This is a genomic window from Monoglobus pectinilyticus, from assembly GCF_002874775.1.
GTDB classification, from domain to species: Bacteria; Bacillota; Clostridia; order Monoglobales; family Monoglobaceae; genus Monoglobus; species Monoglobus pectinilyticus.
The window spans coordinates 1,227,909-1,343,251 of sequence record NZ_CP020991.1 but is presented as its reverse complement, the minus strand read 5'-3'; the positions used below and the strand labels follow the sequence as shown (position 1 = coordinate 1,343,251).

Genomic DNA, 115,343 nt, shown 5'->3' with positions numbered 1-115,343 from the left:
GTCCTATAAAAGCTCTGAGATAGATTCAGCGGCAGACAAGAATCAAGTTCTGTCCGGAATGTTTTATCAGGCGGAAAGTATACTCGGACACATGCTCTCAGGAAATGAGATAGAGTTGCTATACTCATTCTATGACTGGCTCGGGCTTCCATGCGAAGTTATTGTAATGCTGCTCAGCTATGCCGCTAAGCAGGGCAAAGTCGGAAAGCGTTACTTAGAGACTGTAGCTATTGACTGGGCGGACAAAGGAATAGATACTTTTGACAAAGCGGAGGAATACATAACGCAGCTCGAGGAAATAGGAAGCAATGAGCACAAAATCCGCACAATACTGGGGATTTATGACCGTGCGCTCACACAAACCGAAAAGAAATATATAAGCGCATGGACAGAGGAACTCAATATTTCTCCCGAACTTGTTTCGCTGGCATATGATAAAACGGTTGAAAATACAGGAAAGCTTTCATTTGCATATATGAATAAAATTCTTGTATCATGGCACGGAGAAGGTATTAAAGATGCTGACGGTGTGAAACGGAGCGAGGAAATATACGGAAAAACAAAAGGGCAAAAAAGCAAAAAAGCAGAACAAAATTCCAATGTCCAAAAGAGCAAATTTAATAATTATAACGATACAAACAAAACAGACTATGACGCCTTAGAGGAAAAACTTCTTGATATGATGCTTGACAACTAGCTACATATTCTTATATAATCGTTTAAAAAACTACGAATTAAAAATAATGCCATAGCGGCAGAACACAGGGTGGTAATATGCAGTCGGCACACGCGCTTGCCATGAATGAACTGAATAAGATAAGAGAAAATAATATAACCGAGCTTGAAAGAAAAAAAGCTGAAATACGCACTGCTGCTCCTGAATATTCAAAAATTGAATCCGACCTTATGAAGGGCGGCAACGCCTTACTGCGTTCGGTTCTTCACGGCGGAAAAGATTTTGAAAAAATTAAAAATTTTATTCAAGAGAAACAAAAGAAAAAAATTTCTATTTTAAAAAGCTTAAATCTGCCTGACGATTATCTTGATGAACATTTTAATTGTGATATATGCCATGATACCGGATTTGACGAGAACGGTAAAAAGTGTGTATGTCTGAAAGCGCTGACTATGAAATATATTGATATAAACTCAAATATGACAGCGCTCATGAAAAAACAAACTTTTGAAAATTTTGACTTTTCATTGTTTTCACCTGTGCCTGACAACAGTGGTAAATCATCGCTGGATATTGCAAAGACAGTATATAATTCAGCTAAAGACTTTTCCGATAATTTTGAAAACGGGCTTAATCTTATGTTAAAAGGGAACGCCGGCACCGGGAAAACTTATATTTCAAGCTGTATTGCAAACCGGGCCCTCGCCCGCGGAAAGACTGTATATTATCAGACGTCGTACAAGTTATGCGAGACGCTTGAAAATGTAAAGTTCGGCAAATATGAAAATCCTGACGAGCTGAGCAGCGCAGTCAGCGTTATAAAGTACATAAACTCAGTTGACTTGCTTATAATAGACGACTTAGGAACAGAGTTCATAACTCAGTTTACCGCGGCCGCTTTATTCGACCTTATAAACACAAGACTGATAAATAATAAGTCCACAGTTATATCAACTAATCTTGATTTTGACAGCATGGAAAAACTATACAGCTCCCGTTTTACTTCAAGAATTTTAGGAGATTTTAAAATAATGATAATTACAGGCGGAGATTTAAGGAAACAAATGTTTGAGAAAAGATAAATTGCTAGTATAATGGTCTCTGCATATATACAACCTGAATTAGCTTTTTCTGTTTTTGTTTTTATTATGTATAAGTTGTTAAAAATCCCTCTATGATAAAAACATAGAGGGATTTTTCTTACCTGCAAATCAATAAAACTTTATAGGACAGCAAAAACTCATATCTATTCCGTTCTCTATATCATATAGACTATGGACAGCTATGAAAATTATAAAACTACTATTCTCCAAAATATAGCGGTGAATGCAAAAGCATTAACAACAATGATAATTAAGTTAGTTCAAATCTCCATTTAATTTCTGCAATAACAAAAAACTTTAATTTTAGAAAGAGTTTTAATCTCTTTGTCATACTTAAAGTCATTAAAAAGAACATTCATACAAAAATTTTTCCGTCTGATTATTTTCGGCGATTACTTTTTCATAAGATGAATACACACTTAATTTAGTAAAACCTATATCATACAAGCATGAATTAATTTCGTCCAGCTCATAAAGACGCGTTTGAAAATCCATCAATTCCTTATATCTGTCTAAATTATTTTATATCTCCTCGGAAACACAAATTTCAGTGTGTTTAAATCTTTATTAAAACTTACTCAAACCTAATACAGCTTCCTACATCCAAAAAGCTATTAAATGCTGAACTGTAAAGTATAATGTTGGATTCGCTTTCATTATTGAATCCTCGGTATGCGCAAAGATGGACAAAAAGCAGAGTACTAAAGTGATTACTGAAAACGTTAAGATTATTCCTGCAAACTTTCTCCTGCTGTGTTCGTTATCCCTCAGCATTTCATAATAAGCAAATGCCGTTATGATAGTTCCGATAAAGGCTATCCACACAAAATCTGTGAAGTACCTGGTAAGAAGACCGGCCATCTGCGCGTCTAGTATTGCCAAAATTACCGCAAAAATCACCGAGAAGTATACAAATCTATAAGAACGCCTGTCGGAAAAACTATTTTTCTTAAAAGCGCCGTATAGTCCAATAACCAAAATTGGATACAGCCATAACACTCCGCCCATTAACATCTCAGTTAATGTAAGTCCCTGATAGACAGTTGCCGCATTAAAGTCATGAATAAATGGAAATACTGCGTCCATGTTAAACGGCTGGAGTAAATAAGTAAATATTCCAAGCCCGGTTCTGCCCCAAACAAACCCACGCTTAGTCATATCATTTGTGGTTAAATTATAATTTGCTCCAAAATCAAACGGGGAACCAAATCTTGCGTAATTATACCACATTACCGCCGCGCCGACTATCACAAACGGCAGGCAGACAGCAACAGTCTGTTTCAAACTCTTTTTTGAGAAAAGCGTGCGTTCCTTAAATACTGAGTTCCAGAATAAAATTATTCCAAACACAGTCACTATAAGAAGCTGAGGCCGGCACCCTGCAATTATTGCTACGCAAGCGGAACCTACCGCCAATCTCCAGGATATAAGTGAGGTTGTTCCGTCCTCGTTTTTTCTTTCCGCTGACAGCCAAAACGCTAATCCAAACAGGCCAAACATTATAGCCCCCAAACTTGGAACCAAATAGAAGTCAGGTTTCTGCACAGCATACGCAAGACATGCCGCCGCTCCAAACACAACCGACAATAACAAATATAAGGCAAACGGCGTGTTCCTAAACCACTTTTTAATAATCTCCCAAAGCAGCAGCAGTATGCCTATCATAATCATAATTCCAAAAATAAATACTGCAATGTAATTTGGCAAATCATTTCCGGTAATTAAGTTATACGGCAAATAAAGCAGAATCGCAGGCGCCGCTCCAAAGTATACATAATACTTTCCATCATAGTACGCATGGTCCCATTTGAAAGCTACATTCTGAGCATACCTCTCCCTGAAATCATATGGATTGTCCATATTCTTCAATGCTGAAGACGGTTCAAAATCAAGATACAAGTGAGCTTCCTTAATCGCATCGATTAAAGAATAGTACTGCCTATGGTGCTCATAACTTTTATGCCATTCCAATACACCTGTATTCCAGTGTATCATGTTCCAAAAAGTAATAATTTGGATAGCAACCAATGCAAGAGTAACAATTCTCTGCCAGTTTTTACTTAAATCAGTTTTATAATTATACACAAAAGATTTTGGTCTTAAAACATATAGCAACATAAGCGTTAAGGATAATAGTAAAAATCTAATCCAGGAAAACATAAGCGGAACGCGGACATTAAGACCTATATTATCTTTGCTTATAGTTTTTCCGTTCATACCGTTTACAGTGATTTTGAAATCCTTTACCTCTCCGCTAAAACGAAGTCTTATATACTCACTGGACTTTACATCTGTTAAAACGGTGCGCGACGGAGCAGAAAAATAACTGGAATTCGCCTCATCAACTGCTGATAAGGTTATATCAGCCACTCCCCCCTTATTGCTTCCGGGTTTAAAATACAAATACTTCAGTTCCTCATTTAAATTTTTATATTCAATTGTCGCGCTGTCACTTGTGAACTTCAAGTCAGTTCCGGATTCATTTATCCCTGATAAAGTCATTTCTGCGTCTACTTTTTTATCAAAAGCCGAATTTACCCATTTAAAGTTAAATATAAATAACTCGCAAATAAGCATGACCGCTAGGATTATTATAAAAACTACACTATATTTCTTTAGAGTTTCCTCCGCAAAAAAATGTTTTAAATTATCTTCCTTTAGTCTTTTCATATCAGATTTCTCCTTTTATGATAAAACCAAAGCGCCGACATTCCCAATAATGTTAAAATGGTGACCGCGTCAGCTAGTTTAAAACTCCATAACCCAGAATACTTTATTTTAACAGTATCAGTTCCGTTTTGCAGATTTATTCTCAGAACGTGGTTTGTCCCGTCCTCGGTTTCCAGCTTGTTTCCATTGTTATCTTTAGCAGAATATCCTGGATAGTATAGAAGCGGAACTTCAATATAAGAACCGTTTTTAGCACCCGAAATCTCAGCTTCGATATTAGTCCCTGACTTATAATAACTGTCCACCTTAACTCCGTCGCTGGTCTCATACTTTTCAGCCGTCAGCCTGTCAGCATTTGTTCCAACCACATAATATTCATTATCAAGCCCAACAGCTCCGCTTGTGGATACCGCATAACCCTTTTTAAGCGCCGGGTCCAGCTGTGTTGTGTATGCAGTTCCCCATGAAACAAATGTTATTGCGCATACAAAACATGTCACCATTATAACGATTCGTTTTGACATATCACTTTTTGAAACTGCACCGATTATTATTGCCGCCGCAATACAGAATATTGGAGACGCTAAACTCAAAAATCTCCACGGCATTCTCACTGTTCCGGCAAACATATTAATCAGCTTATTTTGCTGCAGGAGCTCCCACGGAAACAAAGTTGTTGCCATAAACAGAAGCAGCACACCAAAAGCAAGAATACCAAATACAAAAGACTCATTCTTTATTTCCTTTTTCTTTCTGAATATAAAGTAAGCAATCCCTATAACCAGGCAGATTGTAACCCCTACGCCCAGCGACAGTGACATATCGCTTCTCATGCCTTTGTCGAGAAGCTGTGAATAACCAAAATTCGTGTTAAATATATTAAATAACTGAGTCGGAAAAATAGCATTTGAGAAAAATTCCGTATTCTCCTTTGTATGCCGTATTGCCATATCCAAACCAAAATAATATGTTATAAATGACACCAAATACCATAAGTTGAGCAAAACCGTAAGAACTCCAGCCTTAAAAAATCCTAACCAGCGTCTGTCACTTATAAAATTCTTGATAAACATCAGCACAGCGGCAATAATAGTTATCACCACAAACACCGTGCTTATAACATGCGACTGATATACTCCGGTGCATCCCAAAGCCAGAACCCACCACTTTTTCTTATCGCCTTTAAGCAAACAATACAACCCATAAATTACGAGCGGGAAAAACACCATGGCTAAAGCTTCACCTATAGCAGCCCTGTAATATAAATTCATAACGCGCCAAGTTGACAGCGTATATATGATCGACGCTATAAGCCCGACATACTTAGACTTTGACATTCCCTTTGCGGAATAATACATTATAAGCGCCGTGGCAACATTAACACCAAACAAAAATGTGTTATATGCCATGACGGGTGAAAGTCCAAAGATTCTCAAAACAGCAGGAAAATACAAAAACAGTTCCGGATAAACGCTCGCGGTTATATATCCATATCCATTATTATGCGTAGGATGAATTCTGACCGGGAACTGACCTGACAAAATTCCGTCCTTAATTCCTTCTATTCTGTATAAATGAAAGTTTAAATCATGTCCGAATCCAATAGTTCCGCTAAACAGCGGATAACTAGCAAACACCGCTCCCAAAAGCACCAGCATAATCACCGCATTATCATCACGGCTGCCCTTCTTCAAAAACCTTACATACAAAATATACAGCATTGCCAAAATCAAAAGAAGCGTCAAGAATCCCAGGTCATTATATAACATGCCGTTTTTTGAGACGGTTACTCCTGAAAGATTGCCCGACTGCGAACTATAAATGATTATATCACTCTCATCCTTGTCAAGCTCTATATTAAAAGAAGCTCCTGCTTTTCCGCTTCCAAGCGTATTTCCTTCAGCAGATTTAACCGTAACCTCTCCGCTTCCTTTAACCTCAAGCTCATATTCGCCTTTGGGATAAGTGAGGTGCGGCTCATAAGATACCTGTTCAGAATCGCTTGCTGCACCGGCTTTTTTTAGTTCAAAATTCATGCTGCGGTAACCATAGAAATTAAGCATCAACAAAATGCCTATAACCAAAACGGCTGCCGCCGACACTAACCATTTTGTATTAATTTTATGTTCCATTATAATTCACCGCCCTTTACCTTTTTATCGCTGTTCTCTGACTTAAATTCCTTAAGTTTATCCTCCGTCTGCACCAGCTTATACTCAAAATCCTGTTTGCTTTTCTGAGCTATAGTAGACAAAATAAGTCCTGAAAAATAAGACTGTATAGCAGCTAACACAACAAATCCGCACATGACCAGGGTTGGCATTTGCGGAACCAGCCCAGTCTTTATATAAGTTATAAACACCGGTACAAAAAATATCAGCGCTATTATACCAAGCAAGAAGGAAAACAGTGTAAAAAACTGCCTGGGTTTATAGTTTTTATATAATCTGATAATTGTTTTCAGAACCTTAAAACCATCCGAATACGTATTTAGCTTTGACTCACTTCCGTCAGGCCTGTCTCTGTAATCAATAATAACATTTTCTACTGCCATATTTTTATCTACAGCATGAATAGTCATCTCAGTTTCAATCTCAAACCCTTGCGAAAGAACCGGAAACGTCTTTACAAAGTTATAGCTAAAAGCCCTATAACCAGTCATAACATCTTTTATATTATTCTTAAATAGCCTGTTAATACTTCCTCTCACCAGAGTGTTTCCAAGATTATGAAACGGTCTTTTGTTTTCAGTGAAGTAGGTTGAAGATAATCTGTCCCCCACAACCATATCCGCCTTTTTAAATATAACTTTGTCAGCCATTTCCCTGGCGTATTCTGCCGGATATGTATCATCGCCGTCAGCCATTATATAAACTTCCGCGTCTATCTCACGAAACATACGGCGTATGACATTTCCCTTTCCCTGCATATATTCATGCCTGACAACTGCCCCAGCTTTCTCAGCTTTTTCAGCCGTATTATCACTTGAGTTATTGTCATAAACATATATAACTGCCTCAGGAAGAACAGATTTAAAATCTTTTACAACTTTTTCAATTGTTTTGCTCTCATTATAACATGGAATAAGAACTGCGATTTTATCCATTTATTTGCTCCTTACAATTATTGTTTTTTTGTTACTGCATAATAATCGGTCTGATAACCGCGGAACGGCTTAAAATCATATTTAGTTTCATCAAAATACTTCTTCTCTGCGGTAGTAATTATGTACGCCGCATTTTCATTTTCTTTAACGTCGGACGGCTGAATATTGCTATATTTATATCTTTCTTTATACGGCAAATATGTTTTTCCATGATTTTCATTCGTCAAGCCCTGGTAGTAACGAGCGTCTATATCATGGAAAAATATAGTATACGCCTCGCTCTCCTTCTTAGTATCCTGCAGTCTGGTTGTTGATGTAATATAATACTTGTCAACATCAAAGGTCTCGACATACTCAAGAGCGGCACAAAAATCACCGAAGAAATTCCGGTACATATCAGTTGCCCATGTTGTAAAGTAAACTGAAACAAACATTATAAATATCATTGCATAGCTAGCCAATACTGCCCACTCAGAAAATCTTATCTTATCAATAATAAATTTTATTCCGAGCGCTGTTAAAATCATTAGCGGATACAACAAAATGGCAATTCTCCATGTGCCCGGAAGCGTTACTAGACATCCTGCGGCACAGCTGATTAATGATACCAATATAACTCCGCGGGCCAGCTTGTTCTTTTGTATAAACAAATAAATCAGACCAACCACAGCCAGCGGTATTGAAAAATAGTACATAGTACTAAATCCTTGAATAGAATGAGTTGAAAAATCACTCTTCTGCAAAACAACGAGGTTAAATAATTCCTTTGCGTTTGCCCACAACTGTTTGAGAGGTTCAGCTGTAAAGAACAGCAAATCTGTTTGTCTTTGTGTTTCGTAGAATCTCGGTATCGTAAACAACGGAGTAGATATAGTATCCCATTTAAAAAAGTTAACCATTATACACAAAATATTCGGCCATGCAATAAACAGATAGACAGCTATAGATATAAGCAATTCTTTAATATTGATATATTTTTTAATGAGTGCATATATTGCAAATGCCACAAGAAACGTCGGAACGATATATATTGAAATACCATAACAATACATAGTAAGTCCGAAAAACACCATTGAGACATACAGCCACTTTTTATTCTTCATACCCTTGTTTAAGAAATACAGAGAAATAATAAAAAAGTGAGGGAACATATAACAATCCAATGCCCAGCGGCTCTGCATAAAGTGCCAGGGGTTCATAGCGACTATAAGCGCTGTGATTGCCGCCGCTTTCATGCCAAACATGTCCTTTGCTAAAAGAACCAAAAAAACTGCCCCCGCTATGCTTGTCAATAACAGTGGCAAGCGTATAGTCAGCTTTGAAAAACCAAAAAGCTTAATAATCGGAGCCATTATATAACCCATCATTATAGACTGATGTCCATTTTTCCATGCTTCAAAATAAACCGGAAACCTCATTCCATAATGATCGGTTCCATAATCCGCAATTGCTTTTCCGTCTATAGCAGCCATCGCCTCATCAAAAAATAAACCTCCGGGAGCCTGCCCAAATGTATATATCCTGGTTCCGACTCCAACAACAAAAGCAGCAGCAAAAACTATAAAGTAAATCTTGCTGTTAATATTTCGTTCTCTTTTTATTGTATTCTGAGAAAATTTACAATCATACAGCCATTTACACATACTGACAATACATAGCAGGAGTATAATAATCATAGCTATATTATTAATCATTTTAATATTCTCAGCCTTCGTTAAAAATTCCAATTATAATCCCCTTTCCTACTATGGTCCATAATACTTACGCACATAATTGCGCAAATAAAAGATATTCAATACTATCGGTCTTGACCGCATAAAATACCATAAATCTATACGATAATAGACTGTTATCTATCTTTCAATTTTCCTTGAGATAATTTTTTATTATTTACCGAATTCCCGTCCGAACATTTCTTCACTTTTTCACAGAACAAATTCATATATTTTGAAAGCCAATCACTTATCAAATCCAAAAATTTATTAATATGTAAAAGTCTAAACAGCTGAATTCTCACAAGGTCTGCCGCTAAGCATAGGACAAATACAATCAGAGAATTCAGCAGAACTCCCAGTACCATAAGGTAGAGCGGCTTCTGTGACAACTGCATAAGCTTACCCCAAAACGGAAGCTGAAACATAAGAGGATTTACATGTATAATATATACTCCAAATGCTGCCGGAGCCAAAAATCTTATCACCTTTTTAAATTTATCATTATTTATATTTAAATTAGCAAAAAACAAAACCAAAAACATACCGGAAAGAAGAATGAATATAGAATTATACTGTAAAAATACCTCATCATTCTTAAAACCACCGTTTAATTTTGTATGATATTCAGAAATAAATTTTCCGCCCCATGCCATCACAGCGGTTAAAACATATAAAATCAAATACCAATACTTATTTCTGATTAGTTTTTCTATTTTTATCTTTTTTAACGCTGCTCCTATAACATACAGAAATATTATCCATGTGGCGCTGTATCCCTTTTCTAATTTAAATAGATCCACTTTTGCAAAATACGGCAATGCTATATAAACAAATATGACAGATATAATTACCGCATAGGCCTGTTTTATCGTTATATCCCTCATTCCTTTATTAATAAAAGGAATAAAGAAAAACAGTGCAAAGTAAGCAGTGAAGTACCAATAAGTGTTATGTATAACAGGCGTTAAAGCTGTATAATATGGATTGCTTCCCAACAAGGCTTTGTTTGTCAGCAAATCCGGCTTAAGATACATAAAAAACATGGTAAATATCAAACAATAAAACACAACTTGAAGCCAAATAGGTACAATTCTTCTGTATTTAAATTTTGAATCCACACCGACGTATCCCGATATTAACGCAAAGCAATTTACCGCGCAGTAAGTCAGAGCCTCAATTAAAAAACCCGCCTCATAATGTATATTAAAAGGTGCAACCCCCACTAGAGCCCCTCTGCTAAGCGAATGAAGAACTACTATAAGAAACATAGAAACCAATCTAAGTAAATCAATACCATAGTTCCTTTTATCTAATCTAATATTATCCGACGCATTGTCAAACATAAGACGCCTCCAACTTTTATTTTACCCCTGTTATTTTTTCTATTCCATAATATTTCTCCATCCAGGCATTTACCCAAAGCGTTGGGCTGTCGCCTGCATATAAAGCCCCGTTATATGGGTCATACTTACTATCCGATGGAGTCACAAGCGGTATCTCCACCTCATTCTCGCCATTCTCAACCGCCTGTTCAATTGCTTCCAGTCCGGGTTTTATTTGGTCATATGTAGATTTAACTGCAGAAAGTTCCTTATTAAAAGAAATTAAGAATACTATAGTAAATACTGCGGTTAACCCCAATTTTGAAGCAGTGATAATATATGGCTTTACATCTGAAAATTTAATTTCTGAATACAGCCAGCCTGCAATAACAATAAGAAGAACAATAGCTGTAAACCATGTTCTTTCTGGTCTCATTGCCGCAAACGCCAAAACAGATATCATAGCGACCGATCCCACAAAGTATATCAGCGGGACAAGCCAGTTTATCCCCAGTTTTGTATGTCTCGACTTATCAAGCAAGGCTAAAATTAAAACCACTGCAATAATAACAAACAGCCAAAAAGCGAGTGTTTCCGTTTTTGCAATAACGTCTTTAAACCTTATCAGTATTTCTGCAAAGGACGCTTTTGAGTCAATGCGGTAATTCCCCGGAGCCGCCAAAAGAAGCACAACACCGCATACAGCTGTTATTACTCCAATCCAAGACCATTTTGGTATTTTAAACCCTTTTATCTTATAGAACAAGATAAACAAGGTGCAGATAAGCACTACACCTCCGCCGGTATTTTCATTTGTACAACCGGCAAATAAACCGAACAATCCCATTAATACAGCGCTCTTCCAACTGTCTTTAACAGAATCAGCACCATTTGCCGCATACATTCTATACGGCAGCATAAATGAAAGCATTATAGCTGCGCACCAAAGATAATTTGCCGCGCCTGAAGCCCACATCACAGATAAGCCGAATTGCGGCAAGAAAAACCACATCCCAATATATACAAGTACCAGTAAAGATAAGTTTGACTTTTTCCCATAAACCGAATGTTTATAAATGAGAAAACCTAAACTCACATAGACCAATGAATTAAAAATCCTAAAAAACAGTTTCCCAAACGGCATTACCATCTGCAAAAGACCATGCGCTACAACACGTCCGTTACAAAGCTTCCAATGATTAATCATTGAAATAATTACATCCCAAAAACTTGAAATCTTTTTTGTCGTTGGCAGAGGATTCCCGGGGGTATCGTATATAAATCTATATCTAAAGTCATCGGATGTATAATCCACATGCAAATTGATTATAAGCAGAATAACAAATGCGGCTATCATAATAAGTGCACCTGCAACCTTAACTTTGTTCTTCTTTATAAACTCAACAACTTTATCCATAATATTTCTCCCCGTTCAAAATATTTGCTATCTGGGCACCACAGCACAGAAATTCCCAAACTGAATAATGTTATATTTTGTGCTGTCAAAATAATTTACATCACTTTTTAATATGACATATGCCGCATCCTCATTTTGTGAACGGGCAACCACATCCGAACTCATGCTAACATAAGTGAATCTCTGTCTATATGGCAGAAGTTCTTTTCCGTGATCATCGTTTTTCTTACCCTGAAAATATTCGGCGTCCGTCTCATCATAGAATAGGGTTAATATTTCACTCACCTGTGAATATCCTTTGCCTTGAGCGTCGGCGGTTACATAAATCTTTTCAGTATCCGCTTGTTCCGCCGCTGACAAAGCATCCCCAAACCCATAATAAAACTGATATTTTATAGAATCAGCATAGGTTGTAAAATATGTGCTTACCAGCATTATTCCAAGGATAGCATATACACACAGAGTGCTCCACTTTGTATACTTTATTTCTTTTATCGTGAAATATACGCCCAAAACAACAAACATCATTAACCCATAATATACTATATTAATTCTGTTAACATTTACGCCATTGGTAAGCAGTCCTGCCCAAACACCTGTTAAGAGTGCAAAAAGTACCAAACCTTTGGCACCGTCAGTCTTATTCCGGAAAAGTTCAACAAATCCAGCAAATACAAATGGCATACTGCACAGAAACATTGTTCCAAAACCTACAATATCATTCCACGGCAAATCCTTTTTCTGATATAATGTAGTATTCAGCAGGGATTTAACATTTAGAATCAGCTGTTTAAAAGGTTCATCCGAAAACAGCAGAATGTCATTTGAACGCACGCTCCCGGAAAAATACTGCATGGTAACAAACGGAAGCTTTATAGTGTCCCACTTCATAAAGTTTATAAACATGGTAAGCAAAAACGGCCAGGCAATAATAAGATACACGCCGGCAGAAATTAAAGCGTCTTTCCAGTTTATACGTTTCTTTATAAGATAATAAATACATACGGCAAGCAAAAATACGGGAATAGTGTAAATAGTTATTCCATAACAGTACATACAAAGACCGAAAAATATCATTGATATAAAAGTATATCTGCGCCTTTTTGTCAGACCCTTGTTTAAAAAATACAATCCTCCCATAAAAAAATGGGGTAAAAGGTTACAATCAAGCGCCCAACGGCTCTGAATAAAATGCCAAGGATTTATAGCAACAAAAACAGCCGCAATCAGTCCGGCCCCCTTGCCGAAAATATCACGAATAAAAAGATAAAAGAACACGCCGCCGGCAATACTCATAATGAGCTGAGGCAAACGGGCTGTTATAGGAGTCAGTCCAAAAAACTTAACGAAAATTGCTATCAAATATGAAAGCAATGAACTCATTTGACCATATCCCCAAGCATACAAGTGAGCTGGAAGCCATGTGCCAAACCTATCAGTTCCATAATCAGCAATAGCCTTGCCGTCAACTGCGGCCATAGCGCCGTCCTGATTAAAACCGCCGGGCACGCTGCCAAACTGCCAAACTCTTATACCAATTCCTATTATTACAACAGCCGCTATAATTAAATAGTATATCTTGTCGTTCATAGAGAATTCAGAAAGACTAAAACACTTCAATCCTCCACCTTTATTGGGTAGTATCCTCGCATTATATTTGCGAACTGCATAGTTTATAAGTGCCAGCGCAACAGTGGCAAATATGACCCAAAAAAATATATTATTTAATATAGACAACGTATTTTCCATCGTTTTACTCCCCGTAAATTATTTGTTTATATCCTTTTTGCCAATGACCCGGCTTATAATATACCTGGGTCTGCCTTTAACCTCTTCATAAATCTTTTTAATATATATTCCGATTACACCTAGACCCAGCAGTATTACCGCGCCAATAAACAAAAGAAGCAGTATTACAGTTGTAAATCCACTCTGAGCTTTCCCGAGCACATACATATATAATGTTTGTATTCCCATTACAACCGCAAAAACAAAGAAAATGATTCCGAAAATAGAAGCTGCATACAGCGGAGCCGCCGTATAAGAAGTCACCGCGTCTACAGCAAGTCCTATCAGACGTTTAAACGACCATTTTGACTCACCCTCTATCCTGTCAGCCACTTCAAATTCGTATTGATAACGCTTAAAGCCTACCCAAGAAGACATTCCTCGGAAAAACGTTTGTTTCTCCGGCATCTCTTTCCATGCGTCTATAGCCGCGCGGTCCAGCAGACGAAAATCCGAGCTGTTTCTGAGGTCAATATTAGATGATTTTTTCAGAAAAGAATAAAAGGTTCCGGCACATAATTTGTACATAAGGCTTTCTTTCTGACGCTTCTTTTTAACACCTTCTACGACCTCATACCCTTCCTCCCACAATTTATACATATCCGGTATAACCTCAGGAGGAAACTGCATATCGGAGTCAAGGCAAATGGCACAATCGCCTGTTGCCGCGTCCAGTCCGGCGCATAATGCACTTTCTTTTCCAAAATTTCTTGAAAACGCTATACCGATAATACCTTCATATTTATCTACTATATCCGAAATTTCTCCCCAAGCGTTATTCCGGGAACCATCATCAACAAGTATTATTTCATATTTGATTTTAGCATTTGACAAAACCTCCATAACTCTGGTGATGTTTGGCTCTATATTTACCTCATTATAAATCGGTATTACTACAGACAAAACCTTACCGCCTGAATTCATCCGATGCACCCCTCAATATGTAAAAATTTGTAATACATTTTAGTGAAGCTGGCGCTTATCTATAACCCTTACAGATTTGCCTTCACTTCTTGCAATAGTCTTTGGCTCTACCAGCTTTATATTAGCCTTTATTCCGAGAACAGAAAGTATTTCTGCACTAACTTTTTTGGAAAGCGCCTCTAAACTTTTAATCTCATCAGTTAAATCTTTATTTGAAACCTCAACCAAAACGTCCAGCATATCTTTATTATTTATTCTATCAACAATAATCTGATAATGAGGAGCTACACCCTCGGTTTTCATCAACACTTCCTCAATTTGGGATGGAAACACATTTACACCTCTAATGATTAACATGTCGTCGCTTCTGCCCATGGGCTTCGACATACGAGCAAAAGTTCTGCCGCATCTGCACATTCCTTTATTAATAGTGGCAATATCCCTAGTACGGTATCTAATTAAAGGCAAAGCCTCTTTTGTAATACACGTAAACACTATCTCACCCATACTGCCGTCAGGCACAACCTCGCCCGTCTCAGGGTCTATAACCTCTACAATAAAGTGATCCTCATTTATGTGCATTCCGGACTGATCTGCACATTCATAGCCGACGCCGGGCCCCATTATCTCACTTAAACCATAAATATCATAAGCATTTATTCCCAGCTTTTCTTGTATTTCCTGACGAATTTCTTCAGTCCATGGTTCGGCTCCGAACGCGCCGCCTTGAAGCTTAATGTCATCTTTAGTAAATCCCATATCCACTAAAGTCTCACTCAGCGAGAGAGCATATGAAGGTGTACAGCATAAAAATGTCGAACCAAAATCTTTCATTATATTTATTTGACGCTTAGAATTTCCGCTTGAAGTTGGAATAGCAACTGCTCCTATCTTTCTAGCTCCATAGTGCGCCCCAAATCCACCGGTAAACAGTCCAAAACCGTACGATGTCTGAACAACCGAGTTCTTATCGACACCCATAGCAGAAAGAGCTCTGGCGGCTATTTCCGCCCATATATCTACATCCTTCTCAGTTAGTCCAACGACAGTCTGCTTTCCAGTGGTTCCCGAAGAAGCATGGATTTCTGTAACCTGCTCCATCGGCACAGCGAACATACCATATGGATAATTATCACGAAGGTCCTGCTTAACTGTAAAAGGCAATTTTGATAAATCATCCAAAGTCTTAATATCATCAGGCTTAATTCCGGCCTTATCCATTTTTTCTCTATAAGGCTTAACATTTTCATATACACGATTGACTGTTTCCTGAAGTCTCTTAAGCTGCAATTCCTCTAGCTTCTCTCTCGGCATTGTTTCAATATCTTTATTCCATATTGCCATTTCTATATCTCCTTAAAATTGTAATCAAACTTGACATACGTCTCCTATCTTATCTATTTTACATATTTTAAAGCAATTTGTCAATAATTATATACTATAAGCACTCCTTTGTTTGCAAAAAGTAATATAATTTTATATAAAAATAAATATATATGTTATTTATTTTCACAATTCCATATTAATATAAGAAAACTAAAGTTAATTACTGAAAGCAATTATTTAAATATTTTCGGCTCCGTGATTCCGTAATCATTTAATATATACAACTATCTATAAACTGTTATTTTGATATAAATTCTATTATAAATAAAATCTTCATTTTATTTTAATGTTAGTTATCTATTTTTTAATTATTGGGGTCATGCACACTACTAATTGAATATTAATAAATTAGTATATGTACTTTTAGACACTATTTTAGACAATATAATTGTAAAAAACTTAATATATAAAAAATTTAATTATTTTATTATGTGACGTAATATCAAAGTTTTACATGTGTTGTTAAAACAATAAAAATAGTTTAAATATAAAAAAGTAAAAAAATCAAATTACAACTTGTTAAAATAATTCTTAATTCATATTTTCTATTATTTTCTCTATATTTCAATTGCTTTATTTTAAAATACTTAATATTTCTATATTATATTACATCTGTATTTGCAAAGGTTATGCTTTAGCTTTCATTATCATCTTTCATTATTTTTTGCCGAACCTCTCTGTATTATAATAATCACAGCTGCCAAACCTTTATATTTTACCACATAGTTTTTTACCTTTATTTTATAAATTACTAGTCCTGATATGAGATTATTTTTATACTATAAAACGCCATAAAAAAAGAGGTTTCCAATATGGAAACCTCTTTGAAATTCTTCTTGAATAATCAGTTATAATGAATTATTTTGAAAAGTTGTAATCATACTCCCATGTTGTGTAATCAACAACATCAGCTGTTCTTTCGTAAGTTCTAACATATACGAAGTCAAGCATACCAAATGCAGGAGCATCTTCAACTACACCGCCGAAATCGATTGTATAAGAACCGTTACCGCCATCGTTAGCAAGTACTTTATCTACTGTGATATCACCAAGTGAAGCAGTCTGGAACTTAGCCTTACCGTTTCTTGTTGGGTCATAGAGATAATAGTTAGCTGTGTAGTTTGAAAGTGATACTGACTCCCAATCATTAGGATCAAGTGAGATAATACCATCTGCATCTGCCTGAGCAATTGTAAGTCTGTTACCGCTCTTCTGAACTACTGCACCATAGTAAACTTCTTCATCACTGTTTGAACCAGTTGTCTTTACATAGTTAGCATTAGGAATACCAGCTGTTGTAAAGTCATCGCCTTCATATACTTTATCTCTTACTGTACCATCAAATGTCAAGTAAGGAACTGCTGAAGTAATTGTTCCGTTTGAAATACCAAACTTAAATAATGAACCAGCTACTGTGTTCTGATCGAGGTAATCGCCTACTGACATATCATCTGTGTTAGCTTCCTTAAGTTCTCCATCCTGATAGTAAGTAATTGATAATACTTTGCTTCCATCAACTGTTGTTTGACCAATACTTGTGATGTAAGCAACTCCTGTAGAAGCTCCAACACCAGGATCTGTGTTATACATAACAATTACACTTGCTGTACCTGATTCATCACCATTACGGTATACTGCTGAACTAAAGTTATCATTTGTTCTAAGTTCTGAACCCTGACCAACTATGCAGTTCTCAGAAGGTTCACCAGCTGCTGGCTTGTTATAAACAAAGCTATCACCAGGTTTACCAATGTAGAATATTAATGTATCATCAGCTACATCATATTTCTTAGTTCCGCCAACTCTAATCTGTTTTGTATCCTCATCGAAAGAAGAAACGTTTGCAGTATCAGCTTTTTCAAGTACTAATGTAGAATCGTCAGTTGTTGAATTAAGAGCTGCCATTGTGATTGACTTAATATAACCATTTGTAGCATTATAAGTGATTACTGTACCAGCCATTGTATTAATAGCTTCAGTCATAGCATCTACACTATAATCTTTATACTTAAATGATACGCTGTCAGAATTGTCACCTACGAGTTTTTGAATCTCTTCTGTAGGATTGTCAATTGTTACAGTACCCTGGAAATCATATGTTCCGATTGTACCATCCTTATAGATGATCTGAAGTGAAGGAACGTTGTCACTGAAACCGCTAGATGTGATCTGAGCGTCAATTACATAGCCATAGTTATCAGATGTCTTAGAGTTTGAATCCTTGTTGTAAGCAACAATCTTACCATACTCATCAATATAGAAAGTTCCTTCTGAACCAGCCTTTAATGTTCCATTGTTGTAATATCCTTCAGCCAAATCATAATCAACACCGCTTATTGTATAAGCTGTACCGTCAGCAGATGTGTCAGAAGAAGATGTACGTGAAACAGAACCTGTAATTGCTGTATTTGTGTTATCTAAAACTTTAATGTCATAGTAATCGCTCTGTGCATCGCCGTTATTAGCAACGATTGAAAGAACGTCCCAAGCCTTCAAAGCTGTGTAATCATAAGGCTTACCATCTTTTGTAAGGTTGATGTACATATCTGTGTTAGATGAATCAAATTCAACCTTAGATACAGAATTCATGTGATTTCTGTCACCAACACTGTTCTTGAATGTAAGAACGCCTCTTGATGAAAGTTCATCAACAACTGCACCAACTGCTACGTCAACAAAGATTACATCATAACCTGATGTGTCATCATTGTCAAGAACTGTAACTTTACCGCTGTAAGCGCTGTCTTTGTAGATTAATCCTGATTCGTCGCCTTCGTAGCTTCCGAATAAGCTTTCAAGTGTGCCGCTGTAAGCTATACCATTATAAATGATAGCCGGTGAATCAGAATAGTTAACTCTGTTAGAAGTTGTTTGAAGCTTTAACTTTGTAGCACTCTTGTCTGTGTCATTCTTCATGTAGCTCAGGTTATTTGTGTCAGCATCATAGCTGTTGAACTTGTCAAGTGTAAACTCAACTTTTGAATTCTTACCTGTAGCTTCTGTGATAGAAAGAATTGTATCTGTCTCATTCTTGTTGTCCTGAGCATAAAGCACTACGTCATAACCGAGGTAATCAGCAGCGTTTGTGTCACCGGTGTAGAATGGGTATACAGAATCAACTTCGTAATCACTGTTTGTGTCATTTGAACCGAGGTAGTTATCCTCAACATAAAGCTTAATCTGCTGTGTAGCATCTGTGTCGATCTGAACAGCAGCGTCAAGAGCTGTAACTTCGTTCTCTGTTACTACACCCTTAAGCTTGTTGATACCGAGAGCCTGATTCATGAGAGTCTTTCTTGGGCTCCATGACTCGCCATCCCAGATAACGTATTGAGCTTCTCCGCCGTATACGTATCTCTCCATCAAAGGAGTATCAATAGCGTTGTAAGTCATCTGAGCAACCTGACCTCTTGTAGCTTCTGTACCTTCAGCTCCGCCAACAACGTTCTTAAGAACGCTCTGTCTCTGAGCAGCGAGGATATAACCTGTAGGATATCCGCCGTTGTTCTGAGCATATGGCTTATAACCAAGTGTTTCCATTAACATTTTGATAACGTCTTCGTAAAGAACCTTATCGTCAGGACCAAAAGTTCCATCACCGTAACCATTGATGATACCCTGGTTTGTAGCGCTAGCGATATAACCTGATGCCCAATATGTAGAAGGAACATCAGTAAATACTGTGTCTGCCTGAGCTACAGCGCCTGTCTGTCCCTGAATTCTAGCAACAATAACTGTGATTTCAGCTCTTGTGATAGAATCGTTAGGACGGTATTCCATAACGCCATCATTGTTTTCGTCGTCGCCTGTCAAAATGCCAAGCTTGTTTAATGTTTCGATCGCTTCATAGTAATTATCGCCTTCTTTAACGTCACCAAATGTGGCAGCGAAAGCAACTGTGCTTACCATCATAGCAAAAACTGCTATCAAAGCAATCACTTTTTTGAGATTTCTCATGTCTCAAATCCTCCTTAAAATATTAAAATTTTAATTTTTTTTACAAAATTAATATATAAACTTCGGGAAGAGACGACAGAACGTGTTTATCCTATCATACTTTTCCTTTAGCTTATTACAGATTATAACACCAAATAGGGCAAATTGTCAATAAGTATTTTCCCTTTTCATAGTTTTGTAACAAATTCACCAAAATTAAAGTTCTATTTTTGTGAACAAAGTAGCGAATTATATATAAACTGCTTAAACAGCGGATGCGGTCTGTTCGGTCTTGACTTAAACTCCGGATGGAATTGAACCCCCACAAACCAGGGATGGTCATTAACCTCCACAATCTCAACCAGTCTTCCGTCAGGAGATGTTCCTGCGATAGTGAGACCCGCGTTTTTCAGTTTATCCCTATAGTCATTATTCATTTCATATCTATGTCTGTGTCTCTCACTGATAAGCTCAGCTCCGCCATATGCTTCCTTAGCATACACACTTTCATCCTGAATCTTGCATGGATAAGCGCCAAGCCTCATTGTACCGCCCATATTTGATATTTCCTTCTGTTCCGGCATTAAATCTATAACCGGATACTCAGTGTTCTCATCAAGTTCTGAGCTGTGGGCGCCTTTCAGACCCGCCATGTTTCTAGCATACTCTACTACTGCCAATTGCATTCCCAGGCAAATGCCCAAAAATGGGACTTTGTTTTCACGGGCATATCTGATAGCGGAAATTTTCCCTTCAATACCTCTGTCTCCAAAACCGCCGGGAACCAAAATCCCATCGGCTTTGCCCAAAAGTTCTTCAGCATTGCTGTCCGTTACATCTTCAGCGTCAACCCAGTCAATATCTATTTCAGCCCCCAAATCAAATCCGCCGTGCCTTAACGCTTCGGCTACGCTTAGATAAGCGTCATGGAGACCAACGTATTTACCTACTAAAGCTATTTTGACTTTTTTGTCAAGTCCTTTAACCTTTTCGATTATACTGTTCCACTCTGTCAAATCAGGCTCACTTGCCTCAATACCGAGACGTTCGCAAACCTTCCCAGACAGGTTTTGATTTTCAAGCATAATCGGGACATCATATATTGTGTCACAGTTAAGATTCTCAAAAACACAATCCTTTGAAACATTACAGAACAGCGCAATTTTATCTTTCTGTGATTCCTCAAGCGGAACTTCGCTCCTGCAAATAAGCATATCCGGCTGGATCCCTATACTGAGAAGCTCCTTAACACTGTGCTGTGTAGGCTTTGACTTAAGTTCGCCCGACGTTTTAAGATACGGCACCAACGTAACATGTATATACATAACGTTGTTTCTGCCGACATCACCGGCAACCTGCCTAATAGCCTCCAAAAACGGCTGACTTTCAATATCGCCTACCGTGCCGCCTATCTCAGTGATAACCACATCAGAATTTCCCTCATTGCCAACATCATAAATCTTTTGCTTTATTTCATCGGTAATATGCGGAATAACCTGAACTGTTCCTCCAAGATACGCGCCCTGTCTTTCCTTTGTTATCACGGAATGATAGACCTTGCCGGTAGTTATATTGCTGTTTTTAGTAAGGCTCTCATCGATAAATCTCTCATAGTGCCCCAAATCAAGGTCTGTTTCAGCGCCGTCGTCTGTGACAAACACTTCTCCGTGCTGATATGGGCTCATGGTTCCAGGGTCTATGTTGATGTAAGGATCAAATTTCTGTATGGTAACCCTAAGCCCTCTTGTCTTTAGTAGACGACCAAGTGAGGCCGCTGTGATACCCTTACCTATTCCCGATACCACTCCGCCTGTAACAAAAATATACTTAACAGCCACCACATTTCCCCCTTATCAATTCTATAATAAATAAAAAATGCGCCGTGACACTTAATGCAAAAAGCTTTGGATGTACAAAAATCACATCTCTATCACAGCACACACCAATGAATAATATTTTAATACCAGATGACAAATATGTCAAGTATAAAATCGAATTTGTTTTTAAAATGTAACCTTTGTAACTTTGTGTAACAAAAAAGTGTTTGCTTTTTTACATAATGTGTGCTATACTCATTGCATCGGGATATAAATGCGGCGATTCTGCCGCTTACATTATATATGACGACGCTAGCTTTGATTGGGTTCCCAACAGAGACTGGAAATTTTATCTAAAAAGTAAATTTATTTAATAATTTTAATGGATTTATTTTTATGTATGAAGTTTATGGATAAATTTTTACATTTTTTCTCTGTTATGGATACCGCATATTGGGTATCCTATTTTTTTACATACAATGGTATGTGCAATATAAAATAATAAGTGCATATATATAATGAAGAAACTCATGCCAAATTATAAAGGAGAATTAAAATGTCTAAGCAAACAACTAACAAACCTATAACAACTAAAATAATAAAAAATATGAAGGGCGCTGAAAAAATATCTATGCTTACCGCCTATGATTATTCTATGGCAAAACTTGTAGACAGAGCCGGGATAGATATGATACTCGTCGGCGATTCCCTCGGCAACGTAATGCTCGGATTTGATAACACCACCCATGTTACAATGTCGGATATGCTTCACCACACAAAATCTGTAGCGCGCGGCGCTGAACACTGTATGGTAGTAGCTGATATGCCGTTTCTTTCATGCCACTTAGGAGTTTATGAGGCGGTGAAAAACGCCGGCGCATTAATTTCAGAAGGTAACGCCGGCGCCGTTAAGCTTGAGGGCGGAACCGAAGTATGCGAAATAATAAAGGCGATAACAGATGCCGGAATCCCCGTAGTAGGACACCTTGGACTGACTCCGCAGAGCGTAAATCAACTGGGCGGATTCGGTGTTCAGGCAAAAACACAGGACGCAGCTGACAAACTGCTTGAGGACGCCAAAGCAGTGGAAGCCGCAGGAGCTTTCTGCCTGGTGCTTGAATGTATACCAGCCGAACTGGCGAAAAAAGTTACTGACTCTTTGTCTATACCCACTATAGGTATTGGAGCCGGATCTGACTGCGACGGACAAGTTCTTGTTCTCCACGATATGCTTGGAATGTTTGACGACTATATTCCATCATTTGTTAAACAATTTGCTCAAGTAGGAAAAGAGATTACGGCGGGAGTTACGTCCTATATATCAGAAGTTAAAAACGGAAGTTTTCCTGTTTTAAAAAAATAACAAATTTAATTAATGCTTGATTTACAGAAAGGATGTTTAGACTTGCAGATTATTAAAACCCCAAAAGAACTGAACGATTGGGCTAAAAAAAATAAAGTGAATGGTAAAACGATAGGTCTTGTTCCGACAATGGGCTATCTTCATGAAGGTCATAAATCACTTATTCAAAAAAGCTCGTCTCAAAATGACTTAACCGTTGTAAGCGTTTTTGTAAACCCTGCTCAATTTGGTGAAAATGAAGATTTAGACTCCTATCCGCGTGACTTAGAACGCGACAAAACAGCGGCAGAGGAAGCTGGAGCTGATATTATATTTCATCCAAGTGCGGCGGATATGTATCCTGAAAGTTATGGAACATATGTGAGTGTTGACAGTGATATTACAAAAATACTCTGCGGCAAAAGCCGCCCTATACACTTTAGAGGAGTAACAACTGTAGTTGCCAAACTCTTTAATATAACTATGGCTGACCGTGCATATTTTGGTCAAAAAGACGCACAGCAGCTTGCGGTTATACTCAGAATGGTCAGTGACCTTAATATGAACATAGAAATTGTTCCGTGCCCCATAGTCCGTGAAAGCGACGGTTTGGCTATGAGCTCAAGAAACACATATCTTTCGTCCGAAGAACGTAAACAAGCTCTGGTACTCAGCAAATCACTTAAGAAAGCCGAGGAAGCAATAAATAATGGCGAAAAAGATTTGAAAACCATAAAGGACGGTATTCGCAAAATTATTTCCGAGGCGCCGCTGGCTGATATCGAATATATAGAGGCCTACACTTTTCCGGGCTTGTCCGAATGCGGTTCTATTATTTCAGAAAAGACATTAATCGCACTGGCAGTCAGATTCGGCAGCACAAGACTGATTGACAATATTATCGCAGACCCAAAATAAAAATAACTTTTAGGAGGTGACAATATGTTTATAGAAGTTATGAATTCAAAAATTCACAGGGCAAAAGTTACGGATGCAAACCTTAACTACATAGGTTCTGTTACTATAGACGAAGACTGGATGGATGAGGTGGGCATTCTTACCAACCAACAAGTTCATATCGTTAATGTTACAAACGGCGAACGGCTTGTGACATATGCTATTCCGGGAGAAAGAGGAAGCGGAACCGTCTGTCTGAACGGGGCTGCCGCACACAAAGCTTCTGTTGGCGACACAGTAATCATTATAGCTTATGCTTCTATGGATTATGAAGAAGCAAAACACCATAAACCGAACGTAAAATTTATTCCGGGAAGCATACCTGAATAAACTTTTACCAGCTATAAAAATAATTTTAAATGTGCCGATAATTTGCTTAAAAATTGACTATATCTATATTACAAATAACTAGCCCGTTATAACACAAATGCCGCCGGCTCCAATCAGAGCTCGGCGGCATTTATTATGTTATTCTATACACTACCGGCAGTTAAAATAATACTAAATTTTTATTCTGCACTATTATTTGTGGGCAGCTTCTGCCAACACTTTCGTTAATGCTCCCACTTTTTCTACTTTTTCATCATTTGTACTGCCTTCGGCAATCTGATTTACAATTGCGCTTCCTACTATAAGACCGTCACAATAATGTTTTAAGCCTTCAATATGCTTAGGCTTAGATATTCCGAATCCTAAACATTTAGGCATATCCGTAAACTTATTAAGCATAGAGAAAACTCCGTCAAAATCAGTACCAAATCCATCTCTCATACCCGTAACACCCATTGATGATACGCAGTATAAAAAGCCTTTGGCTCTTTGACAGATTTTTTTCGCTCTCTCCTCAGATGAAGTCGGCGTAATCATTGAAATCTGGTAAACATTATATTTTACAGTATAGTCATATATCTCTCCGCTCTCTTCAAACGGGAGGTCAGGGATTATAACCGCGTCTACGCCGCTTTCAGCGCAATTTTTGAAAAAATCTTCTATTCCATAACTCAGCAGAGAATTAAAATACATCAAAAATACCAGCGGTATTTCAGTTTCTTGTCTTAGTTCTGAGACCGCTTTAAATATTTTGTCTAAATTTATCTCGTTTTTAAGGGCTCTGACATTCGCCGCCTGAATAACCGGACCCTCCGCCATTGGGTCTGAAAACGGAACCCCTATCTCAATAAGGTCGGCTCCTTCTTTTTCCATTTCGAGCACCAGCTTTTTTGACGTCTCAATATCAGGGTCTCCAAAAGTAATAAAAGTGATTAACGCCTTTTTATTTTCATCTCTCAGCAGACTGAATTTTTTATCTATTCTATTTTCATTAGTCATTTATATCAACCCCCATAAATCTGGCAACGGATTTTACATCCTTATCGCCGCGTCCTGATATAGTAATTACAACAATATCATCCTTACTCATGCCCGGAATCAGCTTCATCGCCTGTGCCACCGCATGAGAGCTTTCAATAGCCGGAATTATCCCCTCTGTCCTTGTCAGATAACAGAACGCATCGACAGCTTCTTTATCGGTTATCGGATAATATTCAGCTCTGCCAAGTTCTTTTAGATATGCGTGTTCAGGTCCTATCCCAGGATAATCCAATCCGGCTGATATAGAATATACTTCCATAATTCCTCCGCTGTTATCCTGTAAAAACAACGACTTCATTCCATGCAGAACCCCAACGTCACCTTTGGCAATTGTCGCCGCGTGGCGTTCTGTATCCACTCCGTCACCGGCCGCTTCTGCGCCTATCAGACGAACCTCGTTGTCTTCGATAAAATCAAAAAATGTTCCGATTGCGTTGCTTCCGCCTCCGACACATGCCACTACCGCACTGGGAAGCCGGCCTTCTTTTTCCAAAATCTGCTCTTTTATCTCTCTGCCTATAACGCTCTGAAAATCTCTGACTATCATAGGATACGGATGAGGTCCTACCGCAGAACCAAGCACATAAAAAGTATCAGCCGCCTCTGCCGCCCACGCTCTCATAGCCTCGTTGCAGGCGTCTTTCAGCGTCATGGTTCCTGAGGTAACCGAACGCACTGTCGCCCCAAGCAGTCTCATTCTGAAAACGTTAAGTTCCTGGCGCTTCATGTCTTCCTCGCCCATATAGACCGTGCATTCCATACCGAACAATGCCGCGGCAGTGGCAGCGGCCACTCCGTGCTGTCCGGCGCCTGTCTCAGCGATAATCTTTTTCTTTCCCATACGCTTGGCAAGCAGAGTCTGCCCTAAAACATTATTGATTTTATGCGCCCCAGTATGGTTCAAATCCTCGCGCTTTAAGTAAACCTTAGCACCGCCCAAATCCTTTGTCATTCTTTCGGCATAATAAAGCCCGGACGGACGATTGGCATACTCTCTAAAGTAAAACTCCAGTTCCTTAATAAATTCAGGGTCATTTTTCGCCTTGTTATACTCTGCTTCCAGCTCGTTTAAGGCGAACATAAGAGTTTCAGGAGCATATTGACCGCCGAATTCTCCAAACCTGCCGTTTTCAACTACATTATTCATTATAAATCCCTCATATCTAATTATATATTTTCAGTTCCGCACGGAACTTTATCATCTGTTCATTTTACTGCAAGACCTGACCCTATTTACCAAGTCAATTATTTTATCTCTGTCTTTCAGCCCGTCAGTTTCCGCTCCGCTGCTGAGGTCAACCGCATAAGGCGCATAATCTGTAACGGCGCTCCCAATATTTTCAGAAGTTAATCCTCCGGCCAATATGGTTCTTTCACTATCTATATTTCCAAGAAGTCTAAAATCAAAACTCTTTCCAAAACCTCCGTAGCCTTCAACATATGCGTCAAACACAAATCTGTCTGCCGAAGCTGACTTGTTTACATCTGCAAGGTTAAGGTTCTCATTAACTCTTACGGCTTTCCATATCTCCGATATTTCAGCGCACTTGTCTCTCAGGGCAGTTATATACTCACTGTCCTCATCCCCGTGCAGCTGAACAATATCAAGTTGGACAATCCGAACAATATCACAAACCTGTTCAACTGGCAGATTAACAAACACACCTACGTTTTTTATTGCCGGTTTTAGATTCCGTCTCAGTTCAGCCGCTTTTTCAGGTGAAACATACCGCCTGCTTTTTGGATAAAAAACAAATCCCACAAAATCAGGCTCCGCTTCATTAACCGCTTCAATATCCTCGGGCCTGAAAAGACCGCAGATTTTAATCTTTGTTTCCATATATCCCACCTCAGAATTTTATAATCCGCGCATTGAGCTGACTGCTCCTGCAATATCCTGCCGCCGCATAAAGCTCTCGCCAATCAGAACCGCATCGATACCCAAAGTCTCAAGATAGCGCAAATCCGTGTTATTTTTTATACCACTCTCAGAAACCACTGCCTTTTCAGAACGGTTTTCCAAACCTGCTGTTAATCTTTCTGTAGTATGCAAATCTTCTTCAAAGGTTTTAAGGTTACGATTATTTATACCAACTATTTTTGCGCCCAAATTGTTAACCCTTTTCATTTCTTCTATATCGTGTACTTCTGTAAGGCAGTCAAGCCCCAAGCTTTCAGCTATACTCATAAATTCTTTAAGAGTAGTATCGTCCAATATTGCGGCTATCAGTAAAACAGCGTCAGCTCCGAGCATATATGCCTCATATATTTGATACTCGTCAATAATAAAATCTTTTCTTAGAAGCGGTATATTAGAAATCTTTCTTATATCAGAGATAAACTCAGGTCTGCCGAGAAAGAAATCAGTCTCAGTGAGCACGGACATAGCCTGAACATCAGAGTTCAGATATGCCTCAGCTACGGCAATATGATTCAGGTCAGGCCTTATCAGTCCCTTTGAAGGAGACGCCTTTTTTACCTCGGCAATTATTGATATCTTTTCATAATCCTTGAGCGCATTATAAAAACTAATAACCTTTCTGTTTCCGAAAGAGTGTTCAACATTACTTCTCAAAGTCTTATAGCTTACCTTCTGCTTTGTATTTTCAAGATATATTTTCTTTTTAGTTACAATCTTTTCAAGTATATCCATGATAATCTCCAAATTAATTAAAGCTGTTTGTCATATCCCTAAGCTGGTTCAATTTCTCCAGCGCCTTTCCGCTGTCTATTGCCTCTTCTGCCAGCCTGACGCCCTCTTCGATCGTATCAGCGATTCCGGTTGTATAAATAGCGGCTCCCGCATTGAGAACAACTATGTCCCTTCTCGCACTCTTTTCGCCATTTAATATATCAAGAGTTATTTTAACATTTTCTTCAACCGTACCGCCTTTTATCTCATTTTCAGGCGCGACACTGAGCCCCGCGTCCTCAGGCGAAAGATAATAATCAATCACCTTTCCGTCTTTGACCTCGGATATTTTCGTTTTACCTATAATAGACAACTCATCCATGCCGTTATCAATCCCGCAAACAGCCATACCTGCCGTAACCCCAAGATTTTTCATAGCGTTTGCTATCGGGTGCGTCAAATCTTCGCTAAAAACACCGATTACCTGGTGTTTTGCATTAGAAGGATTTGAAAGCGGACCGAGAATGTTAAATATTGTTCTGATCTTCAACTCGCTTCTTACCCCCGAAACCATCTTCATACAAGGGTGCATAGTTCTCGCAAACATAAATCCAATACCGATTTTCTCAACGCATTCTTTAACCTGCTCCGGCTGAATCATGATATTCACCCCAAGCCCTTCCAGAACATCTGCGCTCCCGCACTTGCTCGATACTGCGCGGTTGCCGTGCTTCGCTGTCTTAGCCCCTGCTCCGGCTATAACAAACGCGGCGGTTGTTGATATATTAAACGTGTTTGTTCCGTCGCCGCCCGTTCCGACACAGTCCACATAGTCGTCAACGTCAGGCGTTATGCCGACAGCTTTGCTGTTCATCATTGCCGCGCTTCCGCTAATCTCGTCTATTGTCTCGCCTTTCATTCGGAGAGCCATAAGATAACCGCTTATCTGCGTCGGTGTAGCTCCGCCGTCCAGGACAGCGTCCATAGCGTCTTTTGCTTCTTCATAACTGAGGTTCTCGCCCTCGCTCAGCTTTTTTATATATCTTGAAATCATAAATTTCACCCCTTAAAACGAATCCTACAAATTTCATTTTCAACTATATCAAATTTATATCCTTAAAAAGTTCTCAATCATTTTTGGTCCGTCAGGAGTCAGAACTGATTCAGGATGAAACTGCATTCCAAACAGCGGATACTCCTTGTGTTCCATTGCCATAACCGCTCCGTCTCCGCTTACCGCCGTGACTTTCATACACTCCGGCAGACAGTCCTTATCAGTCACCAATGAATGATATCTGCCTACCTCAGCCGTATCTCCAACAAATCCGGAAAATACCCGGGACGACTTATCAACAATTTTTATTCTGTCCGTCTTGCCATGCATCAGACGCGGCGCATGTATTGTCTTTCCGCCCATAGCTTCGCCAATTGACTGATGTCCCAGGCAAACCCCCAGAATCGGCAGTTCCTTATAAAACTCTCTGATTAGCTCAATACAAATTCCGGCGTCATCGGGATATCCCGGACCGGGAGAGATTATAATCCGCTCCGGTTTCATTTTTCTTATTTCCTGAACTGTTATCTTATCGTTTCTGTATACCAATATATCAGGTACCAGGGTTCCCACACACTGAAAAAGATTATAGGTGAACGAATCATAATTATCTATTATCAAAATCATTAAAGTTCACCCGCCTTTTCAATCGCGTCAATCATTGCCATAGCCTTGTTCAGCGTTTCTGTATACTCTGTCTCGGGCACTGAATCATATACTATTCCGGCCCCGGCCTGAACATAAGCCTTGTTGTCTTTAAACAATGCGGTTCTTATGGTTATACAGGAATCAAGGCTTCCTCCGAATCCGATATATCCTATCGCTCCTCCATAAAATCCTCGCTTCCTGTTTTCCAGCTCGTCAATTATCTCCATTGCTCTGACTTTTGGCGCCCCTGACAGTGTGCCTGCCGGAAGAACACTTTTTAATGCGTCAAACCGATTCTTATCCTGCCTCAGAACACCCTCAACGTCAGATGTCATATGCATGATATGTGAAAACCTCTGTATATATTTTAGACGTTTAACATTAACGCTCCCAAACTCACAAACCTTACCCAAATCATTTCTGCCCAAGTCAACCAGCATTATATGTTCAGCATTCTCTTTTGGGTCAGCTATCAGTTCAAACTCATTGTGTCTGTCAAGTTCTTCAGTCTCACCGCGCGGTCTGGAACCTGCTATCGGACTGTTCTGAACAATCCCGTTCTCAACTCTCACAAGCATCTCGGGAGACGCGCCGGCTATTTGACAGTTGTCAAACTTTAAGTAATACATATACGGCGACGGGTTTATCACCCTTATGGCTCTATAGGCATTAAAAGGGTCGCTGTAATTTTCAATTTCAAACCTCTGTGACAGCACCACCTGAAAAATATCGCCGTTCTTTATATACTCTTTCGCTTTTTCAACGCTATTGCAAAACTCTGATTTAGTAACGTTGCTTTTAGGCTTAGAGCTCCCCCTAAACCCATTTTTAGGTTCATTCAGCTCAGGAAGCGGAGAGTTCAATTCATTTCTTATTTCCATGAGCCTCTCTACGGCTCTGTCATATCTAAACTTTAAGTTGTCGCCGGGATGAATATTTACCATGAGCACCAGCTTCTTTTTTTTATTATCAAAAGCTATAATCTCATCCGTAAACATAAAGTGCATATCAGGCTGCTCCAAATCGTCCTCAGGAACATTCGGCAAATTTTCCGAAAGTCTCACCAAATCGTAGGAGAAACATCCTACAGCGCCGCCGCTGAATTCCGGCAGCCCCTCAATTATTGGGGATTTATACTTCTCAGAGTATTCACTTAAAATATCAAGCGGATTTCCTCTCTTTACGGTCTGAACCCCGTTAAAATCGGTCAAAACAACTTTATCACCATAACTCTTAAAGGTTAAAAACGGATTTCTCCCAATAAAAGAATATCTATTGGTCATTTCATTTCCTTCCACCGACTCCAGCAAAAAGCAGTATTTATCAGTTTCAAGTTTTCTGAAAGCCGATATGGGCGTATCCATATCAGCGAAAATTGACAATGATACAGGTATCAGGTCATAGCCCTTATCAGCATACTCCTGAACCTGTTCAAAAGTGGGATAAAACATAAAAAAAGCCTCCTCATAATTTTTTGGATTAAGAGCAGACAATAATCAAGTATTCAAATTAAATAAACTCCGCGCATGGAAGCTGAACCACATCAATCAACCGAGCGCTTTCGGGCACTATTTCAGCCCACTCATCTAATCTCATCTAATATAATACCTAATCTCGTCTAATCCGAACTAAATCTGTATGCTACATTATATACGCCTAAATAAAATTTGTCAATACTTTTCTTGAAAATTTATTATTTGATTTATAAAAAGACATTCCCCGGCATATAATGTGCCGGGGAAATAAAAATTGTTAAGCTTCCTCTTCAGGAGTTTCTTCTAAAATTTCCTGATACTTCTGAAGAATTTTATCATTTAATTCGGATCTTGTCTCCGAGTTAATCGGATGTGCAATGTCCTTATACTCACCGTCAGGGGTCTTTCTGCTCGGCATAGCTGTGAACAGTCTGCCTTCCTGGCCCTCAATGACTTTAATGTCATGCACTACAAACGCATCGTCAAATGTAACGGATACGACCGCCTTCATCCTTCCTTCTGTATTTATCTTTCTGATTCTGATGTCGGTAATTTGCATTACTTCTCCCATCCTTTCCCGGAGCTTGCCCCGAATATATAAAAATTTTTAATTTTGTACTAAAATTGTTTATATTCTTGAAATAATCCCAAAAATATAGTATACTAATCCCATAACCAATTCACGATGAAAGAGGTAATATAAAAAATGAATAATTTTTCTATATCCGATTTGCCTAAAGGCGCTTATATACACATGATAGGAATCGGCGGAATCAGCATGAGCGGTATTGCTGAAATGCTGCTGAACTTTGGTTACAAGGTCTCAGGCAGCGACGCTAAACCATCAGGTCTTACAGACCGCCTTAAACAAAACGGCGCTGAAATATTTATCGGTCAATCCGCTGATAATATAAAAAATCCTGACGCCGTGTGCTATACCGCGGCTATATCTCCGGATAATCCGGAACTTGTCAAAGCCAAAACTTTAGGTATTCCGGTTGTTGAGAGAGCGGTTTTCCTAGGTGCTCTGCTCGAAAAATATAAATATCCTATTGCGGTAGCCGGAACTCACGGCAAGACTACTACCTCGTCTATGCTCTCCCTCGTGCTGCTTGCCGCACACAAAGACCCTACAATATTAATCGGCGGTGAACTCAGTCAAATCGGCGGTAATTATCATATAGGCGGAAACGAATATCTTCCGTTTGAAGCGTGCGAATACGTTGAAAGCTTCCTGCATTTTAAACCGTTTGTCTCCATTATCACAAATATAGAAGAAGACCACCTGGACTATTTTAAAGACCTTAATCATATTATAACATCTTTCGTGAAATTTGCAAGTCTTACAAGTGATAACGGCTGCAATATTGTATGTATTGACGAAAATACTACCCAATCTATTGTGCAAAATGTCAAAAAAAAGGCTGTTACTTACGCCTTAAATAACAAAAACGCTGATTATACTGCTGAAAATATAACTTTAGAAAAGAATGGTTGTCCTACCTTTGATATATTCAATAAGGACAGAAAAGTGTTAAGCGTCAGCCTTAATGTTGCCGGAGACCACAATATATGCAACGCCTTAGGCGTAACGGCGGCATGTGAATTTTTAGGCATAGAACCCGAATATATAAAGAGCGGTCTCGAAGAGTTCAGGGGCGCGAAACGGAGATTTGACCGTTTGGGAAAAACCGAAACGGGAGTTGATGTTGTGGATGATTATGCACACCATCCGACAGAAATAAAAACAACTCTTGAAACAGCTAAAAAAATGGGATACAACAATGTTTGGGTGGCTTTTCAGCCCCACACTTATACCCGTACAGCTGCGTTTTTGGAACAATTCGCCTCTGCACTTAAAACGGCTGACAGAGTAATGATAACAGATATATATCCGGCCAGAGAAAAGTATGACGGAACAATGCACGCATGCGATTTGGCACGGCTTATACCGGGTGTGGTCTATATGAACGATATGGACGCAATGAAACGGTATATACTTTCAAACGCCAAGCCCGGAGATTTAGTTATAACAATGGGGGCCGGAAACATCTGCGACCTCGGATACTCGCTTACACAAAAATAGGAGGACATTATATGGGCAGGAAAAAATATATATCGCTGAATCAGACAAAAGACATTGTTGTCTATCGTGAAGCAAAATATTCCGATATTCCCGAACTGTGCGGAATCGTAAGCGAAGCATTTGATTTCGGTTCGTTTCTGGACAACGAAAAAGACCTGTACAGCATGACAAAATGTTTTTTGGGGCAATATTTTGTTATTTCTTCTTTCTGTCAGGTTGCTGTTTTAAACGGGAAAATTGTTGGGGTTATTTTTGGTCTTGCCAAAACTCAAAATTGGCCTCTTCTGCACTTTGGCGCAAAGATTAAACTTGCGCCGTGCAACCTGGGATTTGTTTTAAAATCAATTCTAAAACCTAAATACTACCGCTCATTTATAGGACAGAAGGAGCTTTACGATTCACTGGAGCCTCAAATCAGCGGACTGGACGGTGACATAACCCTGTTCGCAGTCAGCAGTGAAGCGCGCGGTCACGGTATAGGAAAAAATTTAATCGAACAGCTCTACAGCCATTTCAGAAGGCACAAAGTTAAGAGGATTTATGTTCTTACCGACAATATGTGCACCTATGAGTTTTATGAAAAACAAGGTTTTGAAAGGACAAGAACCGGGAGTATTGAAATAATACGAAACAATAAGCCTTTTGTATTGGAGGCATACCGTTATGAAAAGGACTTGGAATATTGATAAAAAACTATAAAAATAACCGGGACGGGATATACTATGAATAAGGAATTGTTAATCGAAGGAATCAAAAAACTCGGTATGGAAACAACGGAGGAACAGATTGAACGCTTTTCAAAATACTCAGAACTTCTGAAGGAATGGAATAACAAAATTAATCTTACTGCCATCACAGACGACGACGGTATATCGGTCAAGCACTTTCTTGATTCTATTCTGCCTCTTGCACATATTGAAATAAAAACCGGGGCAAATATTGCAGACGTCGGCACAGGCGCCGGCTTTCCAGGGCTGCCTATAAAAATTATACGCGACGATATTAATCTGACCTTGATTGATTCCTTAAATAAAAGAATTAATTTTCTCACTCTTGTCTCAAACGAACTCAATTTGTCAAATACTGTATGCGTTCACGGACGAGCTGAGGACTTATCGAGAAAACCCGAGTACAGGGAAAAATTTGATTATGTAATTTCAAGAGCCGTGGCTAATATGACAGCCCTATCAGAATACTGTCTGCCCTATATCAAACCCGGCGGAATGTTTATCGCACTGAAAGCTGAAGGCGCAGAACAGGAAGTTGATTCAGCCAGAGCCATGATATGCAATTTAGGCGGCAGGATTGACAAAATAATAAAAGCGCCTTTGCCCAATTCTGATATAGTCAGAAGTCTGATAGTTATAAAAAAAGTTAAACCAACCCCCAAATCTTTCCCCAGAACATCAAAGAAAATAAAACAGCAAAGTAAACCTGTTCTATAATTTTTATTTAAACAATATTTTTATAAAAAAACTATTGACAATAAACAGCTGGTTATGCTATTATAATATAGCTGTTTACGTGGTCCGGTAGTTCAGTTGGTTAGAATGCCAGCCTGTCACGCTGGAGGTCGTGGGTTCGAACCCCATCCGGATCGCCAATGCTGCCTTAGCTCAGTTGGCAGAGCACTTCCTTGGTAAGGAAGAGGTCGGCGGTTCGACTCCGCTAGGTAGCTCCAAGAGACTATACAGATGTATAGTCTTTTTTTCATTTATTTTCCACTCTTTAATATACAGAATCTAACCGAAACTTTTATTTAAATTTTTTTATCATAATAAGATATAAATAAGACAATCCATGTTTTAAATTCTAAAAACATTGCATAAAAATTTATATTCTTAGTTTTTATAGAGTTCTCCGGTCATATAAAATTTATTGCTTTTTTCAACCCAATATGTTATAATATATAAATTAAATCTTGTAAAGTTTATGTGATAGATTTACATTTTTTATAAAAATTTTAAAGATAAAAATGTAAAATATAAATAATTATTTGAGAATCGTCTTGAAGGGAAGAGTCGAATGTTGCAAAAAAATATAATTCACGAAAATTTAAACAATTTTTGCGTTACTTGGTTTAAAAATCGTGATGCGAAAAGCGCGGCAGAATATTTATCTGATGACATCACCTTTGTCGGCACGGGACAAAGTGAATATGAAAATGGAAAAACCGACATGCTAAATTATATTGAGCGTGATATCGAGGAAATATCTGAACCTTTTGATTATGAACTTGTCTTTATCCATGATCAAAAGATTTCTGATGACGTATATAAATCATCAGCCGAAATGATACTAAAAAACTCTCTATATGAATGGCATCTCAGAGCCTTTTTTTTGGTAGTTAAGGAAAACGGCCGCTGGCTGATTAACAATCTGCATTTCGCCGAGCCAAGCAGCAGCCAACGGGAGCAAGAGCATTATCCTCAAACGCTGGTTATGAAAAATACAGCCCAAATTAGGAATAAACTTTTGAACGACTCTCTGGCGGGCGGTATGATGGGCGGATATTTAGAAGAAGGGCTGCCCTTTTATTTTGTAAACCGTCAAATGCTGGACTATTTGGGATATGATAATGAAGGAGATTTTATAGCAGATATAAACGGATTGATAACCAACTGCATGCATCCTGACGACAGGAAATCTATAAAAATAGAGATTGATAAACAACTTAAAGAAAATAATGAATATGAAGTTGAATATCGCATGAAGAAAAAAGACGGCTCATATATATGGGTTCACGATTTAAGCCGCACTATTATTACCGAGAGCGGAAAGCCCGGCATAATATCAGTATGTATAGACATAACCGCTCAAAAGAAAACACAAGATGAAATTCTGCACATATATAACAATATTCCGGGCGCCGTCTTCCGCTGCCGGTTTGACTCGAAACTCTCCATTATAGATGCAAATGACGGATTATATGACTTTTTAGGATATACCAGGGAAGAGTTTTTAGAAATGGGCAATTGTATGGCTTCAATTCTGCACCCTGACGACATGAAAAAAATTATTGATGAACTCAGTATACAACTTAGAAACGGGAACACCATAGACAAAGAAAACCGAGTTATATGTAAGGGCGGAACAGTAAAATGGATATCTGTTAAGGCTCAGTTATTTAAAGAAGAAAATGAAGATAGTTGTTTCTATTGCGTTTTTGTAGATATAACCGAAAAGAAACGTCTTCAGGAGCGTGTTAAGGAGTTATATGAGAACGAGTTAAAACACTTTGCGGAACAATCTCCCTCTGACCGTATAATTCAAGGGCGTCTGAATGTTACCCAAAATATCTTGGAAAGCTATACATCAACACTCAACTTAGTTCATGCCAAAGTCGGAGATACCTACGATAAAATTATAGAGAATTTGTCAAAGTCCGCTGTTGACTCCGAGTATGGAGAAAAAATTCTTACTTCGTTAAACAGAGAAACTGTTCTTCAAAATTTTGCGTTAGGTAAAAGCAACTATCATTTTGACTTTCTCAGTCAAGGAAATGATAACTCAGTTTTTTGGTCAACTACAAGCTTTCGCTTCTGCGTTAATCCCGAAAATGATAATATAATTGCATTTTTTTATACTTTGGACGTTACTGAGCAAAAGCTTCAGGAACAACTGCTCAGGATGATAGCAGAAATAGATTATGATATTATAACAGAAATAGACATAAATAAAAACCAATACAAACTCCTTTCATTCAATAAAGAAGATGGAAACACTTTGCCTCCCAGCGGTAAGTTTCAAGAGGAAATCAGAAACATAGCAGATAAATTTATGGATGAGAAATCTACGAATGAATACCTTACAAAACTTGATTTCGATTATATAAAAGAACAACTTAAAACAAATAAAACATATTCATTTATAATAGAAATGAAAAACATTTATGGCAAGCTCCAAACCAAAAGGCTGGAAGTGTTTTATATCAATAAGGAACTGGGCCGGGTTTGTATGGCGCGCACCGATGTAACAGATATTGTGGAGAAAGAAAAACATCAAAAGGAGGAACTCGCCTCAGCTCTGGTTGCTGCAGAACAGGCGAACGCCGCCAAAACTGATTTTCTATCCAGGATGAGTCATGAAATCCGTACACCCATGAATGCAATAATAGGTATGAGCACTATTGCGGCACAGGCTATCGGAAACGATGAACAGGTGGCAGACTGTATTTCTAAAATTGGTATCTCGTCACGTTTTCTGCTCTCGCTTATAAACGATATTCTTGACATGAGCAGAATCGAAAGCGGTAAAATGCTTTTAAAATCTGAGAAGATACCTATAGAAGAATTCTTAAACGGCATCAATTCGATATGCTACTCTCAAGCAGCGGCCAAAAATGTTGAATACGAGTGTATAGTTGATCCAATACTGGACGACTATTACATCGGCGACGCTATGAAACTTCAACAGGTATTAATAAATATTCTCAGCAACGCTATAAAGTTTACAAGCGAGAACGGTAAGGTTTCTTTTTCTGCTTCAGTTCACAGAAAATTAAAAAACGACGCAGTTCTGAGATTTATTGTAAATGACACCGGTATAGGAATGAGCGATAAGTTTATTCCTCATATATTCGAACCGTTTTCACAGGAATATACCGGAACAACCTCACTTTACGGCGGAACCGGTTTGGGATTGGCAATTTCTAAAAATATTGTTGATATGATGGACGGAAACATAACCGTTCGCTCTATAAAAGATATAGGAACAGAATTTACAATTGACGTAAAATTGGGTATCAGCGATGAGGAATTGCTTCATCATAAACATAAGAAAATAACATATAACTTTTCGCATCTAAAGACGCTGGTTGTAGATGATGATGTGACGGTGTGTGAAAGCGCTGTCGTTACCCTCAAAGAAATGGGAGTTAAAGCCGAATGGGTGGACAGCGGCATAAAGGCTATTGAACGAGTGAAAGAGCTTTACAATAACAAAAAATATTTCGACATGATACTGATAGATTGGAAAATGCCGGAATTGAACGGTATCGAAACTGCACGGCAGATAAGAGAAATTGTCGGCCCTGACGTTACAATTATTATTATGACCGCCTATGACTGGGCTTCAATAGAGCATGAAGCAAAGTTAGCCGGAGTAAATATGCTTATGAGCAAGCCTATGTTTAAATCGTCTCTTATTTCTGCTTTTTCTAAAGCTATGGGTGAAAAGGAAGAGAAATCACAGCAGGCGAAAACCTTGGAATACGATTTTTCAGGAAAACATATTTTACTGGTTGAAGATAATATGATAAACACTGAAGTAGCTGTTATGCTGCTTAAATCCAAAGGATTTTCTGTCGACACCGCCGAAAACGGTCTGCGCGCTATAGAAATATTTAATAAATCTCAAAACGGATATTATGACGCAATCTTAATGGATATACGCATGCCAATAATGGACGGTCTCACCGCCGCCAGCAATATACGCCACTTAAGCAACGGCGACGCCAAAACTATTCCGATAATAGCCATGACCGCCAATGCTTTTGACGATGATATCGAAAAAAGCAAAGCTGCCGGTATGAATGCACATTTAGCAAAACCAATTGAACCCGACAAATTATATCAAACGCTTTATGATTTTATTTTTGAACAGGATAAATAATATTAACGTACTATAAACTGGATCTGTAATAATTTTAAAATATGAAATATAAAACTGTTTTACAATTTTTACGACATTAAATACAAGGAGGTGAATATTGTGTCCGATAAAAATTCTCCGGCTATAGAACAAATAATTACAATACTTAATAACTCTCCGACAGCAATATATGTGTCGGCCATTGATAATTATGAACTGCTGTACATAAACGAAAAGGCCAGAGACATTCTCGCGAGCAACTCAACCGGTCAGGAACGAACCTGCTATGAGGCTGCCGGTTTCACTCAGCCCTGCTCATTCTGTCAGACGTCCAAAATGAGCCGGGATAAATTTTTGGTTCGTGAATTCCAACTACCTATTGATTCGAGCATATATCAGCTTAGCGGTAAAATTATTGATTGGGACGGCAGAGAAGCCCATATCGAATACATAACAGATATTACTGAGAGAAAAAAGGAAGAGAACAAATCTAAGGCTGTCAAAGAAGAACTACAGACTACTTTCAGCTGTATTCCATGCGGATTATGCGTATATAAATTTGAAAACGGCAAAATATCGCCGCTGTTTCATAATCCCGCTTTCTATGGAATCATGGGTTACTCGAAGGAACATATAAAAGAAATTGAGAATGATACCAGCTTTCTTGGTGTTCACCCCGACGACCTTCCTGTATTACAATCTAAAATTCAAGACGCTATTTTAAAGGGCGGACTCGTACAATATATATACCGCGTCTGGAATGATAATAAAAATGAATATCGCTGGATACGCCTTGATGGATCAGTTGAAACACAAGCCGACAATACTAAATTTTTGTACGGCGTTTATTCTGACGTTAATAAACGGGTACTTCTTGAACAAGAATTGACTGCAGCCAAAGATAAAATGCAGGATATTATTAATGCAATCCCCGGTGGAGTGGCAATTTATAAAGTATCCGATATTTTTGAAACTATCTATTTCTCAGACGGCGTACCGGAACTTTCAGGCTACACAGTCGAAGAATACCACGAACTCATCAAAGAAGACGCTGCCAAAATGACTTATTATGAAGACACCGAAATGGTGGTATCAAATATACAGGAAGCTATAAAGAATCACACCGTTACCGAATTCGACTTTCGAAAACAGCACCGTGACGGACATATAGTTTGGGTACATGTTCAGGCGAAACAAATTGGTGAAGAGGACGGCTGTCCGCTGATACACTGCGTATTTCATAATATATCAAATCTGAAAGAAACGCAGCTTGAGCTAGACCATCTCGTTAACTCTATCCCCGGCGGAATTGCCAGTTACCGTATTGAAGACGGACAATTTATTCCAATATTTTTTTCTGACGGCATAGTGGCTTTATCCGGGCATACCCGTAAAGAACTAGAAGAAATAACTAAAAACAACGCATTAGAAGTAATATATGAAGCCGATAAAAAACGTGTTTCGGATGAAGCTGTATCAGCGTTAAAAAGCGGAAGGGTTTTAGATATATCGTATAGGGTACACCACAAAGACGGTTCCCTGGTATGGATTCACCTAAACGGGCGCCGTATGGGACCGCTTTCCGACTCTTCAAGATTTTATGCGGTTATTACCGGCATGTCTTCTGAAACCAGACTGTTCCAAAGTATTGCAAATGAAACCGCCGACGGTATATATGTTATCAGCAAAGATACCTATGAATTATTTTACACAAATGAATCGAAAAATCTTTTTCTCAAAGATAATATTACTATAGGGGAAAAATGTTATAAGGCGCTTTTCGGCAAAAGCGCTCCATGTGAATTTTGCACTCTGAAAAGTCACAAACCTGACAACTCGGAACATGATATGTTAGTTGACGGAACAGACAAGTTTTACAGCACTCGGTTTCATGAAACCGACTGGAACGGTATATCCGCATATGTAAAATATGTGCGTGACGTTACGGAAGAAACTAAAATCAAATTTGAAAAAGAACGGCTGTCTATGTATTTTCAAAGCGTTGTAGAAAATCTGCCGGGCGGAATAACCGTAATACGGTATGAATCTGACAACAGCTTAATCCCTGAATATATATCCGAAGGATTTGCCTCCATGTGTCATATGACAGTCGAGGAAGTGGAGAACGTATATAAAAACGATATATTTGCAAGCTTTCATTCCGATGATTCAGACAATATAAAAAATAAAGTTCTGGATTCAATAAACAGCGGAAACAGTCACTGTGAACTGACAGGCCGGCTAAAACTAAAAGACGGCGGTTATATTTGGGTAAAGAGCACTATTTCATTAATACATTCTTCGGATGGAGTCAAAAGATTATATACGGTTCATACTGATATAAGCAAATCCGTGGAAGAAAAGGATCAGCTCAGACAACAGTACGAAAATATACTGCTGCAGCACTATCAGGCACCCGGGCCTGACACCCTGATTTTGGGACACTGCAACATAACGAAAAATAAAATACTTGAAATTATTGATTATACGGATTCAGATCTCTTAAAGACTTTCGGCTATGTACGCAATGAATTCTTTTCCGGCATAGCCGGTTTGGTAACAGATGAAAACGAACATCAGCAGTTTCTTGATACTTATTTAAACAAACCGTCTTTAGAGGCTTATTTAAACCATGATACTGAAAAGATATTAAAATGCTTTGTGAAGCTGCCGAAAGAAGAAAAAGGACGTTACGTACAGTTTAAAGTAAATATGATTGAGGCGCCGGACAGCGGAGATATTACCGGAATACTGACAGTGACTGACATTACTGAACAGACAATATCCGACCGCATACTTCATCAGCTTTCAATCACCAGCTATGACTATGTCATTGATTTAAATCTTTCAAACGATTCTTTCACTGTCCTTTCATGCAATAAGAACGCCCATTGTGCGCCGCCAAAGTATGGCCGTCATTCACAAAGGGTTCTTGATATGGTCAGCACAGCTATAGTACCCAAAGACAAAGCTCAGTATTCAAAATTACTTGAACCGGATGAGATACGCCAAAGATTAAAAAAAGAAGGTTCATATACATTTGCCTATGCTATTTCAGACGAAAAAGGAGACATCCGGAGTAAAAACATGACTGTTTCAGCTATAGATTTAAGGCTTGACCGTGTCAGCCTGGTGTGTTCAGATATTACTGACTCTGTCAGGGAACAGCAAGGCCTTCTCAATATGATAGCATATACCTTTGACCTGGCGTGTCTTTTTAACATTGATGATTCACGCTTAACGCTGTATACACGTCAAATCGTGCTTGAAAATCTGACTCCGTACATTATAGATGATTACGATAAAAAATTAAATATTTTTGCAAACCAACAGGATACTGAAAAAGAAAAAGCCGAATTAAAAATGCGGTTTACAATCTCATCGATGATTAAAAATCTTTCAAAAAAGCCGTCCGGTTATGACTTTGTGTATCCGCAGAAGACAGAAGACGGTCTCAGATACAAACAAATCAACGTGCTTTGGGGCGATGAAAACCACCGAACAATCTGTATGGTAAGGGCGGATGTGACAGATATGCTCGCCGCCGAAAGGCACACTAAAGAAACCTTAGAAAGAGCTCTCGAGCTTGCTGAAGAAGCAAATAAAGCAAAAAGTGACTTTCTATCCACAATGAGCCATGATATACGCACCCCTATGAATGCAATTATCGGAATGACCACTTTAGCTGAAGTTCATCTTGACAACCGTGAAAAAGTATTAGACTGTCTTAAAAAAATATCTGTTTCCTCAAAACATCTATTAAGTTTGGTAAATGATATCTTAGATATGAGTAAAATTGAACGTTCAAAGATAGCCATGAACATAGTTCCGGTATATCTTCCTGATTTAATAAACCAAATAGCCGTCATTATCGAACCTCAGGCGAAGGAAGCCGGGCTTAAATTTAATTACAAGCTAAAAGAAATCAAACATAATTATTTTTTGGGCGATTCTCTGCGTATTAACCAAATACTTATTAACATTTTAAACAACGCCGTAAAGTTTAACCCGTTCGGAGGAAAAATTGATTTTACAGTTGAAGAAATCCCGGCATTAAAGACAAATAATGTTCGTTTTTGTTTTACGGTCTCTGATACCGGCGTCGGAATGTCTGAGGAGTTTTTAAAGCATATTTTTGATCCGTTTGCGCGTGACAGTTCAGCCGCCAAGATTGAAGGCACCGGTCTCGGTCTTAGTATTACTAAAGGGCTTGTTGAACTAATGAACGGAAAAATCTCTGTAGACAGCAAACCTGATATCGGCAGCACCTTCAAAGTTGAACTCGAATATAAAATAAACAATAACATAGAAAAAACAATCTCCAAAAACAATACTGAAGATTCGATACCAAAAGACAAAAACCTATTTTTAGGACGGCGTTTCTTAATCGCCGAAGATAATGACATAAACGCAGAAATACTCTGCGGCCTGCTAGATTTATACGGCGCTGAATATACCGTTGAAGAGAACGGAGAAAAGGCGGTTTCTGCATTTTCCTCCGCGGCTCCCGGAACTTATGACGCCATCATAATGGATATCCAAATGCCAAAAATGAATGGATATGAGGCAACCCGCGCCATAAGGAACATCGGAAACCCAGAGTCTAAAACTATACCGATTATCGCAATGACCGCAAACGCCTTTGCTGAGGACATACAGTCTGCATTAGACTCCGGAATGAACGCCCATATATCTAAACCTGTTGACGTAAGCATACTGCTGAACACTTTAAATAGATTATTAAAAAACAACAAGGACGGCTAAAAAAATAATTGGAGGATATTCTATATGTTTAGAAAAATAGTGTTTTTTCAGCTCATTATAATTTTGACATCTATTTTTCTTCTCTCAGGGTGCACAGAAAAAAGTAAGGTTGTGAGTTATCAAAATAATCCCGATACAACAACAATAACTTTTTTCGGCAATAAATACGAGACAGAGAATGTTAGAGTTATAGAAGAAATAATATCAAACTTTATGAAAGAAAATCCTGAAATCAGAGTTTCTTATGAAAGTCTTAAAGGAAACGAATACTATGAAGCATTGGAAAAGCGTATTCAAACAGGAAAAGCTGACGATGTTTTTATGGTGAATCATGACATTCTTCTTGAGCTTAAATCCCGGGGCAAAGTGACTGACTTATCCGGTCTCAGCACAATCCCAAACTATACTGACAGTATGCTCAGTCAGATGAACGACAACGGCAGTATATACTGGGTTCCTACTACTGTTTCTGTTTTTGGATTATATTGCAACACCGACTTGCTGAAAAAACATAAACAAAAAGTCCCCGAAAATTTAGGAGAATGGAGAACAGTATGCGATTACTTTTTAGAGCAAGGAACAACGCCGATAATAGCCAACAATGATATTTCATTAAAGACCCTAGCTATAGGAAAAGGGTTCTACTCAGCTTATCAAAACAAAAACCAGCAAGAAATCTTTGAGAGTTTAAGTTCCGGTGATAAAGTTCTAAGTGATTACTTAGGATCCGGGTTCTCTCTTGTCAATGAATTCATTGACAAGGGCTATATTGACGCCGCTAAAACCCTTAACACTAAAAAAACTTCAGATGATTTGACGGAGTTTGTAAAAGGAAACACGCCGTTTATGCTGACAGGAGCTTGGGCAGCAGGACGCGTTGCTGAAATGTCTCCCGACTTTGAATTTCAGGTTGTTCCCTATCCCGCATTGGACGACGGTTCCTTAGAAGTCATTAATGCTGATACTAGGCTTAGTATAAACTCAGAAACCGCAAATCTTGACGAGGCAATAAAATTTGTTGAATATTTTACCCGAGATGAGAACATACAAAAGTTCGCTGACCAGCAATCATCGTTCAGTCCGCTTAAAAACGGTTCTCCATCTGCTGTTAAAGAAATTCAACCGCTTGTTTCTTGTTATCAATCATCAAGAACAGTAATAGGAACAGACTCTATGCTTGATTTGCCGATTTGGGATTTAACAGCCGACGCAACTAAAAAATTGCTTTCAGGCGAGTCTTTTGAATCCACAATGCAATGGATAGACGAACAAGCCGGTTCGGAAAGGGGTGCTCCTAATGAAACGTAACATTTCAGGCAATATTAAAAAGAAAATTGCTTTCGCCGCAATTCTTATAGGTATTGTTTTAGTTTCCCTTACACTTCTTTTTATACGGGGAGTTCAAGATCAATTATGGGAAGAATCTATTACAGCTATTATGGAAAACACTCAGCAAGGCTGCAACACTCTTCGGATCCAACTCAAAAACGATTATGAGTCAATGAGTGTACTCTCTAAAGATATAAAAAAATATTCCCTAAGCCAAACAAATGAAATAGAAACAATTATTAATAACTACGGCCATGTAGAAGAAAATATAAGTATGTATACTGAAGACGGCAGTTATTTCCCAAAAGGAAACCAAATTGACAAAACAGTGCAGGAGACGGTTCTGAACTCTGATATTACAAACGGAATTATTGACCCGCACATCAGCAGCATAACCGGGGTAAACGTTTTTAATATATTTATAAGAACCACTATGAATGATGGAACAAAAGCCTATTTGGTCAAAGAATATGAGATAGAAAATATAGTTGAAAGTTTTAGTCTCTCTTTTTATAACGACGCCGGCTTTTCTTATGTCATCAACACCAAAGGAGACGTTTTAATCCGTCCTCCGCATCCAAACAGCAACAAAACAGTTAAAAATCTTTTTGACATGCTTCCTACTGGCAAAAATGACGCAAACAATATTAAACAATTTGCACAGTCATTAGAAAACAACGACACCGGCTGGGCTATATTTACATACCAAAATGAAAAAACTGTATTCTGTTTCACACCGTTACAGCTGGAGTCTGACTGGTTTTTAATTTCGATAATACCTAAAGATGTTGTGGACGCTCAAACAAATGATATATTGATTCGTTCCATGCTTCTTATAGGCTGTATACTTTTAGGAATAATTCTCTTGGCATTATTTTATTTCCATCATGCTAATAAGACAAATAAAAAAATAACCAACCAAACAAATTATATTGGTCACCTGTATAACGCCCTCCCGGAAGGGGTTGCACTCATAACCGTAAACCAGCCGTTTAAGCTGATACAGCTCAATCAAGAGGGACTTCGGCTTCTGCATTATCCCGATGGCTCGCTGAATGATGCGCCAAAGGGGAAAGAGTTAAAAGATTTCATTTATCATGAAGACGCTGACAGAATTATCAAAGATTTTACAAATGTATCTCTAAACAGTCAGAGAAACACTTTTGAACACAGAATTGTCAGAACTGACGGAAGCTTTTTCTGGGCCTCAGTTATTGTCGAGAAGACAATCAGTGAAAATGGAGAACCGGTGTTAATCGCTGCGTTTCATGATATAACAAAAGAAAAATTAGCCGAGGAAGCCGCAGAGAGGGAAAAACTCCAGGAAAGAATTACTCTTGTTAAAGCGATCTCCAACGCCTACCCTGTTATTATCAGTATAAACCTTTCCAAAGACACACTCAATTTCATTTATATGAAAGAGGGACTCATGATTGGGCTCGGAAAACAAAAGACATATACCGAACTGTATAATCAAATTGTTTCTACCATTCACACTGACAGTATTGAAGAATTTAAAGAAAGGTTTGCACCCGAAACGCTGACGGCCGCTTTAGGGAAAGAAAAAAATGAAATATTTATCGAATGCAAACAAATCCTTTCGGACAAAAAATACCATTGGATTTCTACACAAATAATATATGTAGACAATCCATATTCCAAAGATAAACTAGCTATACTTATTTCACGGCGTATAGATGAACAGCGGTATGAAGAAGAACAGAGGCGGCAAGCGCTTCAAAGCGCGCTAGACAGCGCTAAATCAGCAAGCGAGGCAAAAAGCCAGTTCCTGTCAAATATGAGCCATGATATAAGGACGCCTATGAACGCTATTTTAGGAATGACCGCCATTGCCACCACGCATATAGACGACCGTGAACGCGTATTAGACTGCCTGAAAAAAATTGGGCTTTCCAGCAACCACTTGCTCAGTCTTATTAACGATGTGCTTGATATGTCTAAAATTGAAAGCGGCAAACTTTCTCTTAGAAACGAGCCTTTTAACTTTGCTGAACTTGTTGCCGATTCTATTGAATTGGTACGTTCACAAGCCATTGCTAATCAACTCAAACTCAATGTGCGTTTTGATGTAATGAAAAACGAAAACGTTATCGGCGATCCTCTCAGAATACGCCAAGTATATATTAATATTTTAAGCAACGCGGTTAAGTATACCAAACCCGGAGGCACAGTAAGTATTGAAGTAAAACAAAGGAAGAGTATACATAAAGGATATCAGAACTATATATTTGTTTGCTCTGATACAGGAATAGGAATGAGTCCTGATTTTATTGAAAAATTATTTCAGCCGTTTGAAAGGTCAAACGATTCATCTGCTGACAAAATAAACGGAACCGGCCTTGGTATGGCAATAACTAAAAATATAATTGATTTGATGAACGGAGATATTCAGGTTGAAAGCACTCTCGGAAAAGGTTCCGTCTTCACAGTCACATTTCCGCTGCAGCTTCAAGACGCCCCAAAAGATGAAATTCCTCATGAATGGAAGGGAATACGCTGTTTGATAATTGACGATGACATACAGTCATGCAAAGACGCGGCGGAACTTTTAGAGGAAATAGGGTTGAGAGCAGAATATACAACAGAGGGAAAGACTGCGGTGGAAACCGTAATCCGAGAAAAAGATACATCAGACCCATTCCGCCTTGTAATCGTTGACTGGAAAATGCCTGATATGGACGGTATTGAAACCACCAGGCAGTTAAGACAGAAAATAGGTTCTGAAATTCCTGTAATCATTCTCACCGCATATGACTGGTCGGAAATAGAACATGAGGCAAAAAAGTCAGGCGTAACGTCTTTCATCTCCAAACCGTTCTATCGCTCAAAGTTATGTTACTTGTTGAATGAGCTAAGCGGAGATAACACTTCAGAAGAGTCAAATAACATATTAGACATTACAAATTTGTCCGACAAACATGTGCTGCTGGTTGAGGATAACGAAATTAACCGCGAGATTGCACGCACAATAATTAATGAAATGGGTATACAAACAGATGAGGCAAAAGACGGAGAAGAAGCTGTTAAAATAGTATCTGAATCAGAAATTGGATACTATGATTTAATTTTAATGGATATACAAATGCCAAAGATGGATGGTTACAGCGCAACAAAAGCTATCCGACTGTTAGACAGGGCTGACGCTTCCGGGATTCCCATAATCGCCATGACGGCAAATGCCTTTGAAGAGGATATATGGGCGGCGCGGAGAGCAGGCATGAACGGGCACCTTTCTAAACCAGTAAATATAGAAAAATTAAAGTCCACTCTGATAAATGTATTAAACGGTAACAGCGCGGATTAAAATTCTCTTGTTTTAGTTTTATCGGCTTGTAACTAATTTTGACAGAACCGGTGAAGATGTATTTTATTTGCATTACAGTCATATCATACAGAAAGCACCAAAAAATTATATCAAACTATTTATAAAATAAGTATTTGGTATATAGTGACTTTTAGATAGAATGTGCAGATAAGATAAAAGTAATACTATTGCGGCAGCAGTATATGAATGTATATACTCATACGCTTTACTCAATTTGTATTATTTAAATTGAGTAAATTCGCTTATTGGAAAACCCAACCCCAAAGCCCCCGGCGGGTTGAGTTGGAATTTTAGAAAACCTTATTCCATGCGGGTTTACAGAGTTACGCCGCAAAAAGATATAACTTGCATAGCATATTTTATTAATTTATAAACAAAAATGACGCTGTTTCATAAATGTATACAGCGTCATTTTTGTTATATAATTTTGGATTTAATTCCATTTCATTTGACTTTATTACAACTCTGCTTAATATTATCCGTTTGCGCTCTCAAGTTTAAAAAACACTTTTTTAGAATATAGAGATATTCCTATAGATACAACAGCCGCTCCCAGCATAATCGCCCACGGAACCATAGAACATACGTCAAATAATAATCCATACATCGCCTGACCTGCAGGAGCAGCGCAATTAGCAACCGCCATAATAAGCGCCATTATTTTTCCAATCAAATGGGACGGCGTCTGCTGCTGAACCATAGAGCACATTTGAATAGTAAACATTGTCGACAGCGCCATTGCCGCAAAACTCATACCGGTGATAAGCCAGTATCCGACCAATGGCGGAACAAATGAAAACAGTCCGATTCCCATAACAAGAGCCGAAACAGAACACCCGGCAAGCAACAGATAACCATTTTTAAGTTTTAGTCTTCCTCCGATAATTCCTCCGAGCAGCCCTCCTGCCAAACCTCCAAGACCAAGCGCCCCCTGAGTTATACCCAAACTTATATCGCTCATTTGAAGTATATTTACAACCATAATAGGTATTCCTACAATCATAACGGAAGAGAAAATTAAATTAAAAAGCGCCAGAATAACAATAACCGGTACAAACTCAGGTTTTTCATTTTTGATATATCTGCCGCTTTCTTTTAAGTCATCCAAAACTATTGACGCCATACTTTTTTCTGACTTTCTCTTTTTAAACGGAATATGTATAAAAATCTCCATTACTGCCGAACTAAGGAAACACGCTGTACTTACCAGCAATATTGGAACAAGCCCCCAGGCGCCGAACAAGATACCTCCGATTATAGGACCCAAAAGACTTGCCAGAGTATTTACCATGTTTATAACAGCATTTCCCCTCATAATCTGCTCATTTTCAAGCAGTGCCGGAATACTTGCCTGAACGGCAGGCTGATATGCGCCGGATATACTGTAGAGCAGCATAAGGCATACAATCATAATAGGCACAATCGGCAGTATACCGTGTATCAAATAGAATACTGCAATGATAGCCGCCGTTCCAAAGTCTAGAATCACCATTATATTTCTCTTGTTGACCCGATCCGCCAGCACTCCTCCAAACAATGAGAAAATTATCATTGGTATAAATGAACACGCCGTGACCGCGCCAAACAAAGACGGCGATCCGGTTTCTCTCAGCAAATACAGCGGCAGCGCAAAACGCAGTATAGCGTTCCCAAACAGTGATATAATTTGCCCTATAACCACCAATGTAAAATCCTTTTGAAACAAAATCTGTTTTTTCATATTTCTCTCCTTTTACAAACAGACCAACAGTCTGTATAAATTTTATATAAAACTGCTCTATATTGGGCAGCTTATTTTATTCTTTTTCTTTTTTATTTATTGATTTACTATATTCAACTAAAGTGTCAATTAACTCTTCATCAAGAATCTCAAAACCATATCCTGACGTTATTTCATTGTATACAGCGCATCTTGCCTTAACCTCCTCAGGAGTTGTGGGCTTTATAAGAGGATGAAGCCAAACGTTTGCCAATATTAAAAGAGCCTCTGCGAGTTCGTTTGGATGCTCTGTCTTAATTGAACCGTCTTTTATTCCCTGCTCTAAGATTGGTTTTATATATAATGGAGCAACCTCGTTAAACACACTTTGTATTTCAATTGATAAAAACTTGGGATTATCAAGCAAGTATGGCACAATATCCATTATCCGCTTCTGACTAGGACAAAGCAAAGAGACTCTAAAAATCTCCTTAAGCTTTTCGACCCCTGAAAGGTCTTCTCTAGAGACTATTTTCCGCAGCACTCTCTCACTTTCCTGACCGACTCTGTCACACACTCTCAAAAATATTTCTTCTTTAGAGGAAAAATGATGGTATATAGCGCCCTTGGACAGATTTGTTCTATCTATTATATCCTGAAGCGATGTTTCATCATATCCCTTTTCAGCAAAAAGCTTTGCCGCTGTATCTAATATTAATTTTACGGTCTCCTCCGGATATTTATTTCTTGACATTTTTTCACCCCACTTACAGACTAACGGTCTGTATATTATATCAGAGAGGAAATTATTTGTCAATATAAATTTATTTTAAAAACTTTATTGGAAACTGCCGCTAAAGCGGCAGTTTCCAAACACTTACATACTAACGCACTTTTTCCTTCTTGCAGCAGCACTTGCAGCAACAGCATGATGATGAATTCGGCTGCCAAATTGCATATAGAACCACATCCATTGTCAAAGGTCCTAAATACTGTCCGGGCTGGTACATAACGCCGCTGCCGTCAGCATAAATATTCCAGCCGACGAAGGTATATCCTGTTCGAACAGGCATATCATCAGGAATCCAAACCTCACTGGCGTCAGGAATCTGTATCGGTGACGGTATATTTTCTGCAGGCGGACCACCCGCGTCGTTTGGTTCAAATATTAAAACACGCCAAGGAATAATAATTGCCCAATGAGCATACAGCGTTATATCCTCAGAAGTTCCTGACGGTATTACGGTTACCTGAGTTCCGCCCGACTCCTCAGTAAACCATCCGACAAATTGGTATCCCGGAGGCCCGTCAAGCGGCTGCAAAATTATATCAGGAGAAGTCCCCGTAAAGGTTGCAGGATTTGGGTTATATGCGCCAAGAGTGTTTAAATAGGTTATCGTGTGAACAGCCTGATCAAGAATTATTTGAGTTTTATCACTGCTCAGCCGAACTTTCCAGTCATCGAAACTATCAGGCGGCTTTATAAACGCGTCAGCGTCTTGCTGTGACAAAACCGGGTATGAATCTTCTGACGCCACCGCCGCCGCTATAGAATTCCCCTCATCGTTTGGCGTAAGATAAGGCGAGTTGTTTAACTGTATCTTGGAGTCGGGCAGAATCGTGCTGTTCAGAATTGGAACTGATGAAACATCAGATCCAATATACACTCCGTTTTCAATATTTCTTGTTCCCATAATGTTGAGTTCTGCGGAATTGTAAATACCCGGAGCTGTTGCGGCAGAATTTGGATCTTCATCACCTAAAGAGACGCTCTCGCTTAAATATACAACAGAATTGCTTTCATTGTATATACCTCCTCCTGCATTTGCCTTATTTCCATTTATACTGCCGTTTTTGAAATTAAATACCGAAGAGTTTTTTAAATATACTCCCCCTCCGAATTGACCCGAAACATTACCGTCTATGGTTCCTCCCTGCATATTTATAACGGCGCCGTCCCTAGCATTTATTCCTCCGCCGTTTCTGTGAGCTTTATTATCTCTGACCTCAACAGAGTCTGATAGATTCATTGTACCATATGCGAGATACACACCACCGCCACCGTTATTTATTAATCCATTTCCGCCAACAGCAGAATTCCGATTCACTTTTGCACTCTCACACAAATTTAGCGTTCCTGCCGGAATATTAAAGTATATTCCTCCTCCATTGCCATTGATTGTCTCGTTGCCATATATGCTTGTTGTTCCATTGACCGTCAAACTGCTGTTGGTTCCTGCGGCCCAAACGCCGCCCCCGACATTATCAGCAATATTGCCAGATATATCCGCGTCCTGAATAACAGCGTTTAGCTCTCCTGAACCGCCGGATAAACGCAGTCCTCCGCCTTCACTGCCTGATTTATTATCAATCACCGTATCTCCAATAAAGTTTAGAACCATGGGCGTTGTGCCGCTATTAGTGCAGATTGCTCCGCCTCCGCTGACGGCCGCACTGTTATTGCTGATAGTATTATTATTAAAGCTTATTTTCCCGCCGTCTCCGGCAATGCTTATTCCTCCGCCTGCGGAACCTGCTGTATTCTCATTTATTGTATTTTCACTGAAAGTTAAATCCGACTTTGCTTTGTCATTAATATATATAGCTCCGCCCTGATATGCGGAGGAATTATTTTCAAAATTTACATTGTTTATTTTTTCAGTCAGAATTTTGTCGGTACTGTTATTTATAATATAAACTCCTCCGCCGTGTCCGTTTGACATATTGGTGGAAGTATTAAAATCAATTTGCGTCCCTGTTAAATTTATATTTCCTCCGTTCTGAGTCTGTAAATAAAGACCGCCGCCGCTTCCGGCACTGTTGTCCTTTAGCGTAATATCTAAAATCTCCGCATCAGCCGAGCTTTCGTCCTGGAATATCATATATACTCCTCCCCCAGCCTTAACAGCCGAATTCTGCGCGAATTCTGCTCCGCCTGACAAACTGACCGAGTCGCCATTAAAGGTGCCCATATAATAAAATCCGCCGCCATACCCGCCGGCCGTATTATTTGTAAATTTCACCTCGTTATTTATTGTCAGAGTTAATGGCACTGTATTTCCATTTATAAAATTAGAACAGTAAACCCCTCCGCCATCTCCTTCCGCTTGATTTCCGATGAACTGAACGTTATCACCCAAAGTAAGGTTTCCATTTACCCCCTCCAAATATGAGCGGAAATATAATCCTGCCCCTGAAGAAGCTCCGTTATTGCTTATGACCGACCGTCCTGTAATAAAAACGCTGTCGCTGTTATTTCTCAGCGCCGCCATAATCCCGCCGCCAGTGGTTTTGGAATAACATCCGGTCACCTTGGCATTATCCCGCATCACCAAAGCGTTGGCGTAGTTTGCGTTTCCTGACATATATACAGCTCCGCCCTCAGTATAAGCGTTATTATTTTGAATAACCGCGCCTGTCTCCAGGGTCAGTGTTCCGCCGGCTAATAATACGGCAGACCTGTTTGTGCTGTTATCGTTTGGATGTTTCCCTGCATTTCCATCAAGTATAATATTTCGGAGAGTTAAAGCACCGCAGTTTGTAATACTGAACATATTTCCAAAGAAAGATTCACCCTTGAAAATAGTACGAACATTGGCTGAATCAATACTGCTTATAACAACAGCATATCTGATTACCAGCCGTGCTGTCAGAGTTATATCAGTATCCACTTGTATGAAACTGTCATGTGCAGCTATTGCAGCCTGCAGTTCACTCTGATTATTAACAATTGCCAATATAATCACCTACTTTTTAAATTATCGGGCGCATTTAATAATATGCTGTAAAACTTTGTAAAGTGCAGACATTATGACAAATTTCGTAAACTCACATATAATATTTTTTACAGCAAAATTTTCGCTATTGAATAAAACATGCGGCTGTGTTAAAATACTGTTTAATATCATCAGCTTTGGAGGTGAAAATCATGCACTTTGTTAAAGCTAAATCCATTCTGTCTTCCAAAAACGGGATTAATATCTATAGGGGCTGCAGCCACGGCTGTATATACTGCGATTCCCGCAGTATATGCTATAACATGAGCCACAGTTTTGAAGATATTGAAGTTAAGGAAAACGCCCCTGAGCTTTTAAGAAACGCTCTAATAAAAAAGCGGCAAAAATGTATGATTGGAACCGGGTCTATGACAGACCCATATATTCCTATAGAGAAAGAGCTGCGCTATACCAGAAAGTGTATTGAAATTATAGATGAAATGAATTTCGGACTCACAATACTTACAAAATCTTCTTTAATTTTAAGAGATTTAGATATTTTGAAGAATATAAATAAAAACTCTAAATGCGTCGTTCAAATGACCCTGACAACCTTTGATGAGAAACTGTGTAAAATACTCGAACCAAATACATCATCAACATATGAGAGGTTTAAGACACTAGAAGCAATGCACGACGCAAATATACCCACCATTGTGTGGCTTTGCCCTATTCTTCCATATATAAACGACAGTGAAGAAAATCTGATCTGCATTTTGGATTACTGTGTACGAGCCGGGGTAAAAGGTATAATCTGCTACGGTTTTGGTATGACCCTGCGTGACGGCAGCAGAGAATATTTTTATCAAAAATTGGACAAACATTTCCCGGGATTAAAAGAGCGATATATAAGAGACTTTGGTGACTCGTACATAGTCACTAGCCCCAACAACCAAAAACTCACCGACATATTTTTAAATGTTTGCCGTAAACATGATATAATGACCGACGTAAAAAGCATTTTTAAATATTTGAGCGCCTACGAAGATAAGAATTTTGAACAGCTGAGATTTTAAATATCTAGCTGAACGGAGTGTTGACTATGCAGTTTAAAGACAAAAATATTGAACAAATAAAAATTACCGTCTTGGTTGAAGACACTAAAAACGAAAACCTTCCTTCAGCCCATGGATTGAGTTTATATATTGAGACGCCTGAAAATAAAATTCTGTTTGACATGGGACCGAATGAACTATTTTGGGAAAATGCTGAATTCCTTGGAATAGATTTAAATACTGTGGACACTGCTGTTATATCCCACGGGCACTATGACCACGGTGGAGGGCTTTCAACATTTTTAGACAAGAACAAAAATGGAAAAATATATATTAGGGAAAACGCTTTCGGAGATTATTATTCTACCTCACAGGGGAAAGCGCGATATATAGGGCTTGACAAAAAACTAAAAACAAATGACAGACTTATATTAACAGCACCGGGAATAACCCAAATCAGCAGCAATCTAACTTTATTTTCAAGCGTGAAAAGTAAAGAACTATGCCCCAATTCAAACAATGTACTTTGGAAAATGACAGAGCACGGGCTTGTCAACGACAACTTTGAGCACGAACAGAATCTGATAATAAAATCAGACAATAGGTATATACTTGTCGGAGGCTGCGCACATAACGGAATAATTAATATTGAAAAAAAAGCACAGGAAATCATGGGTACCGCTCCGGATTTCACTATATCAGGCTTTCATATGTCCATACCGGGAAGCGGTCAGAGCGAGCCGCCCGACTTTGTACAAAAAGCGGCTAACCATCTCAGAGAAAGCGAAACTATACGTTATACATGTCATTGCACGGGAAGCGCTTCATATAAACTACTAAAACAAACCCTCGGAGAAAACTTAAGGCGCTTGACGCCGGGCTGTCAGATTATACTTTAACTTTTTTATATCGTATTATAATTCAATATATTATTTTTAGATTCAATAGAATTCATAGTATCTATTTGCCGCCGTCTTTCACTCTCAGCGGCATATAAATTACTAAGAAATTTTATATTGATAGGCCACAATAAATTGAACGGAAATGTTAAGGTTATATATCGTAAAAAAAATATTAAAATATAATAAAAAATGTGGTTAGCAAGCTTCGGAAGGGCTGTGACCACACTTTTTTTAGTGTGTAATAAAAATCACTTTGTATCGCCACCACCCTACAGGTGTGATAATACCTATCAATGTTCACTAAAAGACACTGTATTGTGAATATTAATCTAAAAATAATATAAAGATATGGTTTTGCAAGCATCGGAGGGCAAACGCAGTTTGCCGCGTAAGGCGCGCAGTTGCGGAAAATTTATTATTAAAAATGATTATTACAAAATTTTTTAGTATGTTCACACTTTGCGTGATTTGACAACTCACCTAACGAGACACGCAAGCGCGCAATATATCACAACTAAGGTAGTTGTTGACATCTATAGTTTATATAATATACACTTTTATTTAAAAGTATAGCCACAATTGACATTATAGGTTAATCAAAACAAGGCACTTTGTATCGCCCCACCCTACAGGTATGATGATACCTACCGATGTTCACTAAAAGACACTGTATTGTGAACATTAATCTAAAATATTATAAAGATATGGCTTTGCAAGCATCGGAGGGCAAACGCAGTTTGCCGCGTAAGGCGCGCAGTTGCGGAAAATTTATTATTAAAAATGATTATTACAAAAATTTTTTAGTATGTTCACACTTTGCGTGATTTGACAATTCACCTAACGAGACACGCAAACGCGCGATACATCACAACTGAGTAATTTATTATATGACAACTAAGTTAATTATTGGCATCTATAGTTTATATCACATTATTTAGTTTATATAATATACACTTTTATTTAAAAGTGTAGCCACAATTGACCTTGCAGGTTAATCAAAACAAGTTATTTTGTATCACACCCACCAGAGGTGGGGGCACACCACTAAAGAACACTGTATTGATGATATTAATCTAAAATATTATAAAATAATATGATTCTGCAAACTTCGGAAGGTGTGCCCACCTGTATCATACCTTCCGGCGGCACTATTAACATTCTTATTTTTTTGTTCAGTCTATTGTGTCCTATATTTTATTCGCAAGGAAGCTATATTGAAAAACTATTAGCAATTTATAAAAATAATATTTATAATTTATTATTATTTCTGACTTACTATAAGAATATTGTAACTTACACAGATATATTTTATACCGGCATAATCAGCTTATTAAACAAGAATCAAAATAAAACAAACCCCATAAAAACATATGTTTTATGGGGTTTATACTATATATGCTCCAAATCTTGAATTATATTATACTATCTTAACCGCATACAAATCCGGCAGCCATGTTGATAGATTTGTAAATGTCAATGTTCCGTTTGTCAAGTCCTGTGACAGCGTAAATGTTATCTTGCTCAGCTGCAGCTCCTTCTCTGCTCCTGCCGGAGTCAATGTTACAGGGCTTTCTGTTCTCTCCGCTGTTGCCACCACTCCTGAACCGTCTGACAGGCTCATTGTTATTCCTCTGTTATACGCTCCGATAAAGTATACCGTATGGGTTCCGGCTGACAGGTTTATTCCGTCCACATATGGGTCTCCCAAAGTATTTGAAGCATTTGGATTTCCTATAAAATTTTTATATCCTTTTACATATTCATTATCAATCGTCGTTCCATTTGAGCAGAACATATACTGAACCTCTGTTCCGATAAAATCATCACTTATTACAAACGTTCCCGCCTGCTCATTCTGTCTGCCTTTCGAAAAATCTTCAGCTATATAACTCAGCTGTTTCACAAACTTAACCGCATATAAATCCGGCAGCCATGTTGAACTGTTTGTAAATGTTAAAGATCCTTCTGTCAAATCCTGCGGCAGTGTAAATGTTATCGCGCTCAGCCATAGTTCCCTGGCGCTTCCGTCCTCCGTTATTACAACAGGTGTCTGAGTTCTTGTCTCTGACGCCACTGTTCCAGAACCGCTTGCCAGATTCATTGTTATTCCCCTGTTGTTGCTTCCCAGGTAATACATTGTATATGTTCCGGCTGACAGATTTACTCCGCTCACATACGGGTCTCCTTTTGTGCTGCTTGAGCTTGAGTTTCCAATAAAGTCCTTATAACCCTTAACGTACTCATTATCAATTGTTGTCCCGTCAGAACTGAACAAATCCTGTATGCCCGTTCCTGCATAAGAAGGTTTTAATGTAAACGTTCCGCTCTGCTCGTTTTGTCTTCCATTGGCAAAGTCCTCTGCAATATATGTCACATCACCGGTTACAGGAGCCGGTTCCGGCGTTGGAGTTACAGCCTGCTTAACAAACGCCGTATACATAACCACTCCTGACGGCGGTCCGTTTGTTCCCAGAGTTACCTTATCGCCTTGATTAAAGTTTTTCTGATATATTTTATAGGTCACATCATTTGACGCCTGCAGTATATAGTCGTTAGCTGTCCATCCACTCAGCCACGACGGCAGATTGGATACTCGGGTATCCAACCCTATATACACTGTGATTGCACTGCCAGCAGTGAACTCGGCAACATCAGACTGAAGATTCTTTGAATCGCACGCCATTCTTATCCATTCAGCACCTTTGAGATAATTAGATACATTTGTAAAAGTATTGGCTCTGTCGCCGTAGATTACATCGCCTGTCTGCAGATTATTCTGTATTGACCAGTCCGCAGCATTTGCAGCGTCTTTTATTGTCAATGACTTAATCAAATTTCCATTAAGAATTGGCGCTGCGGTTGGTTTCGGTGTTGCTGTTGGTGTCAGTTCGGGCGACAATGTAACGGTTCCTTTCGGGAACGAATCAATTGTTAAATCATGGCTGTAATACTCAATATTGTTATATCCTTTACCCTGGTAATCACCGGTTGCATCGCTGGCGCTGTTAGGATTAAGACCGCGGGCAGTCTCCCAGCTGTCGGGCATACCGTCGTTATCAGAATCAACGATCTGTTTTGATGACGACGATGGATAATAAGAATTATAATCCATATGTTTAATGCCATATTTAGTTATAGCGTCCAAAACAGCACTGTCTGTCACTGTTGAAAAATCACGTCCGCCTGTAAGTGATCCGGTGCCTGTTCTTGTCTCTTCAATAACCTGCTTGTCAATCTTAGGACGTGACGCCGCATTTATTCCCGAACCTGCATAAGCAAGCACATTTGAATAAGCCGCGTCAGCGCTTTCGGGATTTTGGGCAACTGATACGTTAACCCCATTTACATTAATCGGATAATGGGAATTAGAACGATAGTATGCTTCGTCATATCCGGCGCTTCCAAAATTGAATCCGCTCCAGTTATTGTTTGTTTGTTTACTCATAACTGAATTATCCGGATTAACCATTTTATTGCCTGTTAAGTAAAACTTATAATTCTCAGGCGCGGTCCCGCTTGAAATGTTAATAAAGTTATACCCGCCCTTTGTGGATGGGCCGGCTTTTAAGTAATTGTTTACATAGTTCTCATGTCCGAATGTTCCATACGCGGTCTGACTGCCCCAGTCATAGATTACGTTATTAACAAAATCCATTGCATAAGTTCCGACAACCTTGCCTCTGAAGTTTCTTGACAAGCTATGACAAATCAAGTTATGATGCCAGGAATTTTCGCCCTTTCCAAACATAACCCCAAATCCATGAGCACCCTTGGAATGATATGATACACAGTCAGAAGGCCCGATAATGGTATATTGAACCGTTTGGTTCATATTATTGGAATACAATCCAAACTGCTCGTCATTTGCCCAGCCTATCGAACAGTGGTCAATAATAGAATTAGAGCCATTTGAACCGCCCCAGGCGTCATAATCACCGCTGCCTTTTTCACCAGGTCTAGATGAAATATAGCGAACGATAATATTATCTCCGCCCATACCAATCTTGCCGTTTTTCAGGGTTATGCCTGCTCCTCCGGGAGCAGTTTGTCCCAAAATAGTGACGTTGCCTTTTACAACAACATCGCTCTTAAGCGTTATTGTTCCGCCAACGTCAAATACAACGATTCTGTTTGATGTACCGACAGCATCCCTAAAAGAGCCTGAGCCGCTGTCATTTAAATTTGTTACATGAACCACCTGTCCGCCACGACCGCCGGTTGCATACATACCGCCTCCCTCTGCACCAGGGAAAGCCGGAAGAGTATTAGCCGCGCTAACCTCGCTTGTATCAAATACTGTTATTAAAGAGACTAACATAAACGCCGATATTACCATACACACAATCTTTTTTAACATTATTGTTTTCTCCTTTAACTTTATATTTTATTTAATACCACAAACACAACTTATACCACAAATACAATAATACTATTTTGTACTCCTCCTTTACTATTATATTTTTTCTGCCCTCCTTTCTAATTAATAATTTTTTATTTTGTTTCTTTTTCTTTGTTAAAAATTAAAGATGTGCATTCAAAATAAACGCACAGCCCGACTATGAATAAATTAGGTAAGAAACAAATTTTTGTTTCAAGCTATCAATAAAAAATTTAAACAGCTATATAATAGGAAAATAAAATAAAATTATAGAGTACTGACTAAAATTTTTAATGCAGCCCTAGGGGGATAGATATCTATCCCCCTAATTGTTTCCGTTTAACGATTATATAGACTGTAAAAAACTTTTTAACGTCTTTTATACTATCTTAACCGCATATAAATCCGGCAGCCATGTTGATAAATTTGTAAATGTTAAGGTACCGTTTGTCAGGTCCTGCGGCAGCGTAAATGTTATCTTGCTCAGCTGCAGCTCTTTTTCTGCTCCTGCCGGAGTCAATGTTACAGGGCTTTCTGTTCTCTCTGCTGTTGCCACCACTCCTGAACCGTCTGACAGGCTCATTGTTATTCCTCTGTTATACGCTCCGATAAAGTATACCGTATGGGTTCCGGCTGACAGGTTTATTCCGTCCACATATGGGTCTCCCAAAGTATTTGAAGCATTTGGATTTCCTATAAAATTTTTATATCCTTTTACATATTCATTATCAATCGTCGTTCCATTTGAGCAGAACATATACTGAACCTCTGTTCCGATAAAATCATCACTTATTACAAACGTTCCCGCCTGCTCATTCTGTCTGCCTTTCGAAAAATCTTCAGCTATATAACTCAGCTGTTTCACAAACTTAACCGCATATAAATCCGGCAGCCATGTTGAACTGTTTGTAAATGTTAAAGATCCTTCTGTCAAATCCTGCGGCAGTGTAAATGTTATTGCGCTCAGCCATAATTCCCTGACGCTTCCGTCCTCCGTTATTACAACAGGTGTCTGAGTTCTTGCCTCTGACACCACTGTTCCCGAACCGCTTGCTAGATTCATTGTTATTCCCCTGTTGTTGCTTCCCAGGTAATACATTGTATATGTTCCGGCTGACAGATTCACTCCGCTCACATACGGGTCCCCTTTTGTGCTGCTTGAGCCTGAGTTTCCAATAAAGTCCTTATAACCCTTAACGTACTCATTATCAATTGTTGTCCCGTCAGAACTGAACAAAGCCTGTATGCCCGTTCCTGCATAAGAAGGTTTTAATGTAAACGTTCCGCTCTGCTCGTTTTGTCTTCCATTGGCAAAGTCCTCTGCAATATATGTCACATCACCGGTTACAGGAGCCGGTTCCGGCGTTGGAGTTACAGCCTGCTTAACAAACGCCGTATACATAACCACTCCTGACGGCGGTCCGTTTGTTCCCAGAGTTACCTTATCGCCTTGATTAAAGTTTTTCTGATATATTTTATAGGTCACATCATTTGACGCCTGCAGTATATAGTCGTTAGCTGTCCATCCACTCAGCCACGACGGCAAATTGGATACTCGGGTATCCAACCCTACATACACTGTGACTGCGCTTCCAGCAGTGAACTCGGCTACATCAGACTGAAGATTCTTTGAATCGCACGCTATTCTTATCCATTCAGCGCCTTTGAGATAATTAGATACATTGGTAAAAGTATTGGCTCTGTCGCCGTAGATTACATCACCTGTCTGCAGATTGTACTGGATTGACCAGTCTGCAGCATTTGCGGTATCCTTTACAACCAGTGATTTAATCATATTGCCCTCAAGAGGTTCGCCGCCCCCACCGTTAAAGACTACTGGGTCGCCGGCAAGTTCATTTAGATACATTTCAACATTTGTATAACCGTCAGCTGACAGACTTACCGCACTTCCGTCTCCGGAATCGTTAGGATTGAGCCCATGACTGTTTTCCCAATTGTCAGGCATGCCGTCATGGTCTGAATCTACAGGCGCCGTTCCGCCTTTAAAGTTAGATGAATTTGGATAGCCGCCTGCGTCATTCTGACTGTCTATAATACCTTTCAACCCTTGTTTGCTGCCTTTATAAGTATAGGTTCCTGTTGTAACTTCTTTTATATAGCGTGAATCTATATAATCCCAGCCCTGAGCGTTTGCGCCTACACCGTTTACAACACTGTTATAGGCCTCGTCTGCCGATTGGGTGTTAACATAAGATTCAAAGAAAGGCGAGTTGCTTCTTACATCGGAAACAGAAACCTTATTTCCTGATGAATTATTGCCCTTGCCTGCCGTTACCGCTTTTCCTTTGCTCCAGGCGTCGTCGCTTGGATTCAGCAACACGGAGCCGCCGAGAGCAACCATTTTATTACCTGAAACATATGCCTTCTGCATATCATAAGTATTCAGCTCGTTGCCGTCGATTGAGACTATGTGCATATTAGTGTTGCTTTCCGCTCCTGCTTTGTAATAGTTGTTTACGAAGTTAAGTCGTCTTACGCCGCCATCTGTTGTTCTGTCTCTCCAGTTATAAACAACGTTGTTTCTAATATCCACATTGCCGCCGTATGTGAGAGCGTCTTGTTCCATACCTCCTGCCAATGACCAGTTTCTGCCGGTGCAGTTTATAAGCAGATTATGGTGAAAGCTTCCAACATAACCGCTGATTGAAGCCGCAAAAGCATGAGGTTCTGTGTCTGTACGGTCATCACCGTTATAATGCACAGAATCATGCAGTGACTCGCCGATTATATTCCACTGAAAAGTGATATTTTTAGCTGACCTTGAGCTGAATCCCTCGTCTGTTGCCCATGATACTGAAGAATGGTCAATAATACTATAATCGCAGCTGCCTAAACCCATACCGCCTGTTGATTTGCCGTCCATATCCCCGACTCTTACACGGATATTACGAATAATAACGTCTGATGAGCCCATAGCACCAAAATCATAATTTATCAAAGTTATACCGTCTCCCGGCGCTGTCTGACCTGCCACATATACTTCGCCGCCGTCATTCGGAATAACCAGTGCGCTTTTCAGCTGAATAACGCCTCCGACACGGAAGACAACAATACGAGGACCCTTTTCCACCTCAAGAGCCTGACGCAAACTGCCCGAGCCGGAGTCATTGAGATTTGTCACCTCAACAATACGTCCGCCCTGTCCGCCTCTGGCGAAACGGCCGTAACCCTCAGCTGTAGGAAACGCAAGACGGGCTACCTGAAAACTGTACACAGCACCCTTGGTAACTCCGCTGCTTCCGACCTCATCAACTCTCCAATAGTAAGTGTTGAGCGAAGAATAGCTGTCGTCCAAAGCATAATTCGGAGATGTTCTGTTTCCTTTATACTCCGCCGAATTTTTAGTCGCGTTATACACGCTGTTATAATCTGTTCCAATATAAACATCATGACTCTTTGCGCCGGAGCCCGCAGTCCAAGAAAGACCCTTATCTATTTCTAAATGTCTTTCTCCGTCTTTAGGATTCATTCCTGAAATAGACTTAAACGGGTCAGCGCCGTCAATTTCAAACGCATTCAGCACGGCTCCGTTTTTGCTTGTGTCTGTTGGCTGAATTAAAACCGTAACCGTGCCGCCTGAAGCATTAAAGGTCGTAAATGACTTACCCGCATTCTCGTCGTTTGTTACACGAGTGGGGACTGTAACCGTACTTGATTTTGAACCATTCACAGTAACAGTCACCGGACTGCCGTTCGGCCAATTGTCAAAATAACTGTGCCAGGTCGTAAGAGTGTGCGTTCCTGAGGAAAGACCGGAAATTTCAAGCTTAATAGCTCCGCCCTTATCCGCGTCCTTAATCGTCACGCCATCCATTGTAAGAGTTGGGGTCGTACCGTCAGACTTTGTCAAACTCTTATAACTGGCTGACCTAATGCCTGAACCTGTGTTCCCGCCGTTGCTGAGTTTAAATGTAACACCGTTAAAAGCAGCTGTTGGTGCGGTTCCCGATACAATCCAATTGTAAGCATTATTCGTGTAAGAATTCTGCCTGCCGTCATTTGCGTTTAGGTCCACACGAATCCTGCTGCCCGTGCTGAACATCGGTTCCGGAGCGGCGGTATACCCGGTCAGCGTACATAATACCATTGCTGCCGAGAGAGCCGCCGCAAACATTTTGCGGAAAAATTGACTTTTTTTCATGATTGTTCCTCCATTTCTATTAGATTATATAAGCCTGAAGACTTGTCCGCTTACTTGTCGCCAAACCAATATAACCCTTATTTCCGTAAATATATAATTATAATTAAATAATGTCAATGATACGTGTATCATAATATTATATCATTTGCACTTAGTTAATTTTTGCCAATATTTCTGTAATGCGCGGCAGAAATAATCTGTTAAATTTAACAATTATAAAAATCAGGCTACGAACAGTATTTCGGACTTTGCAAACGTTTCTACACTATAAAATAAACGAAATATAAGATTCTAAGCTTATATTAAATATACAAAAATTTGCCATGTAAAAAATAAATTTTAATAAAAAAAGAAGCTGCGCCTATGGCGCAGCCCCAATATTTTAAGGAGAGAGTTTTACACATTTATGCCGCACAATCAGCGCGGACTTTTTATTATTATCATCCTCACGCTGTCCTTGAGCGGTTTAACAGCAGAAGCGGATTTTCTTGGTTCCTTTTGAAACAAACTTTGTAAAAACGATTTTACTGCTGCCATATTATTACTCCTTTCTGGTTCTATCCTTACTCTATGCTATTATTATAACAGGTTAGGTGTACAATAAAACGGACAAGCGTACTTATTTTATTTTTTAAGTTTTCATATATAGTATACATTAATTTATTAGAAAATTCTTGTATTATTAGTTAATTATATGTAAATTTTTTTGGATTATGCTGATTCATTAAACGAATTTCGAAAAATAAATATATTTGTTAATACTTTTGTCTTGTGATTAAAATATGCTTATGATATAATCAAGTATATAGAAAATAATGCTGTTAAGGAGGCTTTGTTATGATAGCTATAGGCAGTGACCACGGAGGCGTGGCGCTTAAAGATACTATAAAAGAATATTTTGACGAAAACGGCATAGAGTACAAAGATTATGGAACTCAAAAAGACGTTCCTGCAGATTACCCTGATATAGCGGAAATTGTATGCGGCGGTATTCTAAACGGCGAGTGCTCTTCAGGAGTATTGGTCTGCGGAACCGGTATAGGAATGAGCATTGCCGCAAACAAAATAGACGGGATAAGAGCGGCTCATGTAACTGACGTGTTTTCAGCAAAAATGGCAAAGGAACACAATGACGCCCAGATAATATGTTTAGGCGAGAGGATAACCGGACCCGGTTTAGCATTGGAAATTGTAAAAGCATATTTTGATTCAAAACACTTAGGCGGACGCCACAGCAGACGTGTAGAAAAAATAATGGCTTTAGAGAAGAAACAGTAAAATACTATTTCCTATAATATTGTTCTCAGAATGTTTTCCCTAATTATTACTCTCGGCATACTGTTTCTCAGAATTTTATTCCCTGATTATTATTTCTTGGAATATTACATCAGCCGCCGGCATATTTTTCTGAATATAAAGTAATTCAGAGGTGCGGATATGAATAAAAGCTTAACAGATTTTCTGCGAACCGCAATGGAGCCTGTCGGTTCCACGATGTATATATGGGGCGGCGGCTGGAACAGCGAGGACAGCGGCGCCGGAAAGGACGCCAAAATAATTGGAGTAAACCCAAATTGGAAAAAATTCTTTATGTCACAAGGCAGCGATTACGATTATAAAGAACACAGATATGAGCATAGAAACGGGCTGGATTGCAGCGGATATGTAGGCTGGGTTATGTATAACTTTTTTGAAGATAAAAACGGCGCAGGCTCAGACTATGTTACAAACGCAAAAAACCAGGGGAAATTATTTGCTGAAATGGGTCTCGGTAAACACTCAAAAGAATTTTCAGAGGTCAAACCCGGCGATATAATGACTTCAAACGACCATGTTTACATAGTAATAGGAGAGTGTACCGACGGAAGCATATTATTTGTTCATTCCAGCCCGCCCGGAGTTCAAATATGCGGAACACCGGCAAAATCAGGGCTTTATTGCAGCTGTGCCGTAGAATTGGCTAAAAAGTACACTCAAAAATGCTTTCCGGAGTGGTATAAAAAATTTTCGAACTGCCGTCGCGGTATGAGTTATTTAACTGACTTTTCAAGATTTCGTTGGTATCCTGAAATAATGCCCGACACTGATGAATTATATTTAAAAACTCCCGGAGAGATATTAGAAATAATTTTGCGCAAAGGATGATACAAAATGATTGAGGTAACACAATCAACAGTGCTTGATTTTGAAATAAAAACAGTATGGGATATAGTAACTTCTCTTGAAAACTACAGCTGGCGCAGCGACCTGAGCAAACTCACGGTTATGAAAGAGGGCGAAAGATTTGTCGAATTTGATAAAAGCGGATACGCCACAACCTTTGAAATAACAGAATTTAAACCATATAAAAGATATGAACTAAACATGGAGAACGGCAATCTATCAGGGCACTGGATAGGAATATTCACCGAAAAAGACGGCGGAAAAACAGAGGTATGTTTTACAGAAGCCGTTGAGCCGAAAAAATCTATGATGAAACTTCTTGCCAAACCATATTTAAAGCGGTTCCAAAAAAAGTATATATCCGATTTGCAAAACGCTTTAGAGACTAAATAAATTAGAATTATATCTAGGGATATCCCAAACATATCTTAAGACTGGCAATAAACCCTTTCAGCAAAATTCTGTTTCATTGCCGCCGAACTCAAAAGGCGGAACGATGATTTTTTACAGTAAAATCAAAGCAAAATTTTGCTGAAAGGAATAAAACACCTAATTTTCGTTACACTCAAGGTATGCTAAACATATCATTTAAACTATCAATAAAGTATGAAGCGTTTAACAATATTCACAAATGCCAATGCTTTTGACAATCTATAGGAGTAAATAGCAGCTTTGCAGTCTCAAGAAGAACAAACAGCGTTTCCTAACCATTTCTCAGTTCAGCAATGGTCATTCGTCTGAGTACGCTTACTTTGTTTTATAACCTTTTTTCTCAAAACCGCTTTTCGCTAGACACAGATACTGTAAAAAGTTATTTTTCCAAATTTATTACACAAAAACAGTGCTCTTTTAATGGCTAAAAGTCTGAGGACAGCGCTGTTTTTGCGTAGTCATAGAGTTTCCTTTGTGTGATTTGCTATCACGGCTTTGCTTTTTTACTGCCCTTTTTGATGTTTTTATAATCATTATGGTTTATTCGAATTATTTACAAACTGTTAATATTTTATAGAAACGCCCAAAATACTTACGCTCCCGCACCTATTTCAGCAGACTATTTATACAAAATTTGCTTATTTAGGAACCAATTATCTTGACATATACCGGGATATGTTGTATACTCTTAACTTGTAATGTTACAATTGTGTTACATTAAGATTACAATTTGAGGGGTGCATAAAGTTTTGAATTATAAATCAACCAGTGTAAAGAAAAGTTTTGCCGCAAAAATACTGAGGTGTTTTCTGCCGCTGACAATAGCGTTAACTGTGCTGTTAAGCTCCGTTTCAGCTTATGCGGTAAGTATATCTGCCCGCGGAGCATTTGTATTGGATTCCGAAACAGGTGAAGCATTATTCGTACATAATCCTGACACACCGATACCGCCGGCAAGCATGACTAAGATTTTATCTTTATATGTAATATACAGTCATTTGGCAGACGGAAGCCTTTCAAAAGACACACAAATACCCGTAGGGCGTGCCCTGGCTAATTATTCAAGAGACCCGGGATATTCAAATGTGTACCTGGATGCCGGTGCCACTTACAGCGTAGACGAACTTTTGGGGGCGATATGTGTTGTTTCAGCAAACGCGGCGGTTATGGCAATCGGTGATTATTTATGCGGAAGCGAAGCGAATTTTGTTGATGAGATGAACAATTGGTTATCAGCGTGGGGCGTTAACGGTTATTTTGTTGACTGCACCGGAGTGTCGAGCAGAAACAAAATATCGCCGAGAGGAATGGCAACAGTAGCCAACAGGCTTATAAGCGACTATCCCGATGTATTAAATTATACGAGTTTGACATTTCTTAACTTCCGTGGTTATACATATTATCCGACAAACAAAATGCTTCCGGGCGGAGCATACGAATATGAGGGTGCGGACGGCTTAAAAACAGGAACGACCTCAGCCGCAGGATGCTGTTTTACCGGAACGGCGGTAAGAAACGGAAAGCGTCTTGTATCGGTTGTAATGGGTGAGAGTTCAACAAACATGCGTTATGTTGACACGATAAAGATGATGGACTACAGCTGGGACTTGCTGTCAAGCAGAGCGGCCAACGGTCAGACATATTTTGACAGCACGCCTAAGGATTACATAGTAGCGACCGACCTGAGATGTTTCATCAACGATTGGGAAATACCGACATTTATTCACTATGGAACAGCTGAAACGAATTATCAGGACTGTGCTGTTGTAATGCTCAGGGATTTAAAAGATTATGGATTTGATGTGAGCTATGATTTAGCCACAGACACCGTCACAATAGTAAACAATGTTGACAAGGATTTGACGGCGGGACCGAATTACGGAGAGCAGTCACAGTATGACGATGAGGAGAAACTGGAGCTCAGCGATTGGGAGCCGGCTAACATACTGCTTAAGAACGGCCCTGACGACCCAGGAGTTTATGCAGAAAGAACCTTTGATATAAACGGAAGCGGAGCTATATCAATAGATGAGCTTTGGCATATGGGAACAGTGGTTTGGAACGAGAAGTACAACATAACAGTAGTGGTTACAAGATATTAATAAAAAAGATAGGAAGAGCAATTCTTCCTATCTTTTTACTATTATAATATTTTTTATAATAGTGTCCATAAAAGCAATATAACTGACCTTGGCACGGACGGTTATATCTATTATAACATTTATTATAATAGTCACTATAAAAGCAATATTACTTATTTCTGTGACAACCGTTAAACGGTTACCTTTTATCTTTAATCAGCAAGCTTGCTTGCGGGTTCAAAGCAGACTCTGAGCCTGTCGAAGAGAGCTTCCTTTAAAGTGTTTTTATTATAGTATCTTTTTCTTCATTTGTCAAGGTAGTTATAAAAAATGTGAATTTATGTAAAGAATTTTTAATTTGACTTTATTCGATATTTCCCATATAATGTTTTTAGCAGGTAAAAGGGAATTGTAGGACGGTTGTCATCTCCATATGCTGTTACTTACAGCAGAAAGGAGGTGTCGCTTATGTGGAAATACTTAATTAAAGTATTTGTATCTATTATAATATTTTTTATAATAGTCACTACAAAAGCAATATGACCGCCCTCGGCATAGGACGGTCATATAATTTATAAACCACTATGACAACCGTTTAACGGTTACCTTTTATCTGCTTTTATTATATTCTCTTTTTCTTTGTTTGTCAAGATTGTTTTTTATTTATAAATTGTTAATTATATATTGAACACTGCGTGTTCAGATGTTGGCTCACCTAACGCGGCGCATAAATGCGCCCTACCGATGTTCACTGAAAAACCTGCTTTTTTGTGTAATAATTAAATAAAACTCAGTTTTTTGATAAGTAAATCAATTGGAACTCGGAGCGTCTTTTTTCACGGTAGAACACAAAGTCAACGGGAAAATTACAGGGCTTTTTTCATCATGAAGCCATGCTTCATGGTGAAATGAGCGGGGGCGAGCGCCCCTTGGAGCCGTAGGCGACCTAAGCGAGCAGTACTTTTTCTTTGGTGAAGCGTTTCTTTTTCTTACGAGAAAAAGAAATGGTTCAAACACCTATTATAAGTAAAATTATAAATATTATATGGGGTCATATACAAAAAAACTAATCTAAACTATCATAGAAATCTTTCAATAGCTTCTTTTCGTCAATCTTTAAAATAATACAGAAACACGCTAATTCATAGTCTGTTACTATTCTATCATTATTCTCTATCTTACTAATCATTTGCTGGTCAATATTAACATTCATAATTTGCATTTTAGTGGCTAACTCACTTTGGGTCAAACCTCCTTCAATTTTTGCAATTTATAATTTAATTTATTAATAATATTTTATACTTAATTAATTGGGTATGGTTTAGAATCATCAGTACGATACAAAATGTAATCAACAGATGTATCATAAAAGTCTGCAATATTTAATATTACTTTTACTGGAATTTTATGTACACCATTTTCATAACGAGAATAAGTGACAGTTTTTAAACCGAATGCGTTTGCAACTTCCTTTTGTGTAAGACCTGCGGAAATACGTAAATCTTTCAGACGTGTTTTCATCATTATTTTTCATCTCCTAATACAATTTTTATAATTAACCTTAATAAACAAAATATTTTATATTATATATTGAACACTGCGTGTTCAGATGTTGGCTCACCTTACGCGGCGCATAAATGCGCCCTACCGATGTTCACTTAAAAACCTGCTTTTTTGTGTAATAATTTAAACTAAAACTCAGTTTTTTTGATAAGAAATAAATATGAACTCGGAATATCTTTTTTCACGGTAGCACACAAAGTCAACGGGAAAGTTACAGGGCTTTTTCTTTTGTGCGTAGAGCGCAAAAGAAATTAGCGGGGGCGAGCGCCCCTTGGAGCCGTTAGGCGACCTAAGCGAGCAAGCACTTTTTCTTTGGTGAAGCGTTTCTTTTTCTTGCGAGAAAAAGAAATGGTTCAAACACCCTATTATGTAATAATAAAATTTTTTATATGGGGTCATATACATAGTTAAAAATAACTGAATAAAATTACTATTGTATAAAGAATTAATATTTATCATTATCAAATTCACTATCCTCATTAATATATTGAGGAGACGGAAGTTTAATATTAAGCAAATCCCCTGCGCTTATTTCCAACGCATCCGCAATATTAAACAACGTTTCCAAAGCGAACGAACTAATAATATTAGGTGCTTCTATATTGCTTAAATGCGAACGGCTGATAAGAGCCTTTTCCGCAAGTTCTCTCTGTGTCATTCCTTTTGACTTCCTTATTGCCGATATAATTATACCTAATTCAACAAATTTATCCCGATTCTTAAACTGAACTTCTTTATGCATTATTTAAACTCCCTATAAGTAATCTTTAGCTTTTATAAATAGTAACACAAATTTTTTAAAATCTAACGTTACATAAACGTACGCATAAAATTTTTTTAGCAATAAAGAAAAAAATCAATTTTACTTAAAATTTTTTCAAAAAATTTTGATAAAATACTTGACAAATCCCGATTAAAGATATATAATGTACAAGTTCTGTCGGGGTGTGGCGCAGTTTGGTAGCGCACTTGGTTTGGGACCAAGGGGCCGCAGGTTCGAATCCTGTCACCCCGACCATAAGGAAACGCTGTGGATTACGAGAGGTGCGTGGTCTGCGGCGTTTTTATTTTGCCCAAAATTATCTTACCTTTTCTTTATCCTAATTTTCCATAAATTTTATAAAAATATAGTTGTTAAATCATTGACAATATACCGTGTTTCCTTTATAATCAAGGTATATGAAACAGAGCGGATTTTTGCCGGCTCTATATTTTTGGCGATAATTATTTTCGGAATATTATCCGCCCGAAAGGAGTACATAATGGATATCAAAGTTTGCATAGGAAGCTCCTGCCATCTCCGCGGCTCCTACGATATTATTAACCTTATGAAAGACGCCCTCAAAGAAAACGGACTGGATGAAACGGTCGGTATGTCCGCTGCATTCTGCCTCGGCCACTGCGGCGACGGGGTCAGCATCAAGGTTGACGACCAGGTTATCAGCGGAGTGACCAAAGAAAACTTTAACGAGATTTTTTCCAGATATGTTTTAAACACAGTTAACTAAGGATGTGTAATCATGCAAAAAAATTGTATACAGCTTGAAAAATCAAACTGTAAAAATTGTTATAAATGCGTTAGATTCTGTCCGATGAAGTCAATAAAGGTCGTGGAAGGGCACGCCGAGATTATTCCCAATGAATGTATTCTCTGCGGACGGTGTTATGTTAACTGCCCTCAGAACGCCAAAAGACTTCGAGAAGATACTCCGTCCGCAAAAGGGTTTATCGACAGAGGCGATGAAGTATACGCCTCAGTCGCGCCGTCATATATAGCAAATTATAAGGGCATTAACATAGAGATAATGAGAAGCGCATTAAAAAAACTCGGCTTTAAAGACGCTGGGGAAACCGCTGTAGGTGCAACCATTGTCAAGAGAGAATATGAAAAGCTTATAGAAAACAGAAAGCAGAGCGTTATAATCTCCTCGTGCTGCCACAGCGTTAACACTCTTATACAAAAGCACTATCCCGATGTTCTGCCATACCTAGCTAACGTTATATCACCGATGCAGGCGCACGGACAGCTTATTAAAAATCAGCATCCAGGCGCAAAAGTGGTTTTTATCGGCCCTTGTATTTCTAAAAAGGATGAGGTTGATAAATACCCTGACTATGTGGACTGCGCCCTGACTTTTGACGAGCTTAACGACTGGATGGCTGAAAGCGGAGTTGAGTTCGACTTTTCACAAGAAGACTTGACCGGGGGCGGACGCGCGCGCTGGTTCCCCACCAGGGGCGGAATTATTGAAAGCATGGATATAGACGATGATTTTTCATATTTCAGCGTTGACGGAATAGAAGACTGCATGAACGCGCTTGAGGATATACGCGACGGTAATATTGAGAACTGCTTTGTTGAAATGAGCGCCTGTGACAGCAGCTGTATAGGCGGACCGGTTATGAAACATGACAACATTTTCCATGTCAGCAGTTGTCTCACTATCGGAAAGACTGCCGGCAGAACAGATTTTGATGTTAAGCAGCCCGAGAACGGAATCAAGAAAGTGTTTGACGCGGAATACATAAAAAAAGTAATGCCGGGAAGTTCTGCTATTGAGGAAATTCTGCACCAAATGGGAAAGAAAACAAAAGAGCAGGAACTTAACTGCGGCAGCTGCGGTTACCCCACCTGCCGTGAAAAGGCCGTAGCCGTGCTGAACGGCAAGGCTGACATGAATATGTGTCTGCCATTTTTGAAGGAAAAGGCCGAGTCTTTCTCAGACACCATAATCAACAATACGCCGAACGGCATTGTTGTTTTAAATGACAGTTTAGAGATACAGCAGATAAACAAATCAGCGTTAGAAATAATGAATATAAAAAACGCAAATGATATTATGGGCGAGCCTGTTGTAAGGATACTGAATCCGACAGATTATATGATAGCAATGACTGAAAACAAAAAGGATTCTGAACCCAAACGGAAATATCTGAGCGAGTACAAAAAATACGTTGACGAGACTATAATATATGACCCTGAATATAACATTATAATGAGCATAATGAAGGATGTTACAGAAGAGGAGATTATGAGGGAGAAAAAGGCCGAGCAAAGCATGAGCGCCATTGAAATTACTGATAAGGTTGTTGAAAAACAGATGCGAGTCGCTCAGGAAATAGCCTCTCTCCTCGGCGAGACTACCGCCGAAACCAAAATCGCTTTAACCAAGCTTAAGGAGACTTTGAATAAAGATGAATGATTTATTTGCCGATGTCGGCTATGTCAGCCTTAACCATGTTGGAGAGGAACTTTGCGGCGATATGGTTGAAATCGTGCGCCATGAGGACGAGTTGATTGTGGTGCTCGCAGACGGTTTGGGCAGCGGAGTAAAGGCCAATATTCTCTCAACGCTTACCTCTAAAATAATCTCCACCATGATGGCGGAGAATATGAGTATTGATGAATGTGTTTCGACCGTTGCCGCTACACTGCCTGTCTGCAAAAAACGCGGCGTGGCCTATTCGACCTTTACTATTATGAGGTTCACCGGGAACACTGAAGCCGAGATAATCCAATTTGACAATCCGCTTGTTATACTGCTCAGAAAAGGGAAGAACTGCGAATATCCCATGACTGAAAGGATTATTGAGGGGAAAAAGATTTATGAGACTAAAATACCCGTTGAGCTTGACGACGTTTTTATAATGATGAGCGACGGTGCAATATACGCCGGGGTTGAGCGCGTCTTAAACTATGGCTGGCAGAGGGAAAACATCATAGCCTATGTTGAGGCGAACTACAACTACAAGCAGACCGCAAAGATTATAGCTTCCGAAATAGCGGACGAATGCAACCGTCTTTACGCTTCAGAGCCAGGAGACGACACAACTGTTGCCGCAGTTCAGATTCGGAAGCGCAAGACCTGCAACCTTTTGTTCGGACCTCCGGAGCACCCGGAAGACGACAATAAGGTGATGGCTCTGTTCTTCTCAAAACAGGGGCGTCATGTGGTATGCGGCGGCACGACCTCTAAAATTACGGCCCGATATTTGGGTAAAGAAATAGTGGCCGCTCCTGACTACAGCGATCCTTCTATTCCACCGACAGCCTCAATCGAGGGTGTGGACTTAGTGACTGAAGGGGTTATAACGATAGCCAGGGTTTTGGATTACGCAAAAAATTATCTTGAAGACAATTCCCTATTTGAAAAGTGGGGAAAACAAAAGGACGGAGCGAGTGAAATAGCCCGGCTCCTGTTTAAAGAAGCAACCGACATAAACCTGTTTGTCGGCAAGGCTCAGAACGACGCCCATCAGGACGCGAATTTAAATATTTCTTTCAGCATAAAACTTAAAATAGTCGACGAACTGAGACAATGTTTAGAAGACATGGGAAAAACCGTGACTGTTAATTATTTTTAGATATATAGATTTATTATCCGGCTAAAATCAGTATCAGCCGAGTAAAAACGGGAGGATTATATATGAACAACCAAAACAAACCTATACTCAAAAAATTTGATACTAAGGTTCAATACTTAAAATATAAGGTTCTTCGAGAGGTGGCAAGACATACATATGACGACGACAACCTAGTCACCAGCTTTAACGACATAGCCAAAACTATTGTAAAGGACAAAGCCACAATGCGCTGCTGTATTTACAAGGAAAGAGCTATAGTGGGCGAGAGAATCGGTATGGCCGGAGGCGGACATAAAAATGTTGACAACATAATTGAGGTTCTGGACATTGCCTGCGACGAGTGTCCTGTTGCCGGCTACGAAGTTACACACATGTGCCGCGGCTGTTTGGCTCATAGGTGCGAGGACGTGTGCAAACGCGGAGCTATCACCTTTGACGAAAATCAGAAAGCGCATATCGACAAAGACAAATGTGTGCAGTGCGGAATGTGCGCTAAAGTTTGCCCGTACAGCGCTATTATACACACCGAAAGACCATGCGTTAAAGCCTGCAAGGTTAAGGCAATAAGCATGAACGAAGATCACGCCGCTGTTATTGACGACAGCAAATGTATCAACTGCGGAGCCTGCGTATATCAATGTCCATGGGGCGCGATAACTGACAAATCCTACATAGTTGAAGTTGTGGAGATGCTGAAAAAATACGCCAACGACGACAAGGTAAAGCTTTATGCGGTTGTGGCCCCTTCTATTTCGGGTCAGTTCTCATATGCTAATATTAAGCTTGGTCAAGTGGTTACCGGAATCAAGAGGCTGGGCTTCCATAATGTTGTAGAAGCAGCTTTGGGCGCTGATATGGTAGCTTATGATGAAGCTAAAGAATTAGCGGAGAAGGGATTTTTAACAAGTTCCTGCTGTCCGGCCTTTGTGGAATTTGTGGAGAAAAACTTCCCGATGCTTAAAGAGAACATTTCACACAATCCGTCGCCTATGGCGGCTATAGCCAAGTATATCAAAAAGAACGACCCTGACTGCAAGGTTGTATTTATTGGCCCATGCACTGCAAAGAAAGCGGAAATCAGAAAAGACGGTATAAAAGAGTATGTTGACAGCGCTCTGACATTCGAAGAACTGCAGGCGTTATTTGACGCGCGTGAGATAGACCTGACTGAACTTGAGGAATCAGAGCTCAACAACGCGTCATACTACGGCAGAATATTTGCCCGCTGCGGCGGTCTTGCCGAGGCCGTTCAGGAAGCACTCAAGGAGCAGGGCAACGGAGACTTTGAACTCCACGCCGTTTCATGCGACGGTATTGACGAATGCCGCACAGCGCTGCTTAAAGCGTCAAAGGGAATAGGAAACATCAACTTTATTGAGGGTATGGCCTGCGTGGGGGGCTGTATCGGCGGAGCTGGCTGTCTGACTCACGGACCTAAGAATAAAACAGAAGTTGACAAATATGGAAAGTTAGCAATGGAAAAGAGCATTACAGACGCTATAAAAAACCTGTAAAATAATGTCTTAAATCTTAATTAAATCTTGACAAAAAACCTTTGATGATATATAATGCAAGAGTAAGAATAAATTTGAATTTTACATAGAGAGGTGACTATAATGGCTTATCAAATCAATGATGACTGCATAAAATGCGGTGTATGTGCTAGCGAATGTCCGGTTTCATGTATCTCTGAAGGCGATGCAAAATATGAAATCAATGCTGACGAATGTATTGACTGCGGTAACTGCGCAAACGTATGTCCGGTTGACGCTCCTCAGGCATAATTAAATAAAATATTGCCAGACTGCCGCTTTAAGCGGCGGTCTTTTTTTACATAAAAAATCTGCCGGCCCCGAAATCCGGAATCGGCAGATTAGTATGATTTAAGCTGATTTTATTATCTAAAAGATTGACCTACATATTGCAGGAAACATATTTTCCGATTTTATCAATAGCGGACTTCTCGTCAACGCCGTCTGTCACAAACTTTATAGTATCTCCGCATTTTGTTCCGATACTGAGCAGAATAAATAGCTTTTTAATATCGGTCGCATGGTCGTTCTTTACGACATACGTGCGGCAATCATGCTCTCCGGCAAGCTTTATCAAGTCAAACGCCGGCTTAGCAGCTAAATCATACTCGTTTGTGATAGTGTACGAAAATTCTTTCATAACTGTCTTCCCTCCTGTACTATCCTGACAGGGTTGCCTGTCTTTCAAACTTGATGATTTTATTTTTTGTATCTCTATTAAACAACCTTTTGATTAAAAAGTCAATCCTAATTCTAGCCAATAATCATTTGTCCGCAAAAAATAATTTTAGCAATATTTTTGTAATGTTTACATTAAGCTTCAGTAAAAACGTATGCCGCTACTGAAAATTTGTGAAACATCCCTAAATTTATTACAGGTATATTACACTGAAATTACTCAATTGTTTCCGCAGGGTATACTTGAGCGAAATAAAGTTTGCAAATATTATTCAGCAAAAAGCGAGCAAATTCGGCTCGTAAAGATATGCCAAACCGCCCGCATATTTTAACTATTATTTTTTCCGCATATTCCGCTGTAATCGCAATAGGCACATGGGTCAAACCCTCTTTTTTTGTACGGACTGACCGAAATCTCTCCGGCCAGTATACCTTCGGCTGACTCTACAATTTTTTCTTCGGCTCTTTTGAGCCGTTTTTGCATTTCATCCGGCGGTATTCCGCATTTCGGTGACATATAACATTTCTTGCTGCCATAGTTCTTATCAAACGCTTTATTTACCTCTCCATCGTCCACAACCCAACCGTTTGCGCTGACGTTTCTGTGGACCTCGGTTTCAAAAGCTTCATCCGTCGCTGCTTTGGATTCGTCTATTATAGGATCGTTCATCTGCAGATAAAGCATAGCCGCAGGCTCGGTTTCACTCTGCTCACAGACAGCGTTTGTATACACAAGAGGCTGAAATCTCACACCGGCGTCCGCCAGTTCTTTATCCAGTTTCTTTGCTGATGACTTATAATCCACCACGCTGATATATCGTTTTCCACCGATTACCGCACTGTCCGCTCTGTCGATAAAACCTTCCACATAAGCGGTTCCGTTCCTAGTCTCTATCTTAAGCGGTGGAATATCACCGTTTTCTCCGATTCTTATTTCAAAACCATATGGACGGAATTCGGATTCCCTGAAAAATTTCACCGTTTCCCACGCAGTTGTTGAGGCGATACCGGTCATACGCATAACCAAATACTTATAGTAAGCTGAGTTTTTATACATAACCTCTTCGTTTCCCGTGGCTATTTCACCCACTATGTTCCGCATCTCCGTCTCGCACTGTTCCCGTGTTATTGACTCATAGACAGCGTCATTTTTTGAGGAGAAAAACCGTTCTAATGATTTATGGAGTATATCGCCCATACTCAGCGGATCAAAAACCGCAATGTCTCTTGGTTTAGCCAGCAGACCATATCTCATAAAATAAGAGAAAGCGCAGCTGTTATACTTTTCCATTTTGGAAGCGCTCAGCATTATTTCTCTGCCGTACAGTTTTGCGACCGAATTTTTGGACAGTATTTCATAACCGCTTTCGGCGGCTTTCAGCCTCTCTGCAAAGTCAGCGAGCCGTGCGCCGTACTTTTCATCCTCAGCATAAAAATCATAGACTGCACGCCACTTTGGTGCAAATTTGCCTACATCTCCGCAGCATCTAATAAATTCGGATTCAAGCGCCAAAAATACCGGTTCTTTACCCTCCGGCAGCTCTTCGCTATCGTCATTCACATTTTCTCTTTCCATATCAAAAAGCTCATTCTCAATTTTGGTTATAATTTTAGACGGGAAAAGACTTTCTCCATCGTCAGAGGACTTTGGAGCAAGCAAATATAATTCGTCAGATGGGGATGATAAAACATTATATACCAAAAGCTGCTCGTCATGAGACTTTTCTGACGCTGTCATTGCCAAATCAATGCCGTATTCCCTCAGCGCTTCTCTCTCCGCATCCGTCAGTATACCCTCGTTTCCATAACCTCTAGGGAAAACACCGTCTGTTACCCCAAGGACTATAACCACCTTCGCATCAGTGTTTCTGAACATATCTATTTTGCTGAACACTGCGCCGTCAATCGTCTGAGGAGATATTCCTATTTTTATTCCGCCGCAGGCCGATATAAACAAATCATAAAACTTCTCATACGTTATAAGCTCACCGCCCATAATTTCAGAGATTCTGTCAAGCACCGACACCACGCTGTTCCATGTGCGCCTATATTCTTCAGCAAGATATACCATACCATTATCCGAATACTCTTTGCATATATCACGCATTATCTCTTGATGACGGCATCTTTCCATATACTTAAAAACCGCTTCGGTAATTTCACTGGCCTTTTTACGTCCCCTTATTGAATGTTTCAACTCAAAAATCGGAGCTAACATCACGCTTTTTATTCGGTTTATACTATCAATGTCATAAGCGCGCTTATCTGGATTATACGTCCACTCATTTTCATCATTCCACATCGCGTGGCTGGGGTTGACAGAAAGCAGATAATTTTCAAAAACATCCAGCTCTTCTTCATTGCTGACTCCGGCGAATCCGCTCCGCCCTATTTCCATAACCCTGTCATAAGAAAACCCATAGGCAAGTATTTCAAGCATGCTTGAAATACATCTTAAATATGGATTTTCAAGAATGCTGCGCCGCTTGTCTAAAAACACATTTATACCGAGTTTATCAAATACGAGAGGCATGATTCTGGAATACACATCTGTATCCCTTGCCAATATCAAAAAGTCGCTTTGCTTATAGCCTTTAATCCTGCACAGTCTATGTATAATTGACGCGGTCTGTTCCACCTCGTCAAAATGATTTTCCGGTGAATATATAAAGATATTTTCCGGGCTTCCGTCATATTTTTCAGGGTTTATATTAAAATAGTTGTCCTGCAAAAATATAAGGTCAGATTTTCCGCCGTCTTTGACCGGCAAAATCTCAGGCTTGCTGACCTCAATCCCGCACGCTTCAGCGGTTTCCGCAAGCTGTTTGTATGTCAAAGACGCCGAACTGAAAATACTGTCCGGATGAACAAGGTCATTGCATCTTAAAAACAGAACTGTGTTACTCATCTTCTTCATCAGTTCCTGCAGCACTTGACACTCCAGAGGCGTAAAACTCTTAAATTCGGTTATAAACAGACACGAGTCCGTTTCAATTTCAAAGTCTTTTATTTTAGGGAGTATTATTGACAGATTATCCTCCGCGTCAGAATTATTTTCGTTGATTAATCTGCTGTATGTATCATAAAACAAAGCCAAGTCTTCCAGCTTTCGTTTAAACTCATCTTTCTCTACCTTTTCGGAAACAGTCTGCAGACTTTCAAAACTCAGACCATACCGTTTAAACTCCGACACAAGCCCCGCCATCAGACTTGAAAATCCTCTCTGATGAACATTTGATTTAAAATACTGCAGTTTATCTTCTATAAGCTGCAAAGCTCTGCCAGCAAGAATTTCTCTGCCTGCTCCGTCTATGTATCTCAGTCTGAGAGGCCCCAGGCTGCTGAGCACAAGATTTGAAAGCCTTGAAAAGGTTAGCACTTCTGCCAAAGTCTGAGCCTTAACGCCCAAAGTTTCTATAACTTTGCGTTCGGTAAAAACAGAAAACTGCTCCGGAACGAGAAGATATGACTTTATTCCATTTTTTATATTCGCCCTGACGCTTTCAAACAAATAACCGCCGCTGTCCGCACGAGCCGTTCCATACACTGTTTTAAACACAAAATCACCCTTTTATCCGTTCAGTAAACTTAATATATCTATTATATCTCCAGTCACATAATCCGCTCCGGCTGACTTTAACTTCTCTTCACTAAATGAGGTTGTGACCGCGGCGCACTGCATTCCTGCAGCCTTTGCCGATTTTACTCCGCTTAAAGCGTCCTCGATAACCAAGCACTCAGCTGGGTCAGCGCCCAGCTTATCGGCCGCAAGCAAATAAGGAGCAGGAGACGGTTTCTTCTCTGTCACATCATTGCCTGAAAGTATAACCGTAAAAACCGACGGGTCAATCTCGGCGGCTTTTAGCGAGGCCATAAGCTTTCTTTCCGCTGCGCTGCTCACAAGCGCCAGCGTGTATCCCAAATTTTTCAGTTTTTCGATAAGCGGCTTTGCTGATGGGAAAACCTTCATTTCTTTGATGTTTTGTTCAAAATTTCTAAACATATCATCCATTATTTTTTCTGTCAGTTCCGCTTTATTCGCCCTTTTGCACGGCTCAATTATAAAATGCTCTTCGCCGGCTCCGATATAAGGTATAAAATCTTCTTCAGACGCTTCTATTCCGCCGGTCTTAAGAGCGTCAAGCGCCGCTTTCATAATGACAGGTTCGGAATTCACTATAACCCCGTCCATATCAAATATAATATATTTCATTAAAACCTCCAAATTTTTTCCTTAATTATAGCACATAGTGACAATAGTTTCAATTGTTATATTTTTGTATTTGAATTTTAAAAGAATCTGTTGTATAATACCTGTTTGTGTAGTAACCTATAATATATATAATATATTAAGGAAACAGCATTGTAGAAATTTGGAGGAATATAGTATGCAGCTTTTTCACAACTCACATGATACAGCTTATAGAATGCCATTTGGCGCCGCAGCTACCGGCAGTAAAGTTAAACTTGCTTTAAAGATAATTTCTGATACCCAGCCTGACGCAGTTAAAATTCGGCTTTGGGAAAACGAGGAAGAAATATTTTATGATATGGCGCCTAAGAACAGCAGGGAAAACCAAGAACAGTCCCTTTCGTCATCAGGCAGTGAAAATACTGCAGAAAACGAGTTCTATTATACCGCAACAGTTCCTATGCCTGAAAAAGAAGGTTTGGTATGGTATTATTTTATAGTTGAGACAGGAGGAAAAGCCGTTTACTATATAAATAATAACGATTCTTTGGGAGGAGTCGGACAGACGCAGACCGAGCCGGCAAATAACAGCTTTCAGATAACTGTTTACGATAAGGACTACAAAACACCTGACTGGTTTAAAGGTCAAATAATGTATCAGATTTTCACTGACAGGTTTTTCGGAGACCACAGTGACACAAATGGAGTTATACCCAAAAAGCGAAACGAGTATATAATACACAGCGACTGGTATGAGCCAATCTCATTTAACGCCCATCCTTTCGAAATGGGGCCTGCCTGCAACGATTTTTACGGCGGAAATTTAAACGGTATAATAGACAAACTAAAATACTTAAAAAGTTTGGGCGTTGGCGTTATATATCTAAACCCAATATTTGACGCGTATTCCAACCACAAGTATGATACTGCAGATTATATGAATATAGACCCGATGTTCGGAACAAATGAAAAATTTACAGCTCTGTGCGACGAGGCGGAAAAACTTGGAATTAGAGTTATTCTCGACGGCGTATTCAGCCATACAGGTGCCGACAGCATATATTTTAACAAGTATGGCAATTATGGTAATAATACCGGAGCATACAAAAATCCACAAAGTCAATATAAAGAGTGGTACCAGTTTACTAACTATCCCAATTACGAAAGCTGGTGGGGCTGCAGTAACCTGCCCAACGTAAACGAAATGACTCCTTCATACCTTGATTATATATTAAGAGATGAGGATTCTGTTATAAAAACCTGGCTTAAACGCGGCGCCAGCGGCTGGAGACTTGACGTAGCCGATGAACTGCCGGATGAATTTATTAAAATTCTGCGCCGGGAAGTAAAAAAACAAGACCCTGACGCGGTTATAATAGGCGAGGTTTGGGAAGACGCGTCTAATAAAGTCTCCTACAGTATTCGCCGCGAGTATCTTTTGGGAAAAGAGCTTGACAGTGTAATGAACTATCCGTTTAAGGATAATATGATTGCATTTCTCTTAGGAAACATAGACGCTGAATGCCTGAACGCGCATTTTATGTCTATTTTTGAGAATTATCCAAAAGAGACGCTGTACTCCCTGATGAATATAATCGGAACTCACGACACAATGCGTATAAAAACTCTGCTCGGCGGTCTTTCGCAGGACTGCGGAACACAGAAATTGTCCTCAGGAAACGAAGAACTCGCAACCTATCGGCTAAAAATGCTGTCTTTTGTACAGATGACATTTGTGGGCGTTCCATGTATATATTATGGTGACGAAGTAGGAATGCAGGGAGGCAGCGACCCGTTTAACAGAGGAACTTATCCATGGCGGGCTATTGACCCTGACCTCAGACAGTGGTATACTGACCTTGGCGCACTGCGAAACAATTCCGACTGTTTGACGCTTGGATATTATAAAACAGTTTATGCAAGCGGCGACCTATATATATACGCCCGTTTCACAAAAAACGGAAAGAACGCATTTGGAAACTGCTGTAAAAACAGTTTGGCAATTTGCGCTGTAAACCGGAGCTTTGAATCTAAACATATTGATATTGACATTTCAGAGTTCGGTGATTTTTCATTTTTCTCTCACGGCATATCAAATCCTGAAATTGTGCCTGTCAGAGATAGTATAATAGAAATCGACGTTGCTCCCGTCGGCTGTGAATTTTTTATAAGCGCCGACAAATTTTAACAGCATTTTTATGCTGCATTGGTAATATAGGAGGAAAATATTATGGAAGCTCCTGATTTTGAGCTGTCATCTAACAATAGGACATTACAAAAACATAAGGCAACCTATACCCAAATAATTGCTTTTGGTTTTTTGGTTATCATAGTAGTCGGGGCAGGATTACTTTCACTGCCTATTTCCTCAAAAGATAACACCTGGACGTCTTATTTTGACTCGCTGTTTACGGCTACCAGCGCCACATGCGTCACTGGATTAGTTCTATTTGACACATATACGCACTGGTCTGTTTTCGGTCAGCTGGTTATTCTTTTAATGATACAAATCGGCGGTTTGGGATTTATGTCCGTTATTACAACGGTTTCTATATTTATGGGCCGGAGAATTTCTCTTCACGAGAGAAAATTATTGATGCAGTCCGCCGGAAACACTAAACTCAGCGGAATGATACAGCTTGTCAGACGTATTTTTTTCGGAACATTAATATTTGAGAGCGCAGGAGCGATTTTATTAGCAACAAGATTTTGTCCTGAGATGGGGTTTTTAGAAGGTATATACAACGCTATCTTCCACTCAATCTCGGCATTTTGCAACGCCGGTTTTGACCTTATGGGAAAATTTGAGCCGAACTCTTCACTCATACATTATCAAAGCGATCCGGTTGTTAATCTGACAATCTGCGGTCTTATTGTTATCGGCGGCCTGGGATTTATGGTTTGGAATAATATAATAAAGGCTAAGCTCGACTTTAAACACTATTCGCTGCACACAAAAATTGTGCTCTCAATAACTGCGGTTTTGTTAATCAGTTCTACGGTACTGTTCTTTATTTTGGAAAAGAATAAAAATTTTGCAGGATTATCCACTGCTGATAAATGGCTGCACTCATTTTTTCAGGCGGTTACACCCAGAACTGCCGGATTTAACACTACTGACTTATCCTCGCTCTCAGAGAGCAGTTCTCTGCTTACAACCGTGCTTATGCTGATAGGAGGAAGCCCCGGTTCAACAGCCGGAGGTATCAAGACTACAACTTTTGTTGTTTTATTTCTTATGGCGTTTGCTTCATCAAGGAAAAACAATAACGTTGTAATCTTTAAACGCCGTCTAAGCGACGACACACTGAAAAGAGCCAGCGCTATATCATCAATCTATTTAACGGCTGTTTTGGTATCAACTTTTATTATTTGCTCAATAGAGCCATATACAATAAGACAAATACTGTTCGAAGTCAGTTCCGCAATTGGAACAGTCGGGCTTTCAATGGGACTCACCCCGTCGCTGTCTGTTGTGTCCCAGTCAATACTGATAGTGCTGATGTTTGCCGGCAGGGTAGGCGGACTGTCTCTCATGCTGGTGCTTGCCGAAAACAGAGAGCCTGTGGCTCTTATGCGGCCTGTTGAAGATATATTAATAGGATAATAAGTTTTTATATAAGTTTTGGAGGTCTGATTATGAAATCTATACTGGTAATTGGAATGGGTCGTTTAGGCAGGCATTTTGCAACCAAAATGCTGGCGCTTGGTAATGATGTTATGATAGTTGATAAAGACGATTCGACTATCGAGCAGTTTTCTTCAATATTCACTGATTCACAAATCGGCGACTGCCGGCAGGAAGGCGTTCTTCGGGCTTTGGGAATAAACAATTTTGACCTGTGTTTTGTGGCTATCGGAGAAGATTTTCAGGCTTCACTGGAAATAACATCTATGCTCAAAGACCTGGGGGCAAACTATATAGTTTCAAAGGCACGCGAGGACAGACAGGCTAAGTTCTTAAAATTGGTAGGCGCAAATGAGGTAGTGTACCCTGAGAAGGAAATTGCAGAAAAACTGGCTATGCGCTATAACGCAAATAATATTTTTGACTACATTAAACTGACAAGCGAATACTCAATATACGAAATACCTGTTGTCCCTTCATGGATCGGCAGAAGCATAAATTCGCTTAATATAAGACAAAAGTATGAAGTAAATGTAATAGGAATAAAACAGGAAAACATTCTAAAGCCATTGCCTACCCCTGAATATATATTCCAGCCAAGCGACCATCTTGTTGTAATAGGCAAATCTAAGGATGTTTTCGCACTTACGCAAAAAAAATAGGGGATCTTTATTACCTGCCGGAGTTTCCGGCAGGTTTTTAATTGCAATTTTTTTGTTTAATTTATTTCTTATTATTTTTTTAATGTAAAACTTTTTTAAATAAAAATCGTCTTAATAAAGTAAGCTTTTATAATAAAATAATATTCATAGGTGATTATTTACATTTTATTTAAATATCTAAATTTTACTGTTATGTTTATTTATTTTATTATATAATAAAGTATTGTGTGAAAAAAATATACATGTGTCAAGGAATAAATTTAAAAGAAACACTCAAGTGTTTCCTTTTTGGGGGTGATGTATATACCTGACAAACTTTGTATATAATATAAAAAGAATTTTAATTGAAAAGGGAGATTTTTGTGTCGGAAGAAAACGCATCTAAATTTTTTGAGAATTACTTTGATAGTGACCTTCAGGAGTACATCTATGACATTCTGTACTATCATCAAAAAAACAGTCAAAAATATAATGACTTAATCCACGAGCAGGAGATTTACAAAAGCTCCTCCGAAGCTGTTAGACAGGTATTAGAACGCTTTATTCCTCAAAAACTTAGCGAAGAAGAATGTAAAAACGTCATTAAATTTATAGAAAATAATAACCTTATGATGATTGAAGAATGCAAAGCGTCTTACCGTCAGGGAGTTATAGACGGAATGAATAGAAAAAAGATGCTGTCTGATGAATAAAAAGAGGGGCGGGCATTACGCCCGCTCCTTATTTCACCTAACCTTAAACCCATTCTAAACTCAACAATTTTCTCCATCATCCGTCATTGCGTCATATCCTGATTCTCCAGTTCTGACTTTGACCACATCCCGTACGTCATAAACAAAAATTTTTCCATCTCCGATATGTCCAGTATAAAGTATTTTAACAGCGGCTTTAATAACATCTGATACAGGTACTCTGCACACAACTATATCCACTTTTATTTTAGGCAGAAGAGTAGCCTCAACAGGTACGCCGCGGTAATACTCACTGCTGCCTTTCTGCATTCCGCAGCCGAGCACATGCGTGAGAGTCATTCCTGTTACTCCGATTTCATTTAATGCGTGCTTTAGAGCTTCAAACTTAGATTCTTTACACACCACCGTTATTTTTGTAATAGTATGACCATCCTTATCAACTTTCTTTTCCGTATTATCCGGCACTCTAATTATCGGCACAGCAGATTCGGGAGTTTCCTGTCCCACTGTCTCTGATCTTCCTGTCAAAATAGTCGGCACATTTAGCATAAAGTCCGCATAAGAAGAGGCTAGGCCATGTTCATGTATATCAAGCCCTTCTATTTCTTCTTCAGCACTCGCTCTAAGCCCCATAGTATGCTTAATAATTAGAAATACAATGGTCATCGTTACAGCGACCCACGCTATTACTGTTATAACTCCTAATGTCTGAATACCTAAAAAGCTGAAACCGCCCCCGTAAAATAAACCGCCTTTTGCTGCAAACAAACCCGTCATTATTGTCCCGGCAGCTCCGCAGCACCCATGAACGGCCACAGCTCCAACCGGATCGTCTATCTTAAGTTTCTTGTCAATAAACTCCACAGCAAACACAACCAAAATACCTGCCACAGTACCAATTACGGCCGCTCCGAGCGGCGTAACACTGTCACAGCCAGCCGTAATCGCAACAAGACCGGCTAAAGCGCCATTTAGAGTCATAGAAACATCAGGCTTTTTATATCTAACCCATGTAACAACCATAGTAGCAACTGTAGCACAGGCAGCGGCAAGATTAGTCGTTACAAAAACCGAAGCCGCCAACGACGAACTCTCTGTATCTGACATAGCTACTGTTGAACATCCGTTAAATCCAAACCAGCAGAACCAAAGTATAAATACTCCGAGAGCCCCCAAAGTTAACGAATGCCCGGGTATTGCGACGGATGTCCCGTCCTTTTTATATTTTCCTATACGTGGACCAAGAATTTTTGCGCCTACCAGAGCGGCCACTCCGCCAACCATATGTACTGCTGTGGAACCCGCAAAGTCATGAAAACCTAATTCACTGAGCCATCCGCCGCCCCAAACCCAATGTCCTGAAACAGGATAAATCACTGCGCTTATAACCATACTGTAAACAATATATGCGGAAAATTTGGTTCTCTCTGCCATTGCTCCCGAAACAATGGTCGCCGCGGTGGCGCAAAATACTGTTTGAAATATTAAAGTTGCAAAATTATAATCACCGGGCAAAGCGTTTGCTCCCTGGAAAAATGACGGAACCGACAGCCAGCCGCCAAAGACATTTGCGCCAAACATAATTCCAAAACCTAAAATCCAAAAAATTGGGGTTCCTAAACTAAAATCCATCAGATTTTTCATAATTATATTACCCGCGTTTTTTGCTCTTGTGAAACCGGTTTCGACCATAGCGAACCCTGCCTGCATAAAGAATACCAAAGCTGCTCCCAGCAGCACCCACGCAGTATCTAAACCCGTTGCCAAATCCATAATGTTCATAACTTTTTCCTCCTTATTTTTAATTCCGGCTGTTTCGCCGTATATATATAAAAGAAAATGGGGCCTGAGAAAATTACTCTCAGACCCCATTGTCTATTATCTTATTATTTACTTTTTAAAACCTATAACTTAGAAATATTTTGCCGGAATGCTATATTACTCCTGGATAGAGAACAGCAAATCTCCATAGGTTGGGAACGGCCAGTATTCTTCAGGAGTATAAATCTCCATTTGGTCTGCTACTTCCCGAACCTCAGCCATATCTTTCAACACTTTTTCATTATAAAATACAGCCTGCTCCAAACCTTCTTCCATAGCAAGGGCTTCCTGAACGCTTGAATCAAGAGCTTCAACCGTTTCAAACAGTCTAAGTTCTAACTCAGAAAGCAATCTAATCATCTTTTCTTCAAACACGCAAGAAACCGAACCGCCCATTTGTCTCTTAGAAACAACAGTATCGCTGAGTTCTTTAACATATTTCGCGACAGCAGGCGAAATATCACGTCTTGCCATTTCAAGCATCGTTTTTGCCTCAATATTGATAGCCTTGCTGTAATTCTCAAGATTTATTTCGTATCTTGACAGCATTTCATCACGAGTGAGTATACCGTGCTTAACAAATAAGTCTATACTCTTTTCAGTAACAAAAGCCGGCAATGCTTCAGGCGTGCTTTTTAAATTGCAAAGACCTCTGCGTTCAGCTTCAGCAACCCATTCGTCTGAATAGTTATTACCGTTAAAAATAATCCTTTTATGTTCTTTCATAGTATCTCTTACTATGTTATAAATCTCGCATTTAGGGTTTGACGATTTCTCAAGTCTGACAGCAAACTGGTCAAGTATCTCGGCAACAGCTGTGTTTATAATAAAGTTCGGTCCTGAAATTGAAAGAGCCGAGCCGGGCATTCTAAACTCAAACTTATTCCCTGTGAATGCAAACGGCGACGTTCTGTTTCTGTCGGTTGTATCCTTCGCAAAATCAGGCACAGCATCAATACCGGAGTTCATCACCTCATTACATCTGTTCTCAAAATCACTGTCCTCTTCAATAGAATCCAGCACTTCTTTGAGATCATCTCCAATAAATACAGAGATAATAGCAGGCGGAGCCTCATTTGCACCAAGTCTGTGGTCGTTTCCTGCCGTTGCCACAGACGATCTTAAAAGATCCTGATATTCGTCCACAGCCGCTATCACAGCGGACAGGAACAATAAAAATCTAGGATTGTCATGAGGGGTCTTGCCGGGTTTCAGCAAGTTTTCGCCCTTGTCTGTCGAAATCGACCAGTTGTTATGCTTGCCGCTTCCGTTTATTCCTTCAAAAGGCTTTTCGTAGAGCAGGCATTTCATACCATGTCTTTCAGCAACCTTTTTCATTATCTCCATAGTAAGCTGATTATGGTCAGTGGCTATATTAGCTTGTGTAAAAATAGGAGCGAGTTCATGCTGTGCCGGTGCCACTTCATTATGTTTTGTCTTTGCAAGTATACCCAGCTTCCAGAGTTCCTCGTCCAGATCCTTCATATACTCTGAAACTCTTCTCTTAACCACTCCAAAATAATGGTCGTCAAGCTCCTGTCCTTTTGGAGCCGGAGTTCCGAACAAAGTTCTGCCCGTATATGTAATATCTTTTCTCTTTAAAGCTACCTTTCGGTCTATTAAAAAGTACTCCTGTTCAGGACCGACTGTCGTTATAACTCTGTTTACGTCAGTTTCCCCTATCAGGTGAAGAACCCTGACAGCCGAGTTACTGAGAGCTTCCATTGAACGCATAAGTGGCGTCTTTTTATCAAGCGCTTCGCCTGTATAAGAACAGAATACAGTTGGAATACACAGTATACCGTCTTTAATAAAGGCGTTTGATGTTGGATCCCACGCGGTATATCCTCTTGCCTCAAAAGTTGAACGCAGACCTCCCGATGGAAAACTGGAAGCGTCCGGCTCGCCTTTAATCAATTCTTTTCCGCTGAACTCCATAATCACGCTGTCGATACCGTCAGGCTGTATAAAGCTGTCGTGCTTCTCAGCCGTAACGCCAGTCATAGGCTGGAACCAGTGAGTAAAATGAGTTACACCATTTTCTACCGCCCAGTCCTTCATTGCGTTGGCAACAACATCAGCAACCTCACGCGTAAGAGGCGTGCCCTCCTCTTTGGTCTTCCTAAGCTGTTTGTAAATTCCATCAGGAAGTCTGACCTTTTGCACCGAGTCTTCAAATACGGCACTGCCGAATAACTCGTTCATTTGATCCATAACAAAACATTCCTTTCTTTTTAAAAGTAAATAGAAATGACTAAATAAAAAATAAGGCGCTGCGAGCAAAATACTCACAGCGCCTTTGCTGTCTACGGGATAGATTATACTACGCTGTGAGACCTTTGTCAAGTAATTTTTTGCCTGACGACAATTTTTTCAGCACACTAAACGAAATGCACATTGCAAAGTTTATCAGATTTTAGCAATAATAACGTTTTAATTATCAATATATATGTCTTCTGCTTCGAGCAAAATATTACAGCGCATTTGCTGTATATAAGTAGAAACATCATACCGTAGTATGGACATATTATTTAAAACGATATATAAATTTCCGCCTTAAGTATCTTTTTAAAATTGTATCTTTATATACTGTCCGCTCAGCTCGCCTTACGTGCCGCAAAAGCGGCCTGCCGATGCTCGCTAAATTACTGTCCTATAGTTTTTAAATAAATAAAAAACATAAAATTGTAGGTATTCATCATACTGCGGAAGGTGCACCCAACTTGTATAAGAACGGAAAAAACTCATAAAAACGTCCATTTATATTTCTGCCAACTGCTACTTAGTTTTATAAACAGATGTATCAACTAAACCCATTAGGTTTTTGCTAGATACAGCTTAATCCTATAATCAGCTGTTTTAACTAATAATTTTTGGTCTTTAATGGCGGCCGCTTAGGTATATAAACAGCATGTATTTACTCGACAAGTTGTTTTAATTCGTCAAACCCAATACTGCCCGACAGACACAGACAGAATTATTTTTCGCAATATATTTATTATATGTAAAATTTAAACTATTTCATACAGCTCTCTGGCTTCATCCTTTTTTACATTCTCTTTTACATTTAAAACCCTTATATTCAAAGGCTTTTCACCAAATAATATTTTTATTTCATCTCCGGGCTTCACGTCATATGACGCTTTGACAGTGCGTCCATTTACGGAAACGCGGCCTCCGTCGCAGGCGTCATTAGCCACCGTCCGGCGCTTGATTATCCTGGACACCTTTAAAAATTTATCCAAACGCATTACAATTTTCTCCTTAGTGTTTTTTCAAATAGATTTAATTTTCTCCATTCTCAAACTTCTCAAATTCATCTGTGAAACTCTCAGTATAAGAAGCGAGAGCCAGTTCCGGATCCACACCGGCTCTGCGGCAAAAGTTTACCGCCGCAAACAGGAGCTGACCGCAATCCTTCTCCGGTGCACTATCAGCTTCAGCTACATCATCCGAAATTACAGACAAATTTATCTCATTTTCAAACTTATAACCGGCCTTTTCGGCCTTTTTCTGAATTTTCTCAGCTCGCATAAGCGCCGGCAGATATTTTGATACTCCGCGCAGTTCCTCAGCAATGCTGCTCTGCTCCCTGTCAGCACGTTTTATAGCGTCCCAGTTTTTAAGAACCTCTCCGCTGTCTGCTACTTCGACTTCACCAAACACATGCGGATGTCTGTGAATAAGTTTTCGGCAGATAGCGTCGGTAACGTCATTTATTTCATATTCTCCGCTGTCTTTCCCGATTATTGCATGAAACACTACCTGCAGCAGTAAATCCCCGCTCTCGTCGGCTATTTTTTCAGGATTCCCGCCGTCAATTGCCTCAATCAGTTCATACCCTTCTTCAATAAGATTTTTCTTTATACTCTGATGAGTCTGCTCCCTATCCCAAGGACAGCCGCCCGGCGCACGCAAAAGTGAAACAATTTCAACCAGGTCATCAAACGAATATTTATCTTTCGTATCTTTAAAATTCATCCTCTTCAGCTCCAATTTATTTTATCAGTTTAAACTTTTCTAGTATACCGGCTATTTTTTCGCCCTTAGGCATATTCATAATATCCTCACGTTTTATAGCTCGAACAGCGAAAATCATTATTACATATATTATTCCGCAAATAAGAATTTCTAAAACAGTGAGAACTCTTGAAGTTGGCAGAATACCGGATAAAAAGTATCCGCATACACCCATAACGCCGGCCGCAATCAATGGTTTTATAAGTATATCAAGAGGTTTAAACCTTATGTTTGCAATACGTACTATCTGAACGGTATTAAGCACCGCTATGATTAAATAACAGATAAAAGTTCCTATAGGCGCTCCGTCAATACCTAAGTACGGGATTGCTATATAGTTGAAAATTACCTTGGCGGCTCCGCCTATCAACATATTTACAACCGGATAATAGACTTTTCCGTATGACTGCAGTATTGCATTTGTGACTTGTACTACGGCAACCGGTATTATTGCTATTGACAAAATGCTTAAAACCACATGCGCATTGTCGTCACTAAACAACAGACCTAAAACACCGCTGGACAGCACCGACATTCCTATAGCGCACGGCGCACCGAACAGCATGGCAATTCTTATAGCGCTCTCAGTGATGCTTCCTGCCTCGCCTTTTCTGGCTCTAGCCAAAGCTGATGAAATTGCGGGAACTATACTCATTCCCAGAGCCACAACCAAGGTTAACGGCAGGTTAAACATAGTCAGAGCTTTTCCCGTGTACATTCCATAAAGAGTTGAGGCTTTCTGTGAATCAAGCACCGCACCGGTCCACCCTGCTCCAACGGCCTTATCATAGAATGACGTCCCTTGTTCAAACATAAATGCGTACTCGTTAAACACGTTCGGATTAGTAACCAGCCTACGGCTTATTGTTGTCATATCTATAAGAGTTGTAAGACTTGAAACAGACGCCCCTATAGTTATTGGTATTGCTATCATTATCAGTTCTTTTAAAATGGTTCTTTTCGGTCTCAGCTTTTCCTGGGCCGCTGTCATCGGCGCAATATTTTTAGCATGCCGCTTTGCACCTATAGCCAAGCATATGTATATTACTGACAGTAACAGGAACGATAAAAGAGTTCCGGCAGTCACACCAAAAATGGCTCCGGCAGACGCATAAACTGTACGCATATGGGCGGTGTCTACCTGGCGTGTTACAAAATCTATCACCTTGTCCAAATTCGGAACAATAGTCATCCCCATAAAGAACGACGCCATGAGCAAGCCTATAACCATCTTACCGCTGGACTCTATTACTTCAGAACCTGCGGTTGGGAACATATTTTGTCTGCCTTGAAAATAGCCTCTCATTGACGACGCCAAAGATACAAAGAAAACTGCCGGCGAAATAGCTTTTATACCAAGCTCTGCATCCGGAATTCCAACCAAACCTGCCAGCTGTTTTGCAAAAACAAATAGAATTATACTGCCGACCAATCCTATAACAGCCAAAAATGAAATCGCCGTCTGAAATACTCTTTTGGCATCAGTTTCATCATTTCTAGCCATACTCTCTGCAACCATTTTTGATATAGCTATCGGAAATCCGGCCGTAGCGACTATAAACATAAACGTGTATATTTGATATGCCACATTAAAATAACCGCTTCCGTCATCGCCAATCAAATTAATAAGAGGTATTTTGAATACTGCGCCTATTATTTTTACAATCAGGCTGGCTATACCCAAAACTAAAGCCCCCTGCATAAAATGGCTTCCTTTTGAACCGCCTTTTGTTTCAACTTTAGTTGCTTCTGTTTTTTCCAAAAAATCCTCTCCTCAATCGTAAGTTAAACCGCTTTATCTGTAAATTATAAACTTCAAAAAGTCACTCTTTTTATTATATTATATAAGATTTTAAAAAACAACTCTGTTCTGTCATGATTTTATAAATAATATATAAAAAAATTATTAAGTTTTTATAACCGAAACTTCTAGTCTTCAAACCTCCGAAACATCCGGCTGAATACTGTCCCGTTAACAAATTTTCTAACTGCCCACGCAATGAGAGCGGCTAATGCTATGCCACCCAATACATCAGTAGGGTAATGGACATATAAATACATTCTTGAAAATCCAATTAAGCACGCTAAAACTACAAGCGGTATTCCTATCTTTTTTGAATATCCAAAAATTATAAACGCTGTTGTAAAAACAGCCAGGGTATGTCCTGACGGGAAGGAGTAGTCCCTGGGAATCCTAACAAGCATATCTATACTGTCATTTATCCAGCAGGGTCTCATTCTGCCGATAAGCGGTTTTAAAATGATGTTTCCCAAAACCAAGCACAGCAGCAGTCCGATCAAAACCGAAGCCCCGCATCTTCGATATTTTTCAGTGCATAACATTATGACTCCCACCGCAATCCAAAGCAGTCCTCCGGAACCAAAATCGGTTATGATAGGCATGATGTAATCCATAAAAGAACTGTTTAATGTGTTTCGAATAAATTCCAAAACCGCAAAATCTATTTTTGTAATAAATTCTATCAAATCCCGTCCTCCTGTCATAAATAAATCACGCCTAGATTAGTTTAACGCCAAATTTTTGATATATCTTGCAAAATTATGTTATATAATGTAAAATTAATTATTATATGCGAAAGGTATCATAGTCTATGAATATTTTGAGCCGCCTTGTAAATCTTGTTTATCCATCTAAATGCAGCTTCTGCGGAAAGTTAATAAGTTTTCAAAAATCCGGCATTAATATATGCAGTGAATGTATGGATAAGATAAAATTCTGTGCCAGCCGCAAGCGCTGCAAAGTCTGCGGCACGCCGCTTGGAAACCCTCGTTACCGCTTCTGCCAAAGTTGTTTTAGAAAAGCTAAGTCAAATATATGCACCTATTATAATGGTATTACTGCTGCTGTGGAATATGACCGAAATTCCAAAAGAGGAATACTTAATCTCAAACACGCCCGAAGCCTAAGTTCAGTGAACACATTTTCAAATTTAATAACAGCAATGGTTAAAAATGATTTTGGCGGCGTCAACTTTGACTATATCACAGCTATACCGCCGCGGCGCCAGCGTATGAAAGAAATAGGGTTTGACCAAAGCGGTGCGCTGGCAAAAAAGACTGCCAAACTGCTCAGTGTAAAATATTATCCAAACCTTTTTAAACGAATCAGACAAACCAGTAAACAAACAGATCTTTCTAGCTTTGAAAGACAGCAAAATCTGAACGGAGCTTTCGGTCTCAAAGGAAACAGCGATAATATTCAAGGCAAAACTATCCTGGTTATTGATGATGTTACGACCACAGGCGCAACATTCAATGAATGTGCAAGAGTGTTAAAACTTTCCGGCGCCAAAGCTGTGTATTGCGCGGCAATAGCCACAACTGAGAAAAATAACGGTGACAGAGACAGTTTCACTTAAAAATATATAAGACATTTCTTATTTTTTCTATACAAAAACGGAGCAAAGCGAACTTTGCTCCGTTGTGGTGGAGGGAGATGGATTCGAACCATCGAAGCAAGATGCAACAGATTTACAGTCTGCCCCCTTTGGCCACTCGGGAACCCCTCCATGTTTAATTAGCGCCGTTTATGCTGTCTCGCGTTAACGACCTGACTATGATAACATATTTAGAATAGCTTGTCAATACTTTTTTGAAAAAATTTTTTTAAAAATTAAAAAATTTACATATCTTATAACATTTGACAGATATTTTCTGCAACTATCAACTGTGCATAAAACTCTACATCATATTAAATATAAAAAATATTTTCCAAGGTATTTAATTTATCTACATATAATTTAAGTCACTATTTATATTAAATTTTATAAGGTGATTTAATAGTATTTTCTTATCCTAACACAAAGGCGAGCTTCGGCAGTCCGCTTTGCGGCTCGTAAGGCAAGCTGCGCGGTCGGTATATTAAAATGTTATTTTATTTTTATATTTCTATACCAAAATACTTATTGTAAAATATTTTTTGTTGAGTTATAATATTAGCATAAAAATTTCTGGAGGTATTATTATATGGAACTTAATATTAAAGAAATAATGGATATAATCCCACATAGATATCCATTTTTGCTTATTGACAAAATAGTAGAGTTTGAGGAAGGTTCCCGAGCTGTTGGACTTAAAAATGTTACTATGAACGAGCCGTTCTTTCAGGGACATTTTCCCGGAAATCCAATTATGCCCGGAGTTTTGATTTGCGAGGCTCTCGCCCAGGTTGGCGCTGTTGTTATACTGAGCAAACCGGAATTTAAAAACAAGCTGGCTGTGTTTACCGGAATAAATAATTTTAAATTTAAACATCAAGTGGTGCCAGGCGAGACGTTAAGACTTGAGGTAGAACTCACAAAGTTCCGTTCAGTAATGGGCAAAGCTGACGTCTGCGCTTATGTCGGCGATGAAGTAGCGGCAAAAGGCGAAATTTCCTTTGCTTTAATAGATAAAGATTAATTAGATACAGACCGAAATCGTTTCGGTCTGTTTTTTACTTAAACAATAATTTATATATCTATAAATGTCATGTTTTTCTGTTATACATTTAGTTTAAATAACTTATGAGTTCATAAAACTCTTAATAAAATAATAACTATAAACCTATAAATCAAATTTTGTGTTTTACAGCATAACACATCTATTTGGTTAATGAATTCAATTGATTTGTGTTAATTTAAAATTATTTTTATTTATTTTTTGCATCTCCGCGGCTACGCACCTAACGCGGTGACCTTCGGTCACCCTGCCGATGTTTGTTATATACAGCTCTATTTATTTTTTTTATTTATATATTTTTTATATTTATCTTTCTTTTATTATTTAAAATATTATCCATACCACTTTCGCGAAACTGCTCTTGGCAAATTCCGTCGGTCCGTATTTTTCAGTTTATAAGGCAAACTATACGGACATAGGTTAACGGTGACTTTAATTTGTTAGCTGCTATTCCGCACCTACGCACCTAACGCGGTAACCTTCGGTCGCCCTGCCGATGTTTGTTAAATACAGCTCTATTTACTTTTTAATTTATATGTATTTTATATTTATCTTTCTTTTATTATTTAAAATATTATTCATACCATTCTCGCGAAACCACTCTTGACAAATTCCGTCGGTCCGTATTTTTTAGTTTATAAGGCAAACTATATGGACATAGGTTAACGGTGATTTTAATTTGTTAGCTGCTATTCCGCGGCTACGCACCTAACGCGGTGACCTTCGGTCACCCTGCCGATGTTTGTTATATACAGCTCTATTTATTTTTTAATTTATATGTAAATTGAATTTATCAAAATTGTTATTTCACAAAAAAATATTTAAACAAAGTGTTTATGAAGATAAATTTCATATCATATGATTTCCTACTAAATTTGTAGCATTTTCTTTTAAGCAAAGTTCACAAAATTTTCAGCTATTTTTTTCAAGAACTATCACGACTGTAGATATTGTGAAAGATGTATCAATGGTTGTAAAAATCTATTTGACAGAGCCAAATATTTGAGGTAGAATTGTGATAAAATAAACTAACTAGAAATTTGTTTAAATTTTTAAATTACTAGTATGAATTTTAGGAGGATGAATATGGCTGAATTTACAAAGTGCAGTAATGAAAAAGTAAACAAGTGGCTGGAAGAGCAAATTGCTATGTGCCAGCCTGAAAGTGTTGTATGGATTGACGGAAGCGAAAGCCAGCTTGAGGCTCTCCGCGCTGAGGCAGTATCAACAGGCGAGCTTATTAAGCTTAACGAGGAAAAACTTCCGGGCTGTTACTACCACAGAACAGCTGAAAACGACGTTGCCCGTGTTGAGGACAGAACATTTATCTGTACTCCGACAGAAGAAGAAGCCGGCCCAATCAACAACTGGATGGAACCAAGTCAGATGTATGATAAGCTCAAGGCTCTTTATACAGGCGCAATGAAGGGCAGAACAATGTACATTATCCCTTATTCAATGGGACCTGTCGGCTCACCTTTCTCAAAAATCGGTATAGAGCTTACAGACAGTATCTATGTTGTTCTTAACATGAATATCATGACAAGAATCGGTCAGGAAGTTATGGACGTTCTTGGAACAGACGGAGATTTTGTAAAATGTCTGCACGCTAAAAAGGACGTTAATCCTGAAGAAAGATATATCGTTCACTTCCCGCAGGACAATGCGATTATGTCAGTTAACTCTGCTTACGGCGGAAACGTTCTTCTCGGCAAGAAGTGTTTCGCTCTGAGAATTGCCTCATATCTCGGAAAGCAAGAAGGCTGGATGGCAGAACACATGCTTATCCTTGGTCTTGAAAATCCTCAGGGAGAAGTTAAGTATATTGCTGCCGCATTCCCAAGCGCTTGCGGTAAAACAAATCTCGCTATGCTTATTCCGCCGGAATATCTCCAGGAAAAAGGATATAAGGTTTGGACAGTCGGCGACGATATCGCTTGGCTGAGAATCAATCCTGAAGACGGAAAGCTCTATGCTATTAATCCTGAAGCAGGTTTCTTCGGAGTTGCTCCGGGAACAAGCGAAAAGACAAACTTCAACGCTTTGGAATCTACAAAGAAGAACACCATTTTCACAAATGTTGCTCTTAACAATGACGACCTGACAGTATGGTGGGAAGGTCTTGACAAGAATCCTCCAAAGAACTGCACAAACTGGCTGGGAGAAAAGGTTGACGGAACAACATACGAAGGCAACCTCGCTCATCCTAACTCAAGATTTACAGCTCCGGCTATAAACTGCCCATGTATTTCTTCTGAGTTTGAAAACCCACAGGGCGTTCCGATTTCTGCTATTGTATTCGGCGGACGCCGCGCTAAAACCGCTCCGCTGGTATATCAAGCACGCGACTGGGAACACGGTGTGTTTGTAGGAGCTACTATGGCTTCTGAAACTACCGCTGCCGCTGCCGGCGCTGTAGGCGTTGTAAGACGTGACCCTATGGCTATGAAACCATTCGTTGGATACAACATGGCTGATTATTTTGGACATTGGCTCGAAATGGGCAAAAAGCTCGGTGACAATGCTCCTGCAATATTCCACGTTAACTGGTTTAGAAAAGACGATGAAGGCAACTTTATGTGGCCCGGATTCGGCGATAACATGAGAGTTCTTCTATGGATACTCGACCGTGTTTCAGGCAAAGCTGACGCCCATGACAGTGCTATCGGTCTGCTTCCTACAGCTTCTGACATCGACACAACAGGCCTCGGCATTTCTGCTGAAGAACTTGACGCTCTGCTCAGTGTTGATAAAGAAGTTTGGAAAGAAGACGTTGAGAATATTAAGGAATACTTTGCTCAGTTCGGAGACAGACTTCCGGCTGACATTAAGAAACAGCTTGAAATCCTTGACAAAAATCTTAACGACTAGTTATAAACAAGCCTTAAAATATTATATAAAAACCGCACCGGACTATTCTGCAGTTCCGGTGCGGTTTTGTTATTACTATTTCTGAACTTACTTTTGAGCCAATAATTCGTTTCTGCACTCCTCAAGCTCCTCTTTATCTTCTTTGGAGACTTCAGGATACTTTGGATTCATTTTTTTAAGCGTCTTTAATATTATTTTTGAAACTAAGTATCTTGTAAACCATTTCTGATCAGCCGGGAGCACATACCATTCCGATGTTTTTGTTGCGGTTTCGTTTATCATATCCTCAAAGGCCTTCTGATACTCGTCCCACAACGCTCTTTCAGATAAATCATCAGCAGAGAATTTCCAATTTTTTGCCGGGTTGTCTATTCGCTCTAAGAAACGTTCCTTCTGCTTTTCAGCCGAGACATTAAGAAATATTTTGATTACCCTATATCCGTTGTCACTGAGATATTCCTCATAATTTCTAATATGCTTATAACGGTTTTTAAAGAAATCTGCGGCGGGCATATCTACGCACCGCTTAGGCATTTTATAAGTTTTTTGCAGATTATGCACCTTTACAACCAACACATCCTCATAGTATGAACGGTTCATAATTCCTATATAACCTCTTCTAGGAACAGCTTTTTCCGCCCGCCACAAAAAACCGTGAGCAAGTTCCTCAGATGAGGGCTGTTTAAACGCTGTTACAGACACGCCCTGGGGATTCACTCCGCTCATCACATGTTTTATAGTGCTGTCCTTACCGGCCGCATCTATAGCCTGAATAATAATTATAAGCCCCTCTTTGGCTTCGGCGTAGAGTTTCTCCTGCAAGTCTTCTATCTGAGGTTTCATTTTTTCGGTTTCGTCAATTATCCGTTCTTTCTCCACATCATATGGCTTGCTTGAGGTCGGAACATCTTTTATTTTAATTTTCTTATCACCATAATATGCAAACTTTTCTATATTCATATTATATCATCCCTTCCTGACTAATTCTCTTATCAAAATATTTAACATCATAATAGATAATTATACTCGTATTTTATTTATTCTACACCGTTTTAACTCTATTGTCAATTTAACCGGCTATGTACAAAATATAAATTTTGTGGTATAATTTTATGATACAAAATTTCAATCAATAATTCCCCATAAAGGAGGAAAACATATGTCTAAAACTCTCGTCTTAGCAGAAAAACCATCCGTCGGAAGAGAACTTGCACGGGTCTTAAAGTGCAGCAGAAAATCTGACGGATGCCTTATAGGAGACAAATATATAGTGACATGGGCTCTCGGTCACTTGGTCACTTTGGCCGACCCGGAAGCCTACGGAGATGAATACAAAACCTGGAGCCTGGAAACGCTCCCTATGCTGCCGGGAAAGATGAAACTCGAGGTCATAAAGCAGACTTCAAAACAGTACAGCATTGTAAAACGCCAGCTGCGAAGCTCAGAGGTCAGCTCCGTTATTATTGCAACCGACGCCGGGCGTGAAGGCGAGCTGGTTGCCCGCTGGATAATTGAGAAAAGCGGAGTTAAAAAACCAATAAAAAGACTTTGGATATCGTCACAGACTGATAAAGCAATAAAAGAAGGCTTTCAGAAACTAAGAGACGGCAAGGAGTATTATAATCTCTATATGGCGGCCCAGGCAAGGGCTGAAGCCGACTGGCTTGTCGGATTAAATGTTACGAGAGCCCTTACCTGCAAGTTTAATGCTCAGTTATCCGCCGGACGTGTACAAACTCCTACACTCGCACTATTAGTGCAGAGAGAAAATGAGATAAAGAAATTTGTTCCTAAGGAATATTACACAATAGAAGCCGATATAGGCAAATTATTTGTTTCCTGGCGCAGCAAGGACGGCGGACTATCCACATTTGACCGTGAAAAAGCAGAAAGAATATCCAAAGAGATTAAAGGCAAACCGTTCAAGCTCACATCTTTAAGAAGCTCTGACAAACAGACGTATGCGCCCATGTTATACGATTTGACCGAACTCCAAAGAGACGCAAACAAGCTCTACGGTTACTCTCCGAAACAAACTCTCAACATAATGCAAAAATTATATGAACAGCATAAGGCACTGACGTACCCTAGAACTGATTCACGCTATTTGACTGACGATATAGTTCCGACATTAAATGAACGTCTGCGTGCTGTAACCATCGGCGACACAAAGGCGGCGGCTGAAGATATACTCCGCAGGAAATTAAAAATCAACAAAAGCTGCATAAATAACAGTAAGGTTTCAGACCACCATGCCATAATACCAACTGAACAAAAGGTTCCTATGATTTCGCTCTCAACAGAAGAAAAGCGCATATATAATCTTGTGGTCAAACGGTTTTTGGCCTGTTTTATGGGTCCGTATAAATATAAACAAATCAAAGCTGAATTTGAGTGCGAAAGTGAGAAGTTTACAGCAGGAGGCAAAGAGGAGGTTTCTCTTGGCTGGAAAGCAGTATATTCCTCAGACTACTCGTTTGATGATGAAGATACTGCTGACGCACAGGAAAGGAAACAAATACTCCCCAAAATGAAATACAGCGACGAGTTTATCTGTAAAAACACATTCGTCAAATCAGGCAAAACAAAACCTCCGGCACGATATACGGAGGCAACATTACTTTCGGCTATGGAAAATCCCTCCCGTTTTGTAAACGACAAAAATATGAAAGAATATTTGGGCGGAGGGCTAGGAACCCCTGCCACAAGAGCCGATATAATAGAAAAGCTATACTCCTCATTCTATGTAGAAAAGCAGGGAAACAGCATGGTTCCTACTTCAAAAGGCGTTCAGCTCATAGATTTGGTGCCGCCGGATTTAAAAGAACCCCTGCTCACCGCTAAGTGGGAACAAGAGTTAGAAAAAATTTCAAAAGGCAAAACTCAAAAGCAAAAATTTATTGCTGAAATAGAAAAGTATTCTGCCGACCTTGTTAAGACCGTTAAAAACAGCAGCGCCGAATACAAACATGACAACATGACCAAAAAGACTTGTCCCGACTGCGGAAAATATTTGCTTGAGGTAAATGGTAAAAAGGGAAAAATGCTGGTCTGCCAGGATAGGGACTGCGGTTACCGCCGTTCAGTCAGCATAATAACAAACGCACGCTGTCCTGAATGCCACAAAAAAATGGAGCTTAGAGGCGAGGGTGAAAAAAAGAGTTTCTACTGCTCATGCGGCTACAGGGAAAAATACTCCGCCTTCAAGGAGCGGAGAGGACAAAGCGGCGCTTCCAAAAGAGATGTGCAAAATTATCTTCGCAATCAAAACAAAAAAGAAGACGACTCCAACAATCCATTTGCAGCAGCATTTGATAAGCTAAATCTATAATTATTATAACAGCGCGCATTAAAATAATATGTTTATCATTGATTAATCAGGCGCTCAATAATATTATTTATATACTTTATCAACTAAATCGCGTTATTTTTTGTAAACAGATTAATTTCCTGAACACTTGGGTTTATATATGCAAAATTATTATAATTTTTATTTTCGAGATATATAATCAAAAGGCGGGCTGTAAGTTCCTGACAGCTCGTCTTCATTATTGAATAATAAAAATACACCTAAATAAAAGTTCATCACTTTTGAAATAACTCAAACCTTTTAGGCAGTATAAGGACATATTTGGGATATAGTACAATAATCTAATTACAAAGTATAGAATGATTAAAAAAGTCGGTCCGGTTTATAAAACAAACAGTTTATGACAAACAATATAAAACTGCATCTATAAAAATGGCACGGACAGGCAAAAAAATTATTTATGAAACAGTAAAAAAATTTGGAATCAACAATATCAGTACGTATCGTTGAATTAACAAATATGATAAACATAGTTAAAGTAGCTTTCGAGGCATAAAAAACGCTTTTTTAATGCTGAATACGAATTAAAAAACTACAAAAATATAAAGAATTAATACTACAAAACAAATCTTTTTAAGTGCAAAGTATGTATATAATTTCAGTTTTATAGGAATTTTAGAAAATGTGTGATATCAAAAAAGTATACCGTTTCAAAAAGTATCACGTTTCGGTTATTATGAATATCTGCGCCGCAACAGAAAATAGCAAATTGAAAATATACATAAAAAAGCATTTTAATATTTTCAAAAAACAGGAACAGATATGGTTCACTTCCCATTTACCGTGTTTTGCTGCTGGACAATAATATATAAGAAGCGCGTATCAAGGATTAAGAAAAAATAAGACGTGACTGCCAAAGACGCTTTTTCCAAAAATGTGCTATTTCTATTAAACCTTTGCGGTTATTGTTCGGCTATTCCGGCGTTAAGCATTACTGTTATTTTCTCTTAACAGCAAAAAATATATCTATTTCCGGAGACTTTCCATCACTCTTCTCAGTATGGTATTCATATTCCATATTCAGCGCCGAATATCGGCTTTTAGGCAGCCATTTGGTATAGAAATATCTCTTTGCTTCGCCAATAGCCAATCCCCACAAAAATCCCAGTTTCGGTTTTATAGTTATCCTTGCATATTCACCGTTTGGAATAATTAAAGATTCTAACCCTTTTTTGTCTATTGTGCCTCCCACAAACATTTCAAAATCCTTACTCAGTTCGTTATAATTCCTTGACAGCACGAAATAGGGGAACACTTTACTGCCCGGCGACGACACCTTTATGTGATATTTTTTAGAAAGATTCTTTATATCTTTTGAAACTGTGCTGTCATTTGAATTTTTCCATAGACCATATACTGTTTGCTTTTTTAAATTTACTACACTGACTTTTATTTCTGACATGATCTCATTCCCTTTTCTTTACCATTTAGAAACGTACTGCAACTAATTGCCGCCGCTATTTCGGCACTCACTGCACTCTTTATCATGTATGGAAATTATGCCGCCGCACTTTGCGCAGGTATATTTATTCTTTTGCTGCCGCATAAAGTATTCTATCCCGCATTCTTTAACTAATCTGGTATTTTCCATTAAACTAACCTCATACCTTTTTATATAGCTTTGCTCCAAATAATCAACCTGTTTACAAGGATAATTCGCACATTCAAAACAGTATGTTACGCCCTTATTCTTTGCGCAGTCCTTGATCTTGCATACACGGCAGTGTTTCGGCTTTTCAGAACCAATTTTCAAACATCCGCCGCACGAATTTTTATGAGCCAAGTGCTTATAACAAACTTTACAGTTCATTCCGCATGGAGCAAACATAAATGGTTCAATTTCTTCAGGCATTTTCATTTGGCGATCACCTTTGCGGTCAGTCTATTTGTCTAATATTTTGACCTTGTCATTGTCAATAAATATAGCTTGTTTATCGTTAATAACTTTTAAATCCAAACTTTCTGAGTATTTATCAATTATTATCTGTGCCGCTTTCCCCATCTCCCAATTTTTATAATGGGGCACAACATAAAAATCAACAACATTAAGTCCTGAATAATCTTTCAGATCCGGCGCTTTTCCCACATTATCCATTTCTGCAGAATAACCTATATCCGGCGCCGTAAGTATTGCGCCTGCCGACTCTCCTATGTAAAGCTTGCCTTTGTTTATTTCATCGGCTAACAACTTATCGGTTCCGGTTCTTTTTAATTCCTGCAACAAGTAGAACATATTGCCGCCGGCAACATATATAATATCATTTTTTTCTAGTTTACTTTTGGCAGTCTCATAAGACGCGAAGGATGTATCCAGCTCATCAACAGTCAGCCCCAATCGCCTCAATGTCCACTTGCCGATTTTTACAAAAAAACCTAACTTTTCAGCCTTACTGGCAGTAGGGATATATGTCACAGTTTATTTTTTAATTCAGGTTCCACTTTTTTCAGTATACCTGTAACGTTCTGAAACATTGATACTAATAACATCTTTTTCATACTATCCCTCTATTCAGCTCCCATATACGGCTTGTATTATCGGGTTATCATGGTTCCTATACCGCTGTCGGTAAATATTTCAAGCAGCAGACAGTGCGGTATACGTCCGTCAATTATATGTACGTTATTTACCCCTCCTGCCAATGCTTCAAGTCCGCCTTTAACCTTTGGAATCATACCGCCGGCAATGGTTCCGGCTTCAATCATCTTATATATTTCTTTTTGGTTAATTTCATATATTATATCATCAGCGGTCGGCGAGCTTTTTATTCCCGGGGTGTCTGTCAAAAGCATAAGTTTTTCTGCCTTTAGTGCGGCGGCTATCGCGCCTGCCACAGTATCAGCGTTTATATTATAGCTTCGGCCTTCCTTATCCACTCCCAGCGGCGCAACCACGGGGATATAGTCGTCGTTAGCCAAAAACTCCAGAACTTTTTGGTTTATCTTAATTATCTTTCCAACATAACCGATATCAACAATTTTGCCGTCAACATTGGCATACTGCTTCTCGCATTCAATTAGCTCTCCGTCAATTCCTGAAAGACCCAATGCTTTGCCGCCTTTTTGTGAAATCAGCGAAACAATTTCCTTATTGGTTTTTCCCATAAGCACCATCTGAGCCACGCGCATGGTCTCGTCATCGGTGACTCTTAACCCGTTTACAAACTCGCTTTGAATTCCAAACCTTGTCAAAGTCTCCGAGATATCAGGACCGCCGCCGTGTACAAGCACTGGGTGCAAACCTATAAATTTCAGCAAGGTTATATCTTCCATAACCTTGTTTTTCAGTTCTTCGCTTATCATAGCGTTGCCGCCGTATTTGATAACAACAGTTTTTCCGTTCAATTTTTGTATGTAAGGCAGGGCTTCAACAAGTATACCGGCCTTTTTAATAAGTTCTTCCAATTTCTAATCCCCCAATCTTTATAAATACATTCCGGCTGCTCTAAGTCCTGTTCCCTCATCAATACCGCAAATTAAATTCATGTTCTGGACCGCTTGCCCTGCGGCGCCTTTAATCAGATTATCTATACATGACACTACAACCGCACGGTTCAGACGCGGGTCAACAACCACTCCTATACCAACATAGTTTGAGCCGGCTACATGCTTTATTTCCGGTAGGCTCCCCTCGTCATAGATACGGACAAATTCTTCACTCTTATAAAATTCTTTATATATATCCAAAACTTCACCCGTTGTCATCTTTTTAGTAAGATTGGCATAACAAGTAGCAAAAATACCCCTCTGCATCGGAACGAGATGCGGTGTAAATGAAAGAACTATATCCTCGCCTGATAATATTGAAAGCTCCTGCTCTATTTCAGACGTATGGCGGTGGGTGGCCACCTTGTATGCTTTAAGCGATTCATTTACTTCACAGAATATATTAGGCAGGCTCGCACTTCGCCCGGCTCCTGTCACTCCTGACTTTGCGTCAATTATCAAATTTTTTGTATCAACAATCTTGGCCGCGGCAAGAGGAGCAAGTCCCATAATAGAACAAGTCGTGTAACAGCCCGGATTACCTATCAGTCTATGGGTCTTTATTTCATCTCTATGAATTTCGCACAGACCATAAACCGATTCCTTTAAAACCTCGGGCGCCGAGTGGGGTTCTCCATACCACTTTTCATAGACGACCGGGTCGTTATATCTGAAATCGCCGCTCAAATCCACGATTTTCAAACCCTTTTCATACAATGACGGAATAACGGTCTTAGAAGCGCCGTGAGGCAAAGCTGTGAAGACAAGGTCACAACTGCCGGCTATATCGTCAACATCCAGCGCAGTACAGCATAAATCGCATATCCCCTTCAAATTTTGATAAACATCCGAGATTTTCTGCCCCACAAAACTTTGCGAAACCACTCTCACTATTTCCGCCTCCGGGTGCGCGGTCAAAAGTCTGACAACTTCAATTCCGGCGTATCCGGTAGCGCCTAATATTCCGACTTTTATCATTGAAATCAACTCCGTATAAATTTTTAAAAACAGCTTCTGATAGGCATTGTGAGCAAATCGACAGCATTTTATTTCATGTTTAGCATTATACTATCAAAGACAAAATATATCAAGTGAAACCCAAAAATTTGTATATATTTACCCGAAAGTATTTAAGTCTTAAAAATAGCTATGCAAAATCACTAAAATCTTAATTTCAAATTTGGTGAAATACGCCCTTTTCTTATTCTCACAATTATGTTAGAATAATGAGGTAGTTAAATTCTGTGATACATATTGATTCAGAACAAATATAAAATCAGGAGGTCATTTAAAAATGGCAAGTTTAAGTCTTAGAGGAATTTACAAAACATATACGGGAGGATTCACAGCTGTTAAAGATTTCAATCTTGAAATCGAAGATAAAGAATTTATAATCTTTGTTGGTCCTTCAGGCTGCGGTAAGTCTACAACACTTAGAATGATAGCCGGTCTTGAAGAAATCACCGAGGGTGAACTTTACATAGGCGATAAGTTAATGAACGACGTCGTTCCAAAAGACAGAGATATCGCTATGGTTTTCCAGAACTACGCTCTTTACCCGCATATGACTGTATTTGAAAATATGGCGTTTGGTCTGAAACTCAGAAAAACACCAAAGGATGAAATTAAGAAAAAGGTTATTGAAGCCGCTCAGATTCTTGGTATTGAGCATTTGCTTGACAGAAAGCCAAAGGCTTTATCAGGCGGTCAGAGACAGCGTGTTGCTCTCGGACGTGCTATCGTTCGTAGCCCTAAAGTATTCTTGATGGATGAGCCTCTTTCAAACCTTGACGCAAAGCTCAGAGTTCAGATGAGAACAGAGATTGGTAAAATACATAAGAAGCTTCAAACAACATTTATCTATGTAACGCATGACCAGACAGAAGCTATGACAATGGGTACCAGAATCGTTGTTATGAAAGACGGTATTATTCAGCAGGTTGATTCACCGTCTAACCTATACCAATATCCTTGCAACATGTTTGTTGCCGGCTTCATTGGTTCTCCTCAGATGAACTTCTTGAACGTTACGGTTGACTGCGCTTCTAACGGCACATATCTCAAATGCGGAGATTTCTCAATTAAACTTCCTGAAGGCAAGGGCGGCAGATCAGAAATTAAGCAGTATAACGGCAAAGAAGTTATTATGGGTATCAGACCTGAAGATATTTATGATGACCCTGCATTCATTTCAAGTGTTCCTGACTGCTGTTCAAAGGTAAATATTGAATTGGTTGAAATGATGGGTGCTGAGACTTATCTTTATTTCAAAATTGCCGGAAATGACTTTACTGCAAGAGTTAATCCGCGTTCTACAGCAAGACACGGGGATACCGTTACGGTTGCTCTTGACGCAAATAAAATTCACTTATTTGATAAAGATACTGAGAATATTATTTCTCACTAAAAATATTTAAGTTAAAAGATATGAGCCGCTAAAATTTTAGCGGCTCTTTTATTATGCCAAATTTGTCAATCATAAATTAAACCAATAGTTTTTATAATTACTATATTTAGTGTTAGTTTCTGTACTAAGTAACATCAATATTTTTAAGGCGGCCAAAACCGCTAATCAACTTAATCTAGTGAAAATAATTGACTGCTGTATAATAATTATAATCTAATTGTAACAAAAAAACAAAGTACATACCTGCTTTGTTGGCGTAAAATATATTAAGACCGCCAAATGGCAAGGACTTATTTAATTGTCTTTTTCTATGTATTTTTTATATATTTATAAAGTTATCATTCCACTATTAATATATAACTATCTTAATTGTCTTATTTTCTTATTGTCTTAACTAATTATCACCTTAAAGCCTTATTTCCGCATTGTTTCAGCATCCGAACATATTTGCTGCCTAAACGGCACACTGCTATTTAAACCCAAATTTTATTTTTGTTATACTCAATATTCCACATACCGTTTTATTAGCACAAATTAAAGTTACAGAATAAATTTTAAAAGTATATTTTTATCCCATTATTATAATTACCGCGTCATTTTTAAGTTTAATTATTATCTTTTTCATTGCTTCCTCGTCTACCGCAATACAACCTGAAGTTCCCTTTTCTAAATTATCGGTGCAGTGTAAAAATATTGCTGAGCCTTTGCCCGGAATACCATCAATATTATAGTCTACAGCAACTGCATATTTATATTGCATAGGATAATCTGACAAATGTTCGGCGCTGGCAAAATCAACTTTGCCTTTCCCTATATCTACCAGCTGATTATAGTGTTCAGAATTGAAATCATCGACCCAATACATATCGTCATTTACCTTTAGATAATTATTCTCTGTTCCCGGATTATCCGCGCACCCAAAAATTGTTCCTAATGTGAACATTCCTGACGGAGTTATATTATCACCTTCTCTTTTTATATCAGCTATTCCGCCCGCTCCCACTGAACATGGATACGAAAACAGCCTTATCCACCGGTTATCTTTTTTTTCAAACATACTCAGTCTTCCGTTATGCTCGCCGTTTCCAACAACTGTAATAATCTGCTTCCTATCCTTCACTGAACTTATACTTTCGATTCTGCCTCGCATTATTATCCCCTCCGTTTAATTATATGCAGTTATTACTTTAATGCCCTGCAATGAGCTAAAATTTAATTAAATCAGCGCATTTTATTTACTTGAATATGTACTGCCGTTGTGATAAAATATATAGATAAAAAAACTTATCCGGGGTGGTTATTATGGAAGAAATTTCAATACATACAAAACCTGTTAAAATCGGAAACATTACAATAGGCGGCGGAAATAAGGTCGCTATACAGTCAATGACAAACGTTCCGACTTATGATATAGAAAAAGTAACTAAACAAATTAACGATTTGGCCTCAGCCGGCTGTGATATAGTTAGATTTTCCGTTCCGGACAAAGAAAGCGCTGAAGCCGTTGAAGAAATAAAGAACAGAACAAATGTTCCGCTGGTAGCCGATATTCACTTTGACTACCGCCTGGCCTTAATGTGTATTGAGCGCGGAATAGACAAGGTTCGTATAAATCCCGGCAACATAGGCGGTGAAGAAAATGCCGAAGCGGTAGCCAAGGCCGCGGCCGCCAAAAATATTCCTATCCGTATCGGTGTGAATGCAGGCTCCCTTGAAAAAGGTCTGCTTGATAAGTGCGGCGGAGATTTGCCGAAAGCAATGGTCGAAAGCGCAAAACGGCATGTCGAAATTCTAAACCGTTTTGACTTTGATAACATTGTGCTGTCAATGAAATCCTCCAACGTTGCGGCAACTGTCAGAGCATACAGGCTTGCCAGCCAAACTTTTGATTATCCGCTGCATCTTGGAGTAACTGAGGCCGGAACAATTAAACAGGGGATAGTAAAATCCTCCGTAGGTATTGGCTCGCTCCTTGTTGATGGAATAGGGGATACGATAAGAGTATCTCTGACTGACGACCCAATTTTGGAAGTATCCGCAGCCAAATCAATACTTAGAGCTTTAGACTTAGACGAAAATTATATCGAAGTAGTTTCATGCCCAACATGCGCCAGAACCAAAATTGATCTTATTTCCATAGCCAACGCTGTCAACGACGCAGTGGAAGGAATAAATAAAAATCTGAAAGTCGCCGTTATGGGCTGCGTTGTCAACGGCCCCGGAGAAGCCAAAGACGCGGATATAGGAATAGCCGGCGGCGATGGCTGCGGCGTATTGTTTAAGCACGGAGAAATAATTAAAAAGGTCAGTGAAGATGAGATTATTCCATGTTTGATTGATGAAATTAATAAAATGGTTTAACCGAATAAAATGAAGTTTTAAAAGGAAGATGATAAAATGAGCCCAACCATACTGGATATTTTTGACAGGGTGACCGTGCTTGAAAATTACGCGTCGCTTTTGTCAAGCTATGAAATAGTATCCTGTAATATAGATACAAATTATAATAATATAAAGCTTTACTTAAAAGGGCAGAATCTGCTGCCAATCCCAGAAACAAAAGCGTTTATAAACATGACCAAACAATCATATGGTCTGAACGATTTTGAAATATTTGTTAAGTATCCCGGTCTTGATTTTTCAGACCAATATTTTTCTTACCTGCTGGACGCTTTTCTCGCAAGCCATGATGCTGGAAAGGCATTTTTAATAGGAGCCACAGGGGAGCTTAATGATAATACTCTCATTGTTAAAAATATTAACGGCTGTGAGTCCGCTCTGAATAACATGAATTTTTCAGCCTTTATGCGTGAGCATATTGCGTTTGGAATCGATCTTAACGTTACGGTTAATCTTTGTTTTGCTGAAACCGACCGAGAGGAATATCTCAAGCGGCAATCAGAGTTAGAATCTAAGCTTGTGGCCGCTTCTATCCAGGAAAGAAGACCCGAAAAGGCGGCGGCTCCGTCCGAATCGCCGAAATCATTTGGAAAATACATAGATGAAGACCCGACGCCAATAATCAAACTGACCGAAGAAACAAAATATTGCGTTGTTGAAGGGGAAATTATTGATTTCGAAAGCAGAGACATAGTCCGCGGTAACCGTTCCAACACCTCAATAAAATTTTCTATAGGTGATGACGAATGGGCAACCACCTGCAGCGCTTTCGGAAATTCTGAAAAAATGAAAACCCTGACCGGAATGCTTAAAGAGGGCAACCGTCTCAAAGTTGCGGGAAACTATGAATTTGACGAATACCTTCACAGTTTTGTAATCAAAGTAACCTCTGCACTGCTGATACCGGCTCCGCCTGTCAGACAAGACACTTATCCCAAAAAGCGCGTTGAACTTCATATGCATACTAAAATGAGTGCTATGGACGCTGTTTCATCCGTTGGGTCTTTGGTTGACAGAGCGGCTTACTGGGGGCATCCTGCTGTCGCTATAACCGACCACGGAGTTGCCCAAGGATTCCCTGACGCCAGAAAGGCAGCAAAAGCTCACAAAGGTCTGAAAATGATATATGGAATGGAAGGCTATTTAATCGACGACATAGATTCCAAACGCCTTAACGACATAAGGGAAATGAGGAAAGGAACATACATAGTCTTTGACTTAGAGACTACCGGTCTGAGTTCAGACCGTGACAAAATAACTGAGATAGGCGCTGTAAAAATCAGAGACGGTATTATAGTGGATAAGTTCTCACAGCTTGTTAACCCAGAAATGGAAATATCGGAGCAAATTACAGAACTCACTGGGATTACCAATGAAATGGTTGAGGATAAACCCACGATTGATAAAGTTCTGCCAAAATTCCGAAAATTCTGCGGCGACGGTATAATGGTAGCACATAACGCAAAATTTGATATGGGATTTATATACTCAAATGCACGCCGCCTCAAGTTATATTTTCCTAATAAAACAATGGACACGCTGGAGATGTCCAGAAATATATTCAAAAATGAAAACAATCACAAGTTAAATATTATGTGCCAAAGGCTGGGCGTTGAGCTTAACAACCACCATAGAGCTGTCGCAGACGCCACGGCAACTGCCTACTGCTTCATAAAAATGATGGATATGACCGCATGGAAAGACGCGGCGGCGGCTGAAGCTGAGATTCCCGAACTGGATAAAGACAATCCGGTCGTGAAGACCAGGAAATATCACATTATACTTCTGGCACAAAACTATGTCGGGCTCAAAAACTTATACCAGTTAATATCCAGGTCAAATCTAGACTACTTCTATAGGAAACCCGGAATACCCAAAAGTCTGCTCCACAAATACCGCGAGGGGATTATAGTAGGCTCAGCCTGTGAATCCGGAGAGCTTTACCGGGCTATCATAAATAAGAAATCCGAAGACAAGCTGGCAGAGATAGCAAAATTTTATGACTATCTTGAAATTCAGCCATTAGGAAACAACGCTTTTATGAAGCGTAACGGACAAGTTAGAGACGATAATGAACTAATCGAGATAAACAAAAAGATTGTGAGCATTGGTGACAAGATAGGCAGGAAAACTGTTGCAACCTGCGACGTTCATTTTCTTGACCCCAAAGACGAGATGTACAGGCGCGTGCTGATGGGCGCTCAGGGTTTTGAAGACGCTGATAACCAGGCCCCGCTGTACTTGAGAACCACCGCCGAAATGATGGACGAGTTCAGTTATCTTGGCGACAGGGCAGAAGAGATAGTAATAGATAATACTGTTGAAATAGCTGACATGATAGAAGATATTCAGCCTGTTAAGGACGGCTCATACCCTCCGACCATTGAAAACTGTGAGCAGGATTTGATTGATATGTGTCACAGTAAGGCTCATGAAATCTACGGCGACAACCTGCCTGAAATAGTTGAGGAGCGCATGGAGAGAGAACTGGGCTGTATTGTTAAATACGGATACTCGGTTATGTATATGATTGCGCATAAGCTGGTTAAAAAATCAAACGACGCCGGCTACCTGGTTGGAAGCCGAGGAAGCGTCGGCTCCTCCTTTGTTGCATTCTTGTCCGGTATAACAGAGGTAAACGCACTCTGTCCTCACTATGTGTGCCCGGACTGCAAGTACAGTGAATTTTATGACAACGGAGAATACCCCACCGGTATGGACATGCCGAATAAGACCTGTCCGAAATGCGGCGCGCCGCTCAGAAAAGACGGTCTTACGATACCGTTTGAAACATTTTTAGGCTTTGAAGGCGACAAGGTTCCTGATATTGACCTGAACTTTTCGGGAGAATATCAGGCGACGGCTCACAAATATGTCGGCGAGCTTTTTGGAGACGGGTACGTATTCAAGGCCGGAACAATCGGCACCATTGCCGACAAGACGGCAGTTATGTTTGCAAGAAAATATTATGAGAAAAAGGAAATAGTGGCCCCTGACGCTGAACTAAAGCGTATTTCAAAGGGTATTGTCGATGTGAAGAGAACGACAGGGCAGCATCCTGGCGGAATCATAGTGTGCCCCAAGACCATGGATATACATGACTTTACTCCTGTTCAGCACCCGGCTGACAAAAAGGATTCAGACATTATAACCACACACTTTGATTTCCATTCTATACATGACAACCTGCTAAAGCTGGACATACTCGGACACGATGACCCATCAACAATAAGAATGCTGGAGGATTTGACAGGTATAAACGCCTTGGAGATTCCTCTTGACGATAAAGAAACAATGAGTTTGTTCAGCAGCACTGAGGCTCTTGGCATCAAACCCGAACAGATTGACAGTAAGGTAGGAACCTTTGGCGTTCCTGAATTTGGAACCAACTTTGTCCGCGGAATGCTGGTTGACACTATGCCGACAACCTTTGTGGAACTGCTTATAATATCCGGACTTTCCCACGGTACTGATGTTTGGCTTAACAACGCGCAGGACCTTGTCAAGAATAAAACCGCAACCCTGTCTGAAGTTATAGGACTGCGTGACGATATTATGGTATACCTTCTGCACCATGGGCTTGAACCCAGCATGGCGTTTAAAATCATGGAGTTTGTCAGAAAGGGCAGAGCCGCAAAAGAGGGTATGCCGGAAGACTTTGAAGCCGCTATGCGTGAAAATAACGTGCCTGAATGGTATATTAACTCCTGTAAAAAGATAAAGTATATGTTCCCTAAGGCTCATGCCGCCGCATATGTAATGATGGCGTTCAGGATAGCCTACTTCAAAGTTCACTATCCTGCCGAATTCTATATGGCCTACTTTACAGTTAGAGCCGACCTTTTTGACGCCGCTATAATGGCGCACGGAGAAGAAAAGGTCATTCAGGAAATGAAGAAGATAAAAATTAAAGGCAACTCGGCTACCGCAAACGAGAAAAATCTGCTTACTATATTAGAAATATGTCAGGAAATGTATGAGCGCGGTATTGACTTTGCGCCCGTAGACCTTTACGAAAGCCACCCATATAAATTCGGGAAAAAGGACGGAAAAATACTTCCGCCGCTTAACGCCTTTGCCGGAGTTGGAACAAACGCTGCTGAAGCAATAGCGTCAGCCCGTGAAGACGGAGACTTTATGTCAAAGGAAGATTT

General features: G+C 39.3%; 77 protein-coding genes and 4 tRNA genes (2 of these 81 cut by a window edge). 37 read left to right on the top strand and 44 right to left on the bottom strand.

Features of this window, described 5'->3' with window-relative positions; genetic code table 11:
• Positions 1-697: the 3' portion of a DnaD domain protein gene (locus B9O19_RS05920; protein WP_102365542.1), read on the top strand. It extends 314 nt beyond the left edge of the window; the window shows 697 of its 1,011 coding nt (coding positions 315-1,011); its start codon lies beyond the left edge, outside the window; it ends in the stop codon at positions 695-697.
• Positions 698-774: 77 nt separating this feature from the next.
• A complete protein-coding gene (locus tag B9O19_RS05915; protein ID WP_102365541.1) occupies positions 775-1,758 on the top strand; it encodes an ATP-binding protein in 984 nt (327 codons plus the stop codon).
• A 618-nt stretch (positions 1,759-2,376) separates the two neighbouring features.
• Here B9O19_RS05915 and B9O19_RS05905 read toward each other — a convergent pair.
• The 11 genes from B9O19_RS05905 to B9O19_RS05855 all read right to left on the bottom strand — a co-directional run bounded on the left by B9O19_RS05905 (position 2,377) and on the right by B9O19_RS05855 (position 21,881).
• Entirely contained in the window at positions 2,377-4,449 is a 2,073-nt protein-coding gene (locus B9O19_RS05905) for a hypothetical protein (RefSeq protein WP_102365540.1), read from the bottom strand.
• Positions 4,446-6,581, bottom strand: a complete 2,136-nt coding sequence (locus B9O19_RS05900; protein WP_102365539.1) for a hypothetical protein — start codon at positions 6,579-6,581, stop codon at positions 4,446-4,448. Before B9O19_RS05900 ends, B9O19_RS05905 begins: the two co-directional genes overlap by 4 nt.
• Positions 6,581-7,555, bottom strand: a complete 975-nt coding sequence (locus B9O19_RS05895; RefSeq protein WP_102365538.1) for a glycosyltransferase family 2 protein — start codon at positions 7,553-7,555, stop codon at positions 6,581-6,583. The genes B9O19_RS05900 and B9O19_RS05895 overlap by 1 nt, the downstream gene beginning before the upstream one ends.
• Positions 7,556-7,572: 17 nt before the next feature.
• Positions 7,573-9,282 carry an ArnT family glycosyltransferase gene (locus B9O19_RS05890; protein WP_102365537.1) on the bottom strand — a complete coding sequence of 570 codons (1,710 nt, stop codon included), beginning with the start codon at positions 9,280-9,282 and terminating at the stop codon, positions 7,573-7,575.
• Positions 9,283-9,404: 122 nt separating this feature from the next.
• A complete protein-coding gene (locus tag B9O19_RS05885; RefSeq protein ID WP_102365536.1) occupies positions 9,405-10,613 on the bottom strand; it encodes an acyltransferase in 1,209 nt (402 codons plus the stop codon).
• 16 nt (positions 10,614-10,629) lie between these two features.
• The gene (locus tag B9O19_RS05880; RefSeq protein WP_102365535.1) at positions 10,630-12,009 is read right to left on the bottom strand and encodes a DUF3329 domain-containing protein; all 1,380 of its coding nucleotides are present in this window, start codon (positions 12,007-12,009) and stop codon (positions 10,630-10,632) included.
• A gap of 27 nt (positions 12,010-12,036) precedes the next feature.
• The gene (locus tag B9O19_RS05875; RefSeq protein WP_158648925.1) at positions 12,037-13,629 is read right to left on the bottom strand and encodes a glycosyltransferase family 39 protein; all 1,593 of its coding nucleotides are present in this window, start codon (positions 13,627-13,629) and stop codon (positions 12,037-12,039) included.
• Between the two features lie 147 nt (positions 13,630-13,776).
• Positions 13,777-14,721: a glycosyltransferase family 2 protein gene (locus B9O19_RS05870; RefSeq protein ID WP_102365533.1), complete on the bottom strand. Its 945-nt coding sequence runs from the start codon at positions 14,719-14,721 to the stop codon at positions 13,777-13,779.
• Between the two features lie 39 nt (positions 14,722-14,760).
• Complete coding sequence (locus B9O19_RS05865; RefSeq protein WP_102365532.1) at positions 14,761-16,065, bottom strand: phenylacetate--CoA ligase family protein; 1,305 nt, start codon at positions 16,063-16,065, stop codon at positions 14,761-14,763.
• A 900-nt stretch (positions 16,066-16,965) separates the two neighbouring features.
• Positions 16,966-20,064, bottom strand: coding sequence for an S-layer homology domain-containing protein (locus B9O19_RS05860; protein ID WP_102365531.1), 3,099 nt, complete (start codon positions 20,062-20,064; stop codon positions 16,966-16,968).
• A 203-nt stretch (positions 20,065-20,267) separates the two neighbouring features.
• A complete protein-coding gene (locus B9O19_RS05855; RefSeq protein WP_102365530.1) occupies positions 20,268-21,881 on the bottom strand; it encodes a CTP synthase in 1,614 nt (537 codons plus the stop codon).
• Positions 21,882-22,416: 535 nt separating this feature from the next.
• Between B9O19_RS05855 and panB the strand changes: the two genes are divergently transcribed.
• From panB to panD, 3 genes are read left to right on the top strand one after another with little or no spacing between them, the layout of a single operon-like run.
• The gene (panB, locus tag B9O19_RS05850) at positions 22,417-23,223 is read left to right on the top strand and encodes a 3-methyl-2-oxobutanoate hydroxymethyltransferase (RefSeq protein ID WP_102365529.1); all 807 of its coding nucleotides are present in this window, start codon (positions 22,417-22,419) and stop codon (positions 23,221-23,223) included.
• A 42-nt stretch (positions 23,224-23,265) separates the two neighbouring features.
• On the top strand, positions 23,266-24,120 hold the full coding sequence (gene panC, locus B9O19_RS05845; protein ID WP_102365528.1) for a pantoate--beta-alanine ligase: 855 nt from the start codon (positions 23,266-23,268) through the stop codon (positions 24,118-24,120).
• A gap of 24 nt (positions 24,121-24,144) precedes the next feature.
• Positions 24,145-24,489 carry an aspartate 1-decarboxylase gene (gene panD, locus B9O19_RS05840; protein WP_102365527.1) on the top strand — a complete coding sequence of 115 codons (345 nt, stop codon included), beginning with the start codon at positions 24,145-24,147 and terminating at the stop codon, positions 24,487-24,489.
• 192 nt (positions 24,490-24,681) lie between these two features.
• Here the strand turns inward: panD and trpA are convergent, their stop codons facing one another.
• From trpA to spoVG, 8 genes are all read right to left on the bottom strand, one after another.
• Positions 24,682-25,488, bottom strand: coding sequence for a tryptophan synthase subunit alpha (gene trpA / locus B9O19_RS05835; RefSeq protein WP_102365526.1), 807 nt, complete (start codon positions 25,486-25,488; stop codon positions 24,682-24,684).
• Positions 25,481-26,677: a tryptophan synthase subunit beta gene (gene trpB, locus B9O19_RS05830; protein WP_102365525.1), complete on the bottom strand. Its 1,197-nt coding sequence runs from the start codon at positions 26,675-26,677 to the stop codon at positions 25,481-25,483. The genes trpA and trpB overlap by 8 nt, the downstream gene beginning before the upstream one ends.
• Positions 26,678-26,728: 51 nt before the next feature.
• The gene (locus tag B9O19_RS05825) at positions 26,729-27,370 is read right to left on the bottom strand and encodes a phosphoribosylanthranilate isomerase (protein ID WP_102365524.1); all 642 of its coding nucleotides are present in this window, start codon (positions 27,368-27,370) and stop codon (positions 26,729-26,731) included.
• Positions 27,371-27,388: 18 nt separating this feature from the next.
• Complete coding sequence (gene trpC, locus B9O19_RS05820) at positions 27,389-28,183, bottom strand: indole-3-glycerol phosphate synthase TrpC (protein ID WP_102365523.1); 795 nt, start codon at positions 28,181-28,183, stop codon at positions 27,389-27,391.
• Between the two features lie 13 nt (positions 28,184-28,196).
• On the bottom strand, positions 28,197-29,216 hold the full coding sequence (trpD, locus tag B9O19_RS05815) for an anthranilate phosphoribosyltransferase (RefSeq protein ID WP_102365522.1): 1,020 nt from the start codon (positions 29,214-29,216) through the stop codon (positions 28,197-28,199).
• A gap of 54 nt (positions 29,217-29,270) precedes the next feature.
• Positions 29,271-29,843, bottom strand: a complete 573-nt coding sequence (locus tag B9O19_RS05810) for an anthranilate synthase component II (RefSeq protein ID WP_102365521.1) — start codon at positions 29,841-29,843, stop codon at positions 29,271-29,273.
• Positions 29,843-31,315 carry an anthranilate synthase component I gene (trpE, locus tag B9O19_RS05805; RefSeq protein ID WP_102365520.1) on the bottom strand — a complete coding sequence of 491 codons (1,473 nt, stop codon included), beginning with the start codon at positions 31,313-31,315 and terminating at the stop codon, positions 29,843-29,845. The genes B9O19_RS05810 and trpE overlap by 1 nt, the downstream gene beginning before the upstream one ends.
• Before the next feature lie 301 nt (positions 31,316-31,616).
• The gene (spoVG, locus tag B9O19_RS05800) at positions 31,617-31,898 is read right to left on the bottom strand and encodes a septation regulator SpoVG (RefSeq protein ID WP_102365519.1); all 282 of its coding nucleotides are present in this window, start codon (positions 31,896-31,898) and stop codon (positions 31,617-31,619) included.
• Between the two features lie 147 nt (positions 31,899-32,045).
• Between spoVG and murC the strand changes: the two genes are divergently transcribed.
• The 9 genes from murC to B9O19_RS05755 all read left to right on the top strand — a co-directional run bounded on the left by murC (position 32,046) and on the right by B9O19_RS05755 (position 48,435).
• Positions 32,046-33,425, top strand: coding sequence for a UDP-N-acetylmuramate--L-alanine ligase (gene murC / locus B9O19_RS05795; RefSeq protein WP_102365518.1), 1,380 nt, complete (start codon positions 32,046-32,048; stop codon positions 33,423-33,425).
• Positions 33,426-33,436: 11 nt separating this feature from the next.
• Positions 33,437-34,111 carry a GNAT family N-acetyltransferase gene (locus B9O19_RS05790; protein WP_102365517.1) on the top strand — a complete coding sequence of 225 codons (675 nt, stop codon included), beginning with the start codon at positions 33,437-33,439 and terminating at the stop codon, positions 34,109-34,111.
• A gap of 36 nt (positions 34,112-34,147) precedes the next feature.
• A complete protein-coding gene (gene rsmG, locus B9O19_RS05785) occupies positions 34,148-34,870 on the top strand; it encodes a 16S rRNA (guanine(527)-N(7))-methyltransferase RsmG (RefSeq protein WP_102365516.1) in 723 nt (240 codons plus the stop codon).
• A gap of 81 nt (positions 34,871-34,951) precedes the next feature.
• Positions 34,952-35,028 (top strand) — tRNA-Asp (locus B9O19_RS05780).
• 2 nt (positions 35,029-35,030) lie between these two features.
• Positions 35,031-35,106, top strand: a tRNA-Thr gene (locus B9O19_RS05775).
• A gap of 344 nt (positions 35,107-35,450) precedes the next feature.
• Entirely contained in the window at positions 35,451-39,038 is a 3,588-nt protein-coding gene (locus B9O19_RS05770) for a response regulator (protein ID WP_102365515.1), read from the top strand.
• A 99-nt stretch (positions 39,039-39,137) separates the two neighbouring features.
• The gene (locus B9O19_RS05765; protein WP_245863035.1) at positions 39,138-43,781 is read left to right on the top strand and encodes a hybrid sensor histidine kinase/response regulator; all 4,644 of its coding nucleotides are present in this window, start codon (positions 39,138-39,140) and stop codon (positions 43,779-43,781) included.
• Between the two features lie 24 nt (positions 43,782-43,805).
• Complete coding sequence (locus B9O19_RS05760; RefSeq protein ID WP_102365514.1) at positions 43,806-45,089, top strand: ABC transporter substrate-binding protein; 1,284 nt, start codon at positions 43,806-43,808, stop codon at positions 45,087-45,089.
• The gene (locus tag B9O19_RS05755; protein WP_102365513.1) at positions 45,079-48,435 is read left to right on the top strand and encodes a response regulator; all 3,357 of its coding nucleotides are present in this window, start codon (positions 45,079-45,081) and stop codon (positions 48,433-48,435) included. Before B9O19_RS05760 ends, B9O19_RS05755 begins: the two co-directional genes overlap by 11 nt.
• Before the next feature lie 496 nt (positions 48,436-48,931).
• Here B9O19_RS05755 and B9O19_RS05750 read toward each other — a convergent pair whose 3' ends face one another.
• From B9O19_RS05750 to B9O19_RS05740, 3 genes are all read right to left on the bottom strand, one after another.
• Complete coding sequence (locus B9O19_RS05750; RefSeq protein WP_102365512.1) at positions 48,932-50,176, bottom strand: MFS transporter; 1,245 nt, start codon at positions 50,174-50,176, stop codon at positions 48,932-48,934.
• 76 nt (positions 50,177-50,252) lie between these two features.
• Positions 50,253-50,909: a TetR/AcrR family transcriptional regulator gene (locus tag B9O19_RS05745; protein WP_102365511.1), complete on the bottom strand. Its 657-nt coding sequence runs from the start codon at positions 50,907-50,909 to the stop codon at positions 50,253-50,255.
• A 130-nt stretch (positions 50,910-51,039) separates the two neighbouring features.
• Positions 51,040-53,892 (bottom strand): InlB B-repeat-containing protein, encoded by a 2,853-nt coding sequence (locus B9O19_RS05740; RefSeq protein ID WP_102365510.1) that lies wholly within the window; start codon positions 53,890-53,892, stop codon positions 51,040-51,042.
• Positions 53,893-54,083: 191 nt separating this feature from the next.
• Between B9O19_RS05740 and B9O19_RS05735 the strand changes: the two genes are divergently transcribed.
• Positions 54,084-54,947: an SPL family radical SAM protein gene (locus B9O19_RS05735; protein WP_102365509.1), complete on the top strand. Its 864-nt coding sequence runs from the start codon at positions 54,084-54,086 to the stop codon at positions 54,945-54,947.
• 26 nt (positions 54,948-54,973) lie between these two features.
• Complete coding sequence (locus tag B9O19_RS05730; protein WP_102365508.1) at positions 54,974-55,825, top strand: MBL fold metallo-hydrolase; 852 nt, start codon at positions 54,974-54,976, stop codon at positions 55,823-55,825.
• 1,420 nt (positions 55,826-57,245) lie between these two features.
• Here B9O19_RS05730 and B9O19_RS05725 read toward each other — a convergent pair.
• Together B9O19_RS05725 and B9O19_RS05720 are read right to left on the bottom strand one after the other, a co-directional pair.
• Entirely contained in the window at positions 57,246-60,185 is a 2,940-nt protein-coding gene (locus tag B9O19_RS05725; protein ID WP_102365507.1) for a pectate lyase family protein, read from the bottom strand.
• A gap of 400 nt (positions 60,186-60,585) precedes the next feature.
• Entirely contained in the window at positions 60,586-64,368 is a 3,783-nt protein-coding gene (locus B9O19_RS05720) for a pectate lyase family protein (RefSeq protein ID WP_102365506.1), read from the bottom strand.
• Positions 64,369-65,205: 837 nt separating this feature from the next.
• On the opposite strand from B9O19_RS05720, the gene rpiB reads away from it, so the two are divergent.
• From rpiB to B9O19_RS05700, 4 genes are all read left to right on the top strand, one after another.
• Positions 65,206-65,646, top strand: coding sequence for a ribose 5-phosphate isomerase B (gene rpiB / locus B9O19_RS05715; RefSeq protein WP_102365505.1), 441 nt, complete (start codon positions 65,206-65,208; stop codon positions 65,644-65,646).
• Between the two features lie 159 nt (positions 65,647-65,805).
• Positions 65,806-66,513, top strand: coding sequence for a hypothetical protein (locus B9O19_RS05710; protein WP_102365504.1), 708 nt, complete (start codon positions 65,806-65,808; stop codon positions 66,511-66,513).
• Positions 66,514-66,519: 6 nt separating this feature from the next.
• Complete coding sequence (locus tag B9O19_RS05705; RefSeq protein ID WP_102365503.1) at positions 66,520-66,924, top strand: SRPBCC family protein; 405 nt, start codon at positions 66,520-66,522, stop codon at positions 66,922-66,924.
• Positions 66,925-67,712: 788 nt separating this feature from the next.
• Positions 67,713-69,065, top strand: a complete 1,353-nt coding sequence (locus B9O19_RS05700) for a D-alanyl-D-alanine carboxypeptidase family protein (protein WP_158648924.1) — start codon at positions 67,713-67,715, stop codon at positions 69,063-69,065.
• Between the two features lie 1,045 nt (positions 69,066-70,110).
• Here B9O19_RS05700 and B9O19_RS11650 read toward each other — a convergent pair.
• The 3 genes from B9O19_RS11650 to B9O19_RS05690 form a co-directional block, all read right to left on the bottom strand.
• Positions 70,111-70,293 (bottom strand): helix-turn-helix domain-containing protein, encoded by a 183-nt coding sequence (locus B9O19_RS11650; RefSeq protein ID WP_245863033.1) that lies wholly within the window; start codon positions 70,291-70,293, stop codon positions 70,111-70,113.
• Between the two features lie 53 nt (positions 70,294-70,346).
• Positions 70,347-70,568, bottom strand: coding sequence for a helix-turn-helix domain-containing protein (locus tag B9O19_RS05695; protein ID WP_102365501.1), 222 nt, complete (start codon positions 70,566-70,568; stop codon positions 70,347-70,349).
• 484 nt (positions 70,569-71,052) lie between these two features.
• Entirely contained in the window at positions 71,053-71,349 is a 297-nt protein-coding gene (locus B9O19_RS05690; protein ID WP_102365500.1) for a helix-turn-helix domain-containing protein, read from the bottom strand.
• Positions 71,350-71,548: 199 nt separating this feature from the next.
• Between B9O19_RS05690 and B9O19_RS05685 the strand changes: the two genes are divergently transcribed.
• The 6 genes from B9O19_RS05685 (at position 71,549) to B9O19_RS05660 (ending at position 76,756) form a co-directional block, all read left to right on the top strand.
• Positions 71,549-71,625 (top strand) — tRNA-Pro (locus tag B9O19_RS05685).
• A gap of 244 nt (positions 71,626-71,869) precedes the next feature.
• Positions 71,870-72,115 carry a (2Fe-2S) ferredoxin domain-containing protein gene (locus tag B9O19_RS05680; protein WP_102365499.1) on the top strand — a complete coding sequence of 82 codons (246 nt, stop codon included), beginning with the start codon at positions 71,870-71,872 and terminating at the stop codon, positions 72,113-72,115.
• Between the two features lie 12 nt (positions 72,116-72,127).
• Positions 72,128-73,810, top strand: a complete 1,683-nt coding sequence (locus B9O19_RS05675; protein WP_102365498.1) for a [Fe-Fe] hydrogenase large subunit C-terminal domain-containing protein — start codon at positions 72,128-72,130, stop codon at positions 73,808-73,810.
• Positions 73,803-74,972: a SpoIIE family protein phosphatase gene (locus tag B9O19_RS05670; RefSeq protein ID WP_102365497.1), complete on the top strand. Its 1,170-nt coding sequence runs from the start codon at positions 73,803-73,805 to the stop codon at positions 74,970-74,972. Before B9O19_RS05675 ends, B9O19_RS05670 begins: the two co-directional genes overlap by 8 nt.
• A gap of 62 nt (positions 74,973-75,034) precedes the next feature.
• Positions 75,035-76,486 (top strand): 4Fe-4S dicluster domain-containing protein, encoded by a 1,452-nt coding sequence (locus tag B9O19_RS05665; protein WP_102365496.1) that lies wholly within the window; start codon positions 75,035-75,037, stop codon positions 76,484-76,486.
• Between the two features lie 102 nt (positions 76,487-76,588).
• Positions 76,589-76,756, top strand: coding sequence for a DUF362 domain-containing protein (locus B9O19_RS05660; protein WP_102365495.1), 168 nt, complete (start codon positions 76,589-76,591; stop codon positions 76,754-76,756).
• A gap of 130 nt (positions 76,757-76,886) precedes the next feature.
• Here B9O19_RS05660 and B9O19_RS05655 read toward each other — a convergent pair whose 3' ends face one another.
• From B9O19_RS05655 to B9O19_RS05645, 3 genes are all read right to left on the bottom strand, one after another.
• Positions 76,887-77,144: an HPr family phosphocarrier protein gene (locus B9O19_RS05655; protein ID WP_102365494.1), complete on the bottom strand. Its 258-nt coding sequence runs from the start codon at positions 77,142-77,144 to the stop codon at positions 76,887-76,889.
• 366 nt (positions 77,145-77,510) lie between these two features.
• Positions 77,511-80,741 (bottom strand): PD-(D/E)XK nuclease family protein, encoded by a 3,231-nt coding sequence (locus B9O19_RS05650; RefSeq protein WP_102365493.1) that lies wholly within the window; start codon positions 80,739-80,741, stop codon positions 77,511-77,513.
• A gap of 12 nt (positions 80,742-80,753) precedes the next feature.
• Positions 80,754-81,395: an HAD family hydrolase gene (locus B9O19_RS05645; RefSeq protein ID WP_102365492.1), complete on the bottom strand. Its 642-nt coding sequence runs from the start codon at positions 81,393-81,395 to the stop codon at positions 80,754-80,756.
• A 175-nt stretch (positions 81,396-81,570) separates the two neighbouring features.
• Here B9O19_RS05645 and B9O19_RS05640 point away from each other — a divergent pair, with 175 nt between their 5' ends.
• From B9O19_RS05640 to B9O19_RS05625, 4 genes are all read left to right on the top strand, one after another.
• Positions 81,571-83,562: a glycoside hydrolase family 13 protein gene (locus B9O19_RS05640; protein WP_102365491.1), complete on the top strand. Its 1,992-nt coding sequence runs from the start codon at positions 81,571-81,573 to the stop codon at positions 83,560-83,562.
• Positions 83,563-83,604: 42 nt separating this feature from the next.
• Positions 83,605-84,981, top strand: a complete 1,377-nt coding sequence (locus B9O19_RS05635) for a TrkH family potassium uptake protein (protein ID WP_102365490.1) — start codon at positions 83,605-83,607, stop codon at positions 84,979-84,981.
• A gap of 32 nt (positions 84,982-85,013) precedes the next feature.
• A complete protein-coding gene (locus B9O19_RS05630) occupies positions 85,014-85,664 on the top strand; it encodes a potassium channel family protein (protein WP_102365489.1) in 651 nt (216 codons plus the stop codon).
• A gap of 362 nt (positions 85,665-86,026) precedes the next feature.
• Positions 86,027-86,356: a hypothetical protein gene (locus B9O19_RS05625; RefSeq protein ID WP_102365488.1), complete on the top strand. Its 330-nt coding sequence runs from the start codon at positions 86,027-86,029 to the stop codon at positions 86,354-86,356.
• A gap of 60 nt (positions 86,357-86,416) precedes the next feature.
• Here the strand turns inward: B9O19_RS05625 and B9O19_RS05620 are convergent, their stop codons facing one another.
• The 6 genes from B9O19_RS05620 to B9O19_RS05595 form a co-directional block, all read right to left on the bottom strand.
• Positions 86,417-88,129, bottom strand: a complete 1,713-nt coding sequence (locus tag B9O19_RS05620) for an ammonium transporter (RefSeq protein WP_102366621.1) — start codon at positions 88,127-88,129, stop codon at positions 86,417-86,419.
• Between the two features lie 165 nt (positions 88,130-88,294).
• Positions 88,295-90,391 (bottom strand): glutamine synthetase III family protein, encoded by a 2,097-nt coding sequence (locus B9O19_RS05615; protein ID WP_102366620.1) that lies wholly within the window; start codon positions 90,389-90,391, stop codon positions 88,295-88,297.
• Positions 90,392-91,188: 797 nt separating this feature from the next.
• On the bottom strand, positions 91,189-91,428 hold the full coding sequence (locus B9O19_RS05610; protein WP_102365487.1) for an RNA-binding S4 domain-containing protein: 240 nt from the start codon (positions 91,426-91,428) through the stop codon (positions 91,189-91,191).
• A 34-nt stretch (positions 91,429-91,462) separates the two neighbouring features.
• A complete protein-coding gene (gene mazG / locus B9O19_RS05605; RefSeq protein ID WP_102365486.1) occupies positions 91,463-92,158 on the bottom strand; it encodes a nucleoside triphosphate pyrophosphohydrolase in 696 nt (231 codons plus the stop codon).
• A 16-nt stretch (positions 92,159-92,174) separates the two neighbouring features.
• Positions 92,175-93,959 carry a putative polysaccharide biosynthesis protein gene (locus B9O19_RS05600; protein ID WP_102365485.1) on the bottom strand — a complete coding sequence of 595 codons (1,785 nt, stop codon included), beginning with the start codon at positions 93,957-93,959 and terminating at the stop codon, positions 92,175-92,177.
• 167 nt (positions 93,960-94,126) lie between these two features.
• Positions 94,127-94,684 (bottom strand): phosphatase PAP2 family protein, encoded by a 558-nt coding sequence (locus tag B9O19_RS05595; protein WP_158648923.1) that lies wholly within the window; start codon positions 94,682-94,684, stop codon positions 94,127-94,129.
• A gap of 125 nt (positions 94,685-94,809) precedes the next feature.
• On the opposite strand from B9O19_RS05595, the gene B9O19_RS05590 reads away from it, so the two are divergent.
• Entirely contained in the window at positions 94,810-95,577 is a 768-nt protein-coding gene (locus B9O19_RS05590) for a double zinc ribbon domain-containing protein (RefSeq protein ID WP_102365483.1), read from the top strand.
• 65 nt (positions 95,578-95,642) lie between these two features.
• Here the strand turns inward: B9O19_RS05590 and B9O19_RS05585 are convergent.
• Positions 95,643-95,727, bottom strand: a tRNA-Tyr gene (locus tag B9O19_RS05585).
• A 457-nt stretch (positions 95,728-96,184) separates the two neighbouring features.
• On the opposite strand from B9O19_RS05585, the gene fabZ reads away from it, so the two are divergent.
• Positions 96,185-96,619: a 3-hydroxyacyl-ACP dehydratase FabZ gene (gene fabZ / locus B9O19_RS05580; RefSeq protein ID WP_102365482.1), complete on the top strand. Its 435-nt coding sequence runs from the start codon at positions 96,185-96,187 to the stop codon at positions 96,617-96,619.
• 1,119 nt (positions 96,620-97,738) lie between these two features.
• Positions 97,739-99,529, top strand: a complete 1,791-nt coding sequence (locus B9O19_RS05575) for a phosphoenolpyruvate carboxykinase (GTP) (protein WP_207655135.1) — start codon at positions 97,739-97,741, stop codon at positions 99,527-99,529.
• A gap of 87 nt (positions 99,530-99,616) precedes the next feature.
• Here the strand turns inward: B9O19_RS05575 and B9O19_RS05570 are convergent, their stop codons facing one another.
• Positions 99,617-100,489, bottom strand: a complete 873-nt coding sequence (locus B9O19_RS05570; protein WP_102365480.1) for a PPK2 family polyphosphate kinase — start codon at positions 100,487-100,489, stop codon at positions 99,617-99,619.
• A 199-nt stretch (positions 100,490-100,688) separates the two neighbouring features.
• Here B9O19_RS05570 and B9O19_RS05565 point away from each other — a divergent pair, with 199 nt between their 5' ends.
• A complete protein-coding gene (locus tag B9O19_RS05565) occupies positions 100,689-102,860 on the top strand; it encodes a DNA topoisomerase III (protein WP_102365479.1) in 2,172 nt (723 codons plus the stop codon).
• A 976-nt stretch (positions 102,861-103,836) separates the two neighbouring features.
• Here B9O19_RS05565 and B9O19_RS05555 read toward each other — a convergent pair.
• The 5 genes from B9O19_RS05555 to argC form a co-directional block, all read right to left on the bottom strand.
• Positions 103,837-104,301 carry a GyrI-like domain-containing protein gene (locus B9O19_RS05555; protein WP_102365477.1) on the bottom strand — a complete coding sequence of 155 codons (465 nt, stop codon included), beginning with the start codon at positions 104,299-104,301 and terminating at the stop codon, positions 103,837-103,839.
• Positions 104,302-104,343: 42 nt separating this feature from the next.
• Positions 104,344-104,757, bottom strand: coding sequence for a DUF3795 domain-containing protein (locus tag B9O19_RS05550; protein ID WP_102365476.1), 414 nt, complete (start codon positions 104,755-104,757; stop codon positions 104,344-104,346).
• 24 nt (positions 104,758-104,781) lie between these two features.
• A complete protein-coding gene (locus B9O19_RS05545; protein ID WP_245863031.1) occupies positions 104,782-105,312 on the bottom strand; it encodes a Type 1 glutamine amidotransferase-like domain-containing protein in 531 nt (176 codons plus the stop codon).
• 119 nt (positions 105,313-105,431) lie between these two features.
• The gene (gene argB / locus B9O19_RS05540; protein WP_102365475.1) at positions 105,432-106,301 is read right to left on the bottom strand and encodes an acetylglutamate kinase; all 870 of its coding nucleotides are present in this window, start codon (positions 106,299-106,301) and stop codon (positions 105,432-105,434) included.
• 18 nt (positions 106,302-106,319) lie between these two features.
• Positions 106,320-107,360 carry an N-acetyl-gamma-glutamyl-phosphate reductase gene (gene argC, locus B9O19_RS05535; protein ID WP_102365474.1) on the bottom strand — a complete coding sequence of 347 codons (1,041 nt, stop codon included), beginning with the start codon at positions 107,358-107,360 and terminating at the stop codon, positions 106,320-106,322.
• A gap of 316 nt (positions 107,361-107,676) precedes the next feature.
• On the opposite strand from argC, the gene B9O19_RS05530 reads away from it, so the two are divergent.
• Positions 107,677-108,789 (top strand): ABC transporter ATP-binding protein, encoded by a 1,113-nt coding sequence (locus B9O19_RS05530; RefSeq protein WP_102365473.1) that lies wholly within the window; start codon positions 107,677-107,679, stop codon positions 108,787-108,789.
• A 568-nt stretch (positions 108,790-109,357) separates the two neighbouring features.
• On the opposite strand, the gene B9O19_RS05525 is transcribed toward B9O19_RS05530, so the two are convergent.
• Entirely contained in the window at positions 109,358-109,939 is a 582-nt protein-coding gene (locus B9O19_RS05525) for a L,D-transpeptidase family protein (protein ID WP_102365472.1), read from the bottom strand.
• Between the two features lie 152 nt (positions 109,940-110,091).
• On the opposite strand from B9O19_RS05525, the gene ispG reads away from it, so the two are divergent.
• The gene (ispG, locus tag B9O19_RS05520) at positions 110,092-111,150 is read left to right on the top strand and encodes a flavodoxin-dependent (E)-4-hydroxy-3-methylbut-2-enyl-diphosphate synthase (protein ID WP_102365471.1); all 1,059 of its coding nucleotides are present in this window, start codon (positions 110,092-110,094) and stop codon (positions 111,148-111,150) included.
• A 36-nt stretch (positions 111,151-111,186) separates the two neighbouring features.
• Positions 111,187-115,343, top strand: the 5' portion of a protein-coding gene (locus tag B9O19_RS05515) for a PolC-type DNA polymerase III (RefSeq protein WP_102365470.1). The gene runs 97 nt beyond the window's last position; 4,157 of the gene's 4,254 nt are visible here — the first part of the coding sequence; its start codon is at positions 111,187-111,189; its stop codon lies off the right edge, out of view.

Coding starts and splice junctions, on each gene's coding strand:
- B9O19_RS05915 (WP_102365541.1), top strand. CDS start 775: ATGCAGTCGGCACACGCGCTTGCCATGAATGAACTGAATAAGATAAGA.
- B9O19_RS05905 (WP_102365540.1), bottom strand. CDS start 4,449: ATGAAAAGACTAAAGGAAGATAATTTAAAACATTTTTTTGCGGAGGAA.
- B9O19_RS05900 (WP_102365539.1), bottom strand. CDS start 6,581: ATGGAACATAAAATTAATACAAAATGGTTAGTGTCGGCGGCAGCCGTT.
- B9O19_RS05895 (WP_102365538.1), bottom strand. CDS start 7,555: ATGGATAAAATCGCAGTTCTTATTCCATGTTATAATGAGAGCAAAACA.
- B9O19_RS05885 (WP_102365536.1), bottom strand. CDS start 10,613: ATGTTTGACAATGCGTCGGATAATATTAGATTAGATAAAAGGAACTAT.
- B9O19_RS05880 (WP_102365535.1), bottom strand. CDS start 12,009: ATGGATAAAGTTGTTGAGTTTATAAAGAAGAACAAAGTTAAGGTTGCA.
- B9O19_RS05870 (WP_102365533.1), bottom strand. CDS start 14,721: ATGAATTCAGGCGGTAAGGTTTTGTCTGTAGTAATACCGATTTATAAT.
- B9O19_RS05865 (WP_102365532.1), bottom strand. CDS start 16,065: ATGGCAATATGGAATAAAGATATTGAAACAATGCCGAGAGAGAAGCTA.
- B9O19_RS05860 (WP_102365531.1), bottom strand. CDS start 20,064: ATGAGAAATCTCAAAAAAGTGATTGCTTTGATAGCAGTTTTTGCTATG.
- panB (WP_102365529.1), top strand. CDS start 22,417: ATGTCTAAGCAAACAACTAACAAACCTATAACAACTAAAATAATAAAA.
- panD (WP_102365527.1), top strand. CDS start 24,145: ATGTTTATAGAAGTTATGAATTCAAAAATTCACAGGGCAAAAGTTACG.
- trpA (WP_102365526.1), bottom strand. CDS start 25,488: ATGACTAATGAAAATAGAATAGATAAAAAATTCAGTCTGCTGAGAGAT.
- trpB (WP_102365525.1), bottom strand. CDS start 26,677: ATGAATAATGTAGTTGAAAACGGCAGGTTTGGAGAATTCGGCGGTCAA.
- B9O19_RS05825 (WP_102365524.1), bottom strand. CDS start 27,370: ATGGAAACAAAGATTAAAATCTGCGGTCTTTTCAGGCCCGAGGATATT.
- trpC (WP_102365523.1), bottom strand. CDS start 28,183: ATGGATATACTTGAAAAGATTGTAACTAAAAAGAAAATATATCTTGAA.
- trpD (WP_102365522.1), bottom strand. CDS start 29,216: ATGATTTCAAGATATATAAAAAAGCTGAGCGAGGGCGAGAACCTCAGT.
- B9O19_RS05810 (WP_102365521.1), bottom strand. CDS start 29,843: ATGATTTTGATAATAGATAATTATGATTCGTTCACCTATAATCTTTTT.
- trpE (WP_102365520.1), bottom strand. CDS start 31,315: ATGTTTTATCCCACTTTTGAACAGGTTCAGGAGTATGCTGATAAGGGC.
- spoVG (WP_102365519.1), bottom strand. CDS start 31,898: ATGCAAATTACCGACATCAGAATCAGAAAGATAAATACAGAAGGAAGG.
- murC (WP_102365518.1), top strand. CDS start 32,046: ATGAATAATTTTTCTATATCCGATTTGCCTAAAGGCGCTTATATACAC.
- B9O19_RS05790 (WP_102365517.1), top strand. CDS start 33,437: ATGGGCAGGAAAAAATATATATCGCTGAATCAGACAAAAGACATTGTT.
- rsmG (WP_102365516.1), top strand. CDS start 34,148: ATGAATAAGGAATTGTTAATCGAAGGAATCAAAAAACTCGGTATGGAA.
- B9O19_RS05770 (WP_102365515.1), top strand. CDS start 35,451: ATGTTGCAAAAAAATATAATTCACGAAAATTTAAACAATTTTTGCGTT.
- B9O19_RS05760 (WP_102365514.1), top strand. CDS start 43,806: ATGTTTAGAAAAATAGTGTTTTTTCAGCTCATTATAATTTTGACATCT.
- B9O19_RS05755 (WP_102365513.1), top strand. CDS start 45,079: ATGAAACGTAACATTTCAGGCAATATTAAAAAGAAAATTGCTTTCGCC.
- B9O19_RS05750 (WP_102365512.1), bottom strand. CDS start 50,176: ATGAAAAAACAGATTTTGTTTCAAAAGGATTTTACATTGGTGGTTATA.
- B9O19_RS05745 (WP_102365511.1), bottom strand. CDS start 50,909: ATGTCAAGAAATAAATATCCGGAGGAGACCGTAAAATTAATATTAGAT.
- B9O19_RS05735 (WP_102365509.1), top strand. CDS start 54,084: ATGCACTTTGTTAAAGCTAAATCCATTCTGTCTTCCAAAAACGGGATT.
- B9O19_RS05730 (WP_102365508.1), top strand. CDS start 54,974: ATGCAGTTTAAAGACAAAAATATTGAACAAATAAAAATTACCGTCTTG.
- B9O19_RS05725 (WP_102365507.1), bottom strand. CDS start 60,185: ATGTTAAAAAAGATTGTGTGTATGGTAATATCGGCGTTTATGTTAGTC.
- B9O19_RS05720 (WP_102365506.1), bottom strand. CDS start 64,368: ATGAAAAAAAGTCAATTTTTCCGCAAAATGTTTGCGGCGGCTCTCTCG.
- rpiB (WP_102365505.1), top strand. CDS start 65,206: ATGATAGCTATAGGCAGTGACCACGGAGGCGTGGCGCTTAAAGATACT.
- B9O19_RS05710 (WP_102365504.1), top strand. CDS start 65,806: ATGAATAAAAGCTTAACAGATTTTCTGCGAACCGCAATGGAGCCTGTC.
- B9O19_RS05705 (WP_102365503.1), top strand. CDS start 66,520: ATGATTGAGGTAACACAATCAACAGTGCTTGATTTTGAAATAAAAACA.
- B9O19_RS05695 (WP_102365501.1), bottom strand. CDS start 70,568: ATGATGAAAACACGTCTGAAAGATTTACGTATTTCCGCAGGTCTTACA.
- B9O19_RS05690 (WP_102365500.1), bottom strand. CDS start 71,349: ATGCATAAAGAAGTTCAGTTTAAGAATCGGGATAAATTTGTTGAATTA.
- B9O19_RS05680 (WP_102365499.1), top strand. CDS start 71,870: ATGGATATCAAAGTTTGCATAGGAAGCTCCTGCCATCTCCGCGGCTCC.
- B9O19_RS05675 (WP_102365498.1), top strand. CDS start 72,128: ATGCAAAAAAATTGTATACAGCTTGAAAAATCAAACTGTAAAAATTGT.
- B9O19_RS05670 (WP_102365497.1), top strand. CDS start 73,803: ATGAATGATTTATTTGCCGATGTCGGCTATGTCAGCCTTAACCATGTT.
- B9O19_RS05665 (WP_102365496.1), top strand. CDS start 75,035: ATGAACAACCAAAACAAACCTATACTCAAAAAATTTGATACTAAGGTT.
- B9O19_RS05660 (WP_102365495.1), top strand. CDS start 76,589: ATGGCTTATCAAATCAATGATGACTGCATAAAATGCGGTGTATGTGCT.
- B9O19_RS05655 (WP_102365494.1), bottom strand. CDS start 77,144: ATGAAAGAATTTTCGTACACTATCACAAACGAGTATGATTTAGCTGCT.
- B9O19_RS05645 (WP_102365492.1), bottom strand. CDS start 81,395: ATGAAATATATTATATTTGATATGGACGGGGTTATAGTGAATTCCGAA.
- B9O19_RS05640 (WP_102365491.1), top strand. CDS start 81,571: ATGCAGCTTTTTCACAACTCACATGATACAGCTTATAGAATGCCATTT.
- B9O19_RS05635 (WP_102365490.1), top strand. CDS start 83,605: ATGGAAGCTCCTGATTTTGAGCTGTCATCTAACAATAGGACATTACAA.
- B9O19_RS05630 (WP_102365489.1), top strand. CDS start 85,014: ATGAAATCTATACTGGTAATTGGAATGGGTCGTTTAGGCAGGCATTTT.
- B9O19_RS05620 (WP_102366621.1), bottom strand. CDS start 88,129: ATGGATTTGGCAACGGGTTTAGATACTGCGTGGGTGCTGCTGGGAGCA.
- B9O19_RS05615 (WP_102366620.1), bottom strand. CDS start 90,391: ATGGATCAAATGAACGAGTTATTCGGCAGTGCCGTATTTGAAGACTCG.
- B9O19_RS05610 (WP_102365487.1), bottom strand. CDS start 91,428: ATGCGTTTGGATAAATTTTTAAAGGTGTCCAGGATAATCAAGCGCCGG.
- mazG (WP_102365486.1), bottom strand. CDS start 92,158: ATGAATTTTAAAGATACGAAAGATAAATATTCGTTTGATGACCTGGTT.
- B9O19_RS05590 (WP_102365483.1), top strand. CDS start 94,810: ATGAATATTTTGAGCCGCCTTGTAAATCTTGTTTATCCATCTAAATGC.
- fabZ (WP_102365482.1), top strand. CDS start 96,185: ATGGAACTTAATATTAAAGAAATAATGGATATAATCCCACATAGATAT.
- B9O19_RS05575 (WP_207655135.1), top strand. CDS start 97,739: ATGAATATGGCTGAATTTACAAAGTGCAGTAATGAAAAAGTAAACAAG.
- B9O19_RS05570 (WP_102365480.1), bottom strand. CDS start 100,489: ATGAATATAGAAAAGTTTGCATATTATGGTGATAAGAAAATTAAAATA.
- B9O19_RS05565 (WP_102365479.1), top strand. CDS start 100,689: ATGTCTAAAACTCTCGTCTTAGCAGAAAAACCATCCGTCGGAAGAGAA.
- B9O19_RS05555 (WP_102365477.1), bottom strand. CDS start 104,301: ATGTCAGAAATAAAAGTCAGTGTAGTAAATTTAAAAAAGCAAACAGTA.
- B9O19_RS05550 (WP_102365476.1), bottom strand. CDS start 104,757: ATGAAAATGCCTGAAGAAATTGAACCATTTATGTTTGCTCCATGCGGA.
- argC (WP_102365474.1), bottom strand. CDS start 107,360: ATGATAAAAGTCGGAATATTAGGCGCTACCGGATACGCCGGAATTGAA.
- B9O19_RS05530 (WP_102365473.1), top strand. CDS start 107,677: ATGGCAAGTTTAAGTCTTAGAGGAATTTACAAAACATATACGGGAGGA.
- B9O19_RS05525 (WP_102365472.1), bottom strand. CDS start 109,939: ATGCGAGGCAGAATCGAAAGTATAAGTTCAGTGAAGGATAGGAAGCAG.
- ispG (WP_102365471.1), top strand. CDS start 110,092: ATGGAAGAAATTTCAATACATACAAAACCTGTTAAAATCGGAAACATT.